Origin of the sequence: Streptomyces venezuelae, from assembly GCF_008642315.1 — a bacterium.
Taxonomy (GTDB): domain Bacteria; phylum Actinomycetota; class Actinomycetes; order Streptomycetales; family Streptomycetaceae; genus Streptomyces; species Streptomyces venezuelae_D.
In genome coordinates this window covers 3,649,514-3,762,094 of the sequence record NZ_CP029192.1, presented here as the reverse complement: position 1 = coordinate 3,762,094, position 112,581 = coordinate 3,649,514, and the positions used below count along the sequence as shown (strand labels likewise).

Annotated in this window: 111 protein-coding genes, 2 pseudogenes and 1 riboswitch (1 of these 114 running past the window's edge); of the genes and pseudogenes, 91 read left to right on the top strand and 22 right to left on the bottom strand. The window is 69.8% G+C overall.

Annotated elements, in window-relative coordinates; all coding sequences use genetic code 11:
- The first annotated feature begins 162 nt into the window (after positions 1–162).
- The 12 genes from rplK to tuf all read left to right on the top strand — a co-directional run bounded on the left by rplK (position 163) and on the right by tuf (position 17,824).
- Positions 163–597, top strand: a complete 435-nt coding sequence (gene rplK, locus DEJ48_RS15960) for a 50S ribosomal protein L11 (protein ID WP_030782612.1) — start codon at positions 163–165, stop codon at positions 595–597.
- Positions 598–686: 89 nt separating this feature from the next.
- Positions 687–1,409 (top strand): 50S ribosomal protein L1, encoded by a 723-nt coding sequence (gene rplA, locus DEJ48_RS15955; protein WP_150216780.1) that lies wholly within the window; start codon positions 687–689, stop codon positions 1,407–1,409.
- Between the two features lie 157 nt (positions 1,410–1,566).
- The gene (locus tag DEJ48_RS15950) at positions 1,567–2,463 is read left to right on the top strand and encodes a hypothetical protein (RefSeq protein WP_150216778.1); all 897 of its coding nucleotides are present in this window, start codon (positions 1,567–1,569) and stop codon (positions 2,461–2,463) included.
- A gap of 133 nt (positions 2,464–2,596) precedes the next feature.
- Positions 2,597–3,583 (top strand): hypothetical protein, encoded by a 987-nt coding sequence (locus DEJ48_RS15945; RefSeq protein ID WP_223832060.1) that lies wholly within the window; start codon positions 2,597–2,599, stop codon positions 3,581–3,583.
- A 261-nt stretch (positions 3,584–3,844) separates the two neighbouring features.
- Complete coding sequence (gene rplJ, locus DEJ48_RS15940) at positions 3,845–4,375, top strand: 50S ribosomal protein L10 (protein ID WP_150216777.1); 531 nt, start codon at positions 3,845–3,847, stop codon at positions 4,373–4,375.
- A 110-nt stretch (positions 4,376–4,485) separates the two neighbouring features.
- Complete coding sequence (rplL, locus tag DEJ48_RS15935; protein ID WP_150171067.1) at positions 4,486–4,869, top strand: 50S ribosomal protein L7/L12; 384 nt, start codon at positions 4,486–4,488, stop codon at positions 4,867–4,869.
- A gap of 574 nt (positions 4,870–5,443) precedes the next feature.
- Positions 5,444–8,929 carry a DNA-directed RNA polymerase subunit beta gene (rpoB, locus tag DEJ48_RS15925; protein WP_150216775.1) on the top strand — a complete coding sequence of 1,162 codons (3,486 nt, stop codon included), beginning with the start codon at positions 5,444–5,446 and terminating at the stop codon, positions 8,927–8,929.
- Between the two features lie 96 nt (positions 8,930–9,025).
- The gene (locus DEJ48_RS15920) at positions 9,026–12,940 is read left to right on the top strand and encodes a DNA-directed RNA polymerase subunit beta' (RefSeq protein ID WP_150216773.1); all 3,915 of its coding nucleotides are present in this window, start codon (positions 9,026–9,028) and stop codon (positions 12,938–12,940) included.
- Between the two features lie 536 nt (positions 12,941–13,476).
- Positions 13,477–13,848: a 30S ribosomal protein S12 gene (gene rpsL, locus DEJ48_RS15915; protein ID WP_003948652.1), complete on the top strand. Its 372-nt coding sequence runs from the start codon at positions 13,477–13,479 to the stop codon at positions 13,846–13,848.
- A gap of 2 nt (positions 13,849–13,850) precedes the next feature.
- Positions 13,851–14,321 carry a 30S ribosomal protein S7 gene (gene rpsG, locus DEJ48_RS15910; RefSeq protein ID WP_003974303.1) on the top strand — a complete coding sequence of 157 codons (471 nt, stop codon included), beginning with the start codon at positions 13,851–13,853 and terminating at the stop codon, positions 14,319–14,321.
- 39 nt (positions 14,322–14,360) lie between these two features.
- Positions 14,361–16,487, top strand: a complete 2,127-nt coding sequence (gene fusA, locus DEJ48_RS15905) for an elongation factor G (protein ID WP_150216772.1) — start codon at positions 14,361–14,363, stop codon at positions 16,485–16,487.
- Between the two features lie 143 nt (positions 16,488–16,630).
- A complete protein-coding gene (gene tuf, locus DEJ48_RS15900) occupies positions 16,631–17,824 on the top strand; it encodes an elongation factor Tu (RefSeq protein WP_055564553.1) in 1,194 nt (397 codons plus the stop codon).
- A 209-nt stretch (positions 17,825–18,033) separates the two neighbouring features.
- On the opposite strand, the pseudogene DEJ48_RS41070 reads toward tuf, so the two are convergent.
- Positions 18,034–18,207, bottom strand: a pseudogene (locus DEJ48_RS41070) (ADP-ribosylglycohydrolase family protein); the annotation flags it as partial.
- 192 nt (positions 18,208–18,399) lie between these two features.
- Between DEJ48_RS41070 and DEJ48_RS41065 the strand changes: the two are divergent.
- The 32 genes and pseudogenes from DEJ48_RS41065 to truA all read left to right on the top strand — a co-directional run.
- A pseudogene (locus DEJ48_RS41065) lies at positions 18,400–18,582 on the top strand (ADP-ribosylglycohydrolase family protein); the annotation flags it as partial.
- 956 nt (positions 18,583–19,538) lie between these two features.
- Positions 19,539–19,847, top strand: a complete 309-nt coding sequence (rpsJ, locus tag DEJ48_RS15880) for a 30S ribosomal protein S10 (RefSeq protein ID WP_003948644.1) — start codon at positions 19,539–19,541, stop codon at positions 19,845–19,847.
- 14 nt (positions 19,848–19,861) lie between these two features.
- Positions 19,862–20,506: a 50S ribosomal protein L3 gene (gene rplC / locus DEJ48_RS15875; RefSeq protein WP_055564825.1), complete on the top strand. Its 645-nt coding sequence runs from the start codon at positions 19,862–19,864 to the stop codon at positions 20,504–20,506.
- Positions 20,507–20,514: 8 nt separating this feature from the next.
- A complete protein-coding gene (gene rplD, locus DEJ48_RS15870) occupies positions 20,515–21,168 on the top strand; it encodes a 50S ribosomal protein L4 (protein WP_150216767.1) in 654 nt (217 codons plus the stop codon).
- Positions 21,168–21,587 (top strand): 50S ribosomal protein L23, encoded by a 420-nt coding sequence (gene rplW / locus DEJ48_RS15865; protein WP_055564827.1) that lies wholly within the window; start codon positions 21,168–21,170, stop codon positions 21,585–21,587. Before rplD ends, rplW begins: the two co-directional genes overlap by 1 nt.
- A gap of 39 nt (positions 21,588–21,626) precedes the next feature.
- On the top strand, positions 21,627–22,463 hold the full coding sequence (rplB, locus tag DEJ48_RS15860; RefSeq protein WP_055564828.1) for a 50S ribosomal protein L2: 837 nt from the start codon (positions 21,627–21,629) through the stop codon (positions 22,461–22,463).
- 12 nt (positions 22,464–22,475) lie between these two features.
- A complete protein-coding gene (rpsS, locus tag DEJ48_RS15855) occupies positions 22,476–22,757 on the top strand; it encodes a 30S ribosomal protein S19 (RefSeq protein ID WP_069770399.1) in 282 nt (93 codons plus the stop codon).
- 41 nt (positions 22,758–22,798) lie between these two features.
- The gene (gene rplV, locus DEJ48_RS15850) at positions 22,799–23,146 is read left to right on the top strand and encodes a 50S ribosomal protein L22 (RefSeq protein ID WP_004571827.1); all 348 of its coding nucleotides are present in this window, start codon (positions 22,799–22,801) and stop codon (positions 23,144–23,146) included.
- Complete coding sequence (gene rpsC, locus DEJ48_RS15845; protein ID WP_055564829.1) at positions 23,146–23,979, top strand: 30S ribosomal protein S3; 834 nt, start codon at positions 23,146–23,148, stop codon at positions 23,977–23,979. The genes rplV and rpsC overlap by 1 nt, the downstream gene beginning before the upstream one ends.
- A 5-nt stretch (positions 23,980–23,984) precedes the next feature.
- Entirely contained in the window at positions 23,985–24,404 is a 420-nt protein-coding gene (rplP, locus tag DEJ48_RS15840; RefSeq protein WP_014047785.1) for a 50S ribosomal protein L16, read from the top strand.
- Positions 24,404–24,628 (top strand): 50S ribosomal protein L29, encoded by a 225-nt coding sequence (gene rpmC, locus DEJ48_RS15835; RefSeq protein ID WP_006347226.1) that lies wholly within the window; start codon positions 24,404–24,406, stop codon positions 24,626–24,628. Before rplP ends, rpmC begins: the two co-directional genes overlap by 1 nt.
- On the top strand, positions 24,628–24,915 hold the full coding sequence (gene rpsQ, locus DEJ48_RS15830; RefSeq protein ID WP_150171090.1) for a 30S ribosomal protein S17: 288 nt from the start codon (positions 24,628–24,630) through the stop codon (positions 24,913–24,915). The genes rpmC and rpsQ overlap by 1 nt, the downstream gene beginning before the upstream one ends.
- Before the next feature lie 99 nt (positions 24,916–25,014).
- Positions 25,015–25,383, top strand: a complete 369-nt coding sequence (gene rplN, locus DEJ48_RS15825) for a 50S ribosomal protein L14 (protein ID WP_003974257.1) — start codon at positions 25,015–25,017, stop codon at positions 25,381–25,383.
- 2 nt (positions 25,384–25,385) lie between these two features.
- Positions 25,386–25,709 (top strand): 50S ribosomal protein L24, encoded by a 324-nt coding sequence (gene rplX, locus DEJ48_RS15820; protein WP_016645174.1) that lies wholly within the window; start codon positions 25,386–25,388, stop codon positions 25,707–25,709.
- Entirely contained in the window at positions 25,709–26,266 is a 558-nt protein-coding gene (rplE, locus tag DEJ48_RS15815; protein ID WP_055564831.1) for a 50S ribosomal protein L5, read from the top strand. Before rplX ends, rplE begins: the two co-directional genes overlap by 1 nt.
- A 5-nt stretch (positions 26,267–26,271) precedes the next feature.
- Positions 26,272–26,457 (top strand): type Z 30S ribosomal protein S14, encoded by a 186-nt coding sequence (locus tag DEJ48_RS15810; protein WP_003956452.1) that lies wholly within the window; start codon positions 26,272–26,274, stop codon positions 26,455–26,457.
- 221 nt (positions 26,458–26,678) lie between these two features.
- Positions 26,679–27,077, top strand: coding sequence for a 30S ribosomal protein S8 (gene rpsH, locus DEJ48_RS15800; protein ID WP_018528360.1), 399 nt, complete (start codon positions 26,679–26,681; stop codon positions 27,075–27,077).
- 21 nt (positions 27,078–27,098) lie between these two features.
- A complete protein-coding gene (rplF, locus tag DEJ48_RS15795) occupies positions 27,099–27,638 on the top strand; it encodes a 50S ribosomal protein L6 (protein WP_055553508.1) in 540 nt (179 codons plus the stop codon).
- Between the two features lie 3 nt (positions 27,639–27,641).
- Entirely contained in the window at positions 27,642–28,025 is a 384-nt protein-coding gene (rplR, locus tag DEJ48_RS15790) for a 50S ribosomal protein L18 (RefSeq protein ID WP_055564833.1), read from the top strand.
- A 41-nt stretch (positions 28,026–28,066) separates the two neighbouring features.
- Complete coding sequence (rpsE, locus tag DEJ48_RS15785) at positions 28,067–28,672, top strand: 30S ribosomal protein S5 (RefSeq protein WP_055564834.1); 606 nt, start codon at positions 28,067–28,069, stop codon at positions 28,670–28,672.
- A complete protein-coding gene (gene rpmD / locus DEJ48_RS15780) occupies positions 28,672–28,854 on the top strand; it encodes a 50S ribosomal protein L30 (protein WP_005481207.1) in 183 nt (60 codons plus the stop codon). Before rpsE ends, rpmD begins: the two co-directional genes overlap by 1 nt.
- A 1-nt stretch (position 28,855) precedes the next feature.
- Positions 28,856–29,311: a 50S ribosomal protein L15 gene (gene rplO / locus DEJ48_RS15775; RefSeq protein WP_055564835.1), complete on the top strand. Its 456-nt coding sequence runs from the start codon at positions 28,856–28,858 to the stop codon at positions 29,309–29,311.
- Between the two features lie 224 nt (positions 29,312–29,535).
- A complete protein-coding gene (gene secY / locus DEJ48_RS15770) occupies positions 29,536–30,849 on the top strand; it encodes a preprotein translocase subunit SecY (protein ID WP_150216765.1) in 1,314 nt (437 codons plus the stop codon).
- Entirely contained in the window at positions 30,849–31,502 is a 654-nt protein-coding gene (locus tag DEJ48_RS15765; RefSeq protein WP_150216763.1) for an adenylate kinase, read from the top strand. Before secY ends, DEJ48_RS15765 begins: the two co-directional genes overlap by 1 nt.
- 97 nt (positions 31,503–31,599) lie before the next feature.
- Positions 31,600–32,436, top strand: coding sequence for a type I methionyl aminopeptidase (gene map, locus DEJ48_RS15760; RefSeq protein ID WP_150216761.1), 837 nt, complete (start codon positions 31,600–31,602; stop codon positions 32,434–32,436).
- A 162-nt stretch (positions 32,437–32,598) separates the two neighbouring features.
- Positions 32,599–32,820: a translation initiation factor IF-1 gene (infA, locus tag DEJ48_RS15755; RefSeq protein ID WP_003948620.1), complete on the top strand. Its 222-nt coding sequence runs from the start codon at positions 32,599–32,601 to the stop codon at positions 32,818–32,820.
- Positions 32,821–32,878: 58 nt separating this feature from the next.
- Positions 32,879–32,992: a 50S ribosomal protein L36 gene (rpmJ, locus tag DEJ48_RS15750; RefSeq protein ID WP_003948619.1), complete on the top strand. Its 114-nt coding sequence runs from the start codon at positions 32,879–32,881 to the stop codon at positions 32,990–32,992.
- 188 nt (positions 32,993–33,180) lie between these two features.
- Complete coding sequence (gene rpsM / locus DEJ48_RS15745) at positions 33,181–33,561, top strand: 30S ribosomal protein S13 (RefSeq protein WP_127912744.1); 381 nt, start codon at positions 33,181–33,183, stop codon at positions 33,559–33,561.
- 65 nt (positions 33,562–33,626) lie between these two features.
- Positions 33,627–34,031, top strand: a complete 405-nt coding sequence (rpsK, locus tag DEJ48_RS15740) for a 30S ribosomal protein S11 (protein ID WP_003948617.1) — start codon at positions 33,627–33,629, stop codon at positions 34,029–34,031.
- Between the two features lie 119 nt (positions 34,032–34,150).
- Positions 34,151–35,173: a DNA-directed RNA polymerase subunit alpha gene (locus DEJ48_RS15735; RefSeq protein ID WP_016645160.1), complete on the top strand. Its 1,023-nt coding sequence runs from the start codon at positions 34,151–34,153 to the stop codon at positions 35,171–35,173.
- A gap of 168 nt (positions 35,174–35,341) precedes the next feature.
- The gene (gene rplQ, locus DEJ48_RS15730) at positions 35,342–35,830 is read left to right on the top strand and encodes a 50S ribosomal protein L17 (RefSeq protein WP_150216760.1); all 489 of its coding nucleotides are present in this window, start codon (positions 35,342–35,344) and stop codon (positions 35,828–35,830) included.
- A 79-nt stretch (positions 35,831–35,909) separates the two neighbouring features.
- Positions 35,910–36,773, top strand: a complete 864-nt coding sequence (gene truA, locus DEJ48_RS15725; protein WP_150216758.1) for a tRNA pseudouridine(38-40) synthase TruA — start codon at positions 35,910–35,912, stop codon at positions 36,771–36,773.
- Between the two features lie 16 nt (positions 36,774–36,789).
- On the opposite strand, the gene DEJ48_RS15720 is transcribed toward truA, so the two are convergent.
- Positions 36,790–37,656 carry a hypothetical protein gene (locus tag DEJ48_RS15720; RefSeq protein WP_150216756.1) on the bottom strand — a complete coding sequence of 289 codons (867 nt, stop codon included), beginning with the start codon at positions 37,654–37,656 and terminating at the stop codon, positions 36,790–36,792.
- 74 nt (positions 37,657–37,730) lie between these two features.
- Here DEJ48_RS15720 and DEJ48_RS15715 point away from each other — a divergent pair, with 74 nt between their 5' ends.
- The 4 genes from DEJ48_RS15715 (at position 37,731) to glmM (ending at position 41,657) form a co-directional block, all read left to right on the top strand.
- Positions 37,731–38,942, top strand: coding sequence for a glycosyltransferase family 87 protein (locus tag DEJ48_RS15715; RefSeq protein WP_150216754.1), 1,212 nt, complete (start codon positions 37,731–37,733; stop codon positions 38,940–38,942).
- A 210-nt stretch (positions 38,943–39,152) separates the two neighbouring features.
- Positions 39,153–39,596 carry a 50S ribosomal protein L13 gene (gene rplM, locus DEJ48_RS15710; protein WP_055569478.1) on the top strand — a complete coding sequence of 148 codons (444 nt, stop codon included), beginning with the start codon at positions 39,153–39,155 and terminating at the stop codon, positions 39,594–39,596.
- A gap of 42 nt (positions 39,597–39,638) precedes the next feature.
- A complete protein-coding gene (gene rpsI, locus DEJ48_RS15705; protein WP_055569477.1) occupies positions 39,639–40,160 on the top strand; it encodes a 30S ribosomal protein S9 in 522 nt (173 codons plus the stop codon).
- Between the two features lie 138 nt (positions 40,161–40,298).
- Positions 40,299–41,657: a phosphoglucosamine mutase gene (gene glmM, locus DEJ48_RS15700; RefSeq protein WP_150216752.1), complete on the top strand. Its 1,359-nt coding sequence runs from the start codon at positions 40,299–40,301 to the stop codon at positions 41,655–41,657.
- Between the two features lie 58 nt (positions 41,658–41,715).
- Here the strand turns inward: glmM and DEJ48_RS15695 are convergent, their stop codons facing one another.
- A complete protein-coding gene (locus DEJ48_RS15695; protein ID WP_150216750.1) occupies positions 41,716–42,663 on the bottom strand; it encodes a DUF389 domain-containing protein in 948 nt (315 codons plus the stop codon).
- Positions 42,664–42,711: 48 nt separating this feature from the next.
- Positions 42,712–43,692, bottom strand: a complete 981-nt coding sequence (gene coaA, locus DEJ48_RS15690) for a type I pantothenate kinase (RefSeq protein WP_150221206.1) — start codon at positions 43,690–43,692, stop codon at positions 42,712–42,714.
- Positions 43,693–43,780: 88 nt separating this feature from the next.
- On the opposite strand from coaA, the gene DEJ48_RS15685 reads away from it, so the two are divergent.
- The 7 genes from DEJ48_RS15685 (at position 43,781) to DEJ48_RS15655 (ending at position 50,171) form a co-directional block, all read left to right on the top strand.
- Positions 43,781–44,149, top strand: coding sequence for a holo-ACP synthase (locus DEJ48_RS15685; protein WP_150216748.1), 369 nt, complete (start codon positions 43,781–43,783; stop codon positions 44,147–44,149).
- Positions 44,150–44,197: 48 nt separating this feature from the next.
- Positions 44,198–45,643 carry an NAD(P)H-hydrate dehydratase gene (locus tag DEJ48_RS15680; protein WP_150216747.1) on the top strand — a complete coding sequence of 482 codons (1,446 nt, stop codon included), beginning with the start codon at positions 44,198–44,200 and terminating at the stop codon, positions 45,641–45,643.
- Positions 45,644–45,766: 123 nt separating this feature from the next.
- Positions 45,767–46,663 carry a L,D-transpeptidase family protein gene (locus DEJ48_RS15675; RefSeq protein WP_150216745.1) on the top strand — a complete coding sequence of 299 codons (897 nt, stop codon included), beginning with the start codon at positions 45,767–45,769 and terminating at the stop codon, positions 46,661–46,663.
- Positions 46,664–46,739: 76 nt separating this feature from the next.
- Entirely contained in the window at positions 46,740–47,891 is a 1,152-nt protein-coding gene (gene alr, locus DEJ48_RS15670; RefSeq protein WP_150216743.1) for an alanine racemase, read from the top strand.
- A 67-nt stretch (positions 47,892–47,958) separates the two neighbouring features.
- The gene (locus tag DEJ48_RS15665) at positions 47,959–49,185 is read left to right on the top strand and encodes an alpha/beta fold hydrolase (RefSeq protein WP_150216742.1); all 1,227 of its coding nucleotides are present in this window, start codon (positions 47,959–47,961) and stop codon (positions 49,183–49,185) included.
- Positions 49,186–49,250: 65 nt separating this feature from the next.
- Entirely contained in the window at positions 49,251–49,775 is a 525-nt protein-coding gene (gene tsaE, locus DEJ48_RS15660) for a tRNA (adenosine(37)-N6)-threonylcarbamoyltransferase complex ATPase subunit type 1 TsaE (protein WP_150216740.1), read from the top strand.
- A gap of 192 nt (positions 49,776–49,967) precedes the next feature.
- Positions 49,968–50,171: a hypothetical protein gene (locus DEJ48_RS15655; protein WP_150216738.1), complete on the top strand. Its 204-nt coding sequence runs from the start codon at positions 49,968–49,970 to the stop codon at positions 50,169–50,171.
- A gap of 47 nt (positions 50,172–50,218) precedes the next feature.
- Here the strand turns inward: DEJ48_RS15655 and DEJ48_RS15650 are convergent, their stop codons facing one another.
- Positions 50,219–50,767, bottom strand: coding sequence for a L,D-transpeptidase (locus DEJ48_RS15650; RefSeq protein WP_150216736.1), 549 nt, complete (start codon positions 50,765–50,767; stop codon positions 50,219–50,221).
- A 135-nt stretch (positions 50,768–50,902) separates the two neighbouring features.
- Here DEJ48_RS15650 and tsaB point away from each other — a divergent pair, with 135 nt between their 5' ends.
- From tsaB to DEJ48_RS15630, 4 genes are read left to right on the top strand one after another with little or no spacing between them, the layout of a single operon-like run.
- Entirely contained in the window at positions 50,903–51,559 is a 657-nt protein-coding gene (gene tsaB / locus DEJ48_RS15645; RefSeq protein ID WP_150216735.1) for a tRNA (adenosine(37)-N6)-threonylcarbamoyltransferase complex dimerization subunit type 1 TsaB, read from the top strand.
- A gap of 41 nt (positions 51,560–51,600) precedes the next feature.
- Complete coding sequence (gene rimI / locus DEJ48_RS15640; RefSeq protein WP_150221205.1) at positions 51,601–52,107, top strand: ribosomal protein S18-alanine N-acetyltransferase; 507 nt, start codon at positions 51,601–51,603, stop codon at positions 52,105–52,107.
- Positions 52,100–53,212: a tRNA (adenosine(37)-N6)-threonylcarbamoyltransferase complex transferase subunit TsaD gene (tsaD, locus tag DEJ48_RS15635; RefSeq protein ID WP_150216733.1), complete on the top strand. Its 1,113-nt coding sequence runs from the start codon at positions 52,100–52,102 to the stop codon at positions 53,210–53,212. Before rimI ends, tsaD begins: the two co-directional genes overlap by 8 nt.
- Positions 53,209–53,481 (top strand): hypothetical protein, encoded by a 273-nt coding sequence (locus DEJ48_RS15630; RefSeq protein WP_150216731.1) that lies wholly within the window; start codon positions 53,209–53,211, stop codon positions 53,479–53,481. The genes tsaD and DEJ48_RS15630 overlap by 4 nt, the downstream gene beginning before the upstream one ends.
- Here DEJ48_RS15630 and DEJ48_RS15625 read toward each other — a convergent pair.
- Together DEJ48_RS15625 and DEJ48_RS15620 are read right to left on the bottom strand one after the other, a co-directional pair.
- Complete coding sequence (locus DEJ48_RS15625; RefSeq protein WP_150216729.1) at positions 53,478–54,065, bottom strand: class I SAM-dependent methyltransferase; 588 nt, start codon at positions 54,063–54,065, stop codon at positions 53,478–53,480. The genes DEJ48_RS15630 and DEJ48_RS15625 overlap by 4 nt on opposite strands.
- 28 nt (positions 54,066–54,093) lie before the next feature.
- On the bottom strand, positions 54,094–54,816 hold the full coding sequence (locus DEJ48_RS15620; protein ID WP_150216728.1) for a TetR/AcrR family transcriptional regulator: 723 nt from the start codon (positions 54,814–54,816) through the stop codon (positions 54,094–54,096).
- Between the two features lie 81 nt (positions 54,817–54,897).
- Between DEJ48_RS15620 and DEJ48_RS15615 the strand changes: the two genes are divergently transcribed.
- The 3 genes from DEJ48_RS15615 to DEJ48_RS15605 are packed head-to-tail and all read left to right on the top strand — an operon-like array spanning position 54,898 to position 58,229.
- Positions 54,898–56,427: an MFS transporter gene (locus DEJ48_RS15615; protein WP_150216726.1), complete on the top strand. Its 1,530-nt coding sequence runs from the start codon at positions 54,898–54,900 to the stop codon at positions 56,425–56,427.
- A gap of 43 nt (positions 56,428–56,470) precedes the next feature.
- Positions 56,471–56,824, top strand: coding sequence for a YciI family protein (locus DEJ48_RS15610; protein WP_150216725.1), 354 nt, complete (start codon positions 56,471–56,473; stop codon positions 56,822–56,824).
- Positions 56,825–56,873: 49 nt separating this feature from the next.
- Entirely contained in the window at positions 56,874–58,229 is a 1,356-nt protein-coding gene (locus DEJ48_RS15605; RefSeq protein WP_150216723.1) for an RNA polymerase sigma factor, read from the top strand.
- On the opposite strand, the gene DEJ48_RS15600 is transcribed toward DEJ48_RS15605, so the two are convergent.
- Positions 58,226–59,470 carry a THUMP-like domain-containing protein gene (locus tag DEJ48_RS15600; protein WP_150216721.1) on the bottom strand — a complete coding sequence of 415 codons (1,245 nt, stop codon included), beginning with the start codon at positions 59,468–59,470 and terminating at the stop codon, positions 58,226–58,228. The two genes, DEJ48_RS15605 and DEJ48_RS15600, sit on opposite strands and share 4 nt — an antisense overlap.
- An 82-nt stretch (positions 59,471–59,552) precedes the next feature.
- Here DEJ48_RS15600 and DEJ48_RS15595 point away from each other — a divergent pair, with 82 nt between their 5' ends.
- From DEJ48_RS15595 to groL, 4 genes are all read left to right on the top strand, one after another.
- On the top strand, positions 59,553–60,473 hold the full coding sequence (locus DEJ48_RS15595) for a polysaccharide deacetylase family protein (RefSeq protein WP_150216719.1): 921 nt from the start codon (positions 59,553–59,555) through the stop codon (positions 60,471–60,473).
- Positions 60,470–60,757, top strand: a complete 288-nt coding sequence (locus DEJ48_RS15590; RefSeq protein WP_150216717.1) for a hypothetical protein — start codon at positions 60,470–60,472, stop codon at positions 60,755–60,757. The genes DEJ48_RS15595 and DEJ48_RS15590 overlap by 4 nt, the downstream gene beginning before the upstream one ends.
- A 189-nt stretch (positions 60,758–60,946) precedes the next feature.
- Entirely contained in the window at positions 60,947–61,255 is a 309-nt protein-coding gene (gene groES, locus DEJ48_RS15585; RefSeq protein WP_006347174.1) for a co-chaperone GroES, read from the top strand.
- Positions 61,256–61,419: 164 nt separating this feature from the next.
- Positions 61,420–63,048, top strand: coding sequence for a chaperonin GroEL (gene groL / locus DEJ48_RS15580; protein WP_150216716.1), 1,629 nt, complete (start codon positions 61,420–61,422; stop codon positions 63,046–63,048).
- Positions 63,049–63,237: 189 nt separating this feature from the next.
- Here the strand turns inward: groL and DEJ48_RS15575 are convergent, their stop codons facing one another.
- Positions 63,238–64,011, bottom strand: coding sequence for an SDR family NAD(P)-dependent oxidoreductase (locus tag DEJ48_RS15575; RefSeq protein ID WP_150216714.1), 774 nt, complete (start codon positions 64,009–64,011; stop codon positions 63,238–63,240).
- Between the two features lie 83 nt (positions 64,012–64,094).
- Here DEJ48_RS15575 and DEJ48_RS15570 point away from each other — a divergent pair, with 83 nt between their 5' ends.
- A complete protein-coding gene (locus DEJ48_RS15570; RefSeq protein ID WP_150216712.1) occupies positions 64,095–64,991 on the top strand; it encodes a LysR family transcriptional regulator in 897 nt (298 codons plus the stop codon).
- A gap of 40 nt (positions 64,992–65,031) precedes the next feature.
- On the opposite strand, the gene DEJ48_RS15565 is transcribed toward DEJ48_RS15570, so the two are convergent.
- Positions 65,032–65,355: a WhiB family transcriptional regulator gene (locus DEJ48_RS15565; protein ID WP_150216709.1), complete on the bottom strand. Its 324-nt coding sequence runs from the start codon at positions 65,353–65,355 to the stop codon at positions 65,032–65,034.
- Positions 65,356–65,744: 389 nt separating this feature from the next.
- On the opposite strand from DEJ48_RS15565, the gene DEJ48_RS15560 reads away from it, so the two are divergent.
- From DEJ48_RS15560 to DEJ48_RS15545, 4 genes are all read left to right on the top strand, one after another.
- The gene (locus tag DEJ48_RS15560; RefSeq protein WP_003948568.1) at positions 65,745–66,356 is read left to right on the top strand and encodes a response regulator transcription factor; all 612 of its coding nucleotides are present in this window, start codon (positions 65,745–65,747) and stop codon (positions 66,354–66,356) included.
- A gap of 245 nt (positions 66,357–66,601) precedes the next feature.
- Entirely contained in the window at positions 66,602–67,177 is a 576-nt protein-coding gene (locus DEJ48_RS15555) for a sigma-70 family RNA polymerase sigma factor (protein WP_055563244.1), read from the top strand.
- Between the two features lie 135 nt (positions 67,178–67,312).
- On the top strand, positions 67,313–68,830 hold the full coding sequence (guaB, locus tag DEJ48_RS15550; protein WP_150216708.1) for an IMP dehydrogenase: 1,518 nt from the start codon (positions 67,313–67,315) through the stop codon (positions 68,828–68,830).
- A 112-nt stretch (positions 68,831–68,942) separates the two neighbouring features.
- The gene (locus DEJ48_RS15545) at positions 68,943–70,067 is read left to right on the top strand and encodes a GuaB3 family IMP dehydrogenase-related protein (RefSeq protein ID WP_150216706.1); all 1,125 of its coding nucleotides are present in this window, start codon (positions 68,943–68,945) and stop codon (positions 70,065–70,067) included.
- Between the two features lie 88 nt (positions 70,068–70,155).
- Here DEJ48_RS15545 and DEJ48_RS15540 read toward each other — a convergent pair whose 3' ends face one another.
- On the bottom strand, positions 70,156–71,409 hold the full coding sequence (locus tag DEJ48_RS15540; RefSeq protein ID WP_150216704.1) for a nucleotide sugar dehydrogenase: 1,254 nt from the start codon (positions 71,407–71,409) through the stop codon (positions 70,156–70,158).
- A 227-nt stretch (positions 71,410–71,636) separates the two neighbouring features.
- Here DEJ48_RS15540 and DEJ48_RS15535 point away from each other — a divergent pair, with 227 nt between their 5' ends.
- On the top strand, positions 71,637–73,346 hold the full coding sequence (locus DEJ48_RS15535; protein WP_150216703.1) for a glycerol-3-phosphate dehydrogenase/oxidase: 1,710 nt from the start codon (positions 71,637–71,639) through the stop codon (positions 73,344–73,346).
- A 13-nt stretch (positions 73,347–73,359) separates the two neighbouring features.
- On the opposite strand, the gene DEJ48_RS15530 is transcribed toward DEJ48_RS15535, so the two are convergent.
- Positions 73,360–74,499, bottom strand: a complete 1,140-nt coding sequence (locus tag DEJ48_RS15530; protein ID WP_150216701.1) for a serine hydrolase domain-containing protein — start codon at positions 74,497–74,499, stop codon at positions 73,360–73,362.
- A gap of 148 nt (positions 74,500–74,647) precedes the next feature.
- Here DEJ48_RS15530 and DEJ48_RS15525 point away from each other — a divergent pair, with 148 nt between their 5' ends.
- The 7 genes from DEJ48_RS15525 (at position 74,648) to DEJ48_RS15495 (ending at position 88,361) form a co-directional block, all read left to right on the top strand.
- Positions 74,648–76,699, top strand: a complete 2,052-nt coding sequence (locus DEJ48_RS15525; protein ID WP_150216700.1) for a serine/threonine-protein kinase — start codon at positions 74,648–74,650, stop codon at positions 76,697–76,699.
- A gap of 129 nt (positions 76,700–76,828) precedes the next feature.
- A complete protein-coding gene (locus tag DEJ48_RS15520) occupies positions 76,829–79,270 on the top strand; it encodes a protein kinase (protein ID WP_150216698.1) in 2,442 nt (813 codons plus the stop codon).
- Between the two features lie 132 nt (positions 79,271–79,402).
- On the top strand, positions 79,403–81,094 hold the full coding sequence (locus DEJ48_RS15515; RefSeq protein ID WP_150221204.1) for a serine/threonine-protein kinase: 1,692 nt from the start codon (positions 79,403–79,405) through the stop codon (positions 81,092–81,094).
- 114 nt (positions 81,095–81,208) lie between these two features.
- A complete protein-coding gene (locus DEJ48_RS15510) occupies positions 81,209–82,879 on the top strand; it encodes a serine/threonine-protein kinase (RefSeq protein ID WP_150216696.1) in 1,671 nt (556 codons plus the stop codon).
- A 142-nt stretch (positions 82,880–83,021) separates the two neighbouring features.
- Positions 83,022–84,722 (top strand): serine/threonine-protein kinase, encoded by a 1,701-nt coding sequence (locus DEJ48_RS15505; protein ID WP_150216694.1) that lies wholly within the window; start codon positions 83,022–83,024, stop codon positions 84,720–84,722.
- Positions 84,723–84,857: 135 nt separating this feature from the next.
- The gene (locus DEJ48_RS15500; RefSeq protein ID WP_150216693.1) at positions 84,858–86,474 is read left to right on the top strand and encodes a succinic semialdehyde dehydrogenase; all 1,617 of its coding nucleotides are present in this window, start codon (positions 84,858–84,860) and stop codon (positions 86,472–86,474) included.
- A gap of 27 nt (positions 86,475–86,501) precedes the next feature.
- On the top strand, positions 86,502–88,361 hold the full coding sequence (locus DEJ48_RS15495) for a GMC family oxidoreductase (protein ID WP_150216691.1): 1,860 nt from the start codon (positions 86,502–86,504) through the stop codon (positions 88,359–88,361).
- Positions 88,362–88,489: 128 nt separating this feature from the next.
- Here the strand turns inward: DEJ48_RS15495 and DEJ48_RS15490 are convergent, their stop codons facing one another.
- Positions 88,490–89,521 carry a hypothetical protein gene (locus DEJ48_RS15490; protein WP_150216689.1) on the bottom strand — a complete coding sequence of 344 codons (1,032 nt, stop codon included), beginning with the start codon at positions 89,519–89,521 and terminating at the stop codon, positions 88,490–88,492.
- A 240-nt stretch (positions 89,522–89,761) separates the two neighbouring features.
- On the opposite strand from DEJ48_RS15490, the gene DEJ48_RS15485 reads away from it, so the two are divergent.
- The 3 genes from DEJ48_RS15485 (at position 89,762) to DEJ48_RS15475 (ending at position 92,007) form a co-directional block, all read left to right on the top strand.
- Complete coding sequence (locus DEJ48_RS15485) at positions 89,762–90,133, top strand: hypothetical protein (protein WP_223832059.1); 372 nt, start codon at positions 89,762–89,764, stop codon at positions 90,131–90,133.
- 110 nt (positions 90,134–90,243) lie between these two features.
- Complete coding sequence (locus tag DEJ48_RS15480; RefSeq protein WP_150216688.1) at positions 90,244–91,080, top strand: hypothetical protein; 837 nt, start codon at positions 90,244–90,246, stop codon at positions 91,078–91,080.
- Between the two features lie 168 nt (positions 91,081–91,248).
- The gene (locus DEJ48_RS15475; protein WP_223832058.1) at positions 91,249–92,007 is read left to right on the top strand and encodes a hypothetical protein; all 759 of its coding nucleotides are present in this window, start codon (positions 91,249–91,251) and stop codon (positions 92,005–92,007) included.
- Between the two features lie 682 nt (positions 92,008–92,689).
- Here DEJ48_RS15475 and DEJ48_RS15470 read toward each other — a convergent pair.
- Positions 92,690–93,019 (bottom strand): chorismate mutase, encoded by a 330-nt coding sequence (locus DEJ48_RS15470; protein ID WP_150216684.1) that lies wholly within the window; start codon positions 93,017–93,019, stop codon positions 92,690–92,692.
- A gap of 482 nt (positions 93,020–93,501) precedes the next feature.
- On the opposite strand from DEJ48_RS15470, the gene guaA reads away from it, so the two are divergent.
- Positions 93,502–95,088, top strand: coding sequence for a glutamine-hydrolyzing GMP synthase (gene guaA / locus DEJ48_RS15465; protein WP_150216683.1), 1,587 nt, complete (start codon positions 93,502–93,504; stop codon positions 95,086–95,088).
- Between the two features lie 83 nt (positions 95,089–95,171).
- Here guaA and DEJ48_RS15460 read toward each other — a convergent pair whose 3' ends face one another.
- Entirely contained in the window at positions 95,172–95,651 is a 480-nt protein-coding gene (locus DEJ48_RS15460; RefSeq protein WP_150216682.1) for a pyridoxamine 5'-phosphate oxidase family protein, read from the bottom strand.
- Between the two features lie 175 nt (positions 95,652–95,826).
- On the opposite strand from DEJ48_RS15460, the gene DEJ48_RS15455 reads away from it, so the two are divergent.
- The 3 genes from DEJ48_RS15455 (at position 95,827) to DEJ48_RS15445 (ending at position 98,724) form a co-directional block, all read left to right on the top strand.
- A complete protein-coding gene (locus DEJ48_RS15455; RefSeq protein WP_150216680.1) occupies positions 95,827–96,612 on the top strand; it encodes a class II aldolase/adducin family protein in 786 nt (261 codons plus the stop codon).
- 151 nt (positions 96,613–96,763) lie between these two features.
- The gene (locus tag DEJ48_RS15450) at positions 96,764–98,029 is read left to right on the top strand and encodes a hypothetical protein (protein WP_150216678.1); all 1,266 of its coding nucleotides are present in this window, start codon (positions 96,764–96,766) and stop codon (positions 98,027–98,029) included.
- 128 nt (positions 98,030–98,157) lie between these two features.
- Entirely contained in the window at positions 98,158–98,724 is a 567-nt protein-coding gene (locus DEJ48_RS15445) for a DoxX family protein (protein ID WP_411757460.1), read from the top strand.
- Here the strand turns inward: DEJ48_RS15445 and DEJ48_RS15440 are convergent.
- Together DEJ48_RS15440 and DEJ48_RS15435 are read right to left on the bottom strand one after the other, a co-directional pair.
- Positions 98,693–98,944 carry a hypothetical protein gene (locus tag DEJ48_RS15440; protein ID WP_150216674.1) on the bottom strand — a complete coding sequence of 84 codons (252 nt, stop codon included), beginning with the start codon at positions 98,942–98,944 and terminating at the stop codon, positions 98,693–98,695. The two genes, DEJ48_RS15445 and DEJ48_RS15440, sit on opposite strands and share 32 nt — an antisense overlap.
- Positions 98,931–100,310, bottom strand: coding sequence for a PspC domain-containing protein (locus DEJ48_RS15435; protein ID WP_150216673.1), 1,380 nt, complete (start codon positions 100,308–100,310; stop codon positions 98,931–98,933). Before DEJ48_RS15435 ends, DEJ48_RS15440 begins: the two co-directional genes overlap by 14 nt.
- 183 nt (positions 100,311–100,493) lie before the next feature.
- Between DEJ48_RS15435 and DEJ48_RS15430 the strand changes: the two genes are divergently transcribed.
- Positions 100,494–101,783, top strand: a complete 1,290-nt coding sequence (locus DEJ48_RS15430) for an ATP-binding protein (protein ID WP_150216672.1) — start codon at positions 100,494–100,496, stop codon at positions 101,781–101,783.
- Positions 101,780–102,511 carry a LuxR C-terminal-related transcriptional regulator gene (locus DEJ48_RS15425; protein ID WP_150216671.1) on the top strand — a complete coding sequence of 244 codons (732 nt, stop codon included), beginning with the start codon at positions 101,780–101,782 and terminating at the stop codon, positions 102,509–102,511. The genes DEJ48_RS15430 and DEJ48_RS15425 overlap by 4 nt, the downstream gene beginning before the upstream one ends.
- 7 nt (positions 102,512–102,518) lie before the next feature.
- On the opposite strand, the gene DEJ48_RS15420 is transcribed toward DEJ48_RS15425, so the two are convergent.
- Positions 102,519–103,160, bottom strand: coding sequence for a hypothetical protein (locus DEJ48_RS15420; RefSeq protein ID WP_150216670.1), 642 nt, complete (start codon positions 103,158–103,160; stop codon positions 102,519–102,521).
- A 31-nt stretch (positions 103,161–103,191) separates the two neighbouring features.
- Positions 103,192–104,238, bottom strand: a complete 1,047-nt coding sequence (locus DEJ48_RS15415; RefSeq protein ID WP_150216669.1) for an NlpC/P60 family protein — start codon at positions 104,236–104,238, stop codon at positions 103,192–103,194.
- Positions 104,239–104,584: 346 nt separating this feature from the next.
- Here DEJ48_RS15415 and DEJ48_RS15410 point away from each other — a divergent pair, with 346 nt between their 5' ends.
- Positions 104,585–104,938, top strand: coding sequence for a hypothetical protein (locus DEJ48_RS15410; protein ID WP_150185796.1), 354 nt, complete (start codon positions 104,585–104,587; stop codon positions 104,936–104,938).
- A gap of 79 nt (positions 104,939–105,017) precedes the next feature.
- Here the strand turns inward: DEJ48_RS15410 and DEJ48_RS15405 are convergent, their stop codons facing one another.
- Complete coding sequence (locus tag DEJ48_RS15405) at positions 105,018–106,229, bottom strand: C40 family peptidase (RefSeq protein ID WP_150216668.1); 1,212 nt, start codon at positions 106,227–106,229, stop codon at positions 105,018–105,020.
- Positions 106,230–106,235: 6 nt separating this feature from the next.
- A riboswitch (cyclic di-AMP (ydaO/yuaA leader) is annotated at positions 106,236–106,392 on the bottom strand.
- Between the two features lie 242 nt (positions 106,393–106,634).
- Here DEJ48_RS15405 and DEJ48_RS15400 point away from each other — a divergent pair.
- Entirely contained in the window at positions 106,635–109,196 is a 2,562-nt protein-coding gene (locus tag DEJ48_RS15400) for an ATP-dependent DNA helicase (RefSeq protein ID WP_150216667.1), read from the top strand.
- A gap of 26 nt (positions 109,197–109,222) precedes the next feature.
- Here DEJ48_RS15400 and DEJ48_RS15395 read toward each other — a convergent pair whose 3' ends face one another.
- Both DEJ48_RS15395 and DEJ48_RS15390 read right to left on the bottom strand, forming a co-directional pair.
- A complete protein-coding gene (locus DEJ48_RS15395; protein ID WP_150216666.1) occupies positions 109,223–110,668 on the bottom strand; it encodes a M23 family metallopeptidase in 1,446 nt (481 codons plus the stop codon).
- 182 nt (positions 110,669–110,850) lie between these two features.
- Entirely contained in the window at positions 110,851–111,648 is a 798-nt protein-coding gene (locus DEJ48_RS15390; RefSeq protein WP_223832481.1) for an esterase/lipase family protein, read from the bottom strand.
- A gap of 571 nt (positions 111,649–112,219) precedes the next feature.
- On the opposite strand from DEJ48_RS15390, the gene DEJ48_RS15385 reads away from it, so the two are divergent.
- Positions 112,220–112,581, top strand: partial view of a cobalamin B12-binding domain-containing protein gene (locus tag DEJ48_RS15385; RefSeq protein ID WP_055569378.1) — the 5' portion only. Its footprint extends 52 nt past the window's final position; the window shows 362 of its 414 coding nt (coding positions 1–362); the start codon lies at positions 112,220–112,222; its stop codon lies beyond the right edge, outside the window.

The window sequence follows — 112,581 nt, the reverse complement described above, 5'->3', positions numbered from 1 at the left end:
CCTGGAACACACGCCTCCGAACAGGTCAGACGGGCTGTCAAAGCCGGTCTGACCTGCTCGGTTTTTAGCCGCGCGACTATACCCGTTATCGTTGTGCGGTATGCCTCCATCCGGATGACCGGATGGTCGGCTGAAAACTCTCACTAGGACCCGGAGAGAGCAATGCCTCCCAAGAAGAAGAAGGTCACGGGGCTGATCAAGCTCCAGATCCAGGCTGGTGCCGCCAACCCGGCCCCGCCGGTCGGCCCCGCGCTGGGCCAGCACGGCGTCAACATCATGGAGTTCTGCAAGGCCTACAACGCCGCGACCGAGTCGCAGCGTGGCTGGGTGATCCCGGTGGAGATCACGGTCTACGAAGACCGTTCCTTCACCTTCATCACCAAGACGCCGCCGGCCGCCAAGATGATCCTGAAGGCCGCTGGTGTCGAGAAGGGCTCCGGCGAGCCCCACAAGACCAAGGTCGCCAAGGTCACCGAGGCGCAGATCCGCGAGATCGCGCAGACCAAGATGGAAGACCTCAACGCCAACGACCTGGACGCCGCGTCGAAGATCATCGCCGGCACCGCCCGTTCCATGGGCATCACGGTCGAGGGCTGAGCTCCTCCCCCCGTCTGACCTTTCTCAAGTGGTAGGGCCAAGCGCTGGTCCGAACCACGACTCCATACCTGAACAAACCAGGAGCAGAAGTGAAGCGCAGCAAGACTCTCCGCGCTGCGGACGCCAAGATCGACCGGGAGAAGCTGTACGCCCCGCTCGAGGCCGTCCGTCTCGCCAAGGAGACCTCCTCGACCAAGTTCGACGGCACCGTCGAGGTCGCCATGCGTCTGGGTGTCGACCCGCGCAAGGCCGACCAGATGGTCCGCGGCACCGTGAACCTCCCGCACGGCACCGGCAAGACCGCCCGGGTCCTGGTCTTCGCGACCGGTGACCGTGCTGCGGCCGCGGAAGCCGCTGGGGCCGACATCGTCGGCGCCGACGAGCTCATCGACGAGGTCGCGAAGGGCCGCCTGGACTTCGACGCCGTCGTCGCCACCCCGGACCTCATGGGCAAGGTCGGCCGCCTCGGCCGCGTGCTCGGTCCGCGTGGTCTGATGCCGAACCCGAAGACCGGCACCGTGACCCCCGATGTCGTGAAGGCTGTCAACGACATCAAGGGCGGCAAGATCGAGTTCCGCGTCGACAAGCACTCGAACCTGCACTTCATCATCGGCAAGGTGTCCTTCGACGACACCAAGCTGGTGGAGAACTACGCCGCGGCCCTGGAGGAGATCCTCCGTCTGAAGCCGTCGGCCGCCAAGGGGCGCTACATCAAGAAGGCCGCCCTCACCACCACGATGGGCCCCGGCATCCCGCTGGACTCGAACCGCACCCGCAACCTCCTCACCGAGGAGGACCCGGCCGCCGTCTGATCCTGACGGCAGCCGCGTCGCGTACGCGTTCTGTGGACGGGCCCCGCAACCTTTCGAGGTGCGGGGCCCGTCCTGTTTGTGTACGGGCCTTTCGGATACGTGTGTCAGTGGGCTGCGCTAGCGTGCAGGCTCCATGAATGCCAAGGGGTGGGACGACATGAACAGCACGACCATGCGCCGAGCCGGTCTCTCGATCGCGGTGGTCGCCGCGCTGACGGGGCTCACGGCCTGCGGTTCGGGTGACTCCTCGAACAAGGCGGACGGCAGCGGCAAGGACGAGGGCGGCATCAAGCTCAGCCCCATAGCCGCCCTGCGCACCGTCGAGAAGTCGACCGACAAGGCGGACACCGCCCGGATCGACGGCACCACCACCATGGGCTCGCTGAGCTCCATGGACATGAAGGGCGTCATGGGCTGGTCCGACGGCATCACGGGGAACGTGACGGTGACCTTCACCGGCGGCTCGCAGGCCCAGCAGATGAAGCAGATGGGCGCGACGAAGCTCGACTACCGCTACTTGAAGAACGGCTTCTACGCGAACATGGGGGACACGTTCGCGTCCCAGGCGGGCGGCGGCAAGCACTGGCTCGAGTACGACTACGCGACGCTGGCGGAGATGAGCGGCGCCGCGGGCGAGGCCTTCCAGGACCAGATGCAGAACACCACCCCGAACCAGTCGGTGAAGATGCTGCTGGCCTCCGGCGACGTGAAGCGCGTCGGCGAGGAGGAGGTCCGCGGGAAGAAGGCCGTCCACTACTCGGGCAAGGTCGACGTCGCGGACTTCACCGCGAAGAGCGCGGACCTGGACGCGGACAAGCTGGCCGAGCTGAAGAAGCAGTTCGAGCAGGCCGGTCTGAGCACCGAGACGATCGACATCTGGGTCGACGAGGACGACCTGCTGGTCAAGAAGAGCGAGAAGGGCGAGACGAAGAACGGCACCTTCTCGCAGACGGCCTACTACAGCGACTACGGCACCGAGCTGAACGTGGAGAAGCCGCCGGCGTCGGACACCATGAGCTTCAAGGACCTCATGAACAAGCAGCCCGCCGTATGACCCCCTGAGCTGCCCGTCGCATGCCCCTGCGTTGCCCGCCGGATAACTCCTGCGCTCCCCACCCCGCCCCTCGGGTACTCTCGGTGAACAAAGTTGTGTCGATCATGTGTTCTTTGTGCCAAGGGGTGGGGTCATGACTGCAGGTGTCGTCAAGGGACGCAGAGGGCGTCAGCGGGTGGCGGGGGCCGTGCTCAGCACCGCGCTGCTCTGTGTCGGCGCGGTGGCGTGCGGGGGCTCGGACGACAAGTCCGACAAGGCGGGCGCGGGGGAGATCCAGTCGCGCTCGCAGGTCACCGACGTCATCACGGCCGCGTACAAGAAGACCTCGGCCGCCAAGTCGGCCAAGGTCAAGATGACCATGTCCACGCCGCCCGGCGAGCTGGGCAAGGCGATGGGCGGCTCCGGTGAGATGAAGATGACCGGCGTCATGGGCTGGGACCCGACCGTCATGGACGTGACGGTGTCGGGCTCCGCGCTCACGGAGGGTGACCCGGAGGCTCCGGAGAAGATCCGGATGCTCTGGAGCGACAACGTCATGTACATGGACATGGGTGCCAAGGCGGCCAAGGACATGGAAGGCAAGCGCTGGGTCAAGATGGACCTCAACGCCATCGCGAAGCAGGCCGGTGACGACAAGCTCGCCAAGCAGATGACCGGCGGCCTGGACAGCATGAACCAGGACCCCGCGCAGCAGCTCGCGATGCTCCTGGACTCGCCGAACCTCAAGCACCTGGGCTCCGCGCAGGTCGACGGCGAGCAGACCCAGCGGTACAAGGGCCGGCTCACCGTCAAGGAGATGGCGGAGTCCAACAAGGGCCTGAAGGACGTGCTCAGCGAGAGCGAGCGCGAGCAGCTGTTCAAGAACATCGAGAAGTCGGGCATCAAGGGCTACGACACCGAGGTCTGGGTCAACGAGGACGACTACCCGGTCCGCATGGACATCGACATGAAGACGCCCCAGGGCACGGTGAAGACGTCGCAGACCTTCTCCGACTACGGCGCGGCGACCAAGGTGACGCCGCCGTCGGCCGGGGACACCCTGGACATGATGAAGATGTTCGAGGAGCTCGGGAAGCTCGGCAAGGACGGCTCGGATGCCGGTTCGGACAGCGCCTTCTGACCGGATTTGCTTGCCGCGGACCCGTTCGCGTACTCTTCCACAGAAGCCAAAGACCGCTGGTCGTTGCCGTGTCCTCGCAAGAGGGTGCGGTGGCCGAAGGATCCGCTGAAACGGCGGACGACCCGCGCAGGTGACTGTGGATGTGCTCCTGGATCGCATGCGATTCGGTTGAGCTCACGCCCCGTGCGCCTGCGCCGGGGCGTTTCGTTTTGTCGGCCCCTTCTGAGCGGTCCTCATCACCCGGAAGGAGGCCGACGCTCTATGCCGACGCCCGACAAGGCTGCCGCGGTAGCCGAGCTCACGGACAAGTTCCGCAGCTCGAACGCCGCCGTGCTGACCGAGTACCGGGGTCTCACCGTGGCCCAGCTCAAGCAGCTGCGCCGTTCCCTCGGTGAGAACTCCGAGTACGCCGTGGTGAAGAACACGCTGACCAAGATTGCGGCCAACGAGGCCGGGATCAACACGCTGGACGACCTCTTCACGGGTCCGACGGCGGTTGCCTTCGTCACCGGTGACCCGGTGGAGTCGGCGAAGGGTCTTCGTGACTTCGCCAAGGACAACCCGAACCTCGTCATCAAGGGCGGTGTCCTTGACGGCAAGGCGCTGTCCGCCGATGAGTTCAAGAAGCTCGCGGACCTCGAGTCCCGCGAGGTTCTGCTCGCCAAGCTGGCGGGCGCCATGAAGGGCAAGCAGTCGCAGGCTGCCGCGCTCTTCCAGGCGCTTCCCTCGAAGTTCGTCCGCACCGCGGAGGCGCTTCGTGCCAAGAAGGCCGAGCAGGGCGGTGCCGAGTAATTCGGCTCGCACATTGACCGCCGCCTGAGGCGACGGTCACCGCGGGCCCAACGTACGCCCGCCTTCATATACACCCGGCACCAGCCGAATTAGTGGAAGGATCGCCCATCATGGCGAAGCTCAGCCAGGAAGACCTGCTTGCCCAGTTCGAGGAGCTCACGCTCATCGAGCTCGCCGAGTTCGTGAAGGCCTTCGAGGAGAAGTTCGACGTCACCGCCGCCGCTCCGGTCGCCGTTGCCGCCGGTGGCGCCGCTGCCGCCCCGGCCGAGGCCGAGGCCGAGCAGGACGAGTTCGACGTCATCCTCACGGGCGCCGGCGAGAAGAAGATCCAGGTCATCAAGGTCGTGCGTGAGCTGACCTCGCTGGGTCTCAAGGAGGCCAAGGACCTCGTCGACGGCACCCCGAAGCCGGTCCTCGAGAAGGTCGCCAAGGACGCCGCGGAGAAGGCCGCCGAGGCCCTCAAGGGCGCCGGCGCCTCCGTCGAGGTCAAGTGACCTCACGAGTCGTCTGACTCTCTTTCCCGTTCGTACGGCTGAGGCTGTAACGCACGGGTCGCCAAAGGCGATCACCCATGTGGGTGGTCGCCTTTCGGCGTTCACGGGCGTCCTGCGAAGGGTGCCTTGCGATGTCGGTCCCGGCGAGTATGGTGATCTTCGTTGTGCCCTCGGGGCGGCCCGTGACGGTGACGATCTCTGAGTGATGTCGGGGCAGGGGGGCCTTGACGAACCGCACGCAGCGCGCAATTCTCAGGACGCGTCGTCACAACGATCCGGATCCGAGGCATGGATCGGCGGCGAAGAGGGCAGTATCGATGTGCATCGAGGGCGTGGCTTGCAGCAGGGGTTGAGAACAACGAGGGTCTTCAAAAACCCGCACTGGACATCAGTGGGCCGAGTGGCTACACTGACCCTTTGCGCTGCCTGTTAGCTGCCTCCTGCCCGTCACCAGGGGCATGCCCATGCTTGAGCACTGTGGACCTGACTCTCCCTGACCTGGGATGTCTGTCTCTGTGTCCAGCCTGGGACCGGTACGCGCGTAGTGAGTCCGAGCCCTCGGAAGGACCCCCTCTTGGCCGCCTCGCGCACTGCCTCGACCGCGAATACGAACAACGGCGCCAGCACCGCCCCGCTGCGCATCTCCTTTGCAAAGATCAAGGAGCCCCTCGAGGTTCCCAACCTGCTCGCGCTGCAGACCGAGAGCTTTGACTGGCTGCTCGGGAACACCGCGTGGCAGAGTCGGGTCGAGGCGGCTCTTGAGTCCGGTCAGGACGTCCCCACCAAGTCCGGTCTGGAGGAGATCTTCGAGGAGATCTCCCCGATCGAGGACTTCTCCGGGTCGATGTCGCTGACCTTCCGCGACCACCGTTTTGAGCCTCCGAAGAACTCCATCGACGAGTGCAAGGAGCGCGACTTCACGTTCGCCGCCCCGCTCTTCGTCACCGCCGAGTTCACCAACAACGAGACCGGCGAGATCAAGTCGCAGACGGTCTTCATGGGCGACTTCCCGCTCATGACGAACAAGGGCACCTTCGTCATCAACGGCACCGAGCGTGTCGTGGTGTCGCAGCTGGTCCGTTCGCCCGGTGTGTACTTCGATTCCTCGATCGACAAGACGTCCGACAAGGACATCTTCTCCGCCAAGATCATCCCGTCCCGGGGTGCCTGGCTGGAGATGGAGATCGACAAGCGCGACATGGTCGGTGTCCGCATCGACCGCAAGCGCAAGCAGTCGGTCACCGTTCTGCTCAAGGCTCTCGGTTGGACGACCGAGCAGATCCTCGAGGAGTTCGGCGAGTACGAGTCCATGCGCGCCACCCTGGAGAAGGACCACACCCAGGGTCAGGACGACGCGCTGCTCGACATCTACCGCAAGCTCCGTCCGGGCGAGCCGCCGACCCGTGAGGCCGCTCAGACGCTGCTCGAGAACCTCTACTTCAACCCGAAGCGCTACGACCTCGCGAAGGTCGGCCGCTACAAGGTGAACAAGAAGCTGGGTGCGGACGCTCCGCTCGACGCGGGCATCCTCACGGTCGAGGACATCATCGCCTCGATCAAGTACCTGGTGAAGCTGCACGCCGGTGAGGTCGAGACCGTTGGCGACAGCGGCACGTCGATCGTCGTCGAGACCGACGACATCGACCACTTCGGCAACCGTCGTCTGCGCAACGTCGGCGAGCTCATCCAGAACCAGGTCCGCACGGGTCTGGCTCGTATGGAGCGCGTCGTCCGTGAGCGCATGACGACCCAGGACGTCGAGGCGATCACGCCGCAGACCCTGATCAACATCCGCCCGGTCGTGGCGTCGATCAAGGAATTCTTCGGCACCTCGCAGCTGTCGCAGTTCATGGACCAGAACAACCCGCTGTCGGGTCTGACGCACAAGCGTCGTCTCTCGGCGCTGGGTCCCGGTGGTCTGTCCCGTGAGCGGGCCGGCTTCGAGGTCCGTGACGTGCACCCGTCTCACTACGGCCGCATGTGCCCGATTGAGACCCCTGAAGGCCCGAACATCGGTCTGATCGGTTCGCTCGCCTCCTACGGCCGCGTCAACGCGTTCGGCTTCGTCGAGACGCCGTACCGCAAGGTCGTCGAGGGCCAGGTCACCGACGACGTCGACTACCTGACGGCCGACGAGGAGGACCGCTTCGTCATCGCGCAGGCCAACGCCCCGCTGACGGACGACCTCCACTTCGCCGAGGCCCGCGTCCTGATCCGCCGCCGTGGCGGAGAGATCGACTACGTGCCCGGCACGGACGTCGACTACATGGACGTCTCGCCGCGCCAGATGGTGTCCGTCGCGACCGCGATGATCCCCTTCCTGGAGCACGACGACGCCAACCGTGCCCTCATGGGCGCGAACATGATGCGTCAGGCCGTGCCGCTGATCACCGCCGAGGCCCCCCTCGTCGGCACCGGCATGGAGTACCGCTGCGCGGTCGACGCCGGTGACGTGATCAAGGCCGAGAAGGCCGGTGTGGTCCAGGAGGTGTCCGCGGACTACGTCACGGTGACCAACGACGACGGCACGTACACCACGTACCGCATCGCCAAGTTCTCCCGGTCGAACCAGGGCACCTCGGTCAACCAGAAGGTTGTCGTCGACGAGGGCGCCCGCGTGATCGAGGGCCAGGTCCTGGCCGACGGTCCCGCGACCGAAGAGGGCGAGATGGCCCTCGGCAAGAACCTGCTCGTGGCGTTCATGCCGTGGGAGGGTCACAACTACGAGGACGCGATCATCCTGTCGCAGCGCCTCGTGCAGGACGACGTCCTCTCCTCGATCCACATCGAGGAGCACGAGGTCGACGCCCGTGACACCAAGCTCGGCCCGGAGGAGATCACCCGGGACATCCCGAACGTCTCCGAAGAGGTCCTCGCCGACCTCGACGAGCGCGGCATCATCCGTATCGGTGCCGAGGTCGTCGCCGGCGACATCCTCGTCGGCAAGGTCACGCCCAAGGGTGAGACCGAGCTGACGCCGGAGGAGCGCCTGCTCCGCGCGATCTTCGGTGAGAAGGCGCGCGAGGTCCGTGACACCTCCCTGAAGGTGCCGCACGGCGAGATCGGCAAGGTCATCGGCGTCCGCGTCTTCGACCGTGAAGAGGGCGACGAGCTGCCGCCGGGCGTGAACCAGCTGGTTCGTGTCTACGTGGCGCAGAAGCGCAAGATCACGGACGGTGACAAGCTCGCCGGCCGCCACGGCAACAAGGGCGTCATCTCGAAGATCCTGCCCATCGAGGACATGCCGTTCCTCGAGGACGGAACTCCGGTCGACATCATCCTGAACCCGCTGGGTGTGCCGTCCCGAATGAACCCGGGACAGGTCCTGGAGATCCACCTCGGCTGGCTCGCCAGCCGCGGCTGGGACGTCTCCGGCCTCGCGGACGAGTGGGCGCAGCGCCTGCAGGCCATCGGCGCCGACCAGGTCGACCCCGGCACGAACGTCGCCACCCCCGTCTTCGACGGTGCGCGTGAGGACGAGCTCGCCGGTCTGCTGCAGCACACCATCCCGAACCGCGACGGCGAGCGCATGGTGCTCCCGTCCGGCAAGGCGCAGCTGTTCGACGGCCGCTCCGGTGAGCCGTTCCCGGACCCGATCTCGGTCGGGTACATGTACATCCTCAAGCTGCACCACCTGGTCGACGACAAGCTCCACGCTCGTTCGACCGGTCCGTACTCGATGATCACCCAGCAGCCGCTGGGTGGTAAGGCACAGTTCGGTGGCCAGCGCTTCGGTGAGATGGAGGTGTGGGCGCTGGAGGCATACGGCGCCGCGTACGCCCTCCAGGAGCTGCTGACGATCAAGTCCGACGACGTGACCGGCCGCGTGAAGGTCTACGAGGCCATCGTCAAGGGCGAGAACATCCCCGAGCCCGGCATTCCCGAGTCCTTCAAGGTGCTCATCAAGGAAATGCAGTCCCTGTGCCTCAACGTGGAGGTGCTGTCCTCGGACGGCATGTCCATCGAGATGCGCGACACCGACGAGGACGTCTTCCGCGCGGCGGAGGAGCTCGGCATCGACCTGTCCCGGCGCGAGCCGAGCAGCGTCGAAGAGGTCTGACGGGTTGGCCGGCCGGACCCCGTGTCCGGCCGGCTCTCCCCGGACCCGTTCAGACCATGATTGAGACTCGACCCCGAAAGAGGGATTGACGACAAAGTGCTCGACGTCAACTTCTTCGACGAGCTGCGGATCGGCCTTGCCACCGCGGACGACATCCGACAGTGGTCCCACGGCGAGGTCAAGAAGCCGGAGACCATCAACTACCGCACCCTGAAGCCCGAAAAGGACGGACTCTTCTGCGAGAAGATCTTCGGTCCGACCCGGGACTGGGAGTGCTACTGCGGCAAGTACAAGCGTGTCCGCTTCAAGGGCATCATCTGTGAGCGCTGCGGCGTCGAGGTCACTCGCGCCAAGGTGCGTCGTGAGCGGATGGGCCACATCGAGCTGGCCGCCCCTGTCACGCACATCTGGTACTTCAAGGGCGTCCCGTCGCGCCTCGGCTACCTGCTGGACCTCGCCCCGAAGGACCTCGAGAAGGTCATCTACTTCGCGGCGTACATGATCACGTTCGTGGACGAGGAGCGTCGCACCCGCGACCTGCCGTCCCTGGAGGCGCACGTCTCCGTCGAGCGTCAGCAGATCGAGAACCGTCGCGACTCCGACCTGGAGGCCCGCGCCAAGAAGCTCGAGACCGACCTGGCCGAGCTCGAGGCCGAGGGTGCCAAGGCCGACGTGCGCCGCAAGGTGCGCGAGGGCGCCGAGCGCGAGATGAAGCAGCTGCGCGACCGTGCGCAGCGCGAGATCGACCGTCTCGACGAGGTGTGGAACCGCTTCAAGAACCTCAAGGTCCAGGACCTCGAGGGCGATGAGCTGCTCTACCGCGAGCTGCGTGACCGCTTCGGCACGTACTTCGACGGCTCGATGGGTGCCGCGGCGCTGCAGAAGCGCCTGGAGTCCTTCGACCTCGACGAGGAGGCCGAGCGCCTCCGCGAGATCATCCGTACCGGCAAGGGCCAGAAGAAGACCCGTGCGCTCAAGCGCCTCAAGGTCGTCTCCGCGTTCCTGCAGACCTCGAACAGCCCCAAGGGCATGGTTCTGGACTGCGTGCCGGTCATCCCGCCGGACCTGCGTCCGATGGTGCAGCTGGACGGTGGCCGCTTCGCGACCTCCGACCTGAACGACCTGTACCGCCGCGTGATCAACCGCAACAACCGCCTGAAGCGCCTTCTCGACCTCGGTGCGCCCGAGATCATCGTGAACAACGAGAAGCGCATGCTCCAGGAGGCCGTCGACGCGCTCTTCGACAACGGCCGTCGTGGTCGCCCGGTGACGGGCCCCGGCAACCGTCCGCTGAAGTCGCTGTCCGACATGCTCAAGGGCAAGCAGGGTCGTTTCCGTCAGAACCTGCTCGGCAAGCGTGTGGACTACTCCGCGCGTTCCGTGATCGTCGTCGGTCCGCAGCTGAAGCTGCACCAGTGTGGTCTGCCGAAGGCCATGGCGCTGGAGCTCTTCAAGCCGTTCGTGATGAAGCGCCTGGTCGACCTGAACCACGCGCAGAACATCAAGAGCGCCAAGCGGATGGTCGAGCGCGGCCGCACGGTCGTGTACGACGTCCTCGAAGAGGTCATCGCCGAGCACCCGGTTCTGCTGAACCGTGCGCCCACGCTGCACCGCCTCGGCATCCAGGCCTTCGAGCCGCAGCTGGTCGAGGGCAAGGCCATTCAGATCCACCCGCTCGTCTGCACCGCGTTCAACGCGGACTTCGACGGTGACCAGATGGCCGTGCACCTGCCGCTCTCCGCGGAGGCGCAGGCCGAGGCCCGCATCCTGATGCTGTCCTCGAACAACATCCTCAAGCCGGCCGACGGCCGTCCGGTCACGATGCCGACCCAGGACATGGTCCTCGGTCTGTTCTTCCTGACCACCGACGGTGAGCTCCGTGACACCAAGGGCGAGGGCCGCGCGTTCGGCTCCACGGCCGAGGCGATCATGGCGTTCGACGCCGGTGAGCTCGCGCTGCAGTCGACCGTCGACATCCGCTTCCCGGTGGGCACCATCCCGCCGCGCGGCTGGACCCCGCCGGTCTCCGAGGCGGGCGACGAGGGCGTCGAGGAGCGGCCGTACCAGCAGGGCGACAGCTTCCGGCTGCGTACGTCGCTTGGCCGTGCGCTCTTCAACGAGCTGCTGCCCGAGGACTACCCCTTCGTCGACTACTCGGTCGGCAAGAAGCAGCTCTCCGAGATCGTCAACGACCTCGCCGAGCGCTACCCCAAGGTCATCGTGGCGGCGACGCTCGACAACCTGAAGGCGGCGGGCTTCTACTGGGCGACCCGTTCCGGCGTCACCGTGGCCATCTCCGACGTCGTGGTCCCCGCGGCCAAGAAGGAGATCGTCGCGGGCTACGAGGCCCAGGACGAGAAGGTCCAGAAGCAGTACGAGCGCGGTCTGATCACCAAGGACGAGCGCACGCAGGAGCTCATCGCGATCTGGACCAAGGCGACCAACGAGGTTGCCGAGGCGATGAACGCGAACTTCCCGAAGACGAACCCCATCTTCATGATGGTTGACTCGGGTGCCCGAGGAAACATGATGCAGATGCGTCAGATCGCGGGTATGCGTGGTCTGGTGTCGAACGCGAAGAACGAGACCATCCCGCGTCCGATCAAGGCCTCGTTCCGTGAGGGCCTCACCGTCCTCGAGTACTTCATCTCCACGCACGGTGCCCGTAAGGGTCTGGCGGACACGGCTCTCCGTACCGCCGACTCCGGTTACCTCACCCGTCGTCTGGTCGACGTCTCGCAGGACGTCATCATTCGCGAGGAGGACTGTGGCACCGAGCGCGGTCTGAAGCTCAAGATCGCGGTCAAGGGCGAGGACGGTGTGCTCCGCAAGACGGAGAACGTCGAGACCTCGGTGTACGCCCGCATGCTGGCCGAGGACGTCGTCATCGACGGCAAGGTCATCGCGCCGGCCAACGTCGACCTCGGTGACGTCCTCATCGACGCCCTGGTCGCCAACGGCGTCGAGGAGGTCAAGACCCGCTCGGTCCTGACCTGTGAGTCCGCGGTCGGCACCTGTGCCTTCTGCTACGGCCGTTCGCTCGCCACCGGCAAGCTGGTCGACATCGGTGAGGCGGTCGGCATCATCGCCGCCCAGTCCATCGGTGAGCCCGGTACCCAGCTGACGATGCGTACCTTCCACACCGGTGGTGTGGCCGGTGACGACATCACCCAGGGTCTGCCCCGTGTCGTCGAGCTCTTCGAGGCTCGTACGCCGAAGGGTGTCGCCCCGATCTCCGAGGCCGCGGGCCGCGTCCGCATCGAGGAGACGGAGAAGACCAAGAAGCTCGTCGTGACCCCGGACGACGGCAGCGACGAGACGGCGTTCCCGATCTCGAAGCGCGCCAAGGTCCTGGTCCGCGAGGGCGACCACGTCGAGGTGGGCCAGAAGCTCACCTTCGGTGCGACGAACCCGCACGACGTGCTGCGGATCCTCGGTCAGCGCGCGGTCCAGGTCCACCTGGTCGGCGAGGTCCAGAAGGTCTACAACTCGCAGGGTGTGTCGATCCACGACAAGCACATCGAGATCATCATCCGGCAGATGCTGCGCCGCGTGACGATCATCGAGTCCGGCGACGCGGAGCTGCTGCCGGGCGAGCTCGTCGAGCGCTCGAAGTTCGAGACCGAGAACCGTCGTGTGGTCACGGAAGGCGGCCACCCGGCCTCCGGCCGTCCGCAGCTGATGGGTATCACCAAGGCCTCGCTGGCGACGGAATCCTGGCTGTCGGCCGCCTCCTTCCAGGAGACGACCCGAGTCCTGACGGATGCGGCGATCAACGCCAAGTCCGACAGCCTCATCGGCCTCAAGGAGAACGTCATCATCGGTAAGCTCATCCCGGCCGGTACGGGTCTCTCCCGCTACCGCAACATCCGGGTCGAGCCGACCGAGGAGGCCAAGGCCGCGATGTACTCGGCCGTCGGCTACGACGACATCGACTACTCGCCGTTCGGCACGGGCTCCGGGCAGGCTGTGCCGCTGGAGGACTACGACTACGGGCCGTACAACCAGTAGGACCCACGTCTGTTGAAGGGCGGTCACCCCGTTTCGTACGGGGTGACCGCCCTTCGGCGTTCCTCCGGGCCGGTCCACGGGCCGTGGGCGGCCGCGTCGTGCGCCCGTGGGGGCAGGGTGTGACCTCATGCCGGGAGTGGCCGTCCTGGCGCCTCTGAGGCGCGTGCCGTTTCTGCCGTTCGCCCCGGATCCTCGTGCGGAAAGAGCGCTCGCCGTAATCGCAGGATCACGCGGATGGGCAATCGATCAAGGATTTCGCGCGGCCGGTTTGATCTTTAGATGTCCGGCGTGTCGCGCTGGACTGCATTTGTTTTGACCAGACTCGATGAGGTAGGTACGCTCAGACCTTGTGCCTGGGGTGTGCCTGGGCTCGCGCGCGTGTCATCAACCGCTGCGGGAGTCCGAGAACGGCCACCGTAATCTGCGCCCCTTTCCGCCTTGCGGCGGGAGTCTGCAGCATTCGACACACCCGACCGCGTGGGTCGGCGAAGTTCCGGGTTAGCTTTACTATTCGGCACACAGAAACCGGAGAAGTAGTGCCTACGATCCAGCAGCTGGTCCGTAAGGGCCGGCAGGACAAGGTCGAGAAGAACAAGACGCCCGCACTCGAGGGTTCGCCCCAGCGCCGTGGCGTCTGCACGCGTGTGTTCACGACCACCCCGAAGAAGCCGAACTCGGCCCTGCGTAAGGTCGCGCGTGTGCGTCTGACCAGCGGGATCGAGGTCACCGCTTACATTCCGGGTGAGGGGCACAACCTGCAGGAGCACTCCATCGTGCTCGTGCGTGGTGGCCGTGTGAAGGACCTGCCTGGTGTTCGTTACAAGATCATCCGCGGTTCCCTCGACACCCAGGGTGTCAAGAACCGCAAGCAGGCCCGCAGCCGCTACGGCGCCAAGAAGGAGAAGTAAGAATGCCTCGTAAGGGCCCCGCCCCGAAGCGCCCGGTCATCATCGACCCGGTCTACGGTTCTCCTCTGGTGACCTCCCTCATCAACAAGGTGCTGCTGAACGGCAAGCGCTCCACCGCCGAGCGCATCGTGTACGGCGCCATGGAGGGCCTGCGCGAGAAGACCGGCAACGACCCGGTCATCACGCTGAAGCGCGCGCTCGAGAACATCAAGCCGACCCTCGAGGTCAAGTCCCGCCGTGTCGGTGGCGCGACCTACCAGGTCCCGATCGAGGTCAAGCCGGGCCGTGCGAACACGCTCGCCCTGCGCTGGCTCGTCGGTTACTCCCGCGCCCGTCGCGAGAAGACCATGACCGAGCGTCTGCTCAACGAGCTCCTCGACGCCTCCAACGGCCTCGGTGCCGCTGTGAAGAAGCGCGAGGACACCCACAAGATGGCCGAGTCCAACAAGGCCTTCGCGCACTACCGCTGGTAGTCGCTACCCCCATCGAGACCGAGAGAAGACTGAGCCGACATGGCTACCACTTCACTTGACCTGGCCAAGGTGCGCAACATCGGCATCATGGCCCACATCGACGCGGGCAAGACGACGACCACCGAGCGGATCCTGTTCTACACCGGTGTGTCGTACAAGATCGGTGAGGTCCACGACGGCGCCGCGACGATGGACTGGATGGAGCAGGAGCAGGAGCGTGGCATCACGATCACCTCTGCTGCCACCACCTGTCACTGGCCGCTGAACGACGTCGATCACACGATCAACATCATCGACACCCCGGGCCACGTCGACTTCACCGTCGAGGTGGAGCGTTCGCTCCGCGTGCTCGACGGTGCCGTGACGGTGTTCGACGGCGTCGCCGGTGTTGAGCCCCAGTCCGAGACCGTGTGGCGTCAGGCGGACCGCTACGGCGTCCCGCGCATCTGCTTCGTCAACAAGCTCGACCGTACGGGTGCCGAGTTCCACCGCTGCGTCGACATGATCGTCGACCGCCTCGGTGCGACCCCGATCGTCATGCAGCTGCCCATCGGCGCAGAGGCTGACTTCCAGGGCGTCGTCGACCTCGTCACCATGAAGGCCTTCGTCTGGTCCGCAGAGACCAAGATGGGCGAGGCCTACGACATCGTCGACATCCCCGCCACGCACACCGAGGCTGCCGAGGAGTACCGCGGCAAGCTCCTCGAGGCCGTCGCGGAGAACGACGAGCAGATGATGGAGCTGTACCTCGAGGGCCAGGAGCCCACCGAGGAGCAGCTGTACGCGGCGATCCGTCGCATCACCATCGCCTCCGGCAAGGGCGGCGACACCACCGTCACCCCCGTGTTCTGCGGCACCGCGTTCAAGAACAAGGGCGTTCAGCCCCTGCTCGACGCCGTCGTGCGCTACCTGCCGTCCCCCCTGGACGTCGAGGCCATCGAGGGCCACGACGTCAAGGACCCGGAGACGGTCGTCAAGCGCAAGCCGTCCGACGAGGAGCCGCTGTCGGCTCTCGCGTTCAAGATCGCGAGCGACCCGCACCTCGGCAAGCTCACCTTCGTCCGGATCTACTCCGGTCGCCTGGAGGCCGGCACCGCGGTGCTGAACTCCGTCAAGGGCAAGAAGGAGCGCATCGGCAAGATCTACCGCATGCACGCGAACAAGCGTGAGGAGATCGCGTCGGTGGGCGCCGGTGACATCGTCGCCGTCATGGGTCTGAAGCAGACCACCACGGGTGAGACGCTCTGTGACGACAAGCAGCCGGTGATCCTGGAGTCCATGGACTTCCCGGCGCCGGTCATCCAGGTCGCCATCGAGCCGAAGTCCAAGGGCGACCAGGAGAAGCTGGGTGTCGCCATCCAGCGCCTCTCGGAGGAGGACCCCTCCTTCCAGGTCCACTCGGACGAGGAGACCGGCCAGACCATCATCGGTGGTATGGGCGAGCTTCACCTCGAGGTGCTCGTCGACCGCATGAAGCGCGAGTTCCGCGTCGAGGCGAACGTCGGCAAGCCGCAGGTCGCGTACCGCGAGACGATCCGCAAGACCGTCGAGCGCGTGGACTACACCCACAAGAAGCAGACCGGTGGTACCGGTCAGTTCGCCAAGGTGCAGATCGCGATCGAGCCGATCACGGACGGCGACGCGTCGTACGAGTTCGTGAACAAGGTCACCGGTGGCCGCATCCCGCGGGAGTACATCCCGTCGGTCGACGCCGGTGCGCAGGAAGCCATGCAGTTCGGCATCCTCGCGGGCTACGAGATGACGGGCGTCCGCGTCACGCTTCTCGACGGTGCCTACCACGAGGTCGACTCCTCGGAGCTCGCCTTCAAGATCGCCGGTTCGCAGGCCTTCAAGGAGGCCGCGCGCAAGGCGTCCCCCGTGCTGCTCGAGCCGATGATGGCCGTCGAGGTCACCACGCCCGAGGACTACATGGGCGATGTCATCGGTGACATCAACTCCCGCCGTGGCCAGATCCAGGCCATGGAGGAGCGCAGCGGCGCTCGCGTCGTGAAGGGCCTCGTGCCCCTCTCGGAGATGTTCGGCTACGTCGGAGACCTCCGCAGCAAGACGTCGGGTCGCGCAAGCTACTCAATGCAGTTCGACTCCTACGCCGAGGTTCCGCGGAACGTCGCCGAGGAGATCATCGCGAAGGCCAAGGGCGAGTAACTCACCCGAGTTCACGCTTTAGGCTTGACACCATCCGCCGGGGTTCGAACCCCAGGGCAAGAACCCCGGCGGCTGGCTTCCCAGCAAAGATCACCTGGCGCCGATGAAGCAAGGCGTACAGAACCACTCCACAGGAGGACCCAGTGGCGAAGGCGAAGTTCGAGCGGACTAAGCCGCACGTCAACATCGGCACCATCGGTCACATTGACCACGGTAAGACGACCCTCACGGCCGCCATTACCAAGGTGCTGCACGACGCGTACCCCGACCTGAACGAGGCCTCGGCCTTCGACCAGATCGACAAGGCTCCCGAGGAGCGCCAGCGCGGTATCACGATCTCCATCGCGCACGTCGAGTACCAGACCGAGGCGCGTCACTACGCCCACGTCGACTGCCCCGGTCACGCGGACTACATCAAGAACATGATCACGGGTGCCGCGCAGATGGACGGCGCGATCCTCGTGGTTGCCGCCACCGACGGCCCGATGCCGCAGACCAAGGAGCACGTGCTCCTGGCCCGCCAGGTCGGCGTTCCGTACATCGTTGTCGCCCTGAACAAGGCCGACATGGTGGACGACGAGGAGATCCTGGAGCTCGTCGAGCTCGAGGTCCGTGAGCTCCTCTCCGAGTACGAGTTCCCGGGCGACGACGTTCCGGTCGTCAAGGTCTCGGCGCTCAAGGCGCTCGAGGGCGACAAGGAGTGGGGCAACTCCGTCCTCGAGCTCATGAACGCCGTCGACTCCGCCATCCCGGAGCCCGAGCGTGACGTCGACAAGCCGTTCCTGATGCCGATCGAGGACGTCTTCACGATCACCGGTCGTGGCACCGTCGTCACCGGTCGTATCGAGCGTGGTGTCCTCAAGGTCAACGAGACCGTCGACATCATCGGCATCAAGACCGAGAAGACCACCACCACGGTCACCGGCATCGAGATGTTCCGCAAGCTGCTCGACGAGGGCCAGGCCGGTGAGAACGTCGGTCTGCTCCTCCGTGGCATCAAGCGCGAGGACGTCGAGCGCGGCCAGGTCATCATCAAGCCCGGTTCGGTCACGCCGCACACCGAGTTCGAGGCCCAGGCCTACATCCTGTCGAAGGACGAGGGTGGCCGTCACACCCCGTTCTTCAACAACTACCGCCCGCAGTTCTACTTCCGCACCACCGACGTGACCGGCGTCGTGACCCTCCCCGAGGGCACCGAGATGGTCATGCCGGGCGACAACACTGAGATGACCGTTGAGCTCATCCAGCCCGTCGCGATGGAAGAGGGCCTGAAGTTCGCCATCCGTGAGGGTGGCCGGACCGTCGGCGCCGGCCAGGTCACCAAGATCAACAAGTAAGTCCTCCCGACTTGCTTGCGGATCGGGGCAACCCGGTCGCTCTGAACTGAGCGCATCGCAGTGGCAGTAACGGAAGAGCCCGTACGACTTCGGTCGTACGGGCTCTTTCGCCTGTCCGGGCCGGGCAGGTCAGGCGCGGTCCCACCGGCTGCCCAAGGCCTGGAGAGCCGCTCCCCGTACTTCACGGCCTCCACCCACTCCGGAGGCCACCCCGAGGGGCCCCGGTGCGCCCCCGCGAACGCTCCCGCGAGAGCCGCCGTCGCCGCCGACGCGCCCGATGTGTGGGATGCCCGGCGCAGGGCGTGGCGAGGGTGGGCCTCCGAGGCCAGGAAGGCGTACAGCGCGGCGCCCAGCACCCGCTCCGCCGTCCACGCCGCACCCACCCCGCGGCTCCGGGCTCCGCGCCGGTCCCCAGCGCCGCCTCCACCGCGTCCGGCGTCGCCGCGCACTCGTCCCAGCCCGCCGCGATGAACGCCGCCCGCTCGGCCCGGGGTGCCAGATCGCCCAGCCAGTCCGTGTAGTACGTGGACCGGGACGTCGATACGTGCAGACGCAGCTCCGCCAGCAGGTGGGCCGGTTCGCAGCGGTGCGCGGCGGTGGTACGAGCGGCGACGGTGGGCGTGGCCCCGTACCTGACCCCCGATCAACGCTCGGGAATCGCCCAACTACAGGCAGCCCTCACGCACGCCCACCCCACGGCCTTGGCGGCGAGCGACCTGACGGCACACGTGGTGGACCTGCTGCGGGAGGGCGGAGAGGGGGCGGCCCATCACGTCGCCGATCGCCAGGCCCAGGAGGGCCGCGCGGGACGACCTCCACACGGAGCGTCGGTAGGGCTGGTCCGCCAGGTCGTACAGGGCCTTCAGGCTCGGGGCGGTGGAGAGCGAGCCGGGGAGGGCGGAGGGCTCCCGGAGCAGGGTGGTCAGAGCCGTCTCGGGGGCCAGGCCGGCGGCCTTCGCGCGGCGCAGCCGCGTCATCCACCGGGTGTCGTTCCGCGCCGCGGTTCCGGCGTCCGCGCGTACGATCCAGCCCGCCGCGTCGTCCTCGTCGCACGCCCACACGTACGTGGTGACGGTGCCGCCGTCGTCCGCGACGGCCACGTACCGGACGGGGCGGGTCGCCCCGTCCGCGTACTCGGCGGGGCCGCTCACGTGCGAGAAGGCCGGGTCCTCCGCGAAGCGCGGGTTGATTTACTTCCGTGGGAGGAAGCGGGGCCGGGGGTGGTTGCAGCGCTCACGCGGCCCACCCTGCCGAATGGATCACCGGCGCGCCGCACCCGCCCCGGGTTTGATCTCCGTCACCCAGGGGGTACTCTCTTCGGCTCGATTGGCACCACACGTGCCCCGTATGGCAGACTGTCCTGGTTGCTCGGTTGAGTGCCGATGCTGCGCGCCTCCCGCCGGGAGGACCGGAAGCGAGTCCCACAGTACTCGTCGCCTTATCTGCCCCAGGGTCCGCGAGGATCCGAACGGCAGCGCTTTGGCGGACGTACGGGAATCTTCCGGGAAGTGCGGTGCGGTGGCTCAACCAGGCGCCCGGTGGGTTTCTTCCCCCGGACCCGCGGTCGTTCAGGGCCGCAGCCCCTAGCAGGGAACTCCTTCGGGAGAACTGTGTGAGCGGGACTGCGACACGCCCGACCGCGTGGGTCGGAGGAAGTAGAAAAAAGGACCTTCCGGGGGCCAGAGCGTTCGAGACGAAGGACTACTAAGTAGCCATGGCGGGACAGAAGATCCGCATCCGGCTCAAGGCCTACGACCACGAGGTCATCGACTCCTCGGCGAAGAAGATCGTCGAGACGGTGACCCGCACTGGTGCGTCGGTCGCGGGCCCGGTGCCGCTGCCCACTGAGAAGAACGTGTACTGCGTCATCAAGTCGCCGCACAAGTACAAGGACTCTCGCGAGCACTTCGAGATGCGCACGCACAAGCGCCTGATCGACATCCTCGACCCGACCCCCAAGACCGTTGACTCGCTGATGCGCCTGGACCTTCCGGCCGGCGTTGACATCGAGATCAAGCTCTGAAGGGCGCGAAGAAGATGACCAAGCAGATCAAGGGCATCCTGGGCGAGAAGCTCGGCATGACCCAGGTCTGGGACGAGAACAACCGTGTCGTCCCGGTGACCGTGGTCAAGGCCGGACCCTGCGTCGTTACCCAGGTCCGTACGAATGACAGCGACGGCTACGAGTCGGTCCAGATCGCCTTCGGCGAGATCGACCCGCGCAAGGTGAACAAGCCCCTCAAGGGCCACTTCGCCAAGGCCGACGTGACCCCCCGTCGCCACCTCGTCGAGATCCGTACCGCTGGTGCCAGCGAGTACACCCTCGGCCAGGAGCTGACTGCCGAGACGTTCGAGGCCGGTATCAAGGTCGACGTCACCGGCAAGAGCAAGGGCAAGGGCTTCGCCGGTGTGATGAAGCGTCACAACTTCGCCGGTGGCAAGGCCTCCCACGGTGCCCACCGCGTGCACCGCAAGCCCGGTTCCATCGGTGGCTGCGCCACGCCCGGCCGTGTGTTCAAGGGCCAGCGCATGGCCGGTCGCATGGGCAGCGAGCGGGTCACCACCCAGAACCTGACCGTCCACGCCGTTGACGCGGAGAAGGGTCTGCTGCTCATCAAGGGCGCGGTTCCTGGTCCGAACGGCGGCCTCGTCCTGGTCCGTACTGCGGCCAAGGGGGCCTGAGGTAACCCATGAGCACCATTGACATCCTTTCGCCGGCAGGCGACAAGACCGGGACGGTCGAGCTCCCCGCGGAGATCTTCGACGTCGAGAAGATCAGCATCCCGCTGATCCACCAGGTCGTCGTCGCGCAGCTGGCCGCGGCCCGTCAGGGCACGCACAAGACCAAGACCCGCGGCGAAGTCCGTGGTGGTGGCAAGAAGCCTTACCGCCAGAAGGGCACCGGCCGCGCGCGCCAGGGTTCGACCCGTGCGCCGCAGTTCGCCGGCGGTGGCGTCGTCCACGGCCCCGTGCCGCGTGACTACTCGCAGCGCACGCCCAAGAAGATGAAGGCTGCCGCTCTGCGTCACGCCCTCACCGACCGGGCGCGCAACTCCCGCATCCACGTTGTCACCAACGTGGTCGAGGGCGACATCTCCACGAAGGCCGCGAAGACGCTGCTCGGCAAGGTCAGCGAGCGCAAGAACGTGCTCCTGGTCATCGACCGCGCGGACGAGACTTCGCTGCTCTCCGCCCGCAACCTGCCCCAGGTCCACATCCTGGAGCCGGGCCAGCTGAACACGTACGACGTGCTCGTCTCGGACGACGTGGTCTTCACCAAGGCCGCGTTCGAGTCCTTCGTGTCCGGCCCGAAGGCCACTGACACCGAAGGGAGCGAAGCCTGATGGCCATCCGTCACCAGAGCATCGCGTCCAAGGCCGCGAAGGCCGCCAAGGCCGCGCGCGTCGCCAAGGCGAAGCGCATCGCGACCGAGGGCAAGATCGCCGTTGAGCCCACCCCGCTGAGCAAGTCCTTCTCGGACCCGCGCGACGTCCTCGTCAAGCCGGTCGTCTCCGAGAAGTCGTACGCGCTGCTCGACGAGGGCAAGTACACGTTCATCGTGGCTCCGGGCGCCAACAAGACCCAGATCAAGCAGGCCGTCGAGGCGGTCTTCTCGGTCAAGGTCACCGGCGTCAACACGATCAACCGTCAGGGCAAGCGGAAGCGTACGCGCACCGGGTTCGGCAAGCGTGCCGACACCAAGCGCGCCATCGTGACCCTTGCTGAGGGCGACCGTATCGACATCTTCGGCCAGGCCTCCTAACGGAGCGCCCTGGTCCGAATATCGGACGAGGACTGAGAAATGGGAATCCGCAAGTACAAGCCGACTACGCCGGGCCGTCGTGGCTCCTCCGTAGCCGACTTCGTCGAGGTAACGCGGTCCACGCCGGAGAAGTCGCTGGTTCGCCCGCTGCACAGCAAGGGCGGCCGTAACAATTCCGGTCGTGTGACCGTTCGCCACCAGGGTGGTGGCCACAAGCGCGCCTACCGCGTGATCGACTTCCGTCGCCACGACAAGGACGGCGTGCCGGCCAAGGTCGCGCACATCGAGTACGACCCCAACCGCACGGCGCGCATCGCGCTGCTGCACTACGCGGACGGCGAGAAGCGCTACATCCTCGCCCCGCGCGGCACGCAGCAGGGTGACCGGATTGAGAGCGGCCCCGGTGCCGACATCAAGCCCGGCAACAACATGGCGCTGCGCAACATCCCCGTGGGTACGACGATCCACGCCATCGAGCTGCGGCCCGGCGGCGGCGCGAAGTTCGCCCGCTCCGCGGGTGCCTCCGTGCAGCTGCTCGCGAAGGAAGGCGCCATGGCGCACCTTCGCATGCCGTCCGGTGAGATCCGCCTGGTCGACGTCCGCTGCCGCGCCACCATCGGCGAGGTCGGCAACGCCGAGCAGTCGAACATCAACTGGGGCAAGGCCGGCCGTATGCGCTGGAAGGGCGTCCGCCCGACCGTGCGTGGTGTCGTGATGAACCCGGTCGACCACCCGCACGGTGGTGGTGAAGGCAAGACTTCCGGTGGTCGTCACCCGGTCTCGCCGTGGGGCAAGAAGGAGGGTCGTACTCGTGATCGCAACAAGGCGAGCAACAAGTACATCGTCCGTCGCCGCAAGTCGAACAAGAAGCGCTAGGAGCGGGTTTAGATGCCGCGCAGTCTCAAGAAGGGGCCCTTCGTCGACGACCACCTCGTAAAGAAGGTGGACGCTCAGAACGAAGCCGGTTCCAAGAACGTCATCAAGACCTGGTCCCGTCGCTCGATGATCATTCCCAGCATGCTGGGTCACACGATCGCGGTGCACAACGGCAAGACCCACATCCCGGTGTTCGTCACCGAGTCGATGGTCGGCCACAAGCTCGGCGAGTTCTCGCCGACTCGCACCTTCCGCGGCCACGTCAAGGACGACCGGAAGTCGAAGCGCCGCTAGTGCGGGGTGGAACGACTATGACTAACACCGAAGGGACAACCATGGAAGCCAGGGCCCAGGCGCGGTACATCCGCGTCACGCCCATGAAGGCCCGCCGCGTGGTGGACCTCATCCGTGGCATGGATGCCACGGAGGCTCAGGCGGTCCTGCGTTTCGCCCCGCAGGCCGCGAGCGTGCCGGTCGGCAAGGTGCTGGACAGCGCCATTGCCAACGCCGCGCACAACTACGACCACACCGACGCCTCTTCGCTGGTCATCAGCGAGGCGTACGTGGATGAGGGCCCGACCCTGAAGCGGTTCCGTCCGCGTGCTCAGGGCCGTGCCTACCGGATCCGTAAGCGGACCAGCCACATCACCGTGGTCGTCAGCAGCAAGGAAGGAACCCGGTAATGGGCCAGAAGGTAAACCCGCACGGGTTCCGGCTCGGTGTCACGACCGACTTCAAGTCGCGTTGGTATGCCGACAAGCTGTACAAGGACTACGTCAAGGAAGACGTCGCCATCCGTCGGATGATGACGTCCGGCATGGAGCGCGCCGGCATCTCGAAGGTTGAGATCGAGCGCACCCGTGACCGCGTGCGTGTGGACATCCACACCGCTCGTCCCGGCATCGTCATCGGCCGTCGTGGCGCCGAGGCCGACCGCATCCGCGGTGACCTCGAGAAGCTCACGGGCAAGCAGGTCCAGCTGAACATCCTCGAGGTCAAGAACCCCGAGGTCGACGCTCAGCTCGTGGCCCAGGCCGTCGCGGAGCAGCTGTCCTCCCGCGTCTCCTTCCGTCGCGCCATGCGTAAGAGCATGCAGTCGGCGATGAAGGCGGGCGCCAAGGGCATCAAGATCCAGTGTGGTGGCCGCCTCGGTGGCGCCGAGATGTCGCGCTCGGAGTTCTACCGCGAGGGCCGTGTGCCCCTGCACACGCTCCGCGCCAACGTGGACTACGGCTTCTTCGAGGCCAAGACGACCTTCGGCCGCATCGGTGTGAAGGTCTGGATCTACAAGGGCGACGTCAAGAACATCGCCGAGGTCCGCGCCGAGAACGCCGCTGCCCGCGCCGGCAACCGCCCGGCCCGTGGTGGCAACGACCGCCCGGCCCGCGGTGGCCGTGGTGGCGAGCGTGGCGGCCGCGGTCGCAAGCCGCAGCAGTCGGCTCCGGCCGCCGAGGCCCCCAAGGCCGAGGCGCCCGCCGCTGCTCCGGCTGCTGAGAGCACCGGAACGGAGGCCTGACCGAAATGCTGATCCCCCGTAGGGTCAAGCACCGCAAGCAGCACCACCCGAAGCGCAGCGGTATGTCCAAGGGTGGCACGCAGGTTGCGTTCGGCGAGTACGGCATCCAGGCGCTGACCCCGGCGTACGTGACGAACCGTCAGATCGAGGCCGCTCGTATCGCCATGACGCGTCACATCAAGCGCGGTGGCAAGGTCTGGATCAACATCTACCCGGACCGCCCCCTCACCAAGAAGCCTGCCGAGACCCGCATGGGTTCCGGTAAGGGTTCTCCGGAGTGGTGGATCGCCAACGTCAAGCCCGGACGCGTGATGTTCGAGCTGTCGTACCCGAACGAGAAGATTGCTCGTGAGGCGCTCACCCGCGCTGCTCACAAGCTTCCGATGAAGTGCCGCATCGTCCGGCGCGAGGCAGGTGAGTCGTGATGTCGGCCGGTACCAAGGCGTCCGAGCTGCGCGAGCTGGGCAACGAGGAGCTTGTCAACAAGCTTCGCGAGGCCAAGGAAGAGCTGTTCAACCTCCGCTTCCAGGCGGCGACGGGCCAGCTCGAGAACCACGGCCGGCTCAAGGCCGTCCGTAAGGACATCGCGCGGATCTACACCCTCATGCGTGAGCGCGAGCTGGGCATCGAGACGGTGGAGAGCGCCTGATGAGCGAGAGCAACGTGACTGAAGAGACGAAGGCCGCGCGCGGCTTCCGCAAGACCCGTCAGGGTCTGGTCGTCAGCGACAAGATGGACAAGACCGTCGTCGTCGCTGTCGAGGACCGCGTGACGCACGCGCTGTACGGCAAGGTCATCCGCCGTACGAACAAGCTCAAGGCGCACGACGAGCAGAACGCTGCCGGCGTCGGCGACCGCGTCCTCCTGATGGAGACGCGTCCGCTGTCCGCCACCAAGCGCTGGCGCATCGTCGAGATCCTCGAGAAGGCCAAGTAATTCTCCGAGGGGCACCCCCCTCGGAGTTCGTTCCGCCAGGCTCCCGGGGCAGTTCGCTGAACTGCCCCGGGGGAACCGGCAGACAAACAGGAGATAGACGTGATCCAGCAGGAGTCGCGACTGCGCGTCGCCGACAACACGGGTGCGAAGGAAATTCTCACCATCCGTGTTCTCGGTGGCTCGGGTCGCCGCTACGCGGGCATCGGTGACGTCATCGTCGCCACCGTGAAGGACGCGATCCCCGGTGGCAACGTGAAGAAGGGTGACGTCGTCAAGGCGGTCATCGTTCGCACCGTCAAGGAGCGCCGCCGTCCGGACGGCTCGTACATCCGCTTCGACGAGAACGCCGCCGTCATTCTGAAGAACGACGGCGACCCTCGCGGCACCCGTATCTTCGGCCCCGTCGGCCGTGAGCTGCGCGAGAAGAAGTTCATGAAGATCATCTCGCTCGCGCCGGAGGTGCTGTAAGCATGAAGATCAAGAAGGGCGACCTGGTCCAGGTCATCACCGGTAAGGACAAGGGCAAGCAGGGCAAGGTCATTGCCGCTTACCCGCGCGACGAGCGCGTCCTGGTCGAGGGTGTCAACCGGGTCAAGAAGCACACGAAGGCCGGCCCGACCGCCAGCGGCTCGCAGGCCGGCGGCATCGTGACCACCGAGGCCCCCGTCCACGTCTCCAACGTCCAGCTGGTCGTGGAGAAGGACGGCAACAAGGTCGTCACGCGCGTCGGTTACCGCTTCGACGACGAGGGCAACAAGATCCGCGTTGCCAAGCGGACGGGTGAGGACATCTGATGACGACCACCACCACTCCGCGTCTCAAGACGAAGTACCGCGAGGAGATCACGGGCAAGCTGCGTGAGGAGTTCTCGTACGAGAACGTCATGCAGATCCCCGGCCTGGTCAAGATCGTGGTCAACATGGGTGTCGGCGACGCCGCCCGTGACTCGAAGCTGATCGACGGCGCCATCCGCGACCTCACCACGATCACCGGTCAGAAGCCGGCCGTGACGAAGGCCCGGAAGTCCATCGCGCAGTTCAAGCTGCGCGAGGGCCAGCCGATCGGCTGCCACGTCACGCTCCGTGGCGACCGCATGTGGGAGTTCCTGGACCGCACCCTGTCGCTCGCGCTGCCGCGCATCCGCGACTTCCGTGGTCTGTCCCCCAAGCAGTTCGACGGCCGTGGCAACTACACCTTCGGTCTCACGGAGCAGGTCATGTTCCACGAGATCGACCAGGACAAGATCGACCGCGTCCGGGGTATGGACATCACCGTGGTGACCACGGCGACCAACGACGCTGAGGGCCGTGCGCTCCTTCGTCACCTCGGCTTCCCGTTCAAGGAGGCGTAAGCGAGATGGCGAAGAAGGCTCTGATTGCCAAGGCTGCTCGTAAGCCCAAGTTCGGTGTGCGTGCGTACACCCGCTGCCAGCGCTGCGGCCGTCCGCACTCCGTCTACCGCAAGTTCGGCCTCTGCCGCGTGTGCCTTCGTGAGATGGCTCACCGTGGCGAGCTGCCGGGCGTGACCAAGAGCTCCTGGTAGTCCCCACCTTTTCGAAGGTTTTTGGGACTCCTGGATCTCTCGGTAAGTAAAGGGCTGGCAGCCGCCCTCCTCCAGATGGCTTAGGCTAGGAGGGTTGGGCGTCTGCCGCCCTGACCGACTTACTACGCCGTAGGTCCCCGCGCCGCACCCGTCCCGCCTCTGAGTGGGGAGAGGGATGGCGCAGATAGGAAACCCCGGCGAGAGAGGCCGAAGGCCAATTCATGACCATGACTGATCCGATCGCGGACATGCTGACTCGTCTGCGTAACGCGAACTCGGCGTACCACGACACCGTGGCGATGCCGCACAGCAAGATCAAGTCTCACATCGCGGAGATCCTCCAGCAGGAGGGCTTCATCACGGGCTGGAAGGTCGAGGACGCCGAGGTCGGCAAGAACCTCGTTCTCGAGCTGAAGTTCGGCCCGAACCGTGAGCGCTCCATTGCGGGCATCAAGCGGATCTCCAAGCCCGGTCTCCGGGTTTACGCGAAGTCCACCAACCTGCCGAAGGTCCTCGGCGGCCTCGGCGTGGCGATCATCTCCACGTCGCACGGTCTCCTGACCGGCCAGCAGGCAGGCAAGAAGGGCGTAGGTGGGGAAGTCCTCGCCTACGTCTGGTAGTCGGGAACGGAGGAATAGCTAATGTCGCGTATTGGCAAGCTCCCCATCACGGTTCCCGCCGGCGTGGACGTCACCATCGACGGCCAGACGGTCGCGGTCAAGGGCCCCAAGGGTGCCCTGAGCCACACCATCGTCGCGCCGATCGAGATCGCTAAGGGTGAGGACGGCGTCCTGAACGTCACCCGCCCGAACGACGAGCGTCAGAACAAGGCCCTCCACGGCCTGTCCCGCACGCTGGTGGCGAACATGATCACCGGCGTGACCCAGGGTTACGTGAAGAAGCTCGAAATCAGCGGTGTCGGTTACCGCGTCCTGGCGAAGGGCTCCAACCTGGAGTTCTCGCTCGGCTACAGCCACCCGATCCTGATCGAGGCGCCCGAGGGCATCTCCTTCAAGGTCGAATCGGCGACCAAGTTCTCGGTCGAGGGCATCGACAAGCAGAAGGTCGGCGAGGTTGCGGCCAACATCCGCAAGCTGCGCAAGCCCGACCCGTACAAGGCCAAGGGCGTCAAGTACGAAGGCGAAGTCATCCGCCGCAAGGTCGGAAAGGCGGGTAAGTAAGCCATGGCATACGGTGTCAAGATTGCTAAGGGCGACGCTTACAAGCGTGCTGCCATCAAGCGTCGTCACATCCGCATCCGTAAGCACATCTCGGGTACGGCTGAGCGTCCTCGCCTGGTCGTGACGCGCTCGAACCGCCACATCGTGGCCCAGGTCATCGACGACATCAAGGGTCACACCCTTGCGTCGGCGTCGACCCTGGACACCACGATCCGCGGCGCCGAGGGCGACAAGTCCGCGGCCGCCAAGTCGGTCGGCGCCCTGGTCGCCGAGCGCGCCAAGGCCGCCGGTGTCGAGACTGTCGTGTTCGACCGTGGTGGTAACCAGTACGCCGGGCGCATCGCCGCCCTGGCGGACGCCGCCCGCGAAGCCGGACTCAAGTTCTGAGTCGGTTCCGTAGCTAGCGGAAACAGAGAGAGGTAATTCCAATGGCTGGACCCCAGCGCCGCGGTGGCGGTGCCGGTGGCGGCGAGCGGCGGGACCGGAAGGGTCGCGACGGTGGCAACGCCGCCGCCGAGAAGACCGCGTACGTTGAGCGCGTTGTCGCGATCAACCGCGTCGCCAAGGTTGTGAAGGGTGGTCGTCGCTTCAGCTTCACTGCGCTCGTCGTAGTGGGCGACGGTGACGGCACCGTGGGTGTCGGTTACGGCAAGGCCAAGGAGGTGCCGGCCGCCATCGCCAAGGGTGTTGAGGAGGCCAAGAAGCACTTCTTCAAGGTCCCCCGTATCCAGGGCACCATCCCGCACCCGATCCAGGGCGAGAAGGCCGCGGGCGTCGTCCTGCTCAAGCCTGCTTCCCCCGGTACCGGTGTTATCGCCGGTGGCCCGGTGCGTGCCGTGCTCGAGTGCGCCGGCGTGCACGACATCCTGTCGAAGTCCCTGGGCTCCGACAACGCGATCAACATCGTGCACGCGACCGTGGCGGCCCTCAAGGGCCTGCAGCGTCCCGAGGAGATCGCGGCTCGCCGTGGTCTGCCCCTCGAGGACGTCGCCCCCGCGGCTCTGCTTCGTGCGCGTGCGGGAGCGGGTGCGTAATGGCACAGCTCAAGATCACGCAGACGAAGTCGTACATCGGCAGCAAGCAGAACCACCGCGACACCCTGCGTTCCCTTGGTCTCAAGGGCATCAACACGCAGGTCGTCAAGGAGGACCGCCCCGAGTTCCGCGGAATGGTGCACACCGTCCGCCACCTCGTGACGGTTGAGGAGGTCGACTGACATGGCGGAGCAGAACCCGCTGAAGGTCCACAACCTCCGGCCCGCCCCGGGCGCCAAGACCGCCAAGACCCGTGTGGGTCGTGGTGAGGCGTCCAAGGGTAAGACCGCTGGTCGTGGTACCAAGGGCACCAAGGCCCGTTACCAGGTTCCGGAGCGCTTCGAGGGTGGCCAGATGCCCCTCCACATGCGTCTCCCGAAGCTCAAGGGCTTCAAGAACCCGTTCAAGACCGAGTTCCAGGTCGTGAACCTCGACAAGCTGAGCGCGCTGTACCCGGAGGGTGGCGAGGTCACCGTCGAGGGTCTCGTCGCCAAGGGTGCCGTTCGCAAGAACAGCCTCGTCAAGGTGCTCGGCCAGGGTGAGGTCACCGTGGCGCTGCAGGTGACGGTCGACGCCGTCTCCGGCTCCGCCAAGGAGAAGATCACCGCCGCCGGCGGTACCGTCACCGAGCTCGTCTGATTCATCCAGACGTGTCGATGACATGAGCGATTCCCAGCCGGGGATGCCCCACAAAAGGGGCATCCCCGGTTGGTCGTTCCTAGGGGGGCACGGTCGCCGGTAAGGTGGCGTGCACTGTCTAAGCTCCGTGCGGTCTGTCCGCACGGTTTTCTTGACTGATACGTATTCGTCGAACCTCAGACCACCACCTCTGGCGCACGCGCGCGGGGGTCGCAGGAGGCACCGTGCTCACCGCGTTCGCCCGGGCGTTCAAGACGCCCGACCTGCGCAAGAAGCTGCTCTTCACACTCGGCATCATCGTGATCTACCGGGTGGGTACGCATGTGCCGATTCCCGGTGTCGACTACCGGAACGTCCAGACCTGCATCGACAACGCCAATGCGAACCAGGGCCTGTTCGGTCTCGTCAACATGTTCAGCGGTGGCGCGCTGCTGCAGATCACGATCTTCGCGCTCGGCATCATGCCGTACATCACGGCGAGCATCATTCTGCAGCTGCTGACCGTGGTGATCCCGCGACTCGAGGCCCTCAAGAAGGAGGGCCAGGCCGGCACCGCGAAGATCACGCAGTACACGCGCTATCTGACCATCGCGCTCGCGATCCTCCAGGGCACCGGCCTCGTCGCCACCGCCCGCACCGGCACCCTCTTCCAGGGCTGCCCCGTGGCCAGCGAGATCGTGCCCGACCAGTCGATCTTCGTCACCGTCACGATGGTCATCACGATGACCGCAGGTACGGCCTGTGTCATGTGGCTCGGCGAGCTCATCACCGACCGCGGCATCGGCAACGGCATGTCGATCCTGATGTTCATCTCGATCGCCGCGACCTTCCCGAGCGCCCTGTGGGCCATCAAGCAGCAGGGTGACCTGGCGGGCGGCTGGATCGAGTTCGGCACCGTCATCGCGGTCGGTCTCGTGATGGTCGGTCTGGTGGTCTTCGTCGAGCAGGCGCAGCGCCGCATTCCGGTCCAGTACGCGAAGCGAATGATCGGTCGCCGGTCCTACGGCGGTACGTCGACGTACATTCCGCTGAAGGTCAACCAGGCGGGCATCATCCCTGTGATCTTCGCCTCGTCACTGCTTTACATTCCGGCCCTCGTGGCTCAGTTCGCGGGCGGCAACTCGGGATGGAAGACGTGGATCGAGGCGAACCTGACCAAGGGTGACCACCCGATTTACATCGCCACGTACTTCATCCTGATCGTCTTCTTCGCCTTCTTCTACGTCGCGATCTCCTTCAACCCCGAGGAAGTCGCCGACAACATGAAGAAGTATGGTGGCTTCATCCCGGGCATCCGGGCTGGCCGTCCGACCGCTGAGTACCTGAGTTACGTACTCAACCGGATCACCTGGCCGGGTTCGCTGTATTTGGGTCTGATCGCTCTTGTGCCGACGATGGCGTTGGTGGGCTTCCAGGCGAACCAGAACTTCCCGTTCGGCGGGACGAGCATCCTCATCATCGTGGGTGTGGGTCTGGAAACCGTGAAGCAGATCGAGAGCCAGCTCCAGCAGCGCAATTACGAAGGGTTCCTCCGCTGATGCGAATCGTCCTCGTCGGGCCGCCCGGTGCGGGCAAGGGAACGCAGGCCGCGTTCCTCGCCAAGAACCTGTCGATCCCGCACATCTCCACGGGCGACCTCTTCCGTGCCAACATCAGCCAGGGCACGGACCTGGGCAAGCAGGCGAAGGCGTACATGGACGCCGGAAACCTCGTCCCCGACGAGGTGACCATCGGCATGGCGAAGGACCGCATGGCGCAGTCGGACGCCGAGAACGGCTTCCTGCTCGACGGGTTCCCGCGCAACGTGTCGCAGGCGGAGGCGCTGGACGTGGCGCTCAAGGCCGACGACGTGAAGCTCGACGCCGTCCTGGACCTGGAGGTCCCGGAGGACGAGGTCGTCAAGCGGATCGCGGGCCGGCGGATCTGCCGCAAGGACTCCAGCCACGTCTTCCACGTGACGTACAGCAAGCCGAAGGTCGAGGGCGTCTGCGACGTCTGCGGCGGCGAGCTCTACCAGCGCGAGGACGACAGTGAGGACACGGTCCGCAAGCGCCTCGAGGTCTACCACACGCAGACCGAGCCGATCATCGACTACTACCGGACCCAGGGTCTGGTCGTGACGATCTCGGCGCTCGGCAAGGTGGACGAGGTCACCGCGCGCGCGATGGACGCGCTCAAGGGCGACAAGTAGTTCAGTACGCTGTTTCCGGCCGCGGTGCCCCTCGGGGGACCGCGGCCGTAGTGTTGTATACGTCGGTTGTCGGACGGAAGACGGAGAGCGGAACCTCATGGTGCAGATCAAGACCCCCGAGCAGATCGCGAAGATGCGTGAGGCGGGCCTTGTCGTCGCCGCGATTCACGCCGCGACCCGTGAGGCCGCGGTGCCCGGCGCCACCACGAAGGATCTGGACGAGGTCGCCCGCAAGGTGATCGCCGAGCACGGCGCGAAGTCGAACTTCCTCGGGTACGGCGGATTCCCCGCCACGATCTGCACCTCGGTCAACGAGGTCGTCGTGCACGGCATCCCGGACGACAAGACCGTCCTGAAGGACGGCGACATCATCTCCATCGACGCGGGCGCCATCGTCGACGGCTGGCACGGCGACGCGGCCTACACGGCGTTCGTGGGCACGGGTCACGCTCCGGAGCTGATCGAGCTCTCCCGGGTGACCGAGGAGTCGATGTGGGCCGGGCTCGCCGCGATGAAGCAGGGCAACCGCCTCGTCGACATCTCCCGCGCCATCGAGACGTACATCCGCCGGCAGCCGAAGCCGGGCGGCGGCAAGTACGGGATCGTCGAGGACTACGGCGGCCACGGCATCGGCACCGAGATGCACATGGACCCGCACCTCCTGAACTACGTCGAGCGCCGCCGCGGCAAGGGCCCGAAGCTGGTCCCCGGCTTCTGCCTCGCCATCGAGCCCATGGTCTCCCTCGGCACCCCGCGGACGGAGGTCCTGGAGGACGACTGGACCGTCATCACGACGGACGGCACGTGGTCCTCCCACTGGGAGCACTCGATCGCCCTCACGGAGGAGGGCCCGATCGTCCTGACGGCCCCGGACTGCGGGAAGGCGAAGCTCGCGGAGTACGGCGTGACGACCGCGCCGGACCCGCTGGGCTGAGGTGCGGTACCCCGTTGCTTAAGGATCTTCGTCGTGGGGCAGACTTTCTCGATTCGTCTTTCCGAGTGCACTGACGTAGACTGACGCGTCGGCTCTCGTGCATCCGTGTGTCTGCATACGGAGCATGTAGTCGATCAAGGTAGTCGATTCGAAGGGCGAAGCGTGGCCAAGAAGCAAGGTGCCATCGAGATCGAAGGCACTGTCGTCGAGTCTCTTCCGAACGCCATGTTCAAGGTGGAGCTCCAGAACGGCCACCAGGTCCTGGCACACATCAGCGGCAAGATGCGTATGCACTACATCCGCATCCTCCCTGACGACCGGGTCGTGGTGGAGCTGTCTCCGTACGACCTGACGCGTGGCCGGATCGTCTACCGGTACAAGTAGATCTTGCCCGCATCCCGCTCGCGCGGGGTGGTGGCACTGACCCGGAGAACCTCACCCAATGAAGGTCAAGCCGAGCGTCAAGAAGATCTGCGACAAGTGCAGGGTGATCCGCCGTCACGGCCGGGTCATGATCATCTGCGACAACCCGCGCCACAAGCAGCGCCAGGGCTGACGCACGACTGCAGTTCGCAGATTTTCGCGCGACGCACGTAATCAATACGCAGAGCACGTCCCTCTTCAGATCCATCGGTATATGGAGGGCGACACCCCCGGTCGGAGGCCGGGGACCCAGCCGGTACCTCGTACGGCCACTGGGAGTGGTTCTGCCGAAGACCTCCGAAGAATCAACAGGAGCCATGAATGGCACGCGTTGAAGGCGTTGACCTCCCGCGCGACAAGCGCATCGAGGTCGCCCTCACCTACGTGTTCGGCATCGGCCGCACGCTGGCCCAGCAGACGCTGGACGCCACCGAGGTGGACCGCAACACCCGCGTTCGCGACCTGACCGAGGAAGACCTCGTCAAGATCCGTGAGTACGTGGACGCCAACATCAAGACCGAGGGTGACCTCCGTCGCGAGATCCAGGCCGACATCCGCCGCAAGGTCGAGATCGGTTGCTACCAGGGTCTCCGTCACCGTCGTGGTCTGCCCGTCCGCGGTCAGCGCACCAGCACGAACGCCCGCACCCGCAAGGGCCCGCGTCGCGCCATCGCCGGTAAGAAGAAGCCGGGCAAGAAGTAGTCCTCGCTCAGCGGTCTATCGACAGCTGACGCTGCAGGACCGACCACCTCCCGTAGGAGTTATAGATGCCCCCCAAGGGTCGTCAGGGCGCTGCCAAGAAGGTGCGCCGCAAGGAAAAGAAGAACGTCGCCCACGGGCACGCTCACATCAAGAGCACGTTCAACAACACGATCGTGTCCATCACGGACCCGACCGGCAACGTGATCTCGTGGGCCTCCGCCGGCCACGTCGGCTTCAAGGGCTCGCGCAAGTCCACGCCGTTCGCCGCGCAGATGGCTGCCGAGTCGGCCGCCCGTCGCGCCCAGGAGCACGGCATGCGCAAGGTCGACGTGTTCGTCAAGGGCCCGGGTTCCGGTCGTGAGACCGCCATCCGTTCGCTCCAGGCGACCGGCCTCGAGGTCGGCTCGATCCAGGACGTGACGCCCACGCCGCACAACGGCTGCCGTCCCCCCAAGCGTCGCCGCGTCTGACGCACGTCGCTTGACTTGAGGTTTTCGGGCGGTACGGCTCTTCGGGGCTGTGCCGCCCGTACCCTTGAATCACTCAGGGCATCAAATAGTGGGTGCCCCTGAACTGAAGGAATCACTTCATGCTGATCGCTCAGCGTCCCTCGTTGACCGAAGAGGTCGTCGACGAATTCCGCTCCCGGTTCGTGATCGAGCCGCTGGAGCCGGGCTTCGGTTACACCCTCGGCAACTCCCTCCGCCGCACCCTGCTCTCGTCGATCCCCGGCGCTGCTGTCACCAGCATCCGCATCGACGGTGTCCTGCACGAGTTCACCACCGTGCCGGGTGTCAAGGAGGACGTCACCGACCTCATCCTCAACATCAAGCAGCTGGTCGTGTCCAGCGAGCACGACGAGCCCGTCGTGATGTACCTGCGCAAGCAGGGCCCGGGCCTCGTGACCGCCGCTGACATCGCCCCGCCGGCCGGTGTCGAGGTGCACAACCCCGACCTGGTCCTCGCCACGCTCAACGGCAAGGGCAAGCTGGAGATGGAGCTGACCGTCGAGCGCGGTCGCGGCTACGTCTCCGCGGTGCAGAACAAGCAGGTCGGCCAGGAGATCGGCCGCATCCCGGTCGACTCCATCTACTCGCCGGTCCTCAAGGTCACCTACAAGGTCGAGGCGACCCGTGTCGAGCAGCGCACCGACTTCGACAAGCTGATCGTCGACGTCGAGACCAAGCAGGCCATGCGCCCGCGTGACGCCATGGCGTCCGCCGGCAAGACCCTGGTCGAGCTGTTCGGTCTGGCCCGTGAGCTCAACATCGACGCCGAGGGCATCGACATGGGCCCGTCCCCGACGGACGCCGCCCTTGCCGCCGACCTGGCGCTGCCGATCGAGGAGCTCGAGCTCACCGTTCGGTCGTACAACTGCCTCAAGCGCGAGGGCATCCACTCCGTGGGTGAGCTCGTCGCCCGCTCCGAGGCGGACCTGCTCGACATCCGCAACTTCGGTGCGAAGTCGATCGACGAGGTCAAGATGAAGCTCAACGGCATGGGCCTCGCGCTCAAGGACTCGCCTCCCGGCTTCGACCCGACCGCCGCCGCCGACGCGTTCGGTGCGGACGACGACGCGGACGCCGGCTTCGTCGAGACCGAGCAGTACTAGTCGCCTCCGGCGGGGTGAGCGGATTCTTCCGGCCGCCCCGCCGTCGCGGCTGAGCCCTTGTCCTCGATCGCCGGACGGGCTCAAAAAAGACTTCCTGCGGGGCAGCCGCCTCACAGGCACTGACACCGGTACCTGATACGGCCGGTGCAGCGATGAAGGAGAAACACCATGCCGAAGCCCACCAAGGGTGCCCGTCTGGGCGGCAGCGCCGCGCACGAGAAGCTTCTGCTGGCGAACCTCGCCAAGCAGCTCTTCGAGCACGGCCGGATCACGACGACCGAGGCCAAGGCCCGTCGTCTGCGTCCGTACGCGGAGCGTCTGGTCACCAAGGCGAAGAAGGGCGACCTTCACAACCGCCGCCAGGTGCTGTCCGTCATCACCGACAAGAGCATCGTGCACACGCTCTTCACGGAGATCGGCCCGCGCTACGAGAACCGCCCGGGTGGCTACACCCGCATCACCAAGATCGGTAACCGTCGTGGCGACAACGCGCCCATGGCGATCATCGAGCTGGTGGAGGCCCTGACCGTGGCCCAGGAGGCCACCGGTGAGGCCGAGGCGGCGACCAAGCGTGCCGCCAAGGAAGACAGCCTAAAGAAGGACGCGCCCGTCGAGGACGCGCCGGTTGAGGCCGCCGAGGAGTCCAAGGACGCCTGAGGCACAGCGCTTCTGTGAGCGGGTCCGCCCTTCGGGGCGGGCCCGCTTTCGTATGCGGGTGGCCTGAGAGGATCTGCGTGTGAGTGACGAAGTAGAGCCCGGGTTCGTGCGGGTGCGGTTGGATCTTTCGTATGACGGCAGGGATTTTTCCGGCTGGGCCAAGCAGAAGCAGGGGCAGCGGACCGTCCAGGGGGAGATCGAGGCCGCGCTGCGGACGGTGACGCGGTCGCAGGAGACGTACGAGCTGACCGTCGCGGGGCGGACCGACAGCGGCGTGCACGCCAGGGGGCAGGTCGCCCACGTCGATCTGCCGGAGAGCGTGTGGGCCGAGCACAGCGACAAGCTGCTGCGCAGGCTCGCCGGGCGGCTGCCGCACGATGTGCGGGTGTGGAAGGTCGCCGAGGCGCCCGCCGGGTTCAACGCCCGGTTCGCGGCCGTGTGGCGGCGGTACGCGTACCGCGTGACCGACCACCCCGGCGGAGTCGACCCGCTGCTGCGCGGGCATGTGCTCTGGCACGACTGGGAGTTGGATCTCGACGCCATGAACGCCGCCGCGGAGCGGCTCGTCGGTGAGCATGATTTCGCCGCCTACTGCAAGAAGCGCGAGGGCGCCACGACCATCCGTACGCTCCAGGAGCTGCGGTGGGAACGGCGGCCCGACGGGATCTTCGAGGCGACCGTGCGGGCGGACGCGTTCTGCCACAACATGGTGCGGTCGCTGGTCGGCGCCATGTTGTTCGTGGGGGACGGGCACCGGCCCGTGGAGTGGCCGGAGAAGGTGCTCCGCGCGGGCGTGCGGGACTCCGCCGTGCACGTCGTGCGGCCGCACGGGCTGACGCTGGAGGAGGTCGGCTACCCCGCCGACGACCTGCTCGCCGCGCGCAGCAAGGAGGCGCGCAACAAGCGGACGCTGCCGGGGGCGACGGACGCCGGGTGCTGCTGAGTCCCGTCCGGGCCGGCTACTGCGGGGCCTCGGCGGCGGCCGAGGCCTGGGCCTCGCCCCGCAGGTGGATCCGCTGGAACGCGAAGCGGGAGAGGTCGTCGCCGACGCCGTACGCCTTGCGGTCGCCCGTGGTCACGTCCTTGCCGCTGGTGTAGCCGGTGGTGGTGAAGTACGCGTAGCGGCCGTAGGCGTTGTAGGTGCCGCGGCACACGCCCGTGCGGCAGAAGTCGGGCACGCCCTTGCCGGGGAGCGAGTTCACGAGCCCCTTCTTCACCTGCTCCTTGACCTTCGTCGCGTCGGCGGCGGTGTCGAAGACGGCGACACCGATCGTGACCGCCACGCCGTCCCTGATGTAGCTGGCGCGGATCAGGCGCGTGCAGTCGTTCTTGGCGAGGACCGAGCCGAGTGCGGGCTGGGTGACCGAGGTGCACTTCGTGGTGGAGTCGGTCGCGCCCTTCTTGTAGAGGCGCTCGCCGGTCCGCCAGGACTTGCCGGGGAACATGCCCTCGGGAGTGAGGGGCGCCTTGTCCTTCTTGGCGCTGGAGACGAAGTCCTTGGGGTCCGGCGGAGGCGGCGGCGTGGTCGCCTCGAAGGACGGTTCCGCCTCCTTGCTCGCGCCGGGGATGTCCGCGGCCGTCGGCAGCTCACTGGCCGGCTTGTTCGACGCGGAGGGCTCGTCGCCGTTCGCGGTGACGACGGTGATGGCCACGGCGGCGGCGATGCCGACCGTCGCGAAGACTCCGCCGCCGATCAGCAGCCACTTGCGGCGGCGGGTGCGCGCCTCGGAGGCCTCGGCGAGCGCCGCCCAGTCGGGCGTGGGCCCGCCGCCGGGCCCGCCCGTTCCGCCCGGACCCCACTGAGGTCCCCCTTGCCCAAAGCTCATGGGGCGCATCTTAGACGGGCTTCCCGGGATGTTGAGCGGGGGTTGCGTGGGGTGCCACGCCTAGCCTGAAGCCTATGAATACGGGCAAATCGTCGGTTTGCGGGTGGTGGCTGCGGCCCGCGGAGCCGTACGTCCGGTGGGTGCTGGCAGTGGTGCTCGTCGCCGCGGTCGTCCGGGTGGGTCTCGCCTCTCCGCAGGGCGGGATGGACAACGCCATCGTGGTGCGGGCCGCCGAGGCCTGGCTCGACGGGCGCTCGCCCTACGCCGACCGGCACTTCCTCTATCTCCCCGGCGCCGTGCTCGCGGCGGTGCCGCAGGCGCTGCTGCCCGCGGACGTGGTGCGGTTCCTGGTGCCCGCCGGGGTGACGGCGGGGCTCGTCGGCGGGTGGGCGTGCGCCCTGCGTGTCCACGGGATGCCGTTGCGGAGCCGGTTCGCGGTGTACGGGCTGCTCGGGCTCGCGCTCGGCTTCGCGCCCTTCGGCCACCTCGTGCAGCTCGGCAACTGGACGGTGGGTTCCGCGCTCGCGCTGCCGTGTGCGCTGCTCCTCGTCTGCCGGGGCCGGTGGGTCGCGGCCGGGCTCGTCATCGGGGCGGCCGTCGCGGTGAAGCCGCTGCTCGCGCCCGTCGTCCTGCTCTTCGTGTTCGCGCGCAGGTGGCGTGCGCTCGGCGCGGCGGTGGGCGTGCCCGCCCTGGTGTCGGCGGCCGCGGCCCTCGCCATGCCGGACCCCGCCGGGTTCTTCACGCGGACGCTGCCCTTCCTGCTGCGCGGCGAGGACACCTTCGTACGCCTCTATGAGGCATCCCCGGCGGCGGTGCTCGCGCGGCTCGGGGTGCCGGAGTCGGCCGCCGCGCTGCTGGCCGGGGGCGCGGCCGCGGCAGGCGTGTGGTGTGCGTGGCGGCGGTGGGGGAGGGGAGGGGAAGAGGGCGCGGCGGAGGCGAGGGTCGTGGAATGCGCCGTGATGCTGATGCTTTCGGCCTTTCTCGTCTCGCGTCCGTCGTACGACCACTACCTCCTGGTCGTGCTGCCGCTGCTCCTCGCGGGGGTCCTGACGCCGGGGTCGGCCGCGCGCTGTCCGTGGTTCTGGGTGGCGCTCGTGCCGCAGGTGCCCGGCTTCACGTGGCCGTGGCTGGAGCCGGGGACGCGGCGGGCCTTCAAGGACGCGGTGACGCTGTGCGTGCTCGCGGGCACGGTCGGGTGGGCGTGCGTGCGGAGCGTTACGGTGGAGAGCGCGGACCCGCCCGTGGCGAGGGAGTCGCCGGTGCCGGGCTCCAGGGCCGCGTTTTGACCGGTACGGGGCAGCGCGGGTACTCTCGACGATTGATACGTATTGGTGTCCTCGTTCTCACGCGAAAGGGCCCTTGCGTAGGTTCCCTGGAGCAGTTACCAGTGGCTCGCATACGGGCAGCGTCCCCGGCACTGTGAGCCCCAGCTGCATGATCGCTTCCTGGGTGCCGTGTGTCTGGACCCCATCCACTGAAGAAGCGAAGGCTACGAAGTGCGTACGTACAGCCCCAAGCCCGGCGATGTGACCCGCCAGTGGCACGTCATCGACGCCCAGGACATCGTCCTGGGGCGTCTGGCGACCACCGCCGCTTCCCTCCTGCGAGGCAAGCACAAGGCGATCTACGCCCCCCACGTTGACACCGGTGACTTCGTCATCATCATCAACGCGGAGAAGGTGCACCTCTCCGGCAACAAGAAGACCCAGAAGATGGCGTACCGCCACTCCGGCTACCCGGGTGGTCTGCGTTCCGTCCGTTACGACGAGCTGCTCGAGAAGAGCCCCGAGAAGGCCATCGAGAAGGCCGTCAAGGGCATGCTCCCCAAGAACACCCTGGGCCGTCAGATGCTCTCGAAGCTGAAGGTCTACGCGGGCGACCAGCACCCGCACGGCGCTCAGCAGCCGGTCCCGTTCGAGATCACCCAGGTCGCGCAGTAGTTCCGGCCACCCCCTAAGACGAAAAGAAATCTGAGGAGAATCGTGGCCGAGACCACCGTTGAGCAGCCGGTCGAAGAGACCGAGGTTGTGGACGTAGAGCAGTACACCACCGAGTCCGAGGCCCCCGTCGAGGGCGAGTACACCTCGGAGTCGAACGCCGCGCGCTTCGGCGACCCGCAGCCGGCCGCCGGCCTGGGCCGTCGCAAGAACGCCATCGCCCGCGTCCGGATCGTTCCGGGCACCGGCAAGTGGAAGGTCAACGGGCGCACGCTCGAGGACTACTTCCCGAACAAGGTCCACCAGCAGGAAGTCAACGAGCCCTTCAAGGTGCTCGAGCTGGACGGCCGCTACGACGTCATCGCCCGCATCTCGGGTGGCGGCGTCTCCGGTCAGGCCGGTGCGCTCCGTCTCGGTGTCGCCCGTGCGCTGAACGAGGCCGACGTCGAGAACAACCGCGGCGCCCTCAAGAAGGCCGGTTACCTCAAGCGTGACGACCGTGCGGTCGAGCGCAAGAAGGCCGGTCTCAAGAAGGCCCGCAAGGCTCCGCAGTACAGCAAGCGCTAATCGCTGCCTGCTCGTACTTCTCGTTCGCCCCGGCGGCACTCACCGTGCTGCCGGGGCGTTCGTCTATTCAGGACCATGCAGGAACCATTCAGGAACCCCTGAGGCAATTCGTTTTTCTGGAACGTTCGGAGGACAGCAGTGGGACGACTCTTCGGCACGGACGGCGTGCGCGGTGTCGCCAACGCGGATCTGACGGCCGAGCTCGCGCTCGGTCTCTCCGTGGCGGCGGCGCACGTACTGGCCGAGGCGGGCACCTTTGAAGGCCATCGCCCGGTCGCGGTGGTCGGGCGTGATCCGCGCGCGTCCGGGGAGTTCCTGGAGGCCGCGGTGGTCGCGGGTCTCGCGAGCGCGGGCGTGGACGTCCTGCGCGTCGGTGTGCTGCCCACCCCCGCGGTGGCGCATCTCACCGGTGCGCTGGGCGCCGACCTCGGGGTCATGCTCTCCGCCAGCCACAACGCGATGCCCGACAACGGCATCAAGTTCTTCGCCCGCGGCGGCCACAAGCTCGCCGACGAGCTGGAGGACCGCATCGAGTCCGTCTACGAGGAGCACCGCACCGGCGCCCCGTGGGAGCGGCCCACCGGCTCGGGCGTCGGCCGCGTGAAGTCGTACGACCAGGGGCTCGACCAGTACGTCGCGCACCTCATCGGGGTGCTCCCGAACCGCCTCGACGGGCTGAAGATCGTCCTCGACGAGGCGCACGGCGCGGCCGCGCGTGTCTCGCCCGAGGCGTTCGCGCGGGCCGGTGCCGAGGTCATCACGATCGGCGCCCAGCCCGACGGCCTGAACATCAACGACGGGTGCGGGTCCACGCACCTGGACCTGCTCAAGGCCGCCGTCGTCGAGCACAAGGCCGACTTCGGCGTCGCGCACGACGGGGACGCCGACCGGTGCCTCGCCGTGGACCACACGGGTGCCGAGGTCGACGGCGACCAGATCCTCGCCGTGCTCGCCCTCGCCATGCGGGAGCACGGCACGCTGCGCCACGACACGGTCGTCGCCACGGTCATGTCGAACCTCGGCTTCAAGCTCGCCATGGAGGGCCAGGGCCTCGCCCTGGTGCAGACCTCCGTCGGCGACCGGTACGTCCTCGAGTCGATGAAGGAGCACGGCTTCGCCCTCGGCGGCGAGCAGTCCGGGCACGTGATCATCCTCGACCACGCGACGACCGGCGACGGCACGCTGACCGGCCTGCTGCTCGCGGCGCGCGTCGCCGAGACGGGCCGTTCGCTCGCGGACCTCGCGAGCGTCATGGAGCGGCTCCCGCAGGTCCTCATCAACGTGCCCGACGTCGACAAGTCGCGCGTGCGGACGTCCGCCGAGCTGACCGCCGCGGTCACCGAGGCCGAGCGCGAGCTGGGCTCCACCGGCCGGGTCCTCCTGCGCCCCTCCGGGACCGAGCCGCTGGTGCGCGTCATGGTCGAGGCCGCCGACATCGAGCAGGCCCGGTCCGTCGCGGGCCGCCTCGCCGACGTGGTGAAGTCCGCGCTGGGCTAGAGCCTGGGTCGGAAGTTCCGCCTGCCCCGCGGCGTCGACGGGACTCCCGACACAGGCCCTAGGGGCGGGACGTCTTCGCGGTGCGCTCGCGCTGCACGGCCCAGAAGAGCTTCTGGGCGAGCAGCGTGAGCGTGCCCGCGAGGATGATGCCGAGCAGGTTCAACAGGAGCTGCTCCGTGGAGCCCCAGGCCTGCTTGTACTCGTCGTAGCTGAAGGCGACGGCGGCGTTCGCGGCGGCGGGGACCGTCGTCACCGAGATCGCCACGCCCACCAGCGCGCCCGACTTCGCCGAGGTGAGGGAGAGCGTGCCCGCGGCCCCCGCGAGAACGGCCACCACGAACGAGAACCAGTCGGGGCGGTAGATGAAGTTCGTGTTCGGGCGCTCCGACTTCAGGGCGTCGTGCGTGAACAGGCCCATCGCGTCCATGAAGTAGCTGAACCCCACCGTCACCACCATCGCCGCCGCGAAACCGACGAGCAGCGCGATCAGCGAGCGCAGGGCCAGCCGGGGCGCGCGTCGGACCAGGGCCGTGCAGAAGCCGGCCAGCGGGCCGAACTCCGGGCCCACCGCCATGGCGCCCACGATCAGGATCGCGTTGTCGAGGACCACACCGCACGCCGCGATCATCGTGGCGAGCGTGATGAACGCGACGTACGTGACCGAGAGCGTCGACTCCTCATGGGTCGCGTCGGCCAACTGCTCCCACAGGACCGCGTCCGCGCCCTCGCCCGGGGCGTCGTCCGCCGCTTCCTCCGCGCGCCGGGAGAGCGACAGGTCGATGGTCTCCACGGCGATGGAGCCCGACTCGTCGATGCCGAGCCCGCGCAGTCCGCCGATCAGTTCGTCGCCCGCCTCACGGGCCACGTCGCACATGACGACGTCGCCCGAGGGGTTGCGGGCCGCGCCCGGGAGCACCGCGAGGTGGGTGGTGCCGACCGTGCCCCCGATCAGGTCGACCACGGCGTCGGTTCTGTCCGGGGGTGTGATCAGGCGCAGGTGCAGCATGGACGCAGGTTAGCCGGGCCGCGGCGCCCGCCGCCCGCGCGGACGCTCCTACAGTTTGCGCAGGCTGAGGCGTTGGACCTTGTGGTCGGGGCCCTTGCGGACGACCAGGGTGGCGCGGCTGCGGGTGGGGGCCACGTTCTCCACCAGGTTCAGCTTGTTGATGGTCCGCCAGGTGGTGCGGGCGTAGTCGAGCGCCTCTTCCTCCGACACCTGTGTGTACTTGCGGAAGTACGACGACGGGTCCTGGAACGCCGTCTGGCGCAGCTTCTTGAAGCGGTTCAGGTACCAGCGCTCGATGTCGTCCGCGCGGGCGTCGACGTACACGCTGAAGTCGAAGTAGTCCGCGAGGCCCACGCGGGTGCGGCCGTCCTTGCCGGGGAGCGCGGGCTGCAGGACGTTCAGGCCCTCGACGATGAGGATGTCCGGCCGGCGGACGGTGAGGCGCCGGTCCGGGACGATGTCGTAGATCAGGTGGGAGTAGACGGGCGCCGTCACCTCGTCCTTGCCGGCCTTGATGTCCGCGACGAAACGGGTGAGCGCACGGCGGTCGTACGACTCGGGGAAGCCCTTGCGGGACATCAGGCCGCGGGCTTCGAGCTCCTTCGTGGGCAGGAGGAAGCCGTCCGTCGTGACGCGCTCCACGCGCGGGTGCTCCGGCCAGCGCGAGAGGAGGGCCTGGAGGAGGCGGGCGACGGTGGACTTGCCGACCGCCACCGATCCGGCGACCCCTATGACGAAGGGGGTGCCGGACTGGGACCCCTTCTCGCCGAGGAAGGTGTTGAGGGCGCCGCGCAGTCCGTCCGTCGCGCCCACGTAGAGGTTCAGCAGGCGCGAGAGCGGCAGGTAGATGTCGCGGACCTCGTCCAGGTCGATGACGTCGCCGAGGCCGCGGAGCTGCTCCACCTCCTCCGCCGTCAGGGGGAGTGGTGTCTTCTCGCGAAGCGCGCTCCACTCGGTGCGGGTGAGGTCGACGTAGGGAGTCGCCTCCGGCTTGGGCCGGTGGGCGCTCCTGGGTGCCGTCGGGGGCACGGAGACCGAAGAGATCACAGTCCATTGTTACGGCTGTTTGAACGGGACGGGGGGTGGGGTGGTGGGTGGGGTGTGTCACGCTGAGCCGGTGATTATTGGGGTTGGCATCGACGTCGCGGAGATCGAGCGGTTCGGCGCCGCGCTGGAGCGCACGCCCGGGATGGCGGAACGTCTCTTCGTGGAGAGCGAGTTGCTGCTGCCGGGCGGGGAGCGGCGGGGCATCGCCTCGCTGGCGGCGCGGTTCGCGGCGAAGGAGGCGCTGGCCAAGGCGCTGGGGGCGCCGGCGGGGCTGCGGTGGACCGACGCCGAGGTGTACGTCGAGGAGAGCGGGCAGCCCCGGGTCCGGGTGCGGGGCACGGTGGCCGAGCGGGCCTCGGCGCTGGGTGTCCGGTCCTGGCACGTGTCGCTCAGCCATGACGCGGGAGTCGCCTCCGCGGTGGTGGTGGCGGAGGGGTAGGCGGCGTCCGTTCGGCGGGGGCACCCGCGGCGGGGGCAGACTGGGCGCATGCGTACTGCGTACAGCGTGGAGAGCGTCAGGGCGGGCGAGCGGATCCTCATGGACCGGGGCCCCGAAGGTGTGTTGATGCAGCGTGCGGCGGCCGGTCTCGCCGCCGAGTGCGCCCGGCTGCTCGGCAAGGTGTACGGGGCGAGAGTCACGCTGCTGGTGGGCAGCGGGGACAACGGGGGCGACGCCCTGTACGCGGGGGCCCGGCTGGCCCGGCGTGGTGCCGGGGTCAGTGCCGTGCTGCTCGCGCCCGACCGCACCCATGCCGGAGGGCTCGCCGCGTTGCGGGCCGCCGGGGGCGTGGTGGTGGGCGCCGCCGAGGAGCGGGCCGAGGGCTTGGTCGCGCGGGCCGGGCTGGTCGTGGACGGGATCGTGGGGATCGGGGGCCGGGGCGGGCTGCGGGAGGACGCCGTGCGGCTCGTGACGGCGGTGCGGGACGACGCCGTGGTCGTCGCCGTGGATCTGCCCAGCGGGGTCGACGCGGACACGGGCGAGGTGCACGGGGACGCGGTGCGGGCCGATGTGACGGTGACGTTCGGCGCGTACAAGCCGGGTCTTCTCATCGATCCGGGCCGGGAGCACGCCGGTGTCGTGCGGCTCGTCGACATCGGGCTGACACCGGCGGAGCTGGAGCGGGCGGCGGCCGAGGCGCTGCAGTTCGCGGACGTCGAGCGGCTGTTGCCCGTGCCCGGCGGGGAGAGCGACAAGTACCGGCGCGGAGTCGTGGGGATCGTCGCGGGTTCCGAGCGGTACCCCGGCGCCGCCGTGCTCGCCGTGGCGGGCGCGCTGCGCGGGGGAGCGGGAGCCGTGCGGTACGTGGGTCCCGCCGCGGACGCCGTCGTCGCGCGGTTCCCCGAGACGCTGGTGTCGGCTGGGCCGCCGTCCAAGGCGGGGCGCGTGCAGGCCTGGGTCGTGGGTCCCGGGCTCGGGGAGGACGCGGAACGGCTGGCAGAGGTGCTGGCCGCCGATGTGCCCGTGCTGATCGACGCCGACGGACTGCGGCTCGCCGGGGAGCGGGACGTACGGGAGCGGCGTGCTCCCACGCTCCTCACCCCGCACGCCGGGGAGGCCGCGGCGCTGCTCGGCGTGGCCAGGGAAGAGGTCGAGGCGGGGCGCCTGACCGCTGTACGGGAGCTGGCGCGGCGGTACGGGGCGACGGTGCTGTTGAAGGGCTCGACGACCCTGGTGGCCTCGGGGGAGGGCCCGGTGCGGGTCAACCCGACCGGGACGCCGTGGCTCGCCACGGCGGGCAGCGGCGACGTGCTCTCCGGGCTCGCCGGGTCCCTGCTGGCGGCGGGAGTGGACGCGCGGGACGCGGGGTCCGTCGGCGCGTACCTCCACGGGCTCGCCGGGCGGCACGCGTCGCAGGGGGCGCCTGTGGGGGCACAGGACGTGGCGAACGCGATTCCCGCGGTGTGGCGGGAGGTCGGGCGTCCCGACCGGTGATGCTGGCGGCAGGGCGGCAGGGCGGCAGGGCCCGTGGGCGGTCGTGTTTTCGGGGCCGCCCTTCGAGTGACGCCCCCCGCGCGGCTGACGGGCGGGCGGCGCTCGGGCGGGTTCGCTCATCACATGATCAGTAAGACAGTCCGGCGCGGGCTTCCCGCGCTGCTCGCCGTCGCCGTGGTCCTGCCCGCCGTTCCCGCCTCCGCCGATCCCGTGCCGCCACGGCCCGCGGCCCCCGGCACCTCCCCGCTCGTCCCCGGCATCCCGGACACGCCGCCCCACCCGTACCAGCTGGACACCCGCGACCAGTCCCTGGCACCGCACGTGTACCGGCCGAGCGCCGCCGAGAACGCCGTCGAGCCGATGGCGGCGCCCGCCGGCACCGACGCCCTCGTCGAGTACGTGCCGCCGAGCGAGATCGCCGCCGGGGCCGCGCCCGCCTGCACCAAGCGCACCGGGCCCTACCAACGGCAGGTCGAGCGCTGGCTCCGGCGGAAGGCGGACGGCAGGCAGTCCGCCGCCGACTGCCGGGCCATCCGCGCCTTCCAGCGCAAGCAGGGCATCCGGCCCGCGATCGGGTTCGCGGGGCCCACGACCTGGTCCCGGATGCGACTGATCAGCGCCCGCAAGAACCCGAAGGCCACGAAAAGGTGCTCCACGCGCGCGTACCGCGTCGCCTGCGTCGATCTGACCCGTCAGCTGATGTGGGTGCAGAAGGGCAAGAAGGTGCTGCTCGGCCCCGTTCCCGTCCGCACCGGGCGGGCCGGCTACCGGACCCGCACGGGCTGGCACAAGGTCTACTGGAAGCACAAGAACCACTGGTCGTCGCTGTACCGCACCCCCATGCCGTACAGCCAGTTCTTCAACGGCGGCCAGGCGTTCCACGCCATCTACGGCAGTGTGTACAGCCCGCCGGGGTCGCGCGGCTGTGTGAACATGCGGGTCGCCGATGCCCGCGCGCTGTGGCGGACGCTGTTCAAGGGCGACCGCGTCCACGTGTGGGGGCGCAAGCCGGGCACGTGAGCGGACCGGGCCGAACCCGGGGGCCAAGGCCTGCGGGAGCAGGGGGTGTCGGCGGGCTCTGAGACACTTGTCCGCGATGAACGAGACAGCACCTTTCCGTGTCCGGGCCGAGATCGACCTCGCCGCCCTCCGCGCCAACGTGCGCGCGCTGCGCGCCCACGCGCCGGACGCCGCGTTCATGGCCGTGGTGAAAGCGGACGGTTACGGCCACGGAATGGTGCCCTGCGCCAGGGCCGCACGCCAGGCAGGCGCCACCTGGATCGGCACCGCCACCCCCCAGGAGGCCCTGGAGCTGCGCGCCGCAGGCCTGCCCGGCCGCATCATGTGCTGGCTGTGGACGCCCGGCGGGCCCTGGCGCGAGGGCGTCGAGGCCGACCTGGACATGTCGGTGAGCGCGCTGTGGGCGCTGGAGGAGGTGACGGCCGCCGCGCGTGCGGCGGGGCGGACCGCGCGCATCCAGCTCAAGGCCGACACGGGCCTGGGACGCAACGGCTGCATGCCCGCCGACTGGCCCGAGCTCGTCGACCGCGCCCTGCGCGCCGAGGCCGAGGGCCTCGTCACGGTCACCGGGCTCTGGTCGCACTTCGCGTGCGCCGACGAGCCGGGGCACCCGTCGATCGCCGCGCAGCTCACGGTCTTCCGCGAGATGGTGGCGTACGCCGAGGACCGGGGCCTGCGCCCCGAGGTGCGGCACATCGCCAACTCCCCGGGGTTGCTGACGCTTCCGGAGGCGCACTTCGACCTCGTGCGGCCGGGCATCGCGATGTACGGCGTCTCGCCGAGCCCCGAGGTCGGCACCTCCCAGGACTTCGGGCTGCGGCCCGTCATGACGCTCACCGCCTCGCTCGCCCACGTGAAGCGCGCCCCGGCCGGCCACGGCGTGAGCTACGGCCACCATTACGTCACCCCCGGCGAGACGACCCTCGGCCTCATCCCCGCGGGCTACGGCGACGGGATCCCGCGCCACGCCTCCGGCACCGCCCCGGTCCTCGTCGACGGCAAGCTGAGGACCGTCGCGGGACGCATCGCGATGGACCAGTTCGTCGTGGACCTCGGCGGGGACGAGCCCGACGTGGGCACGGAGGCCGTGCTGTTCGGCCCCGGCGACCGCGGCGAGCCGACCGCCGAGGACTGGGCGCAGGCCGCCGGCACCATCGCGTACGAGATCGTCACCCGCATCGGATCGCGCGTCCCGCGCGTCCATGTGAACGAGCGGGACGACGACTGACCGGGAACCGACAGGGAACTGACGGGTAACCGACCGGAACCGACCGGGAACTGACGAGGAGCGGCACGTGAGCGAGAGCAGCACGGGGGCGGCCGCGGTGGAAGCGGTGTCGGAGGCCGCCGCCGCGGCCGGCAACTGGCGCCGGGCGGGCTTCGCGGGCGCGGCGATAGGCGTCCTGGCCGCGGGTGCGGCCGCCGGGGTCGCCATAGAACGGCTGACCGTCGGCCGCGGCATGCGCAAGAAGGCGCGGCTCGCGCTCGACGCGTCGGGGCCGTACGGCTCGCTGCGCGGCATGCCCGGCACGGCGTACGCGGACGACGGCACGGAGCTCTCGTACGAGGTCGAAGAGGTGGAACCGGCCGAGGGCGCCGACCGTGCCGGAGGCGCCGGCCAGGCCCCGCGGCGGCGTCGGCTCTTCGGGCGCAGGGAACCCGCGCCCGTCACCGTCGTCTTCAGCCACGGCTACTGCCTGAGCCAGGACTCCTGGCACTTCCAGCGGGCCGCCCTGCGCGGGGTCGTCCGCGCCGTCTACTGGGACCAGCGCAGCCACGCCCGTTCGGCGCGCGGGGTCGACCAGCTCGAACACGACGTGCCGGTCTCCATCGACCAGCTGGGGCGCGACCTGAAGGCCGTCATCGACGCCGCCGCGCCCGAGGGGCCGCTCGTCCTCGTCGGGCACTCCATGGGCGGCATGACGACCATGGCGCTCGCCGACCAGTTCCCCGAGCTGATCCGCGACCGCGTGGTGGGCGTCGCCCTGATCGGCACGTCGTCGGGGCAGCTCGGCGAGGTGAACTTCGGCCTTCCGGTCGCCGGGATGAACGCGGTCCGGCGGGTGCTGCCCGGCCTGCTGCGGGCCCTCGGCTCGCAGGCGGAGCTGGTGGAGCGGGGGCGGCGGGCCACGGCGGACCTCTTCGCGGGCGTCATCAAGCGGTACTCGTTCTCGCGCAAGGACGTGGACCCGGCGATCGCGCGGTTCGCGGAGCGGATGATCGAGGCGACGCCGATCGACGTGGTCGCGGAGTTCTATCCGGCCTTCGCCGAGCACGACAAGGCGGCGGCGCTCAAGCACTTCGCCGAGCTCCCGGTGCTCGTGCTCGCGGGGAACGAGGACCTGGTCACGCCGAGCGAGCACAGCGAGGCCATCGCCCAGTTGCTGCCCGACGCCGAGCTGGTCCTGGTCCCGGACGCGGGCCACCTGGTCATGCTGGAGCACCCGGAGGTGGTCATGGACCGCCTCGCGGACCTGCTGGTGCGGGCGGGCGCGGTGCAGGGGGCCGGGCGGCGGGCCTGAGCCGCGGGCTCCCGCCGGTCTGCGGCGGGCACGGGCGCGGGCTCCCAGCCGCTACCGTGGGCGGTATGGAAGCACCGCACCACGAGGCCCCGGCCGTCACACTGAAGATCACCGTCAACTCCCCCGAACAGATGGGCGAGTTGGGGCGTCGGCTGGCCAAGCTGCTGCGCCCGGGTGACCTCGTCATGCTCACCGGCGAGCTCGGCGCCGGCAAGACGACGCTGACCCGCGGCCTCGGCGAGGGCCTCGGCGTGCGCGGCGCCGTCACCTCGCCGACCTTCGTCATCGCCCGCGTGCACCCGCCGCTCGGCGAAGGGCCCTCGCTGGTCCACGTCGACGCGTACCGCCTCGGCGGCGGGCTCGACGAGATGGAGGACCTGGACCTCGACGTCTCGCTGCCCGAGTCCGTGATCGTCGTCGAGTGGGGCGACGGCAAGGTCGAGGACCTGTCGGACGACCGGCTGCACGTCGTCATCGACCGCGCCGTGGGCGACGCGGCGGACGAGGCGGTCGACGAGACGCGCGACGTGACGGTCACCGGGCTCGGCGCGCGCTGGGCGGACGCGGATCTGGCGTCGCTGGGTGCGTGAGGGCCCAACGGCCCGCGCCGTGACTCCCGCCCCGGGCCTTTGGTCCGGGGCGTTTCTCGTACGTTCGACCGAACGTTCCGACAAGACGTCGGCAAAATGTTGCGTTGCGTGTGTCAGGCGTGGTCACATGGATACAGGTCTTGGTTAGGTCTACCTAACCACGTCCGCCCCCGGAGCCCCCAGGAGGCATCCATGACGGCTTCAGAACGTGACGCCTACGCACAGCCGCGCGGGAACAGACTGCCGGCCCCCTCGGCCGCCGTGGACCCCACGAACCTGTCGATGAGCGATCTGCTCGCGTCGTGCGCCGCCGCGAGTGCCGTCTCCACGCCGCCGAGCGACACCCCGGCCCCCGCGCCGAGCCCGGCAGCGGAACGGCGTCGTCCGCCCCGCTGATCAGGAAACCCTCCTGATCAGGAACTTTTCGATCAGGAACTTTCCGATCAGGGAACGACGACGACCTTCTTGTCGCGCAGCGCGAACTCCCACATCGCCTTGGCCTGCTCGCGCGACTGCCGGATGCCGCCCGTCTTCTTCGACGGGTCCGGCTTCGGCGTCGAGCCGTCGACCGCGGCGCTGAAGCCGATCGCGACCCCGTCGGTGAGCGTGAAGACCACGACGTTCTCGATCGGCACGCCATCCGTACCGGTGACACGGCCCGTCCGGGACGTGACGGCGTACGTGCCCGGAGCCGGGTCGACCGTGCCCGGGGTGACCTTGAACGTCTGCTTGGCCTTGCCGGACGCCTCGACCAGCCAGACGCGGTCGTCCTCCAGGGAGTACACGACGCGCTCGCCGGTGCCGGACTGCGCGGGCACGGCCGCGGGGTTCTTCTTGTCCTTGGGGGCGCGCGACGCGGAGGCGGAGGGCGACTTGTCGGCCTTCGCCGGGTGGTCCGGCGCGCTGGCCGATGCCTGGAAGGCGAGGAACCCGACCGCGGCGAGCGCGGCAGCGGTGAGCCCGGCCACGAATCCCGAGCTGCTCCTTGACACCTTGCGCCACCCATCCTCTTCGTACTGCGTATGGCTACGGAGTGACGGTAGCAGCAGCCGTGCCCCATCCCCGGGCAGCCGCACCTCATCCCCGTGCGGGCCGTGCGCGGCGCCCGGGAGCCGTAGGCTGTTCGCGTGCTCTTGCTCGCTCTGGATACCGCAACGCCCGCTGTCACCGTCGCCCTCCACGACGGCTCCACCGTCATCGCGGAGTCGAGTCAGGTGGACGCCCGCCGCCACGGGGAACTGCTGCTTCCGGCCGTCGACCGTGTGCTCGCCGAGGCCGGCCTGACACTCGACGCCGTGACCGGCATCGTCGTCGGCGTGGGCCCCGGCCCCTACACCGGCCTCCGCGTCGGCCTGATGACCGCCGACACCTTCGGCCTCGCGCTCGGCGTCCCGGTGCACGGAGTGTGCACGCTGGACGGCCTCGCGTACGCCTCGGGCATCGAGAGCGGCCCCTTCGTGGTGGCCACCGACGCCCGCCGCAAGGAGGTCTACTGGGCCCGCTACGACGACGTGCGCACCCGCGCGGGCGAGCCCGCCGTCGACCGGCCCGCGGACATCGCCGCCGAGGTAGAGGGGTTGCCCGCCGTCGGCGCGGGCGCGCTGCTCTACCCCGACACGTTCTCCGACGCCCGCGCCCCCGAGCACGTCTCGGCGGCCGCGCTGGCCTCGATCGCCGCCGAGAGGCTGGCCGCGGGCGAGGAGCTCCTGGAGCCCCGGCCGCTGTACCTGCGCCGGCCTGACGCGCAGGTCCCGAAGAACTACAAGGTGGTCACCCCGAAGTGACCCAGGTGACCCAGGTGACGGAGTCCGCCGTGCTGCGCGAGATGCGCTGGTGGGACATCGACGCGGTCTTCGTCCTGGAGAAGGAGCTCTTCCCGGACGACGCCTGGTCGCGCGGGATGTTCTGGTCCGAGCTCGCCCACGCGCGCGGGCCGCTGGCCACCCGCCGCTATGTGGTGGCCATGGACGGCGACCGCCTCGTCGGGTACGCGGGACTCGCCGCCTCCGGAACTGTGCCTGACAGCGGCTTCGCCGCGGTCGCCGACGTCCAGACCATCGCGGTGGCCCGCGACCACTGGGGCACCGGCCTCGGCGCCCGGCTCCTCACCGACCTGCTCCAGGCCGCGACCGCCTTCGAGTGCGCCGAGGTGATGCTGGAAGTGCGGGTCGACAACACACGGGCGCAGAAGCTGTACGAGCGCTTCGGCTTCGAGCCCATCGGCTTCCGGCGCGGCTACTACCAGCCCGGCAACGTGGACGCCCTGGTCATGCGCCGCACCGATCCCTCCACCCCCGCATCCGGCGTACAAGGAACCGAGATCCATGGCTAGCACGCGCGACGAACCCCTCGTCCTCGGCATCGAGACCTCCTGCGACGAGACCGGCGTCGGCATCGTCCGCGGCACCACGCTGCTCGCGGACGCCGTCGCCTCCAGCGTCGACGAGCACGCGCGCTTCGGCGGCGTCGTGCCCGAGGTGGCCTCCCGCGCCCACCTCGAAGCGATGGTGCCCACCATCGACCGCGCCCTGAAGGAGGCGGGCGTCACCGCGAAGGACCTCGACGGCATCGCGGTGACCGCCGGTCCCGGCCTCGCGGGCGCGCTGCTCGTCGGCGTCTCGGCCGCGAAGGCGTACGCGTACGCGCTCGGGAAGCCGCTCTACGGCGTCAACCACCTCGCCTCGCACATCTGCGTCGACCAGCTGGAGCACGGGCCGCTGCCCGAGCCGACGATGGCGCTCCTGGTCTCCGGCGGCCACTCGTCGCTGCTGCTCTCGGAGGACATCACCTCCGACGTCCGGCCGCTGGGCTCGACCATCGACGACGCGGCGGGCGAGGCGTTCGACAAGATCGCGCGCGTGCTGAACCTCGGCTTCCCCGGCGGTCCCGTCATCGACCGCTACGCGCGCGAGGGCGACCCGAACGCGATCGCCTTCCCGCGCGGTCTCACCGGACCCCGCGACGCCGCGTACGACTTCTCCTTCTCCGGCCTGAAGACGTCCGTCGCCCGCTGGATCGAGGCGAAGCGGGCCGCGGGCGAGGAGGTGCCGGTGCGTGACGTGTCGGCGTCCTTCCAGGAGGCGGTCGTCGACGTGCTGACCCGCAAGGCCGTGCGGGCCTGCAAGGACGAGGGCGTCGACCACCTCATGATCGGCGGCGGCGTGGCCGCCAACTCGCGCCTGCGCGCCCTCGCCCAGGAGCGGTGCGAGAAGGCGGGCATCCTGCTGCGCGTGCCGCGCCCCAAGCTCTGCACGGACAACGGCGCGATGGTCGCGGCCCTCGGCGCGGAGATGGTGGCGCGCAACCGCGCGGCGTCGTCCTGGGACCTGTCGGCGGACTCCTCGCTCCCGGTCACCGAACCGCACGTGCCGGGCCACGCCCACACGCACTCCTACGACCACGTGCACGAGGTCAGCAAGGAGAACCTGTACTCATGACCGTCGCGCTGATGTGGGAGGCCCGGGCGGCGGAGGGCCGCGGCGACGAACTGCTCGCCTGGGCCCGCACCCAGCGCCTCGACGGCGCCCCGGTCCGCCGCGAGACGTTCCGCGCACCGCAGGACCGGGTGCTCGTCATCACCTGGTGGGACGCCGCGTACGACGCGGAGCTGCCCGAACTCCCGGAGCCGGCGGAGGGGCTGGTGACGCGGGCCGTGCACCGGTGGCGGTTCGAGTCGGTGGAGGGCGGGACGGCGGGGGGCGTCTAGGCCTTCTCGTACGTCAGCAAGTAGCGCCAGAAGAGCAGTTGGCGCACCTTGCTGCCCGGCAGGAGGCGGGCCGCCTCCGTGCGGATGTCGGGGAGTCGCATGTCCGGCTGGTGCACGGGGGCTTTGAGCGGGGGCGTGTGGTCGCCGCGCAGGCGCTCCGAGGCGTACACCGTCGCCCTTGCCACCGCGTTCGCGGGGGATGCCACGACGTCCCACCAGGTCATGCCGGCGTAGCAGCCGAGGACGAGCAGGGTGCCGCCCGGGGCGAGGGCGTCGTGGAGGCGGGTCACCGTGCCGAAGGGCATGTGGTGCAGGCTCGCCAGGCAGGTGATGACGTCGTAGTGGGCCGCGGGGAGGGACTCCTTCGTCACGTCCGCTCGGCGGAAGCGGGGGCCGCCGCCCGCGGCCGCCGCCTCGGCGATGACCTCGGCCGACGGGTCCAGCGCGTCGACCTCGTAGCCGCGGGCGGCGAGGCGGCGGGCGAAGCGGCCCGTGCCGCAGCCGATGTCGAGGGCGGTGCGGCCGCCCGGCGGCAGGTTCCCGAGGAGCAAGCGGTGGTAGTGGTCGTTGTGGTCGAAGGGCATGTGGGGGAGCCTCGCACGTTCCTTCGGGTCAGTGCCGCTGAGACGCCCGGCCCAGCAATCCGTCGATGACCGCCCCTAGTTGGCCGGTCGCGTCGTAGTCGTCGGTGAGCTCCGACCAGCGGTCCGCCAGCGCCGCGAGGTGGGGGAGTTCGGTCGCGTCCGCGTCGGCGAGCAGGTCGGGGAAGTGGCGCCTGCGGGCCGGGTCCTCGGCGCGGCGCTCCATCGCGCGGCGGAACACGAGGTCCCCGTAGACGCAGTGCCAGATGGTCCGGTACGCGCGTACGGCCTCCTCGGGAGTGAGCCCGCACGCGATGCCGCAGGCGACGATCTCCTCGACCATCCACAGCGCGCCCTCGTCGGTGAGGTCGCCGAGGCTGAGCACCTCGACCACCCAGGGCATCCGCGCCAGCGTGCCGTGCATGTGCAGCGAGACGGCGAGGAGGCGGTCGCGCGGGTCGGCGGGGAGGTCGGGGCGCGGGACGGTGGCGGCCGTGCCCGCGAGCGTGAGCATCAGGAGCTCGTCCTTGTCGCGGACGTGGTGGTAGAGCGCCATCGGTGTCGTGCCGACCTCCTTGGCGACCCTGCGCATGCTCAGGCCCGCGACACCCTCGGTCTCCAGGATCCGGCGGGCTGTCGCGACGATCGTCTCCGGGTCGATGCGGCGGGGGCGGCCCACGGAGCGCTTCTTCGCCGGGGCCGGGGCCTCGGCCTTCTTCGAGGGGTCCGTCTGCTCGTTGTCTTCTGCTGCCACCTGCTCATTGTCGCGCCTGCTCCGGGGTGCCGGGACTCAACCCTTGCGCTATTTCTATACGCGTATAGTAATGTCCGTCCCATGGAGAACGTGAACCCGAATCCGAGCCCGGACGCCCACCCCGGGCGTCTGCTGCTGCCGGTGCTGCTCACCGTGCAGTTCCTCGTCTCCCTCGACATGTCCGTCGTCAACATCGCCCTGCCCGACATGGGCGCCGACCTCGGCTTCGCCCCCGACTCGCTGCTGTGGGTCGTCAACGCCTATGCGCTGGCTTTCGGCGGTCTGCTCATGCTCGGCGGGCGCCTCGCCGACCTCGCCGGACGGCGGCGCACCCTCACCTGGGGCTTCGCGGTCTTCGGCGCGGCGAGCCTCGCGGGCGGGCTCGCCCTCGCGCCGGGGCAGCTCATCGCGGCGCGGGCGGTGCAGGGCGCGGGTGCGGCGGCGCTCGCACCCGTCGCGCTCGCCCTGATCACCGTGAACTACGCGGCGGGGCCCGCGCGGTCCCGTGCGCTCGGCCTGTGGGGCGTCTCCGGGGCGCTCGGCGGCGCCGTCGGGATCATGGCGGGCGGTCTGCTCACCGACTGGGTGGGCTGGCGCTCCGTGATGCTGATCAACGTCCCCGTGGTGCTCGCCGCGCTCCTCGCCGCCCGGCGCGGCGTGCCCGCCGACCGCCGCAAGGACCCCGCGCCCCGCCTCGACGTCACCGGAGCCCTGCTCGTCACGGCCGGGGCGACGCTGCTCGTCCTCGGCCTCGTGCGCACGGAGACGTACGGCTGGACGTCGGGCACCACCCTCGGCACGCTCGGCGCCGCGGCCGCGCTGCTCGCCGCCTTCGCCGCCGTCGAGGCCCGCAAGCGCGAGCCCCTGCTGCGGCTCGGCCTGCTCGGCACGGCGCACCGGCCCGTGCTCTCCGCGAACGTCTTCGCCCTCCTGATGTCCTCGGGACAGTTCGCCGCGTTCTACTTCACCTCGCTCTACCTCCAGGAGGTGATGGAGTACGGGCCGACCGCGGCCGGCGCCGCGTTCCTGCCGTTCTGCGCGGGCGTCGTGGCCGGGTCGGCGGTGGCGACCCGGACGGTCGGGCGGCTCGGCGAGCGGACGCTCCTCGTGGCGGGCGGGCTGCTCGGCGCCGCCGGGTTCGGGTGGTTCGCGCTCACCGTCGAGGCGGGCGGCACGTTCCTCTCCTCGATCCTCGGGCCCTCGCTGGTCGCGAGCGTCGGCATCGGCATGTGCTTCGTACCGCTCGGCACGGCGGCGACCGGCGGCGTCGCCCCGGAGGAGACCGGCATGGCCTCCGGGCTGCTCAACAGCTCCCGCCAGCTCGGCGGCTCCCTCGGCCTCGCGGTCCTGGTCACCGTCGCGGCGAGCGCCACGGGGGAGGGGAGCGGCAGGGGCGCCCTCGCCGACGGGTACGCGGCCGCCTTCGCGGTGTCCGCGGGGCTCCTGGTGGCGGCCGCGCTGGCGACCGCGGTCCTGCACGGACGCCGTACGCCTCCCGCCGCGACCCCGGCCACACCGTCGCGACCTGCGAGAACAGCCGTCGGGGAAGAAACTTCGAAAAATCTCGGCGACGATGTCGAAACGGGCGTCTCCCGTTCGACGCAGGGGTGAGAGGCGAGGAGAAGCCCCGCCGCCACCCGAAGGGGAGACCACCATGCCGCGCTACCTGACGATGATCCGCATCGACGAGAACAACGCGCCCGAGGGCGGCCCCAGCCCCGAACTGCAGGAGCGCATGGGCGCGCTCCTGGAGGAGATCACCAGGGCCGGGGTCATGCTCGACACCGCCGGCCTGCGGCCGACCGCCGAGGGCACCCGCGTGACCTGGGACAAGGGTGAACTGTCCACGACGGACGGCCCGTTCACCGAGACCAAGGAGGTCATCGGCGGCTACTCCATCTGCCAGGCCAAGAACATGGCGGAAGCCGTCGAGTGGACCAAGCGGTTCCTCAAGACCCACGAGGACTACTGGACGATCACCGCGGAGGTCCGGGAGATCGAGGGCTGAACCTCGCCCCGGTTGCCTTTGCGGCGGTGGCGCGGGGGTGCTCTGATGGATGGCCGTGAGCCATCCCCCGGAGCACCCCCGCCAGGCCGCCCAGGCCACTCGTCAGGCCATCGAAACCGTCTTCCGCATGGAGTCGCCACGGATCATCGCCGGTGTCACGCGGATCGTACGAGACGTCGGCATCGCCGAGGAACTGGCGCAGGACGCCCTCGTGGCGGCCCTCGAACAGTGGCCCGCGCAAGGCGTCCCCGACAACCCGGGCGCCTGGCTCATGGCCACCGCCAGGAACCGCGCCGTCGACCTGGTGCGCCGCCGTGAGCGCTACGCACGCAAGCTCGCCGAGGTCGGCCGCGACCTGGAGACCGCCCCGGCGCAGGCGGGCCCGCTCGAACCCGCCGACCCCGACGCCATCGACGACGACCTCCTGCGCCTCGTCTTCATCGCCTGCCACCCGGTGCTCTCCACCGAGGCCCGCGTGGCGCTCACGCTGCGCCTCCTCGGCGGCCTGTCCACCGCGGAGATCGCCCGCGCGATGCTGGCCCCCGAACCGACCGTGGCGCAGCGGATCGTGCGCGCCAAACGCACCCTCGCCGCCCGCGCCGTCGCCTTCGAGGTGCCCTACGGCCCCGACCGCGACGCCCGCCTCGGCTCGGTACTCGAAGTCATCTACCTGATCTTCAACGAGGGGTACGCGGCCACCGCGGGCGACGACCTCGTGCGCCCCGCGCTCTGCGAGGACGCGCTGCGCCTTGCCAGGGTGCTCACCGCCCTCATGCCCGAGGAGTCCGAGGCGCACGGCCTGGCCGCGCTCCTCGAACTGCAGGCCTCGCGCACGGCGACACGCACCGGCCCGGCCGGCGAGCCGGTGCTGCTCAAGGACCAGAGCCGCGCCCACTGGAACCAGATGCTGGTCCGGCGCGGTTTCGCCGCCCTGGCACGGGCCCAGGCCACGGCGCCCTCACCGGCGGGCGCCCTCGGCCCGTATGCCCTCCAGGCCGCGATCGCCGCCTGCCACGCCCACGCGCACAGCTACGAGGAGACCGACTGGCAGCAGATCGCCACCCTCTACGGTCTGCTCGCCGCCCGCGCCCCCTCCCCGGTCGTCGAGCTGAACCGCGCGGTCGCGGTGGCGATGGCACAGGGGACGGAGGCCGGGCTGGTCCTGGTCGACGCGCTGACCGCCGAACCCGTCCTGAAGGACTACCACTTGCTGCCCAGCGTCCGGGGCGACCTCCTGGAACGCCTCGGACGGACCGACGAGGCCCACGCGGAGTTCGAGCGGGCCGCGTCGCTGGCGCGCAACGAACGGGAACGGGAACTGCTCCTCGCGCGGGCCGCCGACTGCTGGGCCGGGTCGGGGCGCGGGGCGCGGCCGGCGGAGAGCGCCTCTTGCGAGGGTGCTTAGGCCGGTGAGGGCGCCGGCCGGCCGATCAGCATCGTCGGGGCGCCCGCCACCCGGGTGAGGAAGACGGTCGCCGCGTTCTTCCCCTGCGGCTTCACCTTGCGCCGCAGCTCCTCGGGTTCGACGGCGGAACCGCGCTTCTTCACGGTGAGGATGCCGACCCCGCGCTCGCGCAGCAGGGCCTTCAGCTTCTTCACATTGAACGGGATGCGGTCGGTGATCTCGTACGCCGTCGCGTACGGGGTGTGGTGCAGGGCGTCGGAGGTGACGTACGCGATGGTCTCGTCGACGAGCCCGCCGTCGACCCGGGCGGCGACCTCGGCGACCAGGTGCGCGCGGATGACGGCACCGTCCGGCTCGTACAGATAGCGCCCGACGGGACGCACCTCGGGGTCGGGCAGCATCGCGGCGAGCGAGGTCCACAGGGAGGCGCCGCCGGGCAGGAGCGTGGCGCGGTGCGAGGCGGGGGTGTCCGTGCCGAACCAGAGCACGGCCTCCTTCACGTCGCCGCCGTCCGAGATCCACTCGGCGCCCGCCTCGACGGGGATCGCCTCGTGCGGGATGCCGGGGGCGATCTTCAGCGCGGCGAGCGGGGCTTCGAGCGCCGCTCCGATCGCCCACGACAGGGGCGGCGAGTAGGCCTCGGGGTCGAAGATCCGGCCGCGGCCACCCCGCCGCGCGGGGTCCACGAAGACGGCGTCGTACGCGGACGTGTCCACGTCGGTGACATCCGCCTCGCGCACCTCGATCAGGTCGGCGAGCCCGAGCGCCTCGGCGTTGGCGCGGGCGACCGCGCAGGTCAGCGGGTCACGGTCGACGGCGAGCACGGAGATCCCGGCGCGTGCGAGGGCGATGGCGTCGCCGCCGATGCCGCAGCACAGGTCAGCGAGTGAACGTACGCCCAGGGCCTTGAAGCTCTCCGCGCGGTGCGCGGCGACGGAGGCGCGCGTGGACTGCTCGACGCCGTTCGGTGTGAAGAACATGCGGGCCGCGTCCTCGGCGCCGAACTTCGCCGCGGCCCGGGTGCGCAGCCGCGCCTGGGCGAGCGCCGCCGAGACCAGGGGGGCCGGGTGGGTGCGGCGTAGCCGGGTGGCGGCCGCGAGTTCATCGGCCGGTGCGACGTCCCGCACCTCGTCGAGCAGGGCCCGGCCCTCGTCGGTGCGGAGGGCGGCGAAGGCGGCGAGGGGGTCGCCGAGGTCGGTCTCGTGGGCGCTCGGCGTGTTCGGGTCGTTCACCCGCCCCATTGTGGGCCAGTCGGTGGATGGTGCGCGTCCGGCGGCGGTGTCGGACCGTCGGCACGGCCTTGAGCTGCGAGGATCCGGCGCCATGCAACTAGTACGACAAAAGGAAGAATGCGCCAGAAGGCGGAAGAATCAGACGCGCGCCCTGGTGGCCGTCCTGTCCGTCGCGGCGATCGCGTCCGGCTGTGCATCCGGAGGCGACTCAGCGAAGCCCGCCCACGGCCAGCAGCCGCTCAACGCCCCGCCCGCCCGCGCCCTCGACTCCTACGCCCAGAAACTCGCCGCCACCCAGGTCGCCCGCACCATGGCCGCCAAGCGCTGGGGTCTGGCCAAGACCCCGCTGGCCGCACCCCCGCCGCCGGCGGTCAAGCCCCGGATCGCCACCCGCAAGGGGTTCGAGGTCAAGGGCCAGGCGAGCCTGCCGCCGGTCTTCACGACCATCCCCACCAAGGAGAAGGTCGTCTTCCTGACGATCGACGACGGCGCCGAGAAGGACCCGGCGCTGCTGAAGATGATGAGCGAACTGCGGCTCCCGTACACCGCGTTCCTCAGCGACTACCTGGTCAAGGAGGACTACGCCTACTTCAAGAAGATGCAGGACCGCGGCGTCACCCTGAACAACCACACGCTCAACCACCGCTACCTGCCCGGACTCTCGTACGAGGGCCAGCGCCGCGAGATCTGCGGCATGCAGGACGTCATCAAGAAGCACTACGGCAAGCGCCCCGAGCTCTTCCGCCCGCCGTACGGCAACTACAACCGCGACACGCTGCGCGCCGCCAAGTCCTGCGGCGTCAAGGCGGTGCCCCTGTGGGCGTCCGAGGCCTTCGCCGACCACATGGAGTGGCGCGAGTGGGACCGCGACCTGCACCCCGGCGACATCATCCTCACGCACTTCAGGGGGCGCGAGGACTGGAAGGGCACCATGCCCGACATGATCCGCAAGGTCATGAAGACGGTCACCGACAAGGGGTACGCGGTCGCCAGGCTGGAGGACTACCTGTGACCCCGCGGGCGCGAGCGCGCCGCCGCCTCCTCGCCGGGGCCCTGCTGTGCGGAGTGCTCGCGCCCGCGCTGCTCACGGGGTGCGCGGAGTCGGTCGACCCGATCGAGAGGCTCGGCAGGAAGGCGGCGCAGAAGGTGCCGCGCACACCGGACAGAGGGGTGGCGGGCCCGGTCGCCTGCGCCGGGGAGCGGGCGGCGGTGCGGCCGCCCTGGCTCCCGCGGGCGGAACTGGCGCCGCCCGCCGTGCGTTGCCCCGAAGGGGTGCTCGGCACCCCTTCCCGCTGAAGCCGGACGCAGTGGATTGGCACTCCGCTTGACCGAGTGCTAATCCCCGTCCTAGTCTCGCTTCTGGCACTCCCCACTGGAGAGTGCCAACAGCGACGGGCAGGTCCGGCACCCGCGACGACGGATCCACCTGGTCGCCACACCTCAGACTCTTAACCCCGTGAGATCTCCGAAGGGGGAGACCGGATCGTGACGACCGCAAGCTCCAAGGTTGCCATCAAGCCGCTCGAGGACCGCATTGTGGTCCAGCCGCTCGACGCCGAGCAGACCACGGCCTCCGGCCTGGTCATTCCGGACACCGCGAAGGAGAAGCCCCAGGAGGGCGCCGTCCTCGCCGTGGGCCCGGGCCGCTTCGAGAACGGCGAGCGCCTGCCGCTCGACGTCAAGGTCGGCGATGTCGTGCTGTACAGCAAGTACGGCGGCACCGAGGTGAAGTACAACGGCGACGAGTACCTCGTCCTCTCGGCTCGCGACGTCCTCGCGATCGTCGAGAAGTAAGCCACCGCTTCACCCGCAACACCTGCTGCACCGGCAGATTGCTTTTGAGCTGCGCCCCTGGTCACCCCGCTGATTGCCGGGCGGCGAGGGGCGCAGTTCGTTGCTGAACGTTCCGGGGGTTCCACCCGGACCCCCTGAGTTTCCGAGAGGGCTGAATCGCTCCCATGGCGAAGATCCTGAAGTTCGACGAGGACGCCCGTCGCGCCCTTGAGCGCGGCGTCAACAAGCTTGCCGACACGGTCAAGGTGACGATCGGCCCCCGCGGCCGCAACGTCGTCATCGACAAGAAGTTCGGCGCCCCGACCATCACCAACGACGGCGTCACCATCGCCCGTGAGGTCGAGGTCGAGGACCCGTACGAGAACCTCGGCGCCCAGCTGGTGAAGGAGGTGGCGACCAAGACCAACGACATCGCTGGTGACGGCACCACCACCGCCACCGTGCTCGCCCAGGCCCTCGTCAAGGAAGGCCTGCGCAACGTAGCCGCCGGCGCCTCCCCGGCCGCCCTGAAGAAGGGCATCGACGCCGCCGTCGCGGCCGTCTCCGAGGAGCTCCTCGCCACCGCCCGCCCGATCGACGACAAGGCCGACATCGCGGCCGTCGCCGGTCTGTCGGCCCAGGACCCGCAGGTCGGCGAGCTCATCGCCGAGGCGATGGACAAGGTCGGCAAGGACGGTGTCATCACCGTCGAGGAGTCCAACACCTTCGGCCTCGAGCTCGACTTCACCGAGGGCATGGCCTTCGACAAGGGCTACCTCTCGCCGTACATGGTGTCCGACCAGGAGCGTATGGAGGCCGTCCTCGACGACCCGTACATCCTGATCCACCAGGGCAAGATCTCCTCCATCCAGGACCTCCTGCCGCTGCTCGAGAAGGTCATCCAGGCCAACTCCTCGAAGCCGCTCCTCATCATCGCCGAGGACGTCGAGGGCGAGGCCCTGTCGACCCTGGTCGTGAACAAGATCCGCGGCACCTTCAACGCCGTCGCGGTGAAGGCCCCCGGCTTCGGCGACCGCCGCAAGGCGATGCTCGGCGACATGGCCACCCTCACCGGCGGCACCGTCATCGCCGAAGAGGTCGGCCTCAAGATCGACCAGGTCGGTCTCGACGTGCTGGGCACCGCCCGCCGCGTCACCATCACCAAGGACGACACCACGATCGTCGACGGCGGCGGCAACAAGGCCGACGTCGAGGGCCGCGTCGCCCAGATCAAGGCCGAGATCGAGGCCACGGACTCCGACTGGGACCGCGAGAAGCTCCAGGAGCGCCTCGCGAAGCTGGCCGGCGGCGTGTGCGTCATCAAGGTCGGCGCCGCCACCGAGGTGGAGCTGAAGGAGAAGAAGCACCGTCTGGAGGACGCCATCTCCGCGACCCGCGCCGCGGTCGAGGAGGGCATCGTCTCCGGTGGTGGCTCCGCTCTGGTGCACGCCGCCAAGGTGCTCGGCGACTCGCTCGGCAAGGACGGCGACGAGGCCACCGGTGTGGCCGTCGTCCGCCGCGCCGCCGTCGAGCCGCTGCGCTGGATCGCCGAGAACGCCGGCCTCGAGGGCTACGTCATCACCTCGAAGGTCGCCGAGCTCGACAAGGGCTTCGGCTTCAACGCCGCGACCGGTGAGTACGGCGACCTGGTCAAGGCCGGCGTCATCGACCCGGTCAAGGTCACGCGCTCCGCGCTGGAGAACGCCGCGTCGATCGCCTCGCTGCTCCTGACGACCGAGACGCTCGTCGTCGAGAAGCCGGCCGAGGAAGAGGCGGAGGCCGGTCACGGCCACGGTCACGGTCACTCGCACTGACCCGTTGCGCTCGGCTTGAACGGTGACTGAGGCCCGGCTCCCTGTACTGGGAGCCGGGCCTCAGTCCTTTACTGGGGCGCGTCTGCCGGGTTGCTTCCCGTCGCCGGGTGCGGATCGTGGTCCGTCCTCGCGCAGTTCCCCGCGCCCCTTAAGGGGCGCTCGCCGAAGTTGCCCTCAGGGGGCGCGGGGCTACTGCGGGCCGTACTTGCGCCCGGTACGGGACGTGACGCCACCCAGCAACGCGCGAGGCGTCACCTTCACCACCCCCATCAGGGCCTTGTACCGGGGATCCGGGATAGACACCGTCTTGCCGCGGGAGAGGTCGCCCAGAGCGACCGCCACGAGCTTGTCCGCGTCGAGCCACATCCAGCCGGGAATGTTGGACGTGCCCATCCCGGCCCGCTCGTGGAACTCCGTGCGCACGAAGCCGGGGCAGAGCGCCATCAGCCGCACCCCGGACCCGGCCAGGTCCTTCGCCGCGCCCTGGGTGAACTGCACGACCCACGCCTTCGACGCGCCGTACGTCCCGCGCGGCACGAACGCCGCCACCGACGCGACGTTCACGACGCCGCCCCGGCCGCGCTCCCGCATCGCCTCCGTCGCGGCCGACGTCAGCCGCAGCACCGCCTCGCAGTGCACCTTGAGCATGGTCAGCTCGTCGGCGAGCGAGACCTCCAGATAGCGGCCCTTGTTGCCGAACCCCGCGTTGTTGATCAGCAGATCGACCGCGTTCCTGCGGTCGGCGAGCCGCTCCTCGACGGCCTCGATGCCCCCGTCCGTCGCCAGGTCCGCGGTCAGCACCTCCGCCTCGATGCCGTGCCGGTCGTGCAGTTCGGTCGCCTGTTCCTGCAGCCGCTCGGTGTCGCGGGCCACCAGCACGAGGTTGTGCCCGTCACCCGCGAGGCGTCGCGCGAAGGCCGCGCCGATGCCGGAGGTCGATCCCGTAATCAGAGCCGTAGTCATGGCCCAAGGCTAGTGAGATCACCGCCCTCAAAGAAGCAGCGCACTATTTCGCTATATGCCCAAGCTCCGCTTATGCTCGAACCATGATCGAGGCCCGACACCTCCGTGTCCTGCGCGCCGTGGCAGCCACCGGCTCCTTCTCCGCCGCGGCCCGCGAGCTCGGCTGCACCCAGCCCGCCGTCAGCCAGCAGATGAAGGCCCTCGAATCCTCGGCCGGCACGCCGCTGCTGATCCGCACCGGCCGCGAGATGCGCCTGACGCAGGCGGGCGGAGCCCTGGTCAGGCACGCGGCGGGCATCCTCGCCGGGCTCACCGCGGCCGAGGAGGAGGTCGCCGCCATCGCGGGCCTGCGCGCGGGCCGCGTCCGGCTCGTCTCCTTCCCCAGTGGCAGCTCCACCCTGGTCCCGTGCGCCCTCGCTGCGCTGCGCGCGGCCCACCCGGGCACCCGTGTCTCCCTCGTCGAGGCCGAGCCGCCGCGGTCGGTGGAGATGCTGCGCGAAGGGGACTGCGACGTCGCGCTCGCCTTCCGGTACGAAGGAGCGACGGCCGCGGAGGAGTGGAGCGACCTCGTCGTGCGCCCGCTGCTCGCCGACCGGCTCGTGGGCCTCGTGCCGGACGGGCACCGGCTCGCCGGCGCGGACTCGGTCACCATCGGCGAATTCGCCGACGAGTCGTGGATCGCGGGCTGCCCCCGCTGCCGCAGGCAACTGGTGGAGGTCTGCGAGAGCGCGGGCTTCGTGCCCCGGATCGACTTCGCGACGGACGACTACCCGGCGGTGATCGGCCTGGTCGGCGCCGGTCTGGGAGTGGCGGTGCTGCCCGAGCTCGCGATCGAGTCGGTACGCCCGATGGGCGCCCGCACCGTGACGGTGGAGCCCGCCGTGCAGCGGGAGATCGTCGCGCTCACGCTGCCGGACCTGGCGCAGGTGCCGGCCGTCGCCGCCACGCTGGACCACCTCGCGCGGGCCGCCGCCCGCTGATCCCCGCCTCGGGCGCGGGGCTTTTCGAAGAAACGTTCCTTCAGCTGTGCGACACGGCGCTGCCCGCCGCCGCCGTGACGAGTCGATTGCGCGCGCGGCCCATGAGCTCCTCGCGCTCGTCCTCCGTCAGGCCGCCCCACACGCCGTACGGCTCGCGCACCGCGAGTGCGTGGGCGGCGCACTCCGCCCGTACCGGGCACCGCATGCAGACCTCCTTGGCGGAGTTCTCACGTGCGCTGCGGGCCGCTCCCCGCTCGCCCTCCGGGTGGAAGAAGAGCGAGCTGTCGACTCCGCGGCACGCCGCGAGGAGCTGCCAGTCCCAGAGATCTGCGTTCGGTCCGGGAAGGCGGGAGAAATCTGCCATTGCTGGTCCCCTTGGTGCCGTTCTGACGCGGATACGGTGCCCACGACCGTACATCTACTGTCTAAGGAGATGAAAATATGACTCATTGCGAATCTAGCCATAGACACCAGGAAAAGGGAAGAAAAGGCGCTAAATGGGGCATAGCTTGTGATGAAACGTTGAGGGTCTCCCGTGTGCTCTCCGCTGTGTCGGCGCCCTCACGTAGAGTGCCGAAGGTGTCCGACTGCCCCGTAACTCTTTCGGGTGACCGTCGTTGAGAGTGCGAGGCGGTTGAAAGAACAAGCGCTCGGGCAGGTGTCCGGGAGCGTCAACCGCACAGGTGACGAATAAGTACCAGCCTGGAGGCTCAAGGTGACGCGCAGCAGCTGTGAGAGCCGCGGAGGACAGTCATGACATCGGTCCTCGTCTGCGACGACTCCCCGCTTGCCCGAGAGGCGCTCCGCCGCGCGGTCGCGACCGTGCCCGGCGTCGAGCGCGTGACCACGGCGGCCAACGGCGAGGAAGTCCTCCGCCGCTGGGGCGCCGACCGCTCGGACCTGATTCTGATGGACGTACGCATGCCCGGCCTCGGCGGCGTGGAGACCGTCCGCCGGCTGCTGTCCGCCGACCCCGGTGCGCGCATCATCATGCTCACCGTCGCCGAGGACCTGGACGGGGTCGCACTCGCGGTCGCGGCCGGTGCCCGCGGCTATCTGCACAAGGACGCCTCGCGCGCCGAACTGCGCGCGACCGTCACCCAGGCGCTCGCCGACCCGACCTGGCGGCTCGCTCCGCGCAGACTGCGCTCGGCCGAGATGGGCGCCGCGCCCACGCTCACCGCGCGTGAGATCCAGGTCCTCGAAGGCATGAGCCACGGCCGCTCGAACGCGGAGATCGGACGTGAGCTCTTCCTCTCCGAGGACACCGTGAAGACGCACGCCAGGCGGCTGTTCAAGAAGCTCGGCGCCTCGGACCGCGCGCACGCCGTGGCGCTCGGTTTCCGCTGGGGTCTGGTGCGCTGAGTGTGCCGTCGCGGGGGCACGGCGATCCCCGCCCGCCGTCCGGTGGGCGGGGCGACGTACGCCCGGCGACGCTTGTTTCGCCGCCGATGCCGCATCCTTGAGATGTGGAGTTCCTCGGGGACGAGTCGATCGAGCGGGAGGGGAGGGCGCAGGAGATGAGTTCCGGCGCACCTGCTCATAACGCTTCAGTGCACAACTACGGACGCGGTGCCACGGATCAGTCGCCGCCAAGGCACCATGGACCGATGCGCGATGACAAGACGACGGTGATCGGTGCCCTCGTTCTCCGCGCTGTCGAGGGCGACGAGCAGGCCACGCACGACCTCCTGGCCCACGTCCACCCCCTGGCGCTGCGCTACTGCAGGACCCGTCTGTCCCGGCTGCCCGGTGACGCTCGCCACTTCGTGGAGGACCTGGCGCAGGAAGTCTGCGTCGCCGTCCTCCTGGCCCTGCCGCGGTACAAGGACACGGGCCGCCCCTTCGAGGCGTTCGTCTTCGCGATCGCGGCGCACAAGGTGGCCGACCTGCAGCGTGCGGCGATGCGGCACCCCGGATCCACCGCCGTGCCCTCCGACGAGATGCCCGAGCGGCCCGACGACTCGCTCGGCCCCGAGGAGCGCGCGCTGCTCAGCAGCGACGCCGAGTGGGCCAAGAAGCTCCTGGCCAACCTGCCGGACAACCAGCGCGAGCTGCTGCTCCTGCGGATCGCCGTGGGGCTCACGGCCGAGGAGACCGGGCAGATGCTGGGAATGTCGCCGGGCGCGGTGCGGGTCGCGCAGCACCGGGCGCTGAGCAGGCTGCGGGCGCTCGCGGAGCAGTAGCCCGGTATTTCACGAGTGTGGGGCGTACGTGTGAATGTACAAAGCTCGCCGATGATCTTGATCGTGGAATGAGACACCCTCAGAGCCCGTTAGCATGGACATCCGCACCGATCAAGGCCATTTGGGGAAGGTGTCATGACTGCAGACGGCGGTTCTTCGACGGGGGTACCCGAGAAGTTCGCGACACTCGGGCTGACCTACGACGACGTGCTGCTGCTGCCGGGCGCGTCGGACATGGCGCCCGACCAGATCGACACTTCCTCGCTCGTCTCGAAGAACGTAAGGGTGAACGTCCCGCTGCTGTCCGCGGCGATGGACAAGGTCACCGAGTCCCGCATGGCGATCGCCATGGCGCGGCAGGGCGGCGTCGGTGTGCTGCACCGCAACCTCTCCATCGCGGACCAGGCCAACCAGGTCGACCTGGTGAAGCGCTCCGAGTCCGGCATGGTCACCGATCCGATCACGGTCCACCCGGACGCGACGCTCGCCGAGGCCGACGCGATCTGCGCGAAGTTCCGCATCAGCGGCGTCCCGGTCACCGACGCGGCCGGCAAGCTGCTCGGCATCGTCACCAACCGTGACATGGCCTTCGAGTCGGACCGCTCGCGCCAGGTGCGCGAGGTCATGACCCCGATGCCGCTCGTCACCGGCAAGGTCGGCATCTCCGGCGTGGACGCCATGGAGCTGCTGCGCCGCCACAAGATCGAGAAGCTTCCGCTGGTCGACGACGCGGGCATCCTCAAGGGCCTCATCACGGTCAAGGACTTCGTGAAGGCCGAGAAGTACCCGAACGCGTCCAAGGACGCCGGGGGCCGCCTCCTGGTCGGTGCCGCCGTGGGTGTCGCGGGCGACGCGTTCGAGCGCGCCCAGGCCCTCGTCGCGGCGGGCGTCGACTTCATCGTCGTCGACACCGCGCACGGCCACTCCCGTCTCGTCGGTGACATGGTCGCCAAGATCAAGTCCGACGCCCCGCGCGTCGACGTCATCGGCGGCAACATCGCCACGCGCGACGGCGCCAAGGCGCTCATCGACGCCGGTGTCGACGGCATCAAGGTCGGTGTGGGCCCCGGCTCCATCTGCACGACCCGTGTCGTCGCCGGCATCGGCGTACCGCAGGTAACGGCCATCTACGAAGCGTCGCTCGCCGCCAAGGAGGCCGGTGTCCCGGTCATCGGCGACGGCGGCCTGCAGTACTCCGGAGACATCGCCAAGGCGCTCGTCGCCGGCGCGGACACCGTCATGCTGGGCTCGCTGCTCGCGGGCTGCGAGGAGTCTCCCGGAGAGCTGCTCTTCATCAACGGCAAGCAGTTCAAGTCGTACCGCGGCATGGGTTCGCTCGGCGCCATGCAGACGCGCGGCGACCAGCGCTCCTTCTCCAAGGACCGGTACTTCCAGGAGGGCGTCGCCTCCGACGAGAAGCTGGTTCCCGAGGGCATCGAGGGCCAGGTCCCCTACCGCGGCCCGCTCTCCGCGGTCGTCCACCAGCTGGTCGGCGGACTGCGCCAGTCGATGTTCTACGTGGGCGGGCGCACCGTCCCCGACCTGCAGGCCAACGGCCGTTTCGTCCGCATCACGTCCGCGGGTCTCAAGGAGAGCCACCCGCACGACATCCAGATGACGGTCGAAGCACCGAACTACAGCCGTACGAAGTAGTCTTCCGGCGCCACGCGCGCGTGGAAGGGGCGGTCCCGGGTCACCGGGACCGCCCCTTCCGTGTGCGTCGGGGATACTGGACAGGCAGACCAAGAGGGAAAGGCCCCACAACGTGACTGAGATCGAGATCGGGCGCGGCAAGCGCGGCCGCCGCGCGTACGCCTTCGACGACATCGCCGTCGTACCGAGCCGGCGCACCCGCGACCCGAAGGAGGTCTCGATCGCGTGGCAGATCGACGCCTACCGCTTCGAGCTGCCCTTCCTGGCCGCCCCGATGGACTCCGTGGTCTCCCCGCAGACCGCCATCCGCATCGGTGAGCTGGGCGGCCTCGGCGTCCTGAACCTCGAAGGCCTCTGGACGCGGTACGAGGACCCGCAGCCCCTCCTCGACGAGATCGCCGGGCTGGACGCGGAGACCGCGACCCGGCGCCTCCAGGAGATCTACGCGGCGCCGATCAAGGCCGACCTCATCGGGCAGCGCATCAAGGAGGTGCGCGACGCCGGTGTGGTCACCGCCGCCGCGCTCTCCCCGCAGCGCACCGCCGAGTTCTCCAAGGCCGTCGTGGACGCCGGCGTCGACATCTTCGTGATCCGCGGTACCACGGTCTCCGCCGAGCACGTCTCCGGCGCCGCCGAGCCGCTGAACCTGAAGCAGTTCATCTACGAGCTGGACGTCCCGGTCATCGTCGGCGGCTGCGCCACGTACACGGCCGCGCTGCACCTGATGCGCACCGGCGCCGCGGGTGTCCTGGTCGGCTTCGGCGGCGGCGCCGCGCACACCACGCGCAACGTGCTCGGCATCCAGGTGCCGATGGCCACCGCGGTCGCCGACGTCGCGGCGGCCCGCCGTGACTACATGGACGAGTCCGGCGGTCGGTACGTCCACGTCATCGCCGACGGCGGCGTGGGCTGGTCCGGCGACCTGCCCAAGGCCATCGCGTGCGGCGCCGACTCCGTGATGATGGGCTCCCCGCTGGCCCGCGCCGCGGACGCGCCCGGCAAGGGCCACCACTGGGGCATGGAGGCCGTCCACGAGGACGTGCCGCGCGGCAAGAAGGTCGACCTCGGCACGGTCGGCACCACGGAGGAGATCCTCACGGGTCCGTCGCACATCCCGGACGGCTCGATGAACTTCTTCGGAGCGCTGCGCCGCGCCATGGCGACCACGGGCTACAGCGAGCTCAAGGAGTTCCAGCGCGTCGAGGTGACGGTCGCGGACTCGCAGCACAAGCGCTGACGCGTCGATCGCGCTGATCTGATCGCGCGCATCGTGCGGAGAAGGGCCCCGGTACTTCGTACCGGGGCCCTTTCGTCGTCGTCCGTCGTCACAGGCGGTGGGCGGCGCCCGCCGGGGTCGCGCCCCGCGTGTCGAGGAGCAGCTGGGCCTTCACGGCGAGGCCCTGCAGGTCGTACGTGCGGTGGTGCTGGAGCAGGATCGTGAGGTCGGCGTCGGCCGCGGCCTCGTAGAGGGAGTCCGCGCGCGGGACGGGACGGCCGAGCACGCTCCAGTTGGGCACGTACGGGTCGTGGTAGCTGACCGCGGCGCCGAGCTCCATGAGGCGGGTCGCCACCTCCTGGGCGGGGGCGCCCTGCTGGTCGGCGAGGTCGGGCTTGTAGGTGACGCCGAGGAGCAGCACGCGGGCGCCGCGGACGGACTTGCCGTGCTCGTTGAGCAGGGTCGCCGAACGCTGGATCACGTACTGGGGCATGCGGTCGTTGACCTGCTGGGCCAGCTCGACCATGCGCAGGGGGCGGGCGCCGCTGGAGGGGCTCGGGACGTCCAGGGGGACGCCGTGGCCGCCGACGCCGGGCCCGGGGCGGAACGCCTGGAAGCCGAAGGGCTTGGTCTCGGCGCAGCGGATGACGTCCCACAGATCGATGCCCAGGTCGTGGCAGAGCACCGCCATCTCGTTGACCAGGGCCATGTTCACGTGCCGGTAGTTGGTCTCCAGGAGGTGCACGGTCTCCGCCTCGCGGGGGCCGCGGGCGCGGACGACCTTGTCGGTGAGGCGGCCGTAGAAGGTGGCGGCGGACTCGGTGCAGGCCGGGGTGAGGCCGCCGATGACCTTGGGGGTGCCCGCGTAGCCGTGGGAGCGGTTGCCGGGGTCGAGGCGGCCGGGCGAGTACGCGAGGTGGAAGTCGCGCCCGGCTCGCAGGCCCGAGCCCGCTTCGAGAATCGGACGGAGGAATTCCTCCGTGGTCCCCGGGTACGCGGGGGATTCGAGGATCACGGTGGTGTGCGGACGCAGGCGGGCGGCCAGCGCCCGGGCCGCTTCGGCCACCTGGCTCAGGTCGAGCGAACGGTCGGCCGCCGGCGGAGTGGGGGCGCAGATGACAGCGGTGCGGACCCGGCCGAGCTCGGCCGGGTTGACGGTCGGCCGGAAGCCCCCCGAGAGCATCCGGCGGACGTCGGCGGCGGTGAGGGTGGACTCGGCGCCGTCACAGGGCAGTCGGCCGCCGGCCAGGTCGGCGGCGCGGGCGGGGTCGTAGCCGATGGTGTCGATGCCGCGTGCGACGGCGGCCTGGGCGAGGGGCAGGCCGAGGTGGCCGAGACCGATGACGGCGAGATCTGCGGGCATGGCGGTGGGCCGTCCTCCCAATAGCCGGAGTGGGACGAGTGCGCAAGCCCTGTGGACAAGGCGGACCAGCGCAATGTCAGACTAGGAGTAAATATGACCGATTTGCGGTATTGCACCGCGCGGGGCTCCGGAGTGTTGTCCACAGGCTGGGGCCGCGATCAGCGGGCGGCGGAGAAATCTGGGCATGATGTGAGTCCGACCACACCCGATCACAGCGGGAGGCAGCGGTGAGGACAGCGACACTGGGGCCGGCGGAGCGCGCCGAGTCACTGGCGGGCATGGCCGAACGGGAACTGGACATCCTGGTCGTGGGCGCGGGCGTGGTCGGCGCGGGCACGGCACTCGACGCGGTGACCCGCGGCCTGTCCACCGGTCTGGTCGAGGCCCGCGACTGGGCGTCCGGCACGTCGAGCCGGTCGAGCAAGCTGATCCACGGCGGCCTCCGCTATCTGGAGATGCTCGACTTCGCTCTCGTGCGGGAGGCGCTGAAGGAGCGCGGCCTTCTCCTGGAGCGCCTGGCCCCGCACCTGGTGAAGCCCGTCCCGTTCCTCTACCCCTTGCAGCACAAGGGCTGGGAGAGGTTGTACGCGGGATCGGGCGTCGCGCTCTACGACGCGATGTCGATGTCCCGCGGACACGGCCGCGGCCTGCCGATGCACCGCCATCTGACCCGCCGCCACGCCCTGCGCGTCGCCCCGTGCCTGAAGAAGGACGCACTGGTCGGCGCCATGCAGTACTACGACGCCCAGATGGACGACGCGCGCTACGTGGCGACGCTGGTCCGCACCGCTTCGGCGTACGGCGCGAAGGTCGCCAACCGTGCCAAGGTCACCGGTTTCCTGCGCGAGGGCGAGCGTGTCGTCGGTGCCCGGGTGCAGGACGTCGAGGGCGGCGGTGAGTACGAGGTCCGCGCCAAGCAGGTCGTGAACGCGACCGGCGTGTGGACGGACGACACCCAGGCCATGGTCGGCGAGCGCGGCCAGTTCCACGTCAGGGCGTCCAAGGGCATCCACCTGGTCGTGCCCAAGGACCGCATCAACGCGACGACCGGACTGATCCTGCGCACCGAGAAGAGCGTCCTCTTCGTCATCCCGTGGGGGCGCCACTGGATCGTGGGCACGACCGACACGGACTGGGACCTCGACAAGGCCCACCCGGCCGCCTCGAGCGCCGACATCGACTATCTCCTGGAGCACGTGAACTCGGTGCTCGCCAGGCCCCTCTCCAGGGATGACGTGCAGGGGGTGTACGCGGGCCTGCGGCCGCTGCTCGCCGGCGAGTCGGACGCCACGAGCAAGCTCTCCCGCGAACACACGGTCGCGCACCCCGCCCCGGGCCTGGTCGTCGTCGCCGGCGGCAAGTACACGACGTATCGCGTGATGGCGAAGGACGCCGTCGACGAGGCGGTGCACGCCCTGGACCAGCGCGTCGCCGACTGTGTCACGGAGGACATCCCGCTGGTCGGCGCCGAGGGGTACAAGGCACTGTGGAACGCCCGGGCGAGGATCGCCGCCCGGACGGGCCTTCATGTCGTGCGCGTGGAGCACCTGTTGAACCGGTACGGCTCGATGGCCGAGGAGGTCCTCGAACTCATCACCGCGGACCCGGCCCTCGGCGCCCCCCTCCAGGCGGCCGACGACTACCTGCGGGCCGAGGTGGTCTACGCGGCCTCGCACGAGGGCGCCCGCCACCTGGACGACGTGCTGACCCGGCGGACCCGCATCTCCATCGAGACGTTCGACCGGGGCACGCGCAGTGCCCGGGAGTGCGCCGAGCTGATGGCACCGGTCCTCGGCTGGGACAAGGACCAGATCGAGCGGGAGGTGCAGCACTACGAGAAGCGGGTGGAGGCCGAGCGGGAGTCGCAGCGCCAGCCGGACGACCTGACGGCGGACGCGGCACGGCTGGGGGCGCCCGACATCGTGCCGCTCAACTGAGGCGACTCGGGGCCTAAGGGGTGCGGGGGCAGAACTCCGCCGCGAGGAGCGACGATTCCAGGGCCGGGTCGGCCGTCTTGTCCGTGTTGACCCGGAAGGTGACGACCCGTCGGCCGTCGCGGGTGGCCGCGGTGCGGACGTAGCTGCCGACGATGCGGCCGTTGTGGCCCCAGACGGTGGTGCCGCAGGGAAGCGTCCGTGGATACAGGCCCATGCCGTACCGGCCGTGTGCGGGGCGGGTGTTGAGCATCTCCCGCAGCAGGGGTGCGGGCAGGAGCCGGCCGGAGAGCAGGGCTGCGTAGAAGCGGTTCAGATCGGCGAGGGTGGAGATCAGCTCGCCCGCGGCTCCGGCCACGCGCGGGTCCAGCGCGGTGACGTCCCGGCCGCCGCTCGTGAAGGCGCGGCCGTGAGGGGAGGGGAGCGTGGTGCGGGCGCCGGGGAACGAGGTGCCGGTGAGGTGGAGGGGGCGGAGGATGCGGTGCTCGGCTTCGGTGGCGTACGAGTTGCCGGTGACCTGTTCGATGACCATGCCTAGGACGACATAGTTCGTGTTGGAGTACGTCCAGCGGCGCTTGGGGGAGGCCTGGTGGACGAGGGCGGTGCGGACGGCCAGAGCGGGAGTGACGGGGGCGGTGCCTTTGGTGACGGCGGTGAAGTCGTAGAGGCCGCTGGTGTGGGTGAGCAGGGCGCGCAGGGTGATCGTGCGGCCGTGGACGCCCGGTCCGTGGACGAGTCCGGGCAGATGGTGCTCGACCGGGTCGGACAGGGACAGACGGTGTTCCGCGGCGAGTTGGAGGACGACCGTGGCGATGAACGTCTTGGTGATGCTGCCCACCCTGAAGTGGTCGGCGCGGGACACGGAGGGGCCGGTGCGGGCGAAGTGCAGGTAGGGGCGCGGGTTCGGCGCCGCGGAGTTCGGCTGTGCGGAGCGTTGCACGGAGACGGGAGATGCCTGGTGGCGTAGGGTGCGTGCACCCGGGGGCGGTTCGGGCTGAGTGCGACTCAGGAGTGCCGCGGCCGGGGCCTTGCCCCGGGTGGTGAGCAGCGCGAGAGTGGCGTCCGTGGCCGGTGCCGCGGGTTGCGGGCGGCCCGCCGTCAGGCCGATGAGCGTCGCCGCCAGCAGGATGGCCGGTATCGAGCGCGGTGTCGGCAAGGCGGGTCCCTCCTCGTGCGCGGTCCATCATGGGGCACGGGATGGGGGCCGGCGGACCCTGGGCGCCGACCGGTCGCCGAGTAAGGGACAATGAAGGCTCTGTCAGGGCGGGTTGCTCGGGTAGCAGCGGTAGCAGCAGAGGGGACGCATGTCGGACGCGGAGCAGACGGGTGACGCCCGTCGGGACAAGAGCGAACGTCTCCTCGCCGGCCGGTACCGGCTGGGAGAGGTGCTCGGCCGCGGAGGCATGGGCACCGTCTGGCGCGCCAAGGACGAAACCCTTGGGCGTACGGTCGCGGTGAAGGAGCTGCGGTTCCCCTCGAGCATCGACGAGGAGGAGAAGCGGCGGCTCATCACGCGGACGTTGCGCGAGGCCAAGGCGATCGCGCGGATCCGCAACACCAGCGCCGTGACGGTCTACGACGTGGTCGACGAGGACGACCGGCCGTGGATCGTGATGGAACTGGTCGAGGGCAAGTCGCTCGCCGAGGCGATCCGCGAGGACGGAACGCTCACGCCGCGGCGCGCGGCCGAGGTCGGGCTCGCCGTGCTCGACGTGCTGCGCTCCGCGCACCGCGAGGGCATCCTGCACCGCGACGTGAAGCCGTCGAACGTGCTCATCGCCGAGGACGGCCGGGTCGTCCTCACGGACTTCGGCATCGCGCAGGTCGAGGGCGACCCGTCGATCACGTCGACCGGCATGCTCGTGGGCGCCCCGTCGTACATCTCGCCGGAGCGGGCCCGCGGGCACAAGCCGGGTCCCGCGGCCGACCTGTGGTCGCTGGGCGGGCTGCTGTACGCGGCCGTGGAGGGCGTGCCCCCGTACGACAAGGGGTCGGCCATCGCGACCCTCACCGCGGTGATGACCGAGGACGTCGAACAGCCCGTCAACGCCGGACCGTTGGAGAAGGTCATCTACGGCCTGCTCGCCAAGGACCCGGAGCAGCGGCTCGACGACGCCGGGGCACGTGCGCTCCTCAAGGACGTCATCTACGCCCCCGAGACCAAGCCCGAGCCCGAGCCGGTCGAGGCGACCAAGGTGGTGCCGCTGCCTCCGGCCCCGCCCAAGCCGCCGAAGGCGTCGAGGGTGCCCAAGCCGAACAGGCTGACGAAGGCGTCGAAGACGTCGAAGGGCACGGGTGCCGCAGCCGGGGCCGCCGGTGCGGCCGGTGCCGCGCACGGTTCGGTCGGGTCCTCCGCCCCCGCCGGGAACGCCGGGACCGCGACGACGTACGGGACGGCGCGTCCCGAGGGGCGCAGGGCCGGGGAGACGGCCGACCGGCTGAAGGGCGCCCTGCAGTCCGTGCGCAAGGCGGCCGCGTCCGCCACCGCGCGCGGCACGGGCGGCGCGGCCGGAGCCGCGCAGGGCACCGCGAACGGAACCGCGGCCAACGGGGCCGCGGGCGTGCCGCCGCGGGCGCCCGCGAAGGCGTCGCTCACCGACGTGGTGCCGCGCCGGACGCTGGTCATAGTGACCATGGTGGTCGTGCTCGCCGTGCTCGGCACCGTGCTCGCCCTCGCGCTCGGCGACGACAACGCGGACAGCAAGGACAACAAGGGCGGCGACAAGGCCGTGTCCGCCGGTGCGACCGGCGGCGGGGACCCGGGCAAGGACGAGGACAAGGGCAAGGACTCCGGCAAGGAGGACGGCCAGGGCACCGGCACGGGCGACGACGGCAAGGATCCGGGCAAGGACGAGAGCGGCGACCCGGACGAGGGCGAGGGCCACGACCCGGGCAAGGACGACGACGCCAAGAAGCCGGAGGACGGCGCCGAGTCGACGTACAAGCACTCCCAAGGCTTCGCGATCGGGCTCCCGAAGGGCTGGAAGTACCAGTCCACGGGCCGCGCGGGCGCGCGGTTCGGCGGCCCCGACGGGCAGAAGCTGCTGGTCGGCTGGACGACGACGCCCAAGGACAACCCGGTAGGGGACTGGAAGAACCAGGAGAAGTACATGGTCCGGCCGCAGTACGACCGGATCCGTATAGAGAAGGTCGGCTTCCGCGGCTGGAACACGGCCGACTGGGAATTCACCTACGTGGACGGCGGGACCAAGTACCGGTCGATAGACCGCGGCTTTGTCGTCAACGGCGGCCTCGGCTACGGAATGATGTACACGGCCAAGGCCGACGACTGGGACGGCGAGAAGCGTCGCGCCACGTGGCAGACCTTCACGAAGACGTTCGAGCCGAAGTCCTGAGGCCGGGATCTCGAATCCCCTCAATACGGTTCACCAACGGCACGTATCGTGAGTGCTTGCGGACCGTAAGCAGCCGCAACGCGCCGCAAGACGAACGGATTTGACCACCGGGCGGACGGGGAAGGCATCGTGGACGACTACGCGGGACGGGTGCTCGCCGACCGCTACCGCCTGCCGCTGCCGCCCTCCGACGCGTACGAGTTCGCGGAGTCGCGCGCCTTCGACACGTACAGCGGGCAGGAAGTCCTCGTCCGGCAGGTGCCGCTGCCCGAGATCGTCGAGGCGGAGGTGGTCGACGAGGCATACGCCCCCGACGCCGCTGATGCCGCCCACATGGCCGACCTGCCCGAAGGGTTCCTGCCGCGGGCGGGAGCGGGTGGCCCCGGGGTGCGGCGGTCCGCGGCCCGGCTGCCCGGCACCAGGACGACGCGCAGGCCCACGGACCCGGCGGTGCGGCGCGCCATCGAGGCGGCGCAGACCGCCGCCCAGATACCCGACCACCCGCGGCTCGACCAGGTCTTCGACGTGTTCGCGGAGGACGGCTCGCTGTGGATAGTGAGCGAGTTGGTCGCCGCGCGGCCGCTGGCGGCGCTCCTCGCGGACCGGCCGCTGAGTCCGTACCGCGCGGCCGAGGTCGCGGCGGACGTTCTCGCGGCGCTGCGGGTGCTGCACGCGTACGGCTGGGTGCACCGGAACATCACCGCGCGGACGGTCCTGATCTGCGACGACGGGCGCGTGATGCTGACGGGTCTGGCGGCGGGCGCCGCCGAGGAGGCCCTCTGCGGGTACGACCCGCGGCCGGTGGAGGCGGGGGAGGCGACGGGCTCGGCGGGGTCGGTCGGCAACGTCGCGGAGTACGGAACGGAGTACGACACGGGGCACGGCGACGCCGCGGACGAAACCGGGGATGTGCCGCTCGATCCCGCGCCCGACCCCGAGTTCGACCTCGCGTCCGGCCCCGGGTTCGCCCCCACGCCCGCGTCCGAGGCCGAACCCGCGGGGCGGATATCGGACCCCTACGGCGTGGCGGGCAAGAAGCCGTGGCACGGGGCGGTGCCGCGGCGGGAGGTTCCGGCGCGGGACGACGGTGACGCCGAAAGCGCCCCCGTGCGCGGCGGATGGGACGACGGCGATACCGAAAGCGCCCCCGTGCGCGGCCCCGCGACCGCCCTCGCCGCCGAACGCGCACGGCTCGCGCGCATGGTGGTCGTCGGCGCCGTCACCGAGCGGTGGGCCCCCGAACAGGCCGGGCCCGTGCACGAGAACTGGCAGCTCGCCGCGCCCATCGCCCCCGCCACGGACCTGTGGGCCCTGGGGGCGCTGCTCTACCGCGCCGTGCAGGGCCACGCGCCGTACCCCGAGGACAGCACCGCCGAACTCGTCCAGCTCGTGTGCGCCGAGCCGCCCGCCTTCGCCGAGGAGTGCGGCCCGCTGCGTCCCGTCGTCGAGTCGCTGCTCCGTCAGGACCCCACAGAGCGGCTCGACTTCGAGGAGCTCAGCGGCTGGTTGCGCTCCTTGGTGCGCTCCGCGCCCGAGCCGGAGGCGGGGGCGCACGTCGTGCCGGTGCCGCCGTACGACGCGGGTCGGCTGCCTGTCGTACGCCGCCGGGGCGAGGTCGTGCGCAGGCGGCGGGGCGCCGCGGTCGCCGGGAAGAACCCCGCGAAGAACGCCGGAAAGAACGCCTCGAAGAACGTCGAGGCGCACGGACGGCACAAGCGCGGCCGGGGGAAGGGCGGCAAGGCGCAGGGCAGGCCGGGACACGACGTACCCGACGTCTCGCCCCTCCAGGGCCACAGCGGCCCTCGCCCGCCCCGCGAGGCGCACCCGCGCGGCCCGGCCCGCCCCCGTTCGCTCGGCCGGCTGCTCCTGATCGCCATCCTGCTCGGGCTCGCCGCGGCGGTCGCGTACGCCATGGTCTTCATGCCCAAGACCGACGACCGCTCAGGCGACCGCGCGGGGAGCGCCGGTGAGGTCAGTTCCGCCCCTGAGCCGAGCGACGGCAAGGGCGAGAAGGACAAGAACGAGGACAAGGAGAAGGACGAGGGGAAGGGCAAGGAGAAGGACGAGCCGGGCAAGGATCCCGGTTCGTCGAAGCCGCAGAGTTCCGGCCCCGAGGTGCCGCAGGGGTTCGTCGTCCGCAAGGACCCCGAAGGGTTCCACGTCGCCGTGGCGGGCGGTTGGGACCGCGAGCCCAAGAACGGCAGGGGGCAGGTCCGTTACACCCACGGCGGTTTCGAACTGCTGCTGGTGCCGGGCCGCGACTCCACGGACAGCTACGGCGCCGACCCCATGAAGTACCAGCGCGAACACGAGCGTGAGCTGCAGCCTTTCCGCGATTCCTCGTGGGCGACGTCGAGCGGCATGCGCCGCATCGACGTCGGTGGACGGGCCATGGCGGAGGGGCAGTTCACCTGGCAGGACGACGCGGGCCGCGAGGTCTTCGTCCGCAATCTCGCGATGGTCGTCGGCGGCAAGTACCACGTCGTCCAGGTGCGGGGCCCGGAGGCAGAACGGGACGAAGTGACCCGGCTGTACGAGCAGGCGTCGGCCACTTATCGGGTCACCGACTGAGCCGAATCCGGCCATCGGGACATGCACGGCATGCGTCACAGTGCGGTCTCCTAAGCCCCCCTGTGGTTCCCTGCGCGGCTCCCGCTCCTTAACCTGGCCCTGTCAAGACCATTGTGGGGAAACGTGAATCAGATGCAGGGCCTGGTCCTCGCGGGCCGCTACCGACTCGCCGAGTCCATCGGCCGCGGTGGCATGGGACGGGTGTGGCGCGCACAGGACGAGGTGCTGCACCGTGCCGTCGCCGTCAAGGAACTGACGGCCGCGCAGTACGTGCAGGAGGCCGACCGCGCGGTCCTCTTCACGCGTACCCAGACGGAGGCGCGCGCCGCCGCCCGCATCAACCACCCCGCCGTCGTCACCGTCCACGACGTCCTGGAGTACGACGACCGCCCCTGGATCGTGATGGAGCTGGTCGAGGGCCGCTCGCTCGCGGACGCGGTCAAGGACGACGGCCGTGTCGAACCCGTCGAGGCCGCCCGCATCGGCCTGTGGACCCTGAAGGCGCTGCGGGCCGCGCACGCCGCCGGGGTGCTGCACCGCGACGTCAAGCCCGGCAACGTACTCCTCTCGGACGACCGGCGCATCCTGCTCACGGACTTCGGGATCGCCGCCATCGAGGGGGACTCCACGGTCACGCGGACCGGGGAAGTCGTCGGCTCCGTCGACTATTTGGCGCCCGAGCGCGTCAGCGGCGCCAACCCGGGGCCCGCGTCCGACCTGTGGGCGCTCGGGGCGACGCTGTACACGGCGGTCGAGGGGAACTCGCCGTTCCGCCGTACGTCGCCGCTGGGCACGATGCAGGCCGTGGTGACCGAGGAGCCCGAACCGCCGCAGCACGCGGGGCTCCTCGCGCCCATCATCGAGGCGCTCCTGCGCAAGGATCCGGCGGCCAGGCCGACCGCGGCGGAGGCCGAGTCGATGCTGGCCGAGGCGGCGGAGGGGCGGCGGCCTGGCATGCCGCAGCCCTATGTGCCGACCCAGGCGAACACGCAGCCCGAGAGCGCCACGCAGGGCCCCGCCGCCCAGCAGGGCCCGACCACTTCGTACGGCAGGACGTCTCCGTACGACCAGACGTCCCCTTCGTACGACCAGGTCACCCCGCAGCGTCAGGCAGGCCCGTACAGCCAGGCGTCCCCGTACCACCACGCCGCCCCGTACGCCCCGACCGCCCCGCACGACCGCGGGCCCACCACGGCGGCCGCACCGGCGCCCGCCCCGTCCGGGCGGCGCCGCCGCGTACTCGCCGTCGCCGCCCTCGTGGTCGCGGCCGCCCTGCTCGGCGGCGCCGGGGTCTTCGGCTACCTGCGCCTCACCGCCGACGAGGGTGGTCAGGGGCAGGGCACGAGCCAGGAGGACGGGAAGTCCCCGCGCGGGATCCCCGCCGACTGGAAGCGGGTGTACGACCCCGACGGCTTCAGCCTCATGCTGCCCAAGGGCTGGCAGCGCCAGGTGAACGGCACGCAGGTGGACTACACGCCGGACGACGGCCGGCGCTTCCTGCGGATCGGCGTCGACAAGTCCCCGGACGCCGAGTCGCCGTACGCGCATCAGCTGCAGCTGGAGAAGGGCCTGTTGAACTACAAGGACTACAAGCGGCTGCATCTCGACTCGAACACGTTCCGGGGGCAGCACGGAGCGCTCTGGGACTTCAGCTGGACGTCCGGGGTGAACGACAGGACCAGGGGGCCGCGCCGGGCCATCGAGCAGACCTACGTGAGCAAAGACGGCGTCGAGTACGCCATCTATCTGTCCGCCCCCGCCGAGGGCTGGGACAAGACCCGACAGCAGTTCGACTCGATGCTCCGAGGCTGGCGGGAGGGCTGACACGGGCCCCGGGCGCCCCGTCGTACGGGTGGGGCAGCCAGGGGCGGCGGCCGGAACCAGCCGCCGCGCGGCGAGACCCATTCCGTTCGCACACGTGTGGGGCATGATGGCCGCATGGGGAGCCTGGGAGACCACGCCGGAGCGGCGGGTGGAGGCAACGCCCGGGTGATCGCGGGCCGTTACCGCCTGGACGCGCCACTCGGGCGGGGCGGCATGGGGGTCGTGTGGCGCGCCACCGATCTGCTCCTCGGACGCCGGGTGGCCGTCAAGGAACTCGCGCGCGACGAGACCCTCTCCGACGCCGAGGCGGAACAGCGGCGCGAGCGGACCCTGCGCGAGGCGCGGGCCGTGGCGCAGCTGCGTCATCCGCACGTCATCGTGGTCCATGACGTGGTGGTGCAGGACGAACAGCCGTACATCGTCATGGAGTTGATCGAGGGCGGTTCGCTGGCCGGGCGCATCGCGCGGGGCGGGCCGCTGGACGCGCACGCCGTGGCGCGGATGGGCATCGACCTGCTGGGCGCCCTGAGCACCGCGCACGAGGCGGGCATCCTGCACCGTGACCTCAAGCCCGCCAACGTGCTCCTGGAGCGGGAGACCGACCGTGTCGTGCTCACCGACTTCGGCATCGCGCAGCTCTCGGGCGCGACGACGCTCACGGAGGTCGGGTCGTTCGTGGGCTCGCCCGAGTACACGGCGCCGGAGCGGATGGCGGGGGAGCGGACGGGCCCCGAGTCGGACCTGTGGTCGCTCGGCGCCCTGCTCGTCACCGCGCTCGCGGGCGAGTCGCCGTTCCGCCGCGACTCCATCGGCGGCGTCCTGCACGCGGTCGTCTTCGACGAGATCCGGCCATCCGCGGCCGTCGATCCGCTGCTGCCCGTGGTGCTCGGACTCCTCGACCGTGATCCGCAGCGGCGGATGGACGCGGCGGAGGCGGAGGGGCTGCTGCGGGTGTACGTCGAGACGGGGCGGATGCCGACGGTGGTGCGGGAGAGACCGGGGGCCGGGCTGCCGGGGCTCTCCGGGCGGCCCGGACTCCCGGGGCTGCACGGGCTGCCGGGGCGGTCGGGCCGGGGTGCCCCGACGCAGGCCGAGCGGGAGCTGCTCGCCGCGCAGGCCGCCGCGGGGCTCGTGAAGCCGGAGAAGCACGGCAGAACCTTCATGATCGCCGCCGCTCTGGTGGCCGCCATGGCGGGCGCCGGGGTCTCCGCGGCGCTGCTGCTGAGCCGGGACGGCGACGGCGGGGGCACACCGGCCCCGCCCTCCTCCGCCACGGCGACGCAGAGCTCGCCGACACCGACGGTCACCGTGACGACCCCCACGGCGCGGCCGTCCTCGCCGCAGGCGCCCCAGGGCTACCGCATCGCGAAGGATCCCAGGGGCTTCGCGCTCGCCGTCCCCGAAGGCTTCCGGCGTCAGGCGGACGGGTCCCGCGTGTTCTACGCGTCGTCCGACGGGACGTACCGCATCGGCATCGAGGAGGCGGCGGCCGGCCGGGGCGGCCCGCTCGCCGCGCAGCGCCGCGCCGACGCGAACGGCCCTCGGGACAACCCCGGATACCGCGACGGCAGGGTCTCGGAGACCACGCGCAACGGCCGGCCGGCGGCGCTGCTCGAGTTCACCTGGGACGGGCCGCGCAACGAGAAGGACGGCCGCCGCACGCTCGACCTCTGCTGGGAGGAGGGCGGCCGGATGTTCGACGTATGGGTGTCGGCGCCGGTCGGGGAGGCGGCGCAGGCGCGGAGGTACTTCGACGCGGCGGTGGACACGTTCGTACGCAGGTGAGGGGGCCCGGGCGGTGCGCGTACGCGGGTGACAGCGGCCCCGGCCTTTCGGGTACGCCGAGGCGTCCCGCCACGTGCATCACCCCGGTCACAATGCGGGGGCTGGCTGGAAACCGAGGTGCTCCGCGGGGTAGGCATGGGGGATGAGTAACGACGGGGGAGCCTCTTACGGGCCGTACGAACCCACCAGCTTCGGCCTCCAGCCACCACGACCGCCGGGCGTACCGGGGCAAGCCGGCCAGGGCGGCGCGGCGCACCCCGACAACCCGTACACGCAGCCGTACGCCCCGCCGACCCAGGTCGTGCCGGACCAGCCGCCCGCCCCCGAACCGCCCCACGGGACCGAGCCCGGCACCGGACGGCTGATCGCGCGGCGCTACCGGCTGCTCGCCAAGCTCGGCCACGGCGGCATGGGCACGGTGTGGCGCGCCAAGGACGAGACGGTGGACCGCGAGGTCGCCGTGAAGGAGCCGCGCGTCCCCGACCACCTGCCGGAGCGCGAGCGGGCCAACGCCTTCGAGCGGATGCGCCGCGAGGCGCGTGCCGCCGCCCGCCTCGACCACCCGGCCGTGGTCAACGTCCACGACGTGGCGGTCGAGGACGGCCAGCCGTGGATCGTGATGGAACTCGTGCAGGGCCGTTCCCTCGGCGCCGCGCTCCAGGAGAGCACGCTCGGCGCCCGCGAGGCCGCAAGGATCGGCCTCGACGTGCTGAACGCCCTGGACGCCGCGCACGGCGCGGGCATCCTGCACCGCGACGTGAAGCCCGACAACGTGATGCTCGGCCGGCACGACCGTGTCGTCCTCACCGACTTCGGCATCGCCCAGATCGAGGGCGAGACCAATCTGACGGACACCGGCGGGTTCGTCGGGTCGCCCGAGTTCATCGCGCCGGAGCGCGTGCTCGGCCAGCGGCCAGGACCGGCGTCCGACCTGTGGTCGCTCGGCGTCGTCCTGTACGCGGCGACCGAGGGCGTCTCCCCCTTCCGCCGCAACAACACCCCCGCGACGCTCCAGTCCGTCCTGAACGCGACCCCGGCGGCGCCCGCGTCCGCGTCGGGCCCGCTGGCCGAGGCGATCAACCGCCTGCTGGTCAAGGACCCCGCCCAGCGCCCCGATGCCGCGCGGGTCCGCGCCCTCCTGGAGGAGGCGGCGAGGCCTCCACAGCCCGCGCCGACGCAGCACGTCACCGTCGCGGGCGGCGGCGACCAGGGGCGCGGCAAGGGGGTCTTCCTCAGCCGCAAGGCGCTCGCCGTCGTCGCCGGAGTGGTCGTCGCGGCGGTGGCCGCGGGCGTGCTCGTGGCGCTGAATCCTTTCGGGGGCTCGGACGCGGAGAGTTGGGCGAACCACGAGGCGAAGGCGGTCTCCGCCACGGTCTCCGTCCCGAAGGGCTACGTGGAGAGCAAGCCGGAGGCCACCGACACGGACAAGTCCTGGGCCAGATACACCGATCCCAGCGGCGCCGTCTTCGTGACGCTCGATCTCGCGGAGAAGAAGGACACCTCGCTCGAGGTCGCGGGGACCGCGGCCGCCCAGGCGTACGCCGACGCGGAGACGTTCGAGGAGAGCGGCGAGTCGTCGATCAGCGACATGTCCAGCGACCCCGCACCCGCCGCCACGACCAAGGAGACGAAGTACCGGGACCGGAGCGCCGCCGAGAACACGGTCACGTACACCGACTCGCAGACCGAGCTGCCGCGCGAGGCGAGGATCCTGTACTACCGGACCGATGCGGGGAACATGTACCGGCTGTGGATCGACTATCCCGGCAAGGGCGACTTCACCGGACGGGGCCGCGAGGTCGCCGAGAGGGCGATCGCGGACCTGGAGCTCCACAAACTCTGAGAAGTCGCTCGGCACAGCGGTAACGGCCTGATCAGCGGCTTTGTCGCCAGCAATCACTGGCGTCATGTGCGGAGGCCGTGAACCCCCGTTACCGATGGGTACCCAAAAGCCTGGTGGAGGCCTACTCTCACGTGCATGACGGACTCGCAGGCCACCGCAGCGCCCCTCGGAACGAACCCGACCGCCCCGGCCCCCGACGGCGCGCGCACCGCCGCCGACGTGGTCACACCCGAGCTGATCGCCCAGCTCACCCGTGACGTCATCGGGTCGGGACGGACGGCCAACCACTCGCCGCTCACCGGCGAGAAGCTGGCCGACCTGCCCGAGTCCACCCCCGAGGACGTCACGACCGCCTTCCAGCGGGCCCGCACCGCCCAGATCGCCTGGGCGAGGACCCCCGCCAAGCAGCGTGCCGCCGTCCTGCTGCGCTTCCACGACCTGGTGCTGCAGCGCCAGGCCGAGGTCCTCGACCTGATCCAGCTGGAGACCGGCAAGTCCCGGCTGCACGCGCACGAGGAGGTCCAGGCCGTCGTGGTCGCCGCCCGGCACTACGGCCGCAAGGCACCCTCCTACCTGGCGTCGAAGCGGCACACCGGCGTCGTCCCCGTCCTCACCAAGGTCACCGAGAACCGCCAGCCGCGCGGCGTCGTCGGCCAGATAGCCCCCTGGAACTACCCGCTCGAACTCTCGGTCGGCGACGCGCTGCCGGCCCTCGCCGCGGGCAACGCCCTGGTCATGAAGCCCGACACGGAGACCTGCCTGACCGCGCTCTGGGCCCGCGACCTGATCATCGAGGCGGGCCTGCCCGCGGAGGTCTTCCAGGTCGTCCTCGGCGAAGGCCCCGTCGTGGGACCCGAGATCGTCAAGCACGCCGACTACGTCTCCTTCACCGGCTCCACCCGCACCGGCCGCGAGGTCGCGCAGGGCGCCGCCGCACGCCTGGTCGGCGTCTCGCTCGAACTCGGCGGCAAGAACGCCATGCTGGTGCTGCACGACGCCGACGTCGACAAGGCCGCGTCGGGCGCGGTGCGCGCCTGCTTCTCCTCCGCGGGCCAGCTCTGCATCTCCATCGAGCGGCTCTACGTCCACGAGTCGATCGCGGACGAGTTCGTGGCGCGCTTCGCGGAGCGCACGAAGGCGATGCGGCTCGGCAAGTCCCTCGCGTACGGCGCCGACATGGGCTCCCTCGTCGGCGAGCGGCAGCTGGAGACCGTGACCCGGCACGTCGAGGAGGCCGTCGCCAAGGGCGCCACGCTCGTCGCGGGCGGCGTCGCGCGCCCCGACATCGGTCCCTACTTCTACGAGCCCACGATCCTCGACGGCGTCGAGGCCCCGATGGCGGTCTGCAACGAGGAGACCTTCGGTCCGGTCGTCTCCATCTACCGCTTCACGGACGAGAACGAGGCGGTCGAGCTCGCCAACGCCACGCCGTACGGCCTGAACTCCTCGGTCTGGACGAAGGACGGCGGCCGCGGCCGCAAGGTCGCCGCCCGCCTGCGCACCGGCACGGTCAACGTCAACGAGGGCTACGCGCCCGCCTACGGCAGCGCGCAGGCCCCGATGGGCGGCATGAAGGACTCCGGTCTCGGCCGTCGGCACGGCTCCGAGGGAATCCTCAAGTACACCGAGGCGCAGACCGTGGCGTCCCAGCGGGTCATGCCGCTGGCGCCGGCGTTCGGTCTGGACGACGAGAAGTACGCGGCGTTCATGAGCACCAGCCTGAAGGTCATGAAGGCGCTTCGCCTGCGCTAGTGCGTTAGTTCTCAACGAGGAGAGTCAATGTCACAGGAGAGCTCTGCCCAAAACCTGGACCCCGTGGGCGAGGACGCCGCGCATGACGGGCACGCCGCGCACGACGGGTACGACGGGTATGACTACGACGTCGTCGTCATAGGCAGCGGCTTCGGCGGGGCCGTGTCCGCGCTGCGTCTGACGGAGAAGGGCTACCGCGTCGGCGTACTGGAGGCGGGCCGCCGCTTCACGCGCGCGACACTGCCCAAGAACTCCTGGGACCTGAAGAACTACTTGTGGGCGCCCGCGCTCGGCCTCTTCGGCATCCAGCGCATCCACCTGCTCGGCAACGTGATGGTCCTCGCGGGCGCAGGGGTCGGCGGCGGCTCGCTGAACTACGCCAACACCCTCTACGTACCTCCGGAGCCGTTCTTCAAGGACGCGCAGTGGAAGGACATCACGGACTGGCAGGACGAGCTGCGCCCCTACTACGAGCAGGCCAAGCGCATGCTCGGGGTGCGGCTCAACCCGACGATGACACCGTCGGACGTCCATCTGAAGGCCACCGCCCAGGCGCTGGGGGTCGGCGACAGCTTCCACATGGCACCCGTCGGCGTCTTCTTCGGCGACGAGAAGGACGCGGACGGTTCTTCAACGTCCAAGCCCGGCGCGGAAGTTCCCGACCCCTACTTCGGTGGTGCGGGCCCCTCCCGCAGGGGCTGCACCGAGTGCGGGGAGTGCATGACCGGCTGCCGCCACGGCGCGAAGAACACCCTGAACGAGAACTACCTGTACCTGGCGGAGAAGGCCGGCGCGGTCGTCCACCCGATGACGTCGGTCGTCGCCGTCACCGAGGACTCCCGGGGCGGCTTCGCCGTCGCGACCCTGCCGACCGACAAGAAGCGCAAGGGCCAGGGGCGTACGTTCACGGCCCGCAAGGTCGTCGTGGCCGCCGGTACGTACGGCACGCAGACGCTCCTGCACCGCATGAAGGACACCGGCCTGCTGCCGCACATCTCCGCACGCCTCGGCAGCCTCACCCGCACCAACTCCGAGGCGCTCGTGGGCGCCCAGACCACCGACCGCCGCTACCGCAAGAAGCACGGAGTGGAGCGTGCCGACTTCACCAAGGGCGTCGCGATCACCTCGTCGATCCACCCGAACGACACCACCCACATCGAGCCCGTCCGCTACGGCAAGAAGTCCAACGCCATGGGCAGCCTCACGGTGCTCCAGGTCCCGTACAGCGTGCGGGGCGGCAAGGCGCGGGTCGCGGGCTGGCTCGGCAACGTGGCACGCCACCCGTGGCTGATGGTCCGCTCGCTCTCCAACCGGCACTGGTCGGAGCGGACCATCATCGGCCTGGTCATGCAGTCGCTCGACAACTCCCTGACCACGTACCGCAAGGAGAAGGGCGTCGGAAAGGGGCTGCTCACCGCCCGGCAGGGCCACGGCGCGCCCAACCCCGACCAGATCCCCGAGGCCACCCGCGCTGCCTCGCTCCTCTCGCAGGAGATCAACGGCTTCCCCGGATCGAACGTCGGCGAGCTCATGGGCACCCCGCTGACCGCGCACTTCCTCGGCGGCTGCCCGATCGGCGACTCCGCGCGAACCGGCGTCATCGACCCGTACCACCGGCTCTACGGCCACCCCGGCATCTCGGTCGTCGACGGCGCCGCGGTCTCGGCGAACCTGGGCGTGAACCCGTCCCTGACGATCACCGCGCAGGCCGAGCGCGCCATGTCGTTCTGGCCCAACAAGGGAGGGGAGGACCCGCGTCCGGCGCAGGGCGCGCGGTACGTGCGGCTCGCGGCCGTCGAACCGAAGACCCCGGCGGTCCCGGCGGACGCGTTCGGCGCGCTGAGGCTGCCGTTCCTGGGGATGCCGACGGTGCCGGCCAAGAAGTAGGCGTCGGCGGACCGTTGAGCCGCGCGGAGGCACGTGCGGACACACGTGCGGACACACGTAAGGACCTGCACCCCCCTCCGAGCGCAGGTCCTTCCGCGTGATCAGGTGGCCGATGTGGCCTGGTCGGCTCAGGCCGTGCCGTCCGCCTTCTGGCGGCGTACGGCGAACACGACGCCCGCACCGGCGACGACGGCGATACCGCCGATGACACCGACGGTCGGCAGCATCGAGCTGGAGCCGGTCTCGGCGAGGCTGCCGGTGGCCGGAGCCGGGGCCTCCGAAGCACTGCCCTGCGGCGAGGGCGCGGCCTGCGCCGTCTTCGACGGGGACGAGGACGGCTTCGGCGAAGGCTTGGCGGTCTCGTCGCCGGCCTTCACGATGGTGAGCGGCCGGTACTTGGACGACGTGTGCGTGCAGTCGAGCTCGGAGTCGACGTAGGAGCCGAGGCCCTCCACGTATCCGTCGACGGCCGGGGCCTTGGCGTCGACCTTGGCCCGCAGCTTGACGTCGACGCTGTCCTCGGCGTCCAGCTCGACGTCGCCGTAGGCGAGACCGTCGTTGAGCGGGCTCTCGACCGTCGTCCACTCCTTGGTCTCGGGGTCCTGGTACTGCACCTCGGTGAAGTACCGCAGCCCGTCCTTCTTCTTCGCGTCGGCGCCGAGGTTGTTCACGAACGCGGTCCAGTGCACGTCACCGAGCGGCTCGTCCGTCGGGTTCTCGGCGCTGAGCTTGAACCGGTGCCAGCCGCTGCCCGCGACGATCTTCTTGGGCAGTCCGACGAAGTCGACCTCCAGCACGGAGTCGGGGTCCGTGCTGCCGTCGTCGGATTCGCACGTGGCGGGCGCTTCCTCGGCGGCCTCGTCCGGGACCTCGGGGACCTCCGGCGTCTTCGGGGTCTTCACCTCGTCCGAGCGCTTCTTCTCGGGGGCCGGGGGCTCCGTCGGCGGGGTCGGCTTGCCGGGCGTCTTGTCCGGTTCGGCCGTCTGCGCGGGCGGCGTCACGGGCGGGGTCGCCGTGGCGGACTCCGTCGGCGCTCCCGCGGCCGGGGCGGGCGGAGTGGACGTGCCCTCGGCCGCGGAAACGGCCGGGGCCGACAGCAGCGCGATCGGGGCTATGGCAGCCGTAGCGGCCGCGGCAGCCATGGCACGACGAAGCTTCATGAAGACCTCAGAAGTCGGAGACGCGGGGTGGCTCTTGGTACTTGCTCACTGTTGGTACTGACTTGGCACTGACTCTTGTTGCTGCATGGATGACCTGTGACGCCTGTGAATGGTTGTCCTCGCTTTCACAGAATTCTTATGTGGTGTGCCTCACAGGCCCGTTGTCAGTGGCTCGTGCTAGAACTTCCCCCGCTCGCAGGGCACCTGACAGGGCGCCCGGGGAACAGGGGAGGGGACAGCGTGGCCATACCCGACGAGGTGTGGGAGAGATTCGAGAAGGACAGCGAGCGGGAGATCCGCTCGTCGGCGCCGAAGGAGCCGTCCGCGCGGGCGCGCATGGTGGCGGAGCGGCTGCGGCGCCTGGACGAGGAGGCGGCGCGCCAACGCGTCGAGGAGGCGGGCCGGTTCCGGCGCAGGCGCGCGAAGCGCGAGGCCGAGTCCGCGCGGTGGCGCCCGGACGACTGGCGGGCGATGCCGACGGGCTCGACCGGGGGGCGCGGCGGCAGGTCCGAGCGCAGCCGTCGTGTGTGGAGCGTGGTGATCGTCCTCGGCGGCATGGCCCTCGCGATCGTCCTGCTCAGCCCGTTCCGCTTCTGGTTCTGGGGCTGGTGAGCCGACGGCACGTCACCCGGTGAGCAGCGGAACCAGATTCGATCTTCCTCCGTCGTAGATGTAGTCGTAGTTCCGGATACAGGGCGGAAAGCCGTCGGGGGAGTCAGAACGTGAAGCCATCGGTGTCGCGCGTCGTGGCGGCCGTATCGGTCGTGGTCGCACTCGGAGTGAGTGCGGCCTGCAGCAGTGGTGACGGTGGCGGCGACGCCGACAAGGGCGCGAAGCCGCCCGCGAGTGCGGGCCCGTCGAAGCTGGAGAAGGCGGCCCTGGCCGCGGGGGACGTGAAGGGCTACAAGGTCGAGAAGCCGGACGAGTCCGGGGCAGGGTCCGAGTCCGGATCCGGGTCCGATTCCTCCGCCGCCGCGCCGCCCGTGGGCAAGCCCTCCCCGGCGGAGTGCGCCCCGCTCGCGGCGATGCTCGACGTACGCACGGTGGGGAAGACCCAAGGCGCCGCGGAGAAGGCCCAAGGCGCCGAAAGCGCTGAGGGGAAGGCCACTGGCCATGTCAGCCGCATCCTGACCCCGACCGACGACAAGGACTTCACGACGACCCGCGTCGGTCTGTCCTCCCTCGCCGCGTCGGACGCCGAGCGCACGATGACCGACCTGCGCACGGCGACGCGGTCGAAGAAGTGCTCGGCCTTCCGGGCCGGGGAGCAGCGCTACATCGGCGTACGGTCGCTCCCCGCACCGCACAAGGGCGACGAGGCCGTCTCGTACAAGATCGCCCACCGCAAGGGCGAGTACGTGATGCGGGAGAGCGTCACGGTCGTGCGCACCGGCGCGACGCTCGCCGTTTTCGACGCGTCGAACCTCTACGACCCCGAAGGCGTCCAGCGCGACAGGGACGCCGAGAAGGACGGCACCGGCGGCATCGGGACGCCGACGGCGGACCAGGACCCGAAGGTGGCGCCCGACATCGTCGACGTCCAACTCGGCAAGGTCTAGGGCCTGTGCCGGCCTCGGCCGCTTTCACAATGTCACACGCGCCGCGTACAACCTTTTCGGCGGTTTCTGATCGTTACGGAAAACGCTGGTGAGCGGCGTGTGTTTACCGCTTTCATGTCGCCTCGGCGCGGGCCGTCGCCCGCGCCGTGACACGTGAAGGTAGGAAACGTGAAGTCATCTGTGTCTCGGGCCGTCGTGGCCGCGTCCGTCATGGTCGCGCTGGGCCTGACCGCAGCGTGCGGCAGCGACAAGGGCAGCGGCGACAACGGCAGCGGTAGTGGTAGCGGCAGCGGCTCCGGCGACAAGAAGCAGTCCGGGCAGCAGGCCAAGCAGAAGCCGGCCGAGAAGAAGTCGACCGCGTTGTCCGCCGCCGACCTGGAGAAGGCGGTGCTCGCCAAGGGCGATCTCAAGGGTTACAAGGTCGAGAAGATGTCCGCGGAGGACATGCCCTCGCAGACCGTGCCCGCGGACCCGGCCGCCTGCCAGCCGTTCGCCGACATGTTCATGTTCGCGACCCAGCCGTCGGCGAAGGCCCGCGTCGGCAGGATCATGACCGGCCCCGACGAGCTGGACGCCACGGTCATCTCGCTCGCGCTGCTCGCGCACGAGCAGCCCGACGCGGAGAAGGTCATGGACGACCTGCGGACGGCCACGAAGAACTGCACCGCCTACGAGCACGCGGACTCCAAGTATCGGGACGTCGCCGCGCTGCCCACGCCGAAGGCGGGCGACGAGGCGGTCTCGTACAAGGTCGTGGGCCTCATCGAGGGCCAGAAGACACCGATGAGCTTCACCGTCGTCCGCAGCGGTTCGACGCTCGCGGCCTTCTACTCGATCAATCTGCTCAAGCCGAAGAAGTTCGGCGTACCGGCGGAGGTCGTCGAGGCGCAGGTGAAGAAGGTGGAGAAGGCGAAGCAGGCGGCGTAGGCGATACCGGCGGAGGGCGCGTGGTCGGCGTCGGCCGCCGGAAGCCGGAAGCCGGAAGCCGGAAGAGCGAAGGGCCCCGCGGGACGGATCCGCGGGGCCCTTGGCTGTCGGCAACGACGTCAGGGCCGCGTCGATGCCTCGGGACGGCGCAGGGGGGGAGTGCGCCGCTCTGGTCGAGGAGCCGGTGGCCGACCCGGCGCACGAGGGGCGCTCGCGTGGTATCGACCATTGGCAATGAAATTGTGGGCGGCGGGACTCGCTGCCCGTCCTTCTACGCATCGTGCTGGATGGGTTGTTCACTGCGCAACCGTTTGGACCGCATCTGAGGGGGGAAGGCCGGGGATTCGGCCCGGGAGCCGGGACGGAGGCCGGCCGGCTCCGGGCGTCCCCGAAGCCGACCGTTCTCTTGGGTGACCGGGCTGCTGTCCCCTGCCGTCCGGTCACGTCGCTGGAGCGAGGTCCCACGGTGCAGGGAGCGATCCCTGCACCTCATCGCTCCAGCGGAGCCACGCGTGGTTCTTGCGGGCCCGCACCTGGCTGACACGGACATTGAGACCAACGAAGCCTCTCCGCGACCGGTCACGCGCCGTACGGGTGAGAGCGGATCCGAACTCAGATCCGCAGCCGCCGGGGCCGTGGGGCGGGCGCTGTCAGACACGTTCTCGGTCAGACGCGGGCGCGGTCAGACGCGGCCGCGGCACAGTTCCAGGAGCGTCATCGCGAGCGCCGTGCCGGGCTTGCCGAGCGCGTCCCTGTAGTGACCGAGGACCTCCATCTCGCGGGAGAGGTTCACGCGGCGGCCGCCGGAGGTGATGCGGGCCTCCTGGATGACGGCGGAGACGGCCATGCGTTCCTGCACGAGGCCGATGATCCGGTCGTCGAGCGCGTCGATCCGCTCACGGGCGTTCTCGATCACCCCGGCGGCCTCCGGAGTGCGGGCGCCGGTCTTGTCCGCGGAGGAGGCGGCGGTGGCGGCGGTGACGGCAGTGGCGGTCGTGGTCGTGGTCGTCATGCGGGGCTCCTTTGTCGGAAGAGGTGCCCCGGATCGGCAGGACCCGCGTACGACAGAGCGCCCCGGGCCTTGTCGGCCCGGGGCGCCCGGTAAGTCGCTTGTCGGTGGGATCAAGCAGCTCGACCATGGCAGCCGGCAGGCCGGTTGCCATAGGTAAAGAGGAAGCTGAGGTGCTTGGTCACGGGGCCAGTATGCCCCCACCGGCGCGTGCCGGGTCAACCGGGACCCCGTACGGCTCGGATGCTGAGACGCCTCCGACCCACGGGGGTGTGCCTGCCGGGACGGGAGGGCCGCCCCCGCCGGCCGGAGGGTCGTGCCCGCCGGTACGGGAGGCCCGCGCCCGCCGGGGCGGGAGTGTGTGCCCGTCGGATACGACGAAGGGGGCGCGCCGGGCCCGTTAGAATTGACAAACACAGACCCCCTGCTCACGCACGAGCCTCTGCTCACGCACCGCTCAAGCTCAACGCCGGAAGGCCGCCGCCGTGCCATCAGCGCCCCCCGCTGCCGCCGCTCCCGACACCGTTCTGGTCGTCGACTTCGGAGCGCAGTACGCCCAGCTCATCGCCCGTCGCGTCCGTGAGGCCCGCGTCTACAGCGAGATCGTGCCGAGCACGATGCCCGTCTCCGAGATGCTCGCGAAGAAGCCCGCGGCGATCATCCTGTCCGGCGGCCCCTCGTCGGTGTACGCGGAGAACGCCCCGAGGCTCGACCGCCAGCTCTTCGAGGCCGGCGTCCCCGTCTTCGGCATGTGCTACGGCTTCCAGCTGATGGCCACCACCCTCGGCGGCAAGGTCGACAACACCGGCGCCCGTGAGTACGGCCGCACCCCGCTCGCCGTATCCAAGGCCGGCTCCACCCTCTTCGAGGGCACCCCGACCGAGCAGTCCGTGTGGATGTCGCACGGCGACGCGTGCAGCGCCGCCCCCGAGGGCTTCACGGTCACCGCGTCCACGGACGTCGTGCCGGTCGCGGCCTTCGAGGACGACGAGAAGAAGCTGTACGGCGTGCAGTACCACCCCGAGGTGATGCACTCCACGCACGGCCAGCAGGTCCTGGAGCACTTCCTCTACCGCGGCGCCGGCCTCAAGCCGGACTGGACGACCGACAACGTCATCGACGAGCAGGTCGCCGCGATCCGTGAGCAGGTCGGCACCAAGCGTGCGATCTGCGGGCTGTCCGGCGGCGTGGACTCCGCGGTCGCCGCCGCCCTCGTGCAGAAGGCCATCGGCTCGCAGCTGACCTGCGTGTACGTCGACCACGGCCTGATGCGCAAGAACGAGACCGAGCAGGTCGAGAAGGACTTCGTCGCCGCGACCGGCGTGCAGCTGAAGGTCGTCGACGCGCAGGAGCGCTTCCTCGCCGCGCTCGCCGGGGTCTCGGACCCCGAGGAGAAGCGGAAGATCATCGGGCGCGAGTTCATCCGCGTCTTCGAGCAGGCCCAGGCGGAGATCGTCGCCGAGGCCCCCGGCGACCAGCCCGTGGAGTTCCTGGTCCAGGGCACCCTCTACCCCGACGTGGTCGAGTCCGGTGGCGGCACCGGCACCGCCAACATCAAGTCGCACCACAACGTGGGCGGGCTCCCCGAGGACCTGGAGTTCCAGCTCATCGAGCCGCTGCGCAAGCTGTTCAAGGACGAGGTCCGGATGGTCGGCGCCGAGCTCGGCCTGCCGGACGAGATCGTCCAGCGCCAGCCGTTCCCCGGCCCCGGCCTCGGCATCCGCATCGTCGGCGAGGTCACCAAGGACCGCCTGGACCTGCTGCGCGAGGCCGACGCCATCGCCCGCGAGGAGCTGACGGCGGCCGGTCTCGACCGGGAGATCTGGCAGTGCCCGGTCGTCCTGCTCGCGGACGTCCGCAGCGTCGGCGTCCAGGGCGACGGCCGCACGTACGGCCACCCGATCGTCCTGCGCCCCGTCTCGTCCGAGGACGCCATGACGGCCGACTGGACCCGCATGCCGTACGACGTCCTCGCGAAGATCTCGACGCGCATCACGAACGAGGTCGCCGACGTGAACCGCGTCGTGCTCGACGTGACGTCGAAGCCGCCGGGGACCATCGAGTGGGAGTGACCCCCGGGGTCGACCTCTCCCAGGCTCGCTGAGCGCCGGTGCCGCCCTTCCGTCTTCGCCACGGACGGGCGGCACCGGCGTTCTCACGTCCGCCGCGTGACCCGGACTCCGGCGCCCGGCCTCCACAGCTGCACCGCCAGGTACTTCTCGTCCTCGATGAAGGTCCGCACCACCTCCGTCAACTCGGCACGGAAGAGGTGGAAGGCGTCCGGGTCCGGCGGATTCACCGTGTCCGTGTACCGCGCGACGGTCACCGGGTCCCGCACCTCGACCGCCCGCCCCGCGATGCGGACGTCGCCGCCCGCCATCTCCGTGCCCGGCCCCGGGTTCGCCTGCAGCGCGAAACGCGGATCGCGGCGCAGGTCGAGCGCCTTGAGGGAGTTCGGCATCATGCCGAGCCACAACTCCCCGTTCAGGAATCGGACTTCGAGCCCGGTGGTGCGCGGCGACCCGTCCTTGCGGAGCGTCGCGAGGGTGTGGTGTGTGAACGCGCCGAACCGCTTCTCGACGGTCGCGGCGAGATCCGGCTCTGCGGTGGCGAAGGCTTCCCAATTCCACGTCATACGTCGAGTCTGCCGCCGATACCCGACACCTCCTGTCGCCTTTCACCGTCCCGCTGTCGCCCTTCACGGCCCCGCCGACCATGCCGCACCCCGCACCCTTGATCGCGTCGCACCCCTGTCCTCCTGTGCTTCCCGCCGGTAACTTCCGCCCCGTACAGCCACGGATGGAGGACACATGCAGGCGCCCACACCGATACCCGTCGAGCGGTTGCAGTTCGCGATGCCGCCCGTCCACGCCTCCGTGGCGGACGAACGACGGCACCGCAAGGAACGGCTCGCCGGCGCGCTGCGGATCTTCGGGAGGCTCGGCTACGAGGACGGAGTCTCCGGCCACATCACGGCACGCGACCCGGAACACACCGACTGCTTCTGGGTGAACCCCTTCGGGATGCCCTTCAAGCACATCACCGTGGGCGACCTCGTCCTCGCCAACGCCGACGGGCAGGTGGTCGAGGGGCGCCACCACGTCAACCAGGCCGCGTTCACCGTCCATGCCCAGGCCCATCTGGCACGGCCCGACGTGGTCGCCGTCGCGCACTGCCACTCGCTGCACGGCCGCGCGCTCTCCACGCTCGGCGAACTCCTGGACCCGATCACGCAGGAGGCCTGCGCCTTCTACGAGAGCCACGCGCTGTACGACGGCTACACCGGCGTCGTCGTCGACGCTGAGGAGGGCCGACGGATCGCGACCGCGCTCGGCGACCACAAGGCGGTCGTCCTGCGCAACCACGGCCTGCTCACGGTCGGGGACTCCGTCGACGCCGCCGCCTGGTGGTTCATCACCATGGAACGCTCCTGCCAGGTCCAGCTGAGCGCACGGGCGGCCGGGCGGCCCGTGCTGATCGGCCACAAGCAGGCGGTGCAGACCCGCGAACAGCTCGGCAGCGACCTGGTCGCGTGGATCAACTACCAGTCCCTGTGGCAGGACATCAGCCGCAGTGAACCGGATCTGCTGGCCTGACCTGGGCGTCAACGCCGAGCCGCGCCTTTCACCCCCGCTGACCTGACCCCGGGCATTCGTTCGCCTCCCGGTACGGCACAATTCCCTTTCTCTGCAGGGAAGTTCGCGGGAAGTCCTTGAGGCTTCGAGGGTGGGGAAGGCGGCGTACGCGGTGGCAGTGCAGGAGGCGGGGCAGGGCGTGCACGGGGGCGGTTGCACGTGCGGCGGCTGCCCGCACGGGGCGCGTGAAGGGCACCGGCGTGCCGTGGCCGCGTTCCTCGCCCAGCGCGACGGGTTCGCGGCGGGGGAAGGGCTGCCCGCGGCCGTCGCGCACTCGGCGGGCGCCTCGCGGCAGTGGGTGTCGGACGAGCTGACCCAGTCCGCGCGCGTCGTCGCCGAGCGCGGCAGGGCCGAGGGCGAGGCCTGGCTCGGACGCCTGTGGACCCGCACGCTCGGCGTCGTCTGGGGCTCCTTCGGCGTGCTCCTCCTCGTCCAGGCGCTCACCGCCATCGGCGCCGGCTGGTCGGACGCGCGCACGGCGGGACTCCTCGCCGCGTTCGTCACGGGTGGCTTGCTGACCGGCGCCGCATACGCGCACCGGGCGCGCGGCGGGGTCCTCGCGCCGGTGATCGGCGAGGACAACCGGCTCTCCACCTCACGCGCCGTGGCCGCCGCCTGGGTGTTCTTCGTCGTCTTCGCCGTGCTCGTCCTCGCGGGCGAACTCGCCGCGGCCTCGGGGCGCACGGAGCGCGACGCACTGATCGACGGCCTCCAACTCGCCCGCGCCGCGGGAACGGTGACCGTCCTCGCCGTCGTGTGCGCGGTCGCCGTCCTGGTGCGCAGGGTCGTCGGCCTGCGCGTGCTGGGCCAGCGCCTGCAGAAGGTCCGCGCGGACCGGCCGCGGGCCTCCGACCCGCTCACCGACGACGCGGGCCGCGGCAGCTTCGCCGACGCGCAGTACGTCCTGATCAGCGCCGTCGCCCTGATCTTCGCGGCCGTGCGGCTGGCGCGCCGCCCCGAGCAGCTGCCCGACCTGCCGTGGGGCCTCGCCCTGCTCGTACTCGTCTCCGCCGCGACGTACCTGGCGGGGAAGTACGCCGAAGGCGGCCGTCCCGTGATCCTCTCCGTCGTCCGCGCGCGGGAGGCCGGTGACCTCGACGCCCCCATCCGCACGGGCGACGACATCGAGATCCGCGGCGCGGGCTTCGTTCCGCCCGGCGCCGGCGACGCGGACCGGCTCGCCCGCACGGTCGTCCGCATCGGCGCCGTCCACGTCCACGTCCCGCTCGTCCCCGTGCCGGGCGGCTTCACCAACCCGACCGACGCCGTCCTCACCGTGCCCGTCTCCGTCGACGTGGAACCCGGCCGCGTCGAGGTCCAGGTCGTCACGGCCGCGGGCGTCGAGACGAACCGCGTCACGATCGACGTCACGGACTGATCCACAGCGTTTCCCCCTCCTCCACCGCACCGACTTCCTTCGCACGCCGCTGAGCAGCGCCCCCTCTTCGTACGTATCGTCAAAAGACGGGGCCACGCGAGAGGCGGCGGAGTGCCATGGCACACGGCATGCGTACGAACAGCCACATCAGCCACACCGGCCGTAGCGGCCGCACCGGGCGTGACGACTGGCGGGAGTCCGCCACCCGCTACGCCCTGCTCCCCCTGCGGATCTTCCTGGGCATCACCTTCATCTACGCGGGCCTGGACAAGCTCACCGACAGCACCTTCATGCAGGCGAGCGGCGCGGGCTCGATCGGCGCCCAGATGGAGGGCGTCCGCGACATCTCCGCGATCCCCGCTCTCGTCGACCTCTCCCTCAAGAGCCCCGTCGGCTTCGGCTACGCCATCGCCCTCGGAGAACTCGCCGTCGGCATCGGCACCCTGCTCGGGCTGTTGGCCCGGGTCGCCGCGGTCGGTGGCGCGCTCATCTCGCTCAGTCTCTGGCTGACCGTCAGCTGGCACGAAGAGCCCTACTACTACGGCAACGACCTCGCCTACCTGATGGCCTGGCTGCCGCTGATCCTCGCCGGAGCCGCGGTCCTCTCCCTCGACGCCCTGCGGGCCGCCCGCCGTGGGACACCCCGCGACCCGGACGAACCCGCTAGGACAGGCCCTGGTCCCGTGGCTCCTTGACGCCCCCGGCACCGCCGCCGGGACGGGCCGCACCTCTCGGACGTATCCCATGGATCGCCGCCGCCACGCCCGCCAGGAACAGGCCGGCCATCATCAGCGGCAGCGCGACGAACCACGGTGCGTCCCAGGCACCGCCCGCGTCCCCCGCGTACACGACCGCGACGGTCAGCAGGCAGAGGCCCGCCACCAGCTTGCCGGGGTGGAATTCATGACGTAGCACGGGTCACCTTCGCTTGTCCGACGCCGACTTCGAGGCGCAGATCGATCGTGCCGCCGCCGGCGCCGCCCGAGGGCGGCCGCAGCGTCACCGTCTTCTCCCGGCCCGGAGCGATGTCCAGGTCCTTGTCCTTGTCGCCCGGCAACGTGATGTCGCCGACGCCCACCTCCACGTCCAGCCGCACGGTGGCGTCCTTCGGCAGGATCACGTCGATGCTGCCCGCACCGACCTCGGCGCTCGTCCGCAACGTCTTGTCCTTGCCGACGTCGAGCCTGCTCAGATCTAGCGTGCCGGTGCCCAGCCCCACCTCGTACTGGGGGCGGACGTCCGCCGTCGTCGTCGGTATCCAGTCCGTGTGCGCGTAGTGCGTCGTGATGTTCTTCGGCAGGGCCGCCGAAGCGGCGAGGAGCCCGGCGGTCAGCACCGCCAGCACGATCGAACCCGCCCCGGTGCGCCCGAGGAAGGCGCTCACCGCGATGCCGAGGCCGAACACTCCGAGCGCGCACGCGAGGCCCACCTGCAAGGTCGTCCCGAGCGGATGCTCCTCCCAGGTCAGCCCGGTCCCGAGACCGCCGGCGAGCAGGGCGGTCAGGAAGACCCAGCCGCCGATCCAGCGCGGCCCTCGGGGGGTGGGCGCGGGCGGCCGCACCTTGGTCTCGCGGAGCACGCCCGCACGGTGGCCCGCCACCTGGTATTCGACGGTGAGACCCTCGGGCTTGAGGCCCTCGGGACCCCAGAAGTAGCCCGAGATCCCGTCGTACGTCCCGTCCTTGATGATCGGGTCGCGCCACCACGAAGGGCTCCCGGTGACCGGTGGCGCCTTCGCCTCGGGCGGTGCGTCCGCCACGGCCTGCGCCGCCACGGGATCGGGATCGAGGGTGTCGCGCTGCTGCGACCAGTACCCGGCGCCCGCGAGGAGCAGGGCGAGGACGCCGGAGAAGGTGAGCGCGTCCCCGTTCTTCAGCAGCGTCAGGAAGACTCCGCAGCCGACGAGCGCGAAGAGCACGGCGGTCAGCGCCTGGCCGTCCACCCGGCCGGAGAGGAGCCTGCGCGCTTCGTTCTCCTCCTCGTCCTCATACGGCACGAAGAGCCATGCGAAGCCGTAGAACACCAATCCCAGTCCGCTGGTGATCGCGAGCACGGCCAGGCCGATGCGGAAGATCACCGGGTCCATGTCGCACTGCCGGCCAAGACCGGCACACACACCGCCGATCTTCTTCTGCCGGCGGTCGCGGCGGAACTTGCGCTCCTCCGCGGGCAGGCCCGGGTCAGGAGTGTCCGCGGGACCGCCCGGGACGCCGTGCGCGGCGCGCGAGGCGTCGTGCAGGGCGGCCTCGGTCTCCGTCTCGGCGCGCTGCTGATCTGTCATGAGTCCATGGTGACCGCCGCGGGGCCGCCGCGGCAGTCGGGAAGACCCTGGACGAACCCTGATATCGCCCCTGAGGCTCAGCGGGCCGCACCCTGACAGGGCTGGGGCAGGGGAACGGATCAGGGAAGTCTCGGGGGTCGACCCTGATGCTCCGACCCGCGCCCGCGTGTGAATATCGAGAACATGCCGGAAGCCGCTGCACCGCCCATCGACGACGTCCGACCGCTGCGCAAGCTCTATCGCAGCGGCGACGGGCGCTGGCTCGGCGGCGTCGCACGCGGTCTGGCCGGACATCTCGGGCTGCCCGTGATCTGGGTCCGGCTGATCTTCGTCGGCCTGTTCACGGCGGACGGCCTCGGCGGCCTGCTCTACGCGGCGTTCTGGTTCTTCGTCCCGCTCGGCGTGGGCGGAGTGGACGCCCAGCGGCCGCCCGCGGCCGTCACGGCCGAGACGATGCCGGACGGCCGCCGAAGACTCGTCGCCCGCAAGCCCGACAAGGGACAACTCGTCGCGCTCCTCGCGATGGTCGTCGTCGCCATGGTCTTCGTCAGCAACGTGGACCTGGACGGCTCGACGAAGGCGTACGTCGTCCCGACCCTGCTCGTCGCCGCCGGTGTCGCCCTCGTCTGGCGGCAGGCCGACAACGCCCGAAGAGCTCGCTGGATGGCCGTCGGCCGTCGTCGGCGCACCCTGACGATCGCCCGCTCGGCGGCCGGAGTACTCCTGGTCGGCGCCGGTGTGTCCGGCATCTTCGTGCTGCAGGGCTCCGCCGCGCACCTGGGCGCCGTGCTGCAGGCTTCGCTCGCCGTGCTCGTGGGTGTGGCGCTGCTCGCAGGTCCCTACCTCGTCCGCATGATGCAGGACCTCTCCGAGGAGCGGCTCATGCGCATCCGAGCCCAGGAGAGAGCCGAGGTCGCCGCGCATGTGCACGACTCCGTGCTGCACACCCTGACCCTGATCCAACGCAACGCGGAGAGCGCGAGCGAGGTGCGCCGTCTCGCCCGCGCCCAGGAGCGCGACCTGCGCGCCTGGCTCTACAAGCCCGAGGGCACCGGCAAGGACGAGGACGAGGAACCCGACACCCTCGCCGAAGCGGTCCGCCGCAGCGCCGCGGAGGTCGAGGACAAGCACGGCGTCCCCATCGAGGTCGTCGTCGTCGGCGACTGCCCGCTCGACGAGCGGCTGACCGCACAGATGCAGGCCGCGAGGGAAGCGATGGTGAACGCCGCCAAGTACGGTGGCGAGGGCGGCGCGGTGCAGGTCTTCGCCGAAGTCGAGGGGGAGACGGTGTTCGTGTCCGTTCGGGACCGCGGTCCCGGGTTCGATCTGGACTCCGTGCCGGACGACCGCATGGGCGTACGAGAATCGATCATCGGCCGTATGCAGCGCAACGGCGGCACGGCGCGGCTCCGCATGGTGCCGGGCGGCGGCACGGAAGTCGAGCTGGAGATGGAGAGGACGGCGACGACATGAGCGACGCGACCGGGGCGAACGGGCCCACCGAGCCGACCGGGACGGACGAGGGCGGCGGTGCGGACGGGCGTCGTGTGCGGGTCGTCCTCGTCGACGACCACCGAATGTTCCGCACGGGAGTGCAGGCGGAGATCGGCCGCACCGATGTCACCGGAGTCGAGGTCGTGGGCGAGGCGGCCGACGTCGACCAGGCGGTCACGGTCATCACGACCACGCGCCCCGAGGTCGTCCTCCTGGACGTGCATCTGCCGGGCGGCGGAGGCGTGGAAGTGCTACGCCGGTGCGCGCCGTTGATGTCCGACGCGGAGCGCCCGGTGCGGTTCCTCGCGCTGTCGGTGTCCGACGCGGCGGAGGACGTCATCGGCGTCATCCGCGGCGGCGCCCGTGGATACGTCACCAAGACCATCACCGGTACCGACCTGGTGGACTCGATCTTCCGTGTGCAGGACGGCGACGCGGTGTTCTCGCCGCGCCTCGCCGGGTTCGTCCTGGACGCCTTCGCCTCGACCGACGCGGCTCCGGTCGACGAGGACCTGGACCGCCTCACCCAGCGCGAGCGCGAGGTGCTGCGGCTCATCGCGCGCGGCTATGCGTACAAGGAGATCGCCAAGCAGCTCTTCATCTCCGTGAAGACGGTGGAGTCGCACGTGTCGGCGGTGCTGAGGAAGCTGCAGCTGTCCAACCGCCACGAGCTGACGCGGTGGGCGACGGCGCGACGGCTGGTCTGAGCGGGCGCTAGCGGTGGGCGGCGGCGGTGGCCGGTAGTGCGGGGCCGAGGTTGCGCAGGGCCCAGCGGTAGTGGCCGACCGCCTTCGCGGCGCCGAGCAGGCCGGTCAGCCAGATGAGCAGGCCGGCACCCATGCCGAGGATGACGTCGGCGTAGGTCGCGTTGCCCGGCTCTGCGTACGCGGCCGCGGAGAAGGACGTCCAGAGCCCGAGTGTGCACACGGCGAGGGACGACAGGAGCCAGAGGAGGCTGAGACCGGGGGAGCGCAGCCGGGCGTCGGAAGCGGGGTGGCTGTCCAGGGCGAGCCAGGCGTCGGCGAGGCGCCGTATGCGTCGGTCGTGGCGGATGCCGAGGACGACACCGATGACAGCGGGGGCCAGCGCCGCGAGGCCGAGGACCAGGAGGACCGGGCCCAGCAGGAAGGCGCTGGGGTCCTTGTCGTCGATGTACCGGATGGGCTGGATCAGCAGCGCCCAGCCGGTGACGCCGCCGAGTCCGCACAGCCACAGCAGCAGGAGTCGGCTCACTCCGAGGTGTCGCCTGTGCAGCTCCTGGAGGGCCATGCCTCGGTCGGTGAGCAGCGTCTGCCGGTCCGGCCAGGTGCGCAGATACACGGGTGGCGGGGGCGGAGGCAGCGTACGGCTAGGCATGCGCGTGACAATACTGGCGCAGTCCGGTGGGTCAGGACACGCGTGTGGCTCCGGCGAACGGCATCTGGTCGATGGGGGCGAGCCGGACCGGGGCGCTCGGGTTGGGGGCGTGGATCATCTGGCCGTTGCCCACGTAGAGGCCGACGTGGCTGATGCCGGAGTAGAAGAACACCAGGTCGCCGGGGCGCAGTTCGGAGCGGGGGACTCGTTTTCCGGCGCCGATCTGGGCGTAGGTGGTGCGGGGCAGCGCGACGCCCGCCGAGCGGTAGGCGGCCTGGGTGAGCCCGGAGCAGTCGAAGGCGTCGGGGCCGGTGGCGCCCCAGACGTACGGGCTGCCGAGGGCTTTGTACGCGTAGGAGACGGCTGCGGCGGCGCGGGCGTCGGGCGCCTTGGCGGCCCCCGAGGCGGCTTCGCGGGCGGTGGACCGGCTGGCGCGGTCGCCCTCGGGGCCGGTGAGATCGGCGCGTTGTTCGGCGGTGAGGCGGGACAGGAGACGCTTCGCATCGCCGAGCTTCTTGGTGATCGTCTTCTTGTGCTCGCGCAGTTCCGCCTGGCGCGTGCGGAGGGCGTCCAGCCGGTCGTCGGCCCGGCCCCGAAGTCGCTCGATCTCCCGCATCTGGTCCCGTACCTCGCCGACGGCCACGGCCTGTCGGCTGCCGGCGCGGTCCGCACGTGAGGCGCGGTCCAGGAACTGGTCGGGGTCGGAGGAGAGCGCGAGCTGTATGGAGGGGTCGATGCCGCCGGCGCGGTACTGGGCGGCGGCATACGAACCCAGGCTGTTGCGGGCGGTGTTGAGCTTCTCCGTCTTGCGGGCGGCTTCGTCGCGCAGCCCACCGAGCTTCTTTTCGGCCTTTTCCGCCTGCTCCTTGGCGCCGTTGTACTTCTCGGTGGCGATCTCCGCCTCGCGGTAGAGCGAGTCGACCTTGGACTTCACCTCGGCGGGGCTGAGCCGGGGATCCGCGTGGCCCGTGCCGTCGAAGGCGGTGGCCGACGCGGCTCCCGCGAGGGCGAGGGTGGCGGCGGTGCGGACCGTGCTGCCGCTGAGCGAGCGCTGTCGGGGCTTGCGGTGCGCTGGCACGAAGTGGGGCTCCTTACGTGTCCGGCGACGGCCCGCACAGGGGGAGCGAGCCGCCGCCGGGTTTCTCGGCGGTGGTGGCCGACGGCCGTCCCGGGTCGGACGGCGGTGGGGAGCCGGTCACCTGGTGGAGGACGCTAAACCTGGCCGTCACGGGTTGGTGATGGATTGTGCGCAAATGACGGAAGAGGGCGGAACAGCGGCGGACCGTGACCGAGTGCCTCATGGGGTGGCGGCCGTTTCGTGCGCGGGTGTGACCGATGGCGCGTTTCCTACGTGCCTGGAGGCGGGGTGGTGCTATGGGGGCGCCCGACGGGTGGGGTGGGGGCCCCGGCTAGGCTCCGGACTCATGGACGTACTCATCCATCTCTTCGTCGGCCTGCACATCATCGGCATCGCCTCGCTCCTGGGCGGTTTCCTGACCCAGATGAAGCAGATGGGCCAGGGCACAGCCCGCTTCAGCCCTGCGATGCTGCACGGCGCGCTGACCATGCTCGTCACCGGCGTGGCCCTGGTGGGCCTCAACCAGGCGGACGATCACACCGTCAACAACGTCAAGATCGGCATCAAGCTGGCCGTGCTGATCGTGATCCTCGCGCTGGTCTACGTAAAGCGTGACGAGGAGAAGGTCGACAAGGGCATGTTCGGTGCGGTCGGCCTGCTGACCACGGCGAACATCTTCATCGCGGTGCTGTGGACCTGAGTTTTCCTGCCTCTACGCGCGCGTGGCCCGCATCCGGGAAGGATGCGGGCCACGCGCGCGTAAGAGGGGCGCCGTCTCGTCAGGCGGGGCGGACCACGCTGTGGATCGGCATGTAGTAGATCGACTCGACGCGGACGTTCGCACCCGGCTTCGGGGCGTGGATCATCTTGCCGTTGCCGATGTAGATCCCGACGTGGCTGATGTCGTCGTAGAAGAACACCAGGTCACCCGGTTTCGCGTCGGCGGTCTTCACCGTCGTGCCGACCTTCACCTGGTCCCACGTGGTGCGCGGCAGGGAGATCCCGGCGGCCTTCCACGCGTCCTGCGTCAGCCCGGAGCAGTCGTAGGAGTCGGGGCCGGTGGCGCCCCAGACGTACGGCTTGCCGATCTGGGCCTCCGCGAAGTCGATGACCTTCGCGGCCTTGGTGGCATAGCTGCCGTCGGAGCTCCCGGAGCCCGAACCGGAACCGGAACCCGAGCCCGAACCGGAACCCGAGCCTGTGTCGGAGCCCGAACCGGAGTCCTGGCCCCCCTCGCGCTCCTTCTCCCGCTGGGCCGCCTCCTCCTTGCGCTTGCGCTCCGCCTCGGCGGCCTGCTCCCGGGCCAGCTTCTCGGCCTTGCGCTTGGCCTCCTGCTTCTTCTTCCGCTCGATCTCCGCTAGCCGCGCCTTCTCTTCGGCGGTCAGCTTCGAAAGGAGCTCGCGGGCGTCCCCCAGCTTCTTCTGGACGGTCTTCTTGCTCGTCCTGAGCTCGTCCCGCGAGTCGGTCAGCGTCTCCAGGCTCTTCGCCGCCTTCGTGCGCTGCTTCGTCGCCGACGCCTGCTCCACTTCGTAGGCGTCGACCGCCTTCTTCTGGCGCGTGGTCAGGCGGTCCGCCAGGTGGTTCTGGTCGAAGTAGCCCTGCGGGTCGTTGGCGAGCATCATCGTGGCCGTCTCGGAGACGGCGCCCGTGCGGTACTGCGCCGCGGCGAACGAGCCGAGCTCCTGGCGTGCGTCGTTCAGCTTGTCCGTGCGCTTGGCCACGTCGTCCAGCAGCCGGTCCACCTTCTTGCGCTGCTTCTCGGTGCGCTCCTTGGCGGAGTTGTACTTCTGGGTGGCGACACCCGCCTGCTGGTAGAGCTCGTCGACCTTCTTCTGCACCTCTTCTAGGCTGGGTTTGGCCGGCGCCGAGGGCGCGGCCTGCGCGCTCTGCGACAGGAGGGCGACGGAGGTGAGGGCTGCCGTCGTGATGCCGATGGCGGGGGCCGTACGAATGCCGGCTGTCCGGTTCCGCGGCTTGCGGTGCGACGCCAAGGAGGCGACTCCTTCCGTAGACCGCCTACCGGGTTAGCTGTCGGGTTCGGGCGGATGGTTCGGAAGGCTGCCCTACAGTCCCGTACGAAGTACGGGACCGACTCACCCCAAGTTTTCGGTGGGTCCCCGGCTCCGAACACGTCGGACTCGGCGGAGGCCGCCCGTTCCCGGCGGGGTTCGCCGGTGGGGGACGAGTGGCCCGCCGGGCACGCTAGCCAACTCGTGTGGTGCCTGTGAAGGTTGATGTTCGATATGCCCGATACATTTTCGTTACTTTGCGCGGGCGTACGCGGCGCGCGAGCGGACATGGCGGAGTGTGATCGTCCATGGGCGAGGCGTGACGCGGGTCGGTCTGTCCGGAACCCGCAGCGGGTTGTCAGTGGGGCCGCCTAGACTCGGGAGGCGATGAGCAGCCTCTTTGATGACAGCTTCCTGGCGGACCTGCAGCCTTCCCGGGCCACGGACGAAGCGCCCCCGCCGCCGCCCGAGGACAGCGCTCCGGAGCCCATTCCGGACGATCTGTTCGACGGGAAGTTCGACGCGCCCATGTCCCGGGACACGCACTACCGCGACGGCGCCCCGCGCCCGGTCATCAACCCGGCGACGCTCCTCGACGGGCTGAACGAGAACCAGCGCGCGGCCGTCGTGCACGCGGGCTCCCCGCTGCTCATCGTCGCCGGCGCCGGATCCGGCAAGACCCGCGTGCTGACCCACCGCATCGCGCACCTGCTCGCCGAGCGCGGCGTGCACCCCGGCCAGATCCTCGCGATCACCTTCACGAACAAGGCCGCGGGCGAGATGAAGGAGCGCGTCGAGCAGCTCGTCGGCCCCCGGGCGAACGCGATGTGGGTGTCGACCTTCCACAGCGCCTGCGTCCGCATCCTCCGCAGGGAGTACAAGAAGCTGGGCTTCACGTCCTCCTTCTCGATCTACGACGCCGCCGACTCCAAGCGGCTCATGGCCCTGGTCTGCCGCGACCTGGACCTCGACCCGAAGAAGTTCCCGCCGAAGTCGTTCAGCGCCAAGATCTCGAACCTGAAGAACGAGCTGATCGACGAAGAGGACTTCGCGGGTCAGGCCGCCGACGGCTTCGAGAAGACCCTCGCCCAGGCCTACGCCATGTACCAGTCGCGCCTCCGCGAGGCGAACGCGCTGGACTTCGACGACCTGATCATGACGACGGTCCACCTGCTGCGCGCCTTCCCGGACGTCGCCGAGCACTACAGGCGCCGCTTCCGGCACGTCATGGTCGACGAGTACCAGGACACGAACCACGCGCAGTACGCGCTGGTGCGCGAGCTGGTCGGCCCCTCGGGAGGCGAGGGCGACGACCCCGCGGAGCTGTGCGTGGTGGGTGACGCGGACCAGTCCATCTACGCCTTCCGCGGCGCCACGATCCGCAACATCCTCCAGTTCGAGGAGGACTACACGGACGCGACGACGATCCTCCTGGAGCAGAACTACCGCTCCACCCAGACGATCCTCACCGCCGCCAACGCGGTCATCGAGCGGAACGAGAGCCGCCGCCCCAAGAACCTGTGGACCAACCAGGGCGAGGGCGCACGCATCACCGGGTACGTCGCCGACACCGAGCACGACGAGGCGCAGTTCGTCGCCGACGAGATCGACCGCCTCACCGACGCGGGCGACGCGAAGGCCGGCGACGTGGCGATCTTCTACCGGACGAACGCCCAGTCCCGTGTCTTCGAAGAGATCTTCATCCGCGTCGGCCTGCCCTACAAGGTGGTCGGCGGCGTCCGCTTCTACGAGCGCAAGGAGGTCCGCGATGTGCTGGCCTACCTGCGCGTTCTCGCCAACCCCGAGGACGCGGTGCCGCTGCGCCGCATCCTCAACGTGCCGAAGAGGGGCATCGGCGACCGCGCCGAGGCCATGGTCGACGCGCTCGCGCAGCGCGAGAAGATCTCCTTCCCGCAGGCGCTGCGCCGCGTCGACGAGGCGTACGGAATGGCGGCCCGCTCCACCAACGCCGTCAAGCGTTTCAACACGCTGATGGAGGAGTTGCGGACCGTCGTCGAGTCGGGCGCCGGCCCGGCCGTCGTCCTGGAGGCCGTGCTCGAACGGACCGGCTACCTGGCCGAGCTGCAGGCCTCGACCGACCCGCAGGACGAGACCCGCATCGAGAACCTCCAGGAGCTCGCCGCCGTGGCGCTGGAGTTCGAGCAGGACAACAACCGGGCAGCGGACACCGGCCAGACCGCGGACACCGGCCAGACCGCGGACGACGCGGAGGGCGGGGCCGATGCGGGCGAGGGTGAAGGCGAGGGCGAGGCCGGCGGAGCCGCCGCCCCGGCCGGCACGCTCTCCGACTTCCTTGAGCGCGTCGCCCTGGTCGCCGACTCCGACCAGATCCCCGACGAGGAGGACGACGGCTCCGGAGTCATCACGCTCATGACCCTGCACACCGCCAAGGGCCTCGAATTCCCCGTGGTGTTCCTGACCGGCATGGAGGACGGCGTGTTCCCGCACATGCGCTCCCTCGGGCAGGTCAAGGAGCTGGAGGAGGAGCGTCGCCTCGCGTACGTGGGCATCACCCGCGCGCGTGAACGGCTCTACCTCACCCGGTCGTCCATGCGCAGTGCCTGGGGCACGCCGTCGTACAACCCGCCGTCCCGCTTCCTCGAGGAGATCCCGGACACGCACCTGGACTGGAAGCGGACCGGCTCCGTCGGTGCGCCTGCCACGTCCGGACCCACCGCGGGAATCGCCTCGTCGCTTTCCTCGTCGCGCTCGCGTACCGGCGGTGCGCAGGGCTTCGCGACGCGGCGCGCATCGGAGAAGCCGGTCGTGTCGCTGGCCGTCGGCGACCGCGTCACGCACGACCAGTTCGGTCTCGGGACCGTGGTCGGTGTGAAGGGGACGGGCGCGAACGCCGAGGCGACGGTGGACTTCGGCGAGCCCAAGCCGAAGCGCCTCCTGCTGCGGTACGCGCCGGTGGAGAAGCTCTAAGGCGGGCGTCGGCGGCCGGAGTTACGTTACGTCGGGTCGAGGCCGTGGCTGCGGAGCCACGGCAGCGGGTCGATCGCCGAGCCGCCGGCGGGCCGCACCTCGAAGTGCAGGTGCGGACCAGTGGAGTTGCCGGAGTTCCCGGAGAAGGCGATGGTCTCGCCCGCCTTCACGGGGCCGCTGGAGATCTTGTGCGTGGAGAGGTGGCAGTACCACGTCTCGGTGCCGTCCTTGGCGGTGACGATCGCCATGTTGCCGTAGGCGCTGTTCCACTTGGTCGACACGGTGCCGTCGGTCGCGGCGAGGACCTCGGTGCCGTACGACACCGGGAAGTCGATTCCGGAGTGCGCGGACATCCAGTTGACGCCCGCCTGGCCGAACTGCGCGCTGAGCCCGTGCTGCTTCACCGGCAGGGCGAACTTGGGGCGCAGCCGCTCCTTGCGCGCGGCTTCTGCCGCCGCCTTCTTCTCGGCGGCCACCTTCTCCGCCTTGAGGTCGATGCGCTCCTGCGTGCGGCTGGCGCGGTCGGCGAAGTCGCCCGCGTCCGCGGAGAGGTTCGCCAGCTGCGTGTCCAGCTTGTTGTTGGCGGCGGAGGGCTGCACGGACGTGGCGTCCGGGGCCGCTGCCGTCGTCGTCGAGTCCTTCGTGTCGTCCCCGCCGAAGTTCCCCACGGACGCGGCCGCCACTCCGGCGACCCCCATCACGCAGGCGGAGGGCACGGCGACGGTGAAGAGCGCGGAGCGCTTGGCGGGGGTACGGCGACGGGTCCTGGACCGGCCGCCCGCCGCGGGCCCGCCGTTCCTCCCGCGGGAGGAACGGGGCGCGGCGCCGAGGGAGTCGGCCTCGGCGTCCGTGGTCCCGTACGCGGCGTCGCCATCGGTCTCGTACGCCTGCGCCGCGTCGTGCGGGACGGGCGCGCCGGGCAAGTCGGGTGCGTCGTGCGTCTGGTGTGACTCGTCGGTGTCACCGGCCGAGTTCCAGGCCGTCGCGTCGTACGCACCGGTGTCGAAGGTCTGCGTGTCCCACTGGCCGCTCTGCGGGTCGTCCTGCGGGGCCTGGTGCCAGGCGGCGGTGTCCCACTGGCCCGTCGACTCCGGCCCGTGCTGGGCGGGGATGCCGGTGACCTGCTGGTATCCGCCGGTCGACCACATCGAGGCGGTGTCGTAGCTGCCGTCGTACGTGGCGGCGTAGTACTGCTCCGCGTACGCGTCGTAAGTGGCCGTCTGCTGGGGGCCCGTTGTGGTCGCCCACTGGCCTGTGTCGTGCTGGCCGGTGTCGTGCCCGTTGCCCGGCATGTCGCCGAAGAGGGGGTCGGTCGCGAACGTTCCGGTGTCGAAGCTGCCGGTGGAATAGGTGTCGTGGCCGTAGCCGTTGTGCTGGGCACTCTGTTCGTCGTACGTCGCGTAGTGCGCGTAGTCGGCGCCGGGTGCCGAGGACGGGGGCATCGAGCTCCCCGACGGGTGACGGTCGTTCACCAACTTCTCTTTCGCCTCGGCAGCAGGGGCAGAGCAGTGCGGCGACTGTACCCGGCGGTATACGGGCGCGACAATCTTCCCCAGGTTTCGTGCTCGCAGGAAACGGGCATTCGGCCGCCTTTCGGCGGTCTGCGAACAGGACCTTGGCTTTGCGTTCGAGATCCGTTCGAACATGGGGACGGTCAGGCGACCGTCAGTCCGCCCGGTGCGCTCTTGGCATCGGTCCCCGGGTTCGCGAGGTCGAGGGCCTGCCGGATTCCGTTCGCGACTGCGGGGTGCACCGGCAGCGCGAGGTGACCGATGCCGGTGACCCGGACGTTCTGCGCGGTCAGGTCGGGGTGGTCGACGCAGGCCGTCTCCAGCGGATCCATGATCTGGTCCAGATCGCTCCAGAAACTCACGAACTGCGTGCGGCAGCCGGGCGCCGGTTCCTTGAGTTCCTCGATCACGTCGGAGCCCGGACGCATCTGCCGGACGATCGGGTGCGCGTTCGCGAGCGGCACCACGCGGGTGCCCGCGTGCGGCGTGCCGAGCGTGACCAGGGTGCGGATGCGGGTGTCGCCGCCGAGCCGCTGTGCGTAGTAGCGGGCGATCAGCCCGCCGAGACTGTGACCGACCACGTCGACCCGGGCGTGTCCCGTGCGCTCGCAGAGCTCCTCGATGTGACGGCCGAGCAGTTCGGCGGCGCCCCTGATGTCACACGTCAGCGGGGAGTAGTTGAGGGACTCGACGCGGCGGCCGCCGTGCTGGGACAGGGCGCGGCGGAGCAGCACGAACACGGAGCGGTTGTCGATGAAGCCGTGCAGCAGGAGAACCGGAGGCCTGCCGTCCGAGGGGAGGCGGGGTGCGCCCGGGGGTGGCTGGACGGGGGTCTGCCTGCGCTCCTGGGCCATGCCGGAGGGGTAGAGGAGGAGGTGGCCCGCGAGGATCGTCAACTCCAGGGCCGTCGCCTTCAGGAGGGCCATGGAGAGGCCGGCCATCTTGGACGGGAGCGCGGGGAGCGGAAAGAGGGCCGTCAGGGCGGGGAGGGGTGGGCGTGAGGGGAGTGACCGGTGTGGGGAGAGGCCGAGGACTCTCGGCAGCAGTGAGCCGAGCGGGCGAAAGGGGCGGGCCCCGGTGAGCGGCATCGTCGACCTCCCGATTGGCGCACGGAAGGACGCCTCTGTCCCCCGTGTGCCCTAGGGGGAGTCGTGGCCGAGGAGACGGCAGGTGCGAATGGCGATCCCGGCCACCCCTCTGTGGCGGCCCCGTGCCCCCGTTGCATCGCCGATGTGCGGTGTCACCACGCCGTGCGGCTGCCGGCGCGGTGGCCCGACGTCTCGTTGCGGCTCCCCTCGCGCCTGATCCGGATGCGGAGCGTGAACCCCTGAGCAACGGACGGCGCGCAGCGAACGTGTCCCACGTGTGATTTCCCCCTCGCTCTCCACCGTGAAACTGCCGCTTGCGCGATGCTGGGGATAACGTTCGTTCACTTCCCCGGCCGGTGCGGTGCGGGGTATCTGTGCCGGGACAGACTGTTGTCGGTACGGACGTCGGTACATGGAGGCAGTGATGGGTGTGGCAGCCGGGCCGATCCGCGTGGTCGTCGCGAAGCCGGGGCTCGACGGGCACGATCGCGGGGCCAAGGTGATCGCGCGGGCGTTGCGTGACGCCGGTATGGAGGTCATCTACACCGGGCTGCACCAGACGCCCGAGCAGGTCGTGGACACCGCGATCCAGGAGGACGCCGATGCGATCGGCCTCTCCATCCTGTCGGGGGCGCACAACACACTGTTCGCGCGCGTGCTGGAGCTTCTGAAGGAGCGGGACGCGGAGGACATCAAGGTGTTCGGCGGCGGCATCATCCCCGAGGCGGACATCGCGCCGCTCAAGGAGAAGGGCGTCGCGGAGATCTTCACGCCCGGGGCCACCAC

What these genes read in the sequence shown, in the direction of transcription:
- rplK (WP_030782612.1), top strand. Translation starts at nt 163, where the DNA reads ATGCCTCCCAAGAAGAAGAAGGTCACGGGGCTGATCAAGCTCCAGATC.
- DEJ48_RS15950 (WP_150216778.1), top strand. Translation starts at nt 1,567, where the DNA reads ATGAACAGCACGACCATGCGCCGAGCCGGTCTCTCGATCGCGGTGGTC.
- DEJ48_RS15945 (WP_223832060.1), top strand. Translation starts at nt 2,597, where the DNA reads ATGACTGCAGGTGTCGTCAAGGGACGCAGAGGGCGTCAGCGGGTGGCG.
- rplJ (WP_150216777.1), top strand. Translation starts at nt 3,845, where the DNA reads ATGCCGACGCCCGACAAGGCTGCCGCGGTAGCCGAGCTCACGGACAAG.
- rplL (WP_150171067.1), top strand. Translation starts at nt 4,486, where the DNA reads ATGGCGAAGCTCAGCCAGGAAGACCTGCTTGCCCAGTTCGAGGAGCTC.
- rpsG (WP_003974303.1), top strand. Translation starts at nt 13,851, where the DNA reads ATGCCTCGTAAGGGCCCCGCCCCGAAGCGCCCGGTCATCATCGACCCG.
- fusA (WP_150216772.1), top strand. Translation starts at nt 14,361, where the DNA reads ATGGCTACCACTTCACTTGACCTGGCCAAGGTGCGCAACATCGGCATC.
- rpsJ (WP_003948644.1), top strand. Translation starts at nt 19,539, where the DNA reads ATGGCGGGACAGAAGATCCGCATCCGGCTCAAGGCCTACGACCACGAG.
- rplC (WP_055564825.1), top strand. Translation starts at nt 19,862, where the DNA reads ATGACCAAGCAGATCAAGGGCATCCTGGGCGAGAAGCTCGGCATGACC.
- rplD (WP_150216767.1), top strand. Translation starts at nt 20,515, where the DNA reads ATGAGCACCATTGACATCCTTTCGCCGGCAGGCGACAAGACCGGGACG.
- rplW (WP_055564827.1), top strand. Translation starts at nt 21,168, where the DNA reads ATGGCCATCCGTCACCAGAGCATCGCGTCCAAGGCCGCGAAGGCCGCC.
- rplB (WP_055564828.1), top strand. Translation starts at nt 21,627, where the DNA reads ATGGGAATCCGCAAGTACAAGCCGACTACGCCGGGCCGTCGTGGCTCC.
- rpsS (WP_069770399.1), top strand. Translation starts at nt 22,476, where the DNA reads ATGCCGCGCAGTCTCAAGAAGGGGCCCTTCGTCGACGACCACCTCGTA.
- rplV (WP_004571827.1), top strand. Translation starts at nt 22,799, where the DNA reads ATGGAAGCCAGGGCCCAGGCGCGGTACATCCGCGTCACGCCCATGAAG.
- rpsC (WP_055564829.1), top strand. Translation starts at nt 23,146, where the DNA reads ATGGGCCAGAAGGTAAACCCGCACGGGTTCCGGCTCGGTGTCACGACC.
- rplP (WP_014047785.1), top strand. Translation starts at nt 23,985, where the DNA reads ATGCTGATCCCCCGTAGGGTCAAGCACCGCAAGCAGCACCACCCGAAG.
- rpmC (WP_006347226.1), top strand. Translation starts at nt 24,404, where the DNA reads ATGTCGGCCGGTACCAAGGCGTCCGAGCTGCGCGAGCTGGGCAACGAG.
- rpsQ (WP_150171090.1), top strand. Translation starts at nt 24,628, where the DNA reads ATGAGCGAGAGCAACGTGACTGAAGAGACGAAGGCCGCGCGCGGCTTC.
- rplX (WP_016645174.1), top strand. Translation starts at nt 25,386, where the DNA reads ATGAAGATCAAGAAGGGCGACCTGGTCCAGGTCATCACCGGTAAGGAC.
- rplE (WP_055564831.1), top strand. Translation starts at nt 25,709, where the DNA reads ATGACGACCACCACCACTCCGCGTCTCAAGACGAAGTACCGCGAGGAG.
- DEJ48_RS15810 (WP_003956452.1), top strand. Translation starts at nt 26,272, where the DNA reads ATGGCGAAGAAGGCTCTGATTGCCAAGGCTGCTCGTAAGCCCAAGTTC.
- rpsH (WP_018528360.1), top strand. Translation starts at nt 26,679, where the DNA reads ATGACCATGACTGATCCGATCGCGGACATGCTGACTCGTCTGCGTAAC.
- rplF (WP_055553508.1), top strand. Translation starts at nt 27,099, where the DNA reads ATGTCGCGTATTGGCAAGCTCCCCATCACGGTTCCCGCCGGCGTGGAC.
- rplR (WP_055564833.1), top strand. Translation starts at nt 27,642, where the DNA reads ATGGCATACGGTGTCAAGATTGCTAAGGGCGACGCTTACAAGCGTGCT.
- rpsE (WP_055564834.1), top strand. Translation starts at nt 28,067, where the DNA reads ATGGCTGGACCCCAGCGCCGCGGTGGCGGTGCCGGTGGCGGCGAGCGG.
- rpmD (WP_005481207.1), top strand. Translation starts at nt 28,672, where the DNA reads ATGGCACAGCTCAAGATCACGCAGACGAAGTCGTACATCGGCAGCAAG.
- rplO (WP_055564835.1), top strand. Translation starts at nt 28,856, where the DNA reads ATGGCGGAGCAGAACCCGCTGAAGGTCCACAACCTCCGGCCCGCCCCG.
- DEJ48_RS15765 (WP_150216763.1), top strand. Translation starts at nt 30,849, where the DNA reads ATGCGAATCGTCCTCGTCGGGCCGCCCGGTGCGGGCAAGGGAACGCAG.
- map (WP_150216761.1), top strand. Translation starts at nt 31,600, where the DNA reads ATGGTGCAGATCAAGACCCCCGAGCAGATCGCGAAGATGCGTGAGGCG.
- rpmJ (WP_003948619.1), top strand. Translation starts at nt 32,879, where the DNA reads ATGAAGGTCAAGCCGAGCGTCAAGAAGATCTGCGACAAGTGCAGGGTG.
- rpsM (WP_127912744.1), top strand. Translation starts at nt 33,181, where the DNA reads ATGGCACGCGTTGAAGGCGTTGACCTCCCGCGCGACAAGCGCATCGAG.
- rpsK (WP_003948617.1), top strand. Translation starts at nt 33,627, where the DNA reads ATGCCCCCCAAGGGTCGTCAGGGCGCTGCCAAGAAGGTGCGCCGCAAG.
- DEJ48_RS15735 (WP_016645160.1), top strand. Translation starts at nt 34,151, where the DNA reads ATGCTGATCGCTCAGCGTCCCTCGTTGACCGAAGAGGTCGTCGACGAA.
- rplQ (WP_150216760.1), top strand. Translation starts at nt 35,342, where the DNA reads ATGCCGAAGCCCACCAAGGGTGCCCGTCTGGGCGGCAGCGCCGCGCAC.
- DEJ48_RS15720 (WP_150216756.1), bottom strand. Translation starts at nt 37,656, where the DNA reads ATGAGCTTTGGGCAAGGGGGACCTCAGTGGGGTCCGGGCGGAACGGGC.
- DEJ48_RS15715 (WP_150216754.1), top strand. Translation starts at nt 37,731, where the DNA reads ATGAATACGGGCAAATCGTCGGTTTGCGGGTGGTGGCTGCGGCCCGCG.
- DEJ48_RS15695 (WP_150216750.1), bottom strand. Translation starts at nt 42,663, where the DNA reads ATGCTGCACCTGCGCCTGATCACACCCCCGGACAGAACCGACGCCGTG.
- DEJ48_RS15680 (WP_150216747.1), top strand. Translation starts at nt 44,198, where the DNA reads ATGCGTACTGCGTACAGCGTGGAGAGCGTCAGGGCGGGCGAGCGGATC.
- DEJ48_RS15675 (WP_150216745.1), top strand. Translation starts at nt 45,767, where the DNA reads ATGATCAGTAAGACAGTCCGGCGCGGGCTTCCCGCGCTGCTCGCCGTC.
- alr (WP_150216743.1), top strand. Translation starts at nt 46,740, where the DNA reads ATGAACGAGACAGCACCTTTCCGTGTCCGGGCCGAGATCGACCTCGCC.
- tsaE (WP_150216740.1), top strand. Translation starts at nt 49,251, where the DNA reads ATGGAAGCACCGCACCACGAGGCCCCGGCCGTCACACTGAAGATCACC.
- DEJ48_RS15655 (WP_150216738.1), top strand. Translation starts at nt 49,968, where the DNA reads ATGACGGCTTCAGAACGTGACGCCTACGCACAGCCGCGCGGGAACAGA.
- rimI (WP_150221205.1), top strand. Translation starts at nt 51,601, where the DNA reads ATGCGCTGGTGGGACATCGACGCGGTCTTCGTCCTGGAGAAGGAGCTC.
- tsaD (WP_150216733.1), top strand. Translation starts at nt 52,100, where the DNA reads ATGGCTAGCACGCGCGACGAACCCCTCGTCCTCGGCATCGAGACCTCC.
- DEJ48_RS15630 (WP_150216731.1), top strand. Translation starts at nt 53,209, where the DNA reads ATGACCGTCGCGCTGATGTGGGAGGCCCGGGCGGCGGAGGGCCGCGGC.
- DEJ48_RS15625 (WP_150216729.1), bottom strand. Translation starts at nt 54,065, where the DNA reads ATGCCCTTCGACCACAACGACCACTACCACCGCTTGCTCCTCGGGAAC.
- DEJ48_RS15615 (WP_150216726.1), top strand. Translation starts at nt 54,898, where the DNA reads ATGGAGAACGTGAACCCGAATCCGAGCCCGGACGCCCACCCCGGGCGT.
- DEJ48_RS15610 (WP_150216725.1), top strand. Translation starts at nt 56,471, where the DNA reads ATGCCGCGCTACCTGACGATGATCCGCATCGACGAGAACAACGCGCCC.
- DEJ48_RS15605 (WP_150216723.1), top strand. Translation starts at nt 56,874, where the DNA reads ATGGCCGTGAGCCATCCCCCGGAGCACCCCCGCCAGGCCGCCCAGGCC.
- DEJ48_RS15600 (WP_150216721.1), bottom strand. Translation starts at nt 59,470, where the DNA reads ATGGGGCGGGTGAACGACCCGAACACGCCGAGCGCCCACGAGACCGAC.
- DEJ48_RS15595 (WP_150216719.1), top strand. Translation starts at nt 59,553, where the DNA reads ATGCAACTAGTACGACAAAAGGAAGAATGCGCCAGAAGGCGGAAGAAT.
- groL (WP_150216716.1), top strand. Translation starts at nt 61,420, where the DNA reads ATGGCGAAGATCCTGAAGTTCGACGAGGACGCCCGTCGCGCCCTTGAG.
- DEJ48_RS15575 (WP_150216714.1), bottom strand. Translation starts at nt 64,011, where the DNA reads ATGACTACGGCTCTGATTACGGGATCGACCTCCGGCATCGGCGCGGCC.
- DEJ48_RS15570 (WP_150216712.1), top strand. Translation starts at nt 64,095, where the DNA reads ATGATCGAGGCCCGACACCTCCGTGTCCTGCGCGCCGTGGCAGCCACC.
- DEJ48_RS15565 (WP_150216709.1), bottom strand. Translation starts at nt 65,355, where the DNA reads ATGGCAGATTTCTCCCGCCTTCCCGGACCGAACGCAGATCTCTGGGAC.
- DEJ48_RS15560 (WP_003948568.1), top strand. Translation starts at nt 65,745, where the DNA reads ATGACATCGGTCCTCGTCTGCGACGACTCCCCGCTTGCCCGAGAGGCG.
- DEJ48_RS15555 (WP_055563244.1), top strand. Translation starts at nt 66,602, where the DNA reads ATGCGCGATGACAAGACGACGGTGATCGGTGCCCTCGTTCTCCGCGCT.
- guaB (WP_150216708.1), top strand. Translation starts at nt 67,313, where the DNA reads ATGACTGCAGACGGCGGTTCTTCGACGGGGGTACCCGAGAAGTTCGCG.
- DEJ48_RS15540 (WP_150216704.1), bottom strand. Translation starts at nt 71,409, where the DNA reads ATGCCCGCAGATCTCGCCGTCATCGGTCTCGGCCACCTCGGCCTGCCC.
- DEJ48_RS15525 (WP_150216700.1), top strand. Translation starts at nt 74,648, where the DNA reads ATGTCGGACGCGGAGCAGACGGGTGACGCCCGTCGGGACAAGAGCGAA.
- DEJ48_RS15515 (WP_150221204.1), top strand. Translation starts at nt 79,403, where the DNA reads ATGCAGGGCCTGGTCCTCGCGGGCCGCTACCGACTCGCCGAGTCCATC.
- DEJ48_RS15510 (WP_150216696.1), top strand. Translation starts at nt 81,209, where the DNA reads ATGGGGAGCCTGGGAGACCACGCCGGAGCGGCGGGTGGAGGCAACGCC.
- DEJ48_RS15505 (WP_150216694.1), top strand. Translation starts at nt 83,022, where the DNA reads ATGAGTAACGACGGGGGAGCCTCTTACGGGCCGTACGAACCCACCAGC.
- DEJ48_RS15500 (WP_150216693.1), top strand. Translation starts at nt 84,858, where the DNA reads ATGACGGACTCGCAGGCCACCGCAGCGCCCCTCGGAACGAACCCGACC.
- DEJ48_RS15495 (WP_150216691.1), top strand. Translation starts at nt 86,502, where the DNA reads ATGTCACAGGAGAGCTCTGCCCAAAACCTGGACCCCGTGGGCGAGGAC.
- DEJ48_RS15490 (WP_150216689.1), bottom strand. Translation starts at nt 89,521, where the DNA reads ATGAAGCTTCGTCGTGCCATGGCTGCCGCGGCCGCTACGGCTGCCATA.
- DEJ48_RS15470 (WP_150216684.1), bottom strand. Translation starts at nt 93,019, where the DNA reads ATGACGACCACGACCACGACCGCCACTGCCGTCACCGCCGCCACCGCC.
- DEJ48_RS15460 (WP_150216682.1), bottom strand. Translation starts at nt 95,651, where the DNA reads ATGACGTGGAATTGGGAAGCCTTCGCCACCGCAGAGCCGGATCTCGCC.
- DEJ48_RS15455 (WP_150216680.1), top strand. Translation starts at nt 95,827, where the DNA reads ATGCAGGCGCCCACACCGATACCCGTCGAGCGGTTGCAGTTCGCGATG.
- DEJ48_RS15445 (WP_411757460.1), top strand. Translation starts at nt 98,158, where the DNA reads ATGCGTACGAACAGCCACATCAGCCACACCGGCCGTAGCGGCCGCACC.
- DEJ48_RS15435 (WP_150216673.1), bottom strand. Translation starts at nt 100,310, where the DNA reads ATGACAGATCAGCAGCGCGCCGAGACGGAGACCGAGGCCGCCCTGCAC.
- DEJ48_RS15430 (WP_150216672.1), top strand. Translation starts at nt 100,494, where the DNA reads ATGCCGGAAGCCGCTGCACCGCCCATCGACGACGTCCGACCGCTGCGC.
- DEJ48_RS15425 (WP_150216671.1), top strand. Translation starts at nt 101,780, where the DNA reads ATGAGCGACGCGACCGGGGCGAACGGGCCCACCGAGCCGACCGGGACG.
- DEJ48_RS15420 (WP_150216670.1), bottom strand. Translation starts at nt 103,160, where the DNA reads ATGCCTAGCCGTACGCTGCCTCCGCCCCCGCCACCCGTGTATCTGCGC.
- DEJ48_RS15410 (WP_150185796.1), top strand. Translation starts at nt 104,585, where the DNA reads ATGGACGTACTCATCCATCTCTTCGTCGGCCTGCACATCATCGGCATC.
- DEJ48_RS15400 (WP_150216667.1), top strand. Translation starts at nt 106,635, where the DNA reads ATGAGCAGCCTCTTTGATGACAGCTTCCTGGCGGACCTGCAGCCTTCC.
- DEJ48_RS15390 (WP_223832481.1), bottom strand. Translation starts at nt 111,648, where the DNA reads ATGGCCGGCCTCTCCATGGCCCTCCTGAAGGCGACGGCCCTGGAGTTG.